Annotated in this window: 113 protein-coding genes, 1 tRNA gene and 11 pseudogenes; 55 read left to right on the forward strand and 70 right to left on the reverse strand. The window is 69.9% G+C overall.

The window, feature by feature from the left end; translation table 11 throughout:
• Nucleotides 1-205: pseudogene (locus ABZ396_RS31295) on the reverse strand (hypothetical protein); the annotation flags it as partial.
• Here ABZ396_RS31295 and ABZ396_RS31300 point away from each other — a divergent pair.
• A complete protein-coding gene (locus ABZ396_RS31300) occupies nucleotides 192-620 on the forward strand; it encodes a hypothetical protein (RefSeq protein ID WP_358918710.1) in 429 nt (142 codons plus the stop codon). The pseudogene ABZ396_RS31295 and the gene ABZ396_RS31300 sit on opposite strands and share 14 nt — an antisense overlap.
• A gap of 164 nt (nucleotides 621-784) precedes the next feature.
• Here the strand turns inward: ABZ396_RS31300 and ABZ396_RS31305 are convergent.
• The 3 genes and pseudogenes from ABZ396_RS31305 to ABZ396_RS31315 all read right to left on the reverse strand — a co-directional run.
• A pseudogene (locus tag ABZ396_RS31305) lies at nucleotides 785-1021 on the reverse strand (PQQ-binding-like beta-propeller repeat protein); the annotation flags it as partial.
• 1186 nt (nucleotides 1022-2207) lie between these two features.
• The gene (locus ABZ396_RS31310; RefSeq protein ID WP_358918708.1) at nucleotides 2208-2699 is read right to left on the reverse strand and encodes a hypothetical protein; all 492 of its coding nucleotides are present in this window, start codon (nucleotides 2697-2699) and stop codon (nucleotides 2208-2210) included.
• Nucleotide 2700: 1 nt separating this feature from the next.
• Nucleotides 2701-4740: a CHAT domain-containing protein gene (locus ABZ396_RS31315; protein WP_358918706.1), complete on the reverse strand. Its 2040-nt coding sequence runs from the start codon at nucleotides 4738-4740 to the stop codon at nucleotides 2701-2703.
• Nucleotides 4741-4925: 185 nt separating this feature from the next.
• Between ABZ396_RS31315 and ABZ396_RS31320 the strand changes: the two genes are divergently transcribed.
• Nucleotides 4926-5408, forward strand: a complete 483-nt coding sequence (locus ABZ396_RS31320) for a hypothetical protein (RefSeq protein ID WP_358918705.1) — start codon at nucleotides 4926-4928, stop codon at nucleotides 5406-5408.
• Between the two features lie 44 nt (nucleotides 5409-5452).
• Here the strand turns inward: ABZ396_RS31320 and ABZ396_RS31325 are convergent, their stop codons facing one another.
• Together ABZ396_RS31325 and ABZ396_RS31330 are read right to left on the reverse strand one after the other, a co-directional pair.
• On the reverse strand, nucleotides 5453-6202 hold the full coding sequence (locus ABZ396_RS31325; protein ID WP_358918703.1) for a DNA ligase: 750 nt from the start codon (nucleotides 6200-6202) through the stop codon (nucleotides 5453-5455).
• An 899-nt stretch (nucleotides 6203-7101) separates the two neighbouring features.
• Nucleotides 7102-7175 (reverse strand) — tRNA-Thr (locus tag ABZ396_RS31330).
• Between the two features lie 219 nt (nucleotides 7176-7394).
• Here ABZ396_RS31330 and ugpC point away from each other — a divergent pair.
• From ugpC to ABZ396_RS31345, 3 genes are all read left to right on the forward strand, one after another.
• Nucleotides 7395-8531 (forward strand): sn-glycerol-3-phosphate ABC transporter ATP-binding protein UgpC, encoded by a 1137-nt coding sequence (gene ugpC, locus ABZ396_RS31335; RefSeq protein WP_358918701.1) that lies wholly within the window; start codon nucleotides 7395-7397, stop codon nucleotides 8529-8531.
• A 224-nt stretch (nucleotides 8532-8755) separates the two neighbouring features.
• Nucleotides 8756-9217, forward strand: a complete 462-nt coding sequence (locus ABZ396_RS31340; RefSeq protein WP_358918699.1) for a hypothetical protein — start codon at nucleotides 8756-8758, stop codon at nucleotides 9215-9217.
• Between the two features lie 86 nt (nucleotides 9218-9303).
• Nucleotides 9304-10035, forward strand: coding sequence for a nucleotidyltransferase family protein (locus ABZ396_RS31345; RefSeq protein ID WP_358918697.1), 732 nt, complete (start codon nucleotides 9304-9306; stop codon nucleotides 10033-10035).
• A gap of 65 nt (nucleotides 10036-10100) precedes the next feature.
• Here ABZ396_RS31345 and ABZ396_RS31350 read toward each other — a convergent pair whose 3' ends face one another.
• The 6 genes from ABZ396_RS31350 to ABZ396_RS31375 form a co-directional block, all read right to left on the reverse strand.
• The gene (locus ABZ396_RS31350) at nucleotides 10101-11747 is read right to left on the reverse strand and encodes a DoxX family membrane protein (protein WP_358918696.1); all 1647 of its coding nucleotides are present in this window, start codon (nucleotides 11745-11747) and stop codon (nucleotides 10101-10103) included.
• A 150-nt stretch (nucleotides 11748-11897) separates the two neighbouring features.
• Nucleotides 11898-12839, reverse strand: a complete 942-nt coding sequence (gene rlmB, locus ABZ396_RS31355; protein WP_358918695.1) for a 23S rRNA (guanosine(2251)-2'-O)-methyltransferase RlmB — start codon at nucleotides 12837-12839, stop codon at nucleotides 11898-11900.
• 97 nt (nucleotides 12840-12936) lie between these two features.
• Entirely contained in the window at nucleotides 12937-14349 is a 1413-nt protein-coding gene (cysS, locus tag ABZ396_RS31360) for a cysteine--tRNA ligase (RefSeq protein WP_358918694.1), read from the reverse strand.
• 150 nt (nucleotides 14350-14499) lie between these two features.
• Nucleotides 14500-14991 carry a 2-C-methyl-D-erythritol 2,4-cyclodiphosphate synthase gene (ispF, locus tag ABZ396_RS31365; protein WP_358918693.1) on the reverse strand — a complete coding sequence of 164 codons (492 nt, stop codon included), beginning with the start codon at nucleotides 14989-14991 and terminating at the stop codon, nucleotides 14500-14502.
• Nucleotides 14981-15733, reverse strand: coding sequence for a 2-C-methyl-D-erythritol 4-phosphate cytidylyltransferase (gene ispD / locus ABZ396_RS31370; protein WP_358918692.1), 753 nt, complete (start codon nucleotides 15731-15733; stop codon nucleotides 14981-14983). Before ispD ends, ispF begins: the two co-directional genes overlap by 11 nt.
• Nucleotides 15734-15996: 263 nt before the next feature.
• Nucleotides 15997-16479, reverse strand: a complete 483-nt coding sequence (locus ABZ396_RS31375; RefSeq protein WP_003953493.1) for a CarD family transcriptional regulator — start codon at nucleotides 16477-16479, stop codon at nucleotides 15997-15999.
• A 613-nt stretch (nucleotides 16480-17092) separates the two neighbouring features.
• Here ABZ396_RS31375 and ABZ396_RS31380 point away from each other — a divergent pair.
• Nucleotides 17093-17785 (forward strand): DUF461 domain-containing protein, encoded by a 693-nt coding sequence (locus tag ABZ396_RS31380; protein ID WP_358918691.1) that lies wholly within the window; start codon nucleotides 17093-17095, stop codon nucleotides 17783-17785.
• Nucleotides 17786-17895: 110 nt separating this feature from the next.
• Here ABZ396_RS31380 and ABZ396_RS31385 read toward each other — a convergent pair whose 3' ends face one another.
• Nucleotides 17896-18576 carry a response regulator transcription factor gene (locus ABZ396_RS31385; RefSeq protein WP_010358452.1) on the reverse strand — a complete coding sequence of 227 codons (681 nt, stop codon included), beginning with the start codon at nucleotides 18574-18576 and terminating at the stop codon, nucleotides 17896-17898.
• Nucleotides 18573-19829, reverse strand: coding sequence for an ATP-binding protein (locus ABZ396_RS31390; RefSeq protein WP_358918690.1), 1257 nt, complete (start codon nucleotides 19827-19829; stop codon nucleotides 18573-18575). Before ABZ396_RS31390 ends, ABZ396_RS31385 begins: the two co-directional genes overlap by 4 nt.
• 221 nt (nucleotides 19830-20050) lie before the next feature.
• Here ABZ396_RS31390 and phoU point away from each other — a divergent pair, with 221 nt between their 5' ends.
• From phoU to ABZ396_RS31405, 3 genes are all read left to right on the forward strand, one after another.
• Nucleotides 20051-20740 (forward strand): phosphate signaling complex protein PhoU, encoded by a 690-nt coding sequence (gene phoU / locus ABZ396_RS31395; protein WP_358918688.1) that lies wholly within the window; start codon nucleotides 20051-20053, stop codon nucleotides 20738-20740.
• A 163-nt stretch (nucleotides 20741-20903) separates the two neighbouring features.
• Nucleotides 20904-21059 (forward strand): hypothetical protein, encoded by a 156-nt coding sequence (locus ABZ396_RS31400; protein ID WP_351746889.1) that lies wholly within the window; start codon nucleotides 20904-20906, stop codon nucleotides 21057-21059.
• 127 nt (nucleotides 21060-21186) lie between these two features.
• Entirely contained in the window at nucleotides 21187-21438 is a 252-nt protein-coding gene (locus tag ABZ396_RS31405; RefSeq protein ID WP_358918740.1) for an SCO4226 family nickel-binding protein, read from the forward strand.
• A gap of 234 nt (nucleotides 21439-21672) precedes the next feature.
• On the opposite strand, the gene ABZ396_RS31410 is transcribed toward ABZ396_RS31405, so the two are convergent.
• Nucleotides 21673-22659: an alpha/beta hydrolase gene (locus ABZ396_RS31410; protein WP_358918686.1), complete on the reverse strand. Its 987-nt coding sequence runs from the start codon at nucleotides 22657-22659 to the stop codon at nucleotides 21673-21675.
• Nucleotides 22660-23092: 433 nt separating this feature from the next.
• Here ABZ396_RS31410 and ABZ396_RS31415 point away from each other — a divergent pair, with 433 nt between their 5' ends.
• Together ABZ396_RS31415 and ABZ396_RS31420 are read left to right on the forward strand one after the other, a co-directional pair.
• Nucleotides 23093-24163, forward strand: coding sequence for a zinc-dependent alcohol dehydrogenase family protein (locus ABZ396_RS31415; protein WP_359186471.1), 1071 nt, complete (start codon nucleotides 23093-23095; stop codon nucleotides 24161-24163).
• A gap of 71 nt (nucleotides 24164-24234) precedes the next feature.
• A complete protein-coding gene (locus ABZ396_RS31420) occupies nucleotides 24235-24357 on the forward strand; it encodes a hypothetical protein (protein WP_358918682.1) in 123 nt (40 codons plus the stop codon).
• 153 nt (nucleotides 24358-24510) lie between these two features.
• Here ABZ396_RS31420 and ABZ396_RS31425 read toward each other — a convergent pair whose 3' ends face one another.
• The 5 genes from ABZ396_RS31425 to ABZ396_RS31445 form a co-directional block, all read right to left on the reverse strand.
• Nucleotides 24511-25074 (reverse strand): dihydrofolate reductase family protein, encoded by a 564-nt coding sequence (locus ABZ396_RS31425; RefSeq protein WP_358918680.1) that lies wholly within the window; start codon nucleotides 25072-25074, stop codon nucleotides 24511-24513.
• 315 nt (nucleotides 25075-25389) lie between these two features.
• On the reverse strand, nucleotides 25390-25614 hold the full coding sequence (locus ABZ396_RS31430) for a cold shock domain-containing protein (protein WP_358918678.1): 225 nt from the start codon (nucleotides 25612-25614) through the stop codon (nucleotides 25390-25392).
• Nucleotides 25615-25792: 178 nt separating this feature from the next.
• Nucleotides 25793-26080, reverse strand: a complete 288-nt coding sequence (locus tag ABZ396_RS31435) for a hypothetical protein (RefSeq protein WP_358918676.1) — start codon at nucleotides 26078-26080, stop codon at nucleotides 25793-25795.
• 465 nt (nucleotides 26081-26545) lie between these two features.
• Nucleotides 26546-27481 (reverse strand): transposase family protein, encoded by a 936-nt coding sequence (locus tag ABZ396_RS31440; RefSeq protein ID WP_358918674.1) that lies wholly within the window; start codon nucleotides 27479-27481, stop codon nucleotides 26546-26548.
• Nucleotides 27482-27530: 49 nt separating this feature from the next.
• Nucleotides 27531-28238: an alpha/beta hydrolase gene (locus tag ABZ396_RS31445; protein ID WP_359186474.1), complete on the reverse strand. Its 708-nt coding sequence runs from the start codon at nucleotides 28236-28238 to the stop codon at nucleotides 27531-27533.
• Between the two features lie 135 nt (nucleotides 28239-28373).
• Here ABZ396_RS31445 and ABZ396_RS31450 point away from each other — a divergent pair.
• A pseudogene (locus ABZ396_RS31450) lies at nucleotides 28374-28606 on the forward strand (IS256 family transposase); the annotation flags it as partial.
• A gap of 52 nt (nucleotides 28607-28658) precedes the next feature.
• On the opposite strand, the pseudogene ABZ396_RS31455 reads toward ABZ396_RS31450, so the two are convergent.
• Together ABZ396_RS31455 and ABZ396_RS31460 are read right to left on the reverse strand one after the other, a co-directional pair.
• A pseudogene (locus ABZ396_RS31455) lies at nucleotides 28659-29261 on the reverse strand (GNAT family N-acetyltransferase); the annotation flags it as partial.
• Between the two features lie 20 nt (nucleotides 29262-29281).
• Nucleotides 29282-30220, reverse strand: a complete 939-nt coding sequence (locus ABZ396_RS31460; protein ID WP_358918670.1) for a MerR family transcriptional regulator — start codon at nucleotides 30218-30220, stop codon at nucleotides 29282-29284.
• A 99-nt stretch (nucleotides 30221-30319) separates the two neighbouring features.
• Here ABZ396_RS31460 and ABZ396_RS31465 point away from each other — a divergent pair.
• A pseudogene (locus ABZ396_RS31465) lies at nucleotides 30320-30601 on the forward strand (IS481 family transposase); the annotation flags it as partial.
• Between the two features lie 8 nt (nucleotides 30602-30609).
• Here the strand turns inward: ABZ396_RS31465 and ABZ396_RS31470 are convergent.
• Nucleotides 30610-31023, reverse strand: coding sequence for a hypothetical protein (locus ABZ396_RS31470; RefSeq protein WP_358918669.1), 414 nt, complete (start codon nucleotides 31021-31023; stop codon nucleotides 30610-30612).
• A gap of 629 nt (nucleotides 31024-31652) precedes the next feature.
• Between ABZ396_RS31470 and ABZ396_RS31475 the strand changes: the two genes are divergently transcribed.
• The 3 genes from ABZ396_RS31475 (at nucleotide 31653) to ABZ396_RS31485 (ending at nucleotide 34106) form a co-directional block, all read left to right on the forward strand.
• On the forward strand, nucleotides 31653-31961 hold the full coding sequence (locus tag ABZ396_RS31475; protein ID WP_358918667.1) for a hypothetical protein: 309 nt from the start codon (nucleotides 31653-31655) through the stop codon (nucleotides 31959-31961).
• A gap of 145 nt (nucleotides 31962-32106) precedes the next feature.
• Entirely contained in the window at nucleotides 32107-32772 is a 666-nt protein-coding gene (locus ABZ396_RS31480) for a winged helix-turn-helix domain-containing protein (RefSeq protein WP_358918665.1), read from the forward strand.
• Nucleotides 32769-34106: an MFS transporter gene (locus ABZ396_RS31485; protein ID WP_358918663.1), complete on the forward strand. Its 1338-nt coding sequence runs from the start codon at nucleotides 32769-32771 to the stop codon at nucleotides 34104-34106. Before ABZ396_RS31480 ends, ABZ396_RS31485 begins: the two co-directional genes overlap by 4 nt.
• A gap of 540 nt (nucleotides 34107-34646) precedes the next feature.
• Here the strand turns inward: ABZ396_RS31485 and ABZ396_RS31490 are convergent.
• Nucleotides 34647-34860: pseudogene (locus ABZ396_RS31490) on the reverse strand (GNAT family N-acetyltransferase); the annotation flags it as partial.
• A 1-nt stretch (nucleotide 34861) separates the two neighbouring features.
• On the opposite strand from ABZ396_RS31490, the pseudogene ABZ396_RS31495 reads away from it, so the two are divergent.
• Nucleotides 34862-35236, forward strand: a pseudogene (locus tag ABZ396_RS31495) (ATP-binding protein); the annotation flags it as partial.
• A gap of 223 nt (nucleotides 35237-35459) precedes the next feature.
• A pseudogene (locus tag ABZ396_RS31500) lies at nucleotides 35460-35704 on the forward strand (helix-turn-helix domain-containing protein).
• A gap of 325 nt (nucleotides 35705-36029) precedes the next feature.
• Here the strand turns inward: ABZ396_RS31500 and ABZ396_RS31505 are convergent.
• Nucleotides 36030-36791, reverse strand: a complete 762-nt coding sequence (locus tag ABZ396_RS31505) for a phosphoglyceromutase (RefSeq protein ID WP_358918661.1) — start codon at nucleotides 36789-36791, stop codon at nucleotides 36030-36032.
• Between the two features lie 165 nt (nucleotides 36792-36956).
• Between ABZ396_RS31505 and ABZ396_RS31510 the strand changes: the two genes are divergently transcribed.
• Nucleotides 36957-38213 carry an MFS transporter gene (locus ABZ396_RS31510; RefSeq protein WP_358918659.1) on the forward strand — a complete coding sequence of 419 codons (1257 nt, stop codon included), beginning with the start codon at nucleotides 36957-36959 and terminating at the stop codon, nucleotides 38211-38213.
• Between the two features lie 254 nt (nucleotides 38214-38467).
• Here ABZ396_RS31510 and ABZ396_RS31515 read toward each other — a convergent pair whose 3' ends face one another.
• Nucleotides 38468-38962, reverse strand: coding sequence for a DUF2000 domain-containing protein (locus ABZ396_RS31515; RefSeq protein WP_358918658.1), 495 nt, complete (start codon nucleotides 38960-38962; stop codon nucleotides 38468-38470).
• Between ABZ396_RS31515 and ABZ396_RS31520 the strand changes: the two genes are divergently transcribed.
• Nucleotides 38961-39770 (forward strand): AraC family transcriptional regulator, encoded by an 810-nt coding sequence (locus tag ABZ396_RS31520; protein ID WP_358918656.1) that lies wholly within the window; start codon nucleotides 38961-38963, stop codon nucleotides 39768-39770. The genes ABZ396_RS31515 and ABZ396_RS31520 overlap by 2 nt on opposite strands.
• On the opposite strand, the gene ABZ396_RS31525 is transcribed toward ABZ396_RS31520, so the two are convergent.
• From ABZ396_RS31525 to mshA, 3 genes are all read right to left on the reverse strand, one after another.
• Nucleotides 39749-41401 (reverse strand): glycosyl hydrolase family 28-related protein, encoded by a 1653-nt coding sequence (locus tag ABZ396_RS31525; RefSeq protein ID WP_358918654.1) that lies wholly within the window; start codon nucleotides 41399-41401, stop codon nucleotides 39749-39751. The genes ABZ396_RS31520 and ABZ396_RS31525 overlap by 22 nt on opposite strands.
• Nucleotides 41402-41532: 131 nt before the next feature.
• Complete coding sequence (locus tag ABZ396_RS31530) at nucleotides 41533-42033, reverse strand: YbjN domain-containing protein (protein ID WP_358918652.1); 501 nt, start codon at nucleotides 42031-42033, stop codon at nucleotides 41533-41535.
• Entirely contained in the window at nucleotides 42026-43363 is a 1338-nt protein-coding gene (mshA, locus tag ABZ396_RS31535; protein ID WP_358918651.1) for a D-inositol-3-phosphate glycosyltransferase, read from the reverse strand. Before mshA ends, ABZ396_RS31530 begins: the two co-directional genes overlap by 8 nt.
• A gap of 280 nt (nucleotides 43364-43643) precedes the next feature.
• Here mshA and ABZ396_RS31540 point away from each other — a divergent pair, with 280 nt between their 5' ends.
• From ABZ396_RS31540 to ABZ396_RS31550, 3 genes are all read left to right on the forward strand, one after another.
• A complete protein-coding gene (locus ABZ396_RS31540; protein WP_358918649.1) occupies nucleotides 43644-44435 on the forward strand; it encodes a class I SAM-dependent methyltransferase in 792 nt (263 codons plus the stop codon).
• Nucleotides 44436-44622: 187 nt separating this feature from the next.
• On the forward strand, nucleotides 44623-45732 hold the full coding sequence (locus ABZ396_RS31545) for a C40 family peptidase (protein ID WP_358918647.1): 1110 nt from the start codon (nucleotides 44623-44625) through the stop codon (nucleotides 45730-45732).
• Between the two features lie 282 nt (nucleotides 45733-46014).
• The gene (locus ABZ396_RS31550) at nucleotides 46015-47328 is read left to right on the forward strand and encodes a SpoIIE family protein phosphatase (RefSeq protein WP_358918645.1); all 1314 of its coding nucleotides are present in this window, start codon (nucleotides 46015-46017) and stop codon (nucleotides 47326-47328) included.
• A 245-nt stretch (nucleotides 47329-47573) separates the two neighbouring features.
• On the opposite strand, the gene ABZ396_RS31555 is transcribed toward ABZ396_RS31550, so the two are convergent.
• The 3 genes from ABZ396_RS31555 to ABZ396_RS31565 form a co-directional block, all read right to left on the reverse strand.
• Nucleotides 47574-47915, reverse strand: a complete 342-nt coding sequence (locus ABZ396_RS31555) for a DUF2516 family protein (RefSeq protein ID WP_358918738.1) — start codon at nucleotides 47913-47915, stop codon at nucleotides 47574-47576.
• Between the two features lie 127 nt (nucleotides 47916-48042).
• Complete coding sequence (locus ABZ396_RS31560; RefSeq protein ID WP_358918643.1) at nucleotides 48043-48681, reverse strand: hypothetical protein; 639 nt, start codon at nucleotides 48679-48681, stop codon at nucleotides 48043-48045.
• A gap of 77 nt (nucleotides 48682-48758) precedes the next feature.
• Nucleotides 48759-49208, reverse strand: coding sequence for a helix-turn-helix transcriptional regulator (locus ABZ396_RS31565; RefSeq protein WP_358918641.1), 450 nt, complete (start codon nucleotides 49206-49208; stop codon nucleotides 48759-48761).
• A gap of 211 nt (nucleotides 49209-49419) precedes the next feature.
• Between ABZ396_RS31565 and ABZ396_RS31570 the strand changes: the two genes are divergently transcribed.
• A complete protein-coding gene (locus ABZ396_RS31570) occupies nucleotides 49420-49863 on the forward strand; it encodes a hypothetical protein (protein ID WP_358918639.1) in 444 nt (147 codons plus the stop codon).
• Between the two features lie 22 nt (nucleotides 49864-49885).
• Here the strand turns inward: ABZ396_RS31570 and ABZ396_RS31575 are convergent, their stop codons facing one another.
• The 6 genes from ABZ396_RS31575 to ABZ396_RS31600 all read right to left on the reverse strand — a co-directional run bounded on the left by ABZ396_RS31575 (nucleotide 49886) and on the right by ABZ396_RS31600 (nucleotide 54860).
• Entirely contained in the window at nucleotides 49886-50362 is a 477-nt protein-coding gene (locus tag ABZ396_RS31575; protein ID WP_358918637.1) for an HAD domain-containing protein, read from the reverse strand.
• Nucleotides 50363-50377: 15 nt separating this feature from the next.
• Nucleotides 50378-52381, reverse strand: a complete 2004-nt coding sequence (locus tag ABZ396_RS31580) for an AAA family ATPase (protein ID WP_358918635.1) — start codon at nucleotides 52379-52381, stop codon at nucleotides 50378-50380.
• A gap of 95 nt (nucleotides 52382-52476) precedes the next feature.
• Nucleotides 52477-53082: a TetR family transcriptional regulator gene (locus ABZ396_RS31585; RefSeq protein ID WP_358918633.1), complete on the reverse strand. Its 606-nt coding sequence runs from the start codon at nucleotides 53080-53082 to the stop codon at nucleotides 52477-52479.
• 24 nt (nucleotides 53083-53106) lie between these two features.
• Nucleotides 53107-53241 carry a hypothetical protein gene (locus ABZ396_RS31590; protein WP_358918632.1) on the reverse strand — a complete coding sequence of 45 codons (135 nt, stop codon included), beginning with the start codon at nucleotides 53239-53241 and terminating at the stop codon, nucleotides 53107-53109.
• Nucleotides 53238-53678, reverse strand: a complete 441-nt coding sequence (locus ABZ396_RS31595) for a hypothetical protein (RefSeq protein WP_358918630.1) — start codon at nucleotides 53676-53678, stop codon at nucleotides 53238-53240. Before ABZ396_RS31595 ends, ABZ396_RS31590 begins: the two co-directional genes overlap by 4 nt.
• A 78-nt stretch (nucleotides 53679-53756) precedes the next feature.
• On the reverse strand, nucleotides 53757-54860 hold the full coding sequence (locus ABZ396_RS31600) for an aminoglycoside phosphotransferase family protein (protein WP_358918628.1): 1104 nt from the start codon (nucleotides 54858-54860) through the stop codon (nucleotides 53757-53759).
• Nucleotides 54861-55098: 238 nt separating this feature from the next.
• On the opposite strand from ABZ396_RS31600, the gene ABZ396_RS31605 reads away from it, so the two are divergent.
• Together ABZ396_RS31605 and ABZ396_RS31610 are read left to right on the forward strand one after the other, a co-directional pair.
• Nucleotides 55099-55860: an HAD family phosphatase gene (locus ABZ396_RS31605; protein ID WP_358918627.1), complete on the forward strand. Its 762-nt coding sequence runs from the start codon at nucleotides 55099-55101 to the stop codon at nucleotides 55858-55860.
• Nucleotides 55861-56051: 191 nt separating this feature from the next.
• Entirely contained in the window at nucleotides 56052-56951 is a 900-nt protein-coding gene (locus ABZ396_RS31610; protein WP_358918625.1) for a hypothetical protein, read from the forward strand.
• Here the strand turns inward: ABZ396_RS31610 and ABZ396_RS31615 are convergent.
• The 3 genes from ABZ396_RS31615 to ABZ396_RS31625 all read right to left on the reverse strand — a co-directional run bounded on the left by ABZ396_RS31615 (nucleotide 56948) and on the right by ABZ396_RS31625 (nucleotide 59698).
• Nucleotides 56948-57817, reverse strand: coding sequence for a GntR family transcriptional regulator (locus tag ABZ396_RS31615; protein ID WP_358918623.1), 870 nt, complete (start codon nucleotides 57815-57817; stop codon nucleotides 56948-56950). The genes ABZ396_RS31610 and ABZ396_RS31615 overlap by 4 nt on opposite strands.
• A 262-nt stretch (nucleotides 57818-58079) precedes the next feature.
• Nucleotides 58080-58823 (reverse strand): HAD family hydrolase, encoded by a 744-nt coding sequence (locus tag ABZ396_RS31620; protein WP_358918621.1) that lies wholly within the window; start codon nucleotides 58821-58823, stop codon nucleotides 58080-58082.
• Nucleotides 58823-59698, reverse strand: a complete 876-nt coding sequence (locus ABZ396_RS31625) for a winged helix-turn-helix domain-containing protein (RefSeq protein WP_358918736.1) — start codon at nucleotides 59696-59698, stop codon at nucleotides 58823-58825. Before ABZ396_RS31625 ends, ABZ396_RS31620 begins: the two co-directional genes overlap by 1 nt.
• Nucleotides 59699-59840: 142 nt before the next feature.
• Here ABZ396_RS31625 and ABZ396_RS31630 point away from each other — a divergent pair, with 142 nt between their 5' ends.
• Nucleotides 59841-60032, forward strand: a complete 192-nt coding sequence (locus ABZ396_RS31630; RefSeq protein WP_358918619.1) for a hypothetical protein — start codon at nucleotides 59841-59843, stop codon at nucleotides 60030-60032.
• 3 nt (nucleotides 60033-60035) lie between these two features.
• Here ABZ396_RS31630 and ABZ396_RS31635 read toward each other — a convergent pair whose 3' ends face one another.
• From ABZ396_RS31635 to ABZ396_RS31645, 3 genes are all read right to left on the reverse strand, one after another.
• Nucleotides 60036-60950: a winged helix-turn-helix domain-containing protein gene (locus ABZ396_RS31635; protein ID WP_358918617.1), complete on the reverse strand. Its 915-nt coding sequence runs from the start codon at nucleotides 60948-60950 to the stop codon at nucleotides 60036-60038.
• Between the two features lie 336 nt (nucleotides 60951-61286).
• The gene (locus ABZ396_RS31640) at nucleotides 61287-62531 is read right to left on the reverse strand and encodes a GNAT family N-acetyltransferase (RefSeq protein WP_358918616.1); all 1245 of its coding nucleotides are present in this window, start codon (nucleotides 62529-62531) and stop codon (nucleotides 61287-61289) included.
• Nucleotides 62532-62699: 168 nt separating this feature from the next.
• Nucleotides 62700-63293 carry an aerial mycelium formation protein gene (locus ABZ396_RS31645; protein WP_358918615.1) on the reverse strand — a complete coding sequence of 198 codons (594 nt, stop codon included), beginning with the start codon at nucleotides 63291-63293 and terminating at the stop codon, nucleotides 62700-62702.
• Nucleotides 63294-63451: 158 nt separating this feature from the next.
• On the opposite strand from ABZ396_RS31645, the gene dtd reads away from it, so the two are divergent.
• Entirely contained in the window at nucleotides 63452-63877 is a 426-nt protein-coding gene (dtd, locus tag ABZ396_RS31650) for a D-aminoacyl-tRNA deacylase (RefSeq protein ID WP_358918613.1), read from the forward strand.
• A 230-nt stretch (nucleotides 63878-64107) separates the two neighbouring features.
• Here the strand turns inward: dtd and ABZ396_RS31655 are convergent, their stop codons facing one another.
• The 5 genes and pseudogenes from ABZ396_RS31655 to ABZ396_RS31675 all read right to left on the reverse strand — a co-directional run.
• Entirely contained in the window at nucleotides 64108-65073 is a 966-nt protein-coding gene (locus ABZ396_RS31655; RefSeq protein ID WP_358918611.1) for a folate-binding protein, read from the reverse strand.
• Nucleotides 65074-65083: 10 nt separating this feature from the next.
• Nucleotides 65084-65545, reverse strand: a complete 462-nt coding sequence (locus ABZ396_RS31660) for a Fur family transcriptional regulator (protein ID WP_358918609.1) — start codon at nucleotides 65543-65545, stop codon at nucleotides 65084-65086.
• Nucleotides 65546-65662: 117 nt separating this feature from the next.
• Nucleotides 65663-66238: an FABP family protein gene (locus ABZ396_RS31665; RefSeq protein ID WP_358918608.1), complete on the reverse strand. Its 576-nt coding sequence runs from the start codon at nucleotides 66236-66238 to the stop codon at nucleotides 65663-65665.
• Nucleotides 66239-66446: 208 nt separating this feature from the next.
• A complete protein-coding gene (locus ABZ396_RS31670) occupies nucleotides 66447-66617 on the reverse strand; it encodes a hypothetical protein (RefSeq protein WP_358918742.1) in 171 nt (56 codons plus the stop codon).
• A gap of 91 nt (nucleotides 66618-66708) precedes the next feature.
• A pseudogene (locus tag ABZ396_RS31675) lies at nucleotides 66709-66813 on the reverse strand (cupin domain-containing protein); the annotation flags it as partial.
• A 638-nt stretch (nucleotides 66814-67451) separates the two neighbouring features.
• Between ABZ396_RS31675 and ABZ396_RS31680 the strand changes: the two are divergent.
• Entirely contained in the window at nucleotides 67452-69479 is a 2028-nt protein-coding gene (locus tag ABZ396_RS31680; RefSeq protein ID WP_358918606.1) for an ATP-dependent DNA helicase, read from the forward strand.
• Nucleotides 69480-69586: 107 nt separating this feature from the next.
• On the opposite strand, the gene ABZ396_RS31685 is transcribed toward ABZ396_RS31680, so the two are convergent.
• Nucleotides 69587-69802 (reverse strand): Tn3 family transposase, encoded by a 216-nt coding sequence (locus ABZ396_RS31685; protein ID WP_358918735.1) that lies wholly within the window; start codon nucleotides 69800-69802, stop codon nucleotides 69587-69589.
• Between the two features lie 147 nt (nucleotides 69803-69949).
• Nucleotides 69950-70690, reverse strand: a complete 741-nt coding sequence (locus ABZ396_RS31690; RefSeq protein WP_358918604.1) for an SDR family oxidoreductase — start codon at nucleotides 70688-70690, stop codon at nucleotides 69950-69952.
• A 124-nt stretch (nucleotides 70691-70814) separates the two neighbouring features.
• On the opposite strand from ABZ396_RS31690, the gene ABZ396_RS31695 reads away from it, so the two are divergent.
• Nucleotides 70815-71366, forward strand: a complete 552-nt coding sequence (locus tag ABZ396_RS31695) for a helix-turn-helix domain-containing protein (protein ID WP_358918603.1) — start codon at nucleotides 70815-70817, stop codon at nucleotides 71364-71366.
• On the opposite strand, the gene ABZ396_RS31700 is transcribed toward ABZ396_RS31695, so the two are convergent.
• Both ABZ396_RS31700 and ABZ396_RS31705 read right to left on the reverse strand, forming a co-directional pair.
• Nucleotides 71353-71628, reverse strand: coding sequence for a DUF397 domain-containing protein (locus ABZ396_RS31700; RefSeq protein WP_358918601.1), 276 nt, complete (start codon nucleotides 71626-71628; stop codon nucleotides 71353-71355). The genes ABZ396_RS31695 and ABZ396_RS31700 overlap by 14 nt on opposite strands.
• Nucleotides 71610-72452: a helix-turn-helix transcriptional regulator gene (locus ABZ396_RS31705; protein WP_358918600.1), complete on the reverse strand. Its 843-nt coding sequence runs from the start codon at nucleotides 72450-72452 to the stop codon at nucleotides 71610-71612. The genes ABZ396_RS31700 and ABZ396_RS31705 overlap by 19 nt, the downstream gene beginning before the upstream one ends.
• A gap of 176 nt (nucleotides 72453-72628) precedes the next feature.
• Here ABZ396_RS31705 and ABZ396_RS31710 point away from each other — a divergent pair, with 176 nt between their 5' ends.
• Genes ABZ396_RS31710 through ABZ396_RS31720 form a run of 3 tightly spaced genes read left to right on the forward strand, consistent with a single transcriptional unit; the run spans nucleotide 72629 to nucleotide 73624 of the window.
• The gene (locus ABZ396_RS31710; RefSeq protein ID WP_358918598.1) at nucleotides 72629-73003 is read left to right on the forward strand and encodes a hypothetical protein; all 375 of its coding nucleotides are present in this window, start codon (nucleotides 72629-72631) and stop codon (nucleotides 73001-73003) included.
• On the forward strand, nucleotides 73000-73233 hold the full coding sequence (locus ABZ396_RS31715; protein ID WP_358918596.1) for a hypothetical protein: 234 nt from the start codon (nucleotides 73000-73002) through the stop codon (nucleotides 73231-73233). Before ABZ396_RS31710 ends, ABZ396_RS31715 begins: the two co-directional genes overlap by 4 nt.
• Before the next feature lie 28 nt (nucleotides 73234-73261).
• Nucleotides 73262-73624: a DsrE family protein gene (locus ABZ396_RS31720; RefSeq protein ID WP_351703417.1), complete on the forward strand. Its 363-nt coding sequence runs from the start codon at nucleotides 73262-73264 to the stop codon at nucleotides 73622-73624.
• 8 nt (nucleotides 73625-73632) lie between these two features.
• Here the strand turns inward: ABZ396_RS31720 and ABZ396_RS31725 are convergent, their stop codons facing one another.
• Nucleotides 73633-74034, reverse strand: a complete 402-nt coding sequence (locus tag ABZ396_RS31725; RefSeq protein WP_358918594.1) for a helix-turn-helix domain-containing protein — start codon at nucleotides 74032-74034, stop codon at nucleotides 73633-73635.
• A 105-nt stretch (nucleotides 74035-74139) separates the two neighbouring features.
• On the opposite strand from ABZ396_RS31725, the gene ABZ396_RS31730 reads away from it, so the two are divergent.
• Entirely contained in the window at nucleotides 74140-74985 is an 846-nt protein-coding gene (locus tag ABZ396_RS31730) for an NAD(P)H-binding protein (protein WP_358918592.1), read from the forward strand.
• 30 nt (nucleotides 74986-75015) lie between these two features.
• Here the strand turns inward: ABZ396_RS31730 and ABZ396_RS31735 are convergent, their stop codons facing one another.
• From ABZ396_RS31735 to ABZ396_RS31770, 8 genes are all read right to left on the reverse strand, one after another.
• Complete coding sequence (locus ABZ396_RS31735; RefSeq protein WP_351328377.1) at nucleotides 75016-75279, reverse strand: DUF3099 domain-containing protein; 264 nt, start codon at nucleotides 75277-75279, stop codon at nucleotides 75016-75018.
• An 89-nt stretch (nucleotides 75280-75368) separates the two neighbouring features.
• Nucleotides 75369-75656 carry a DUF1416 domain-containing protein gene (locus tag ABZ396_RS31740; protein ID WP_358918590.1) on the reverse strand — a complete coding sequence of 96 codons (288 nt, stop codon included), beginning with the start codon at nucleotides 75654-75656 and terminating at the stop codon, nucleotides 75369-75371.
• A 54-nt stretch (nucleotides 75657-75710) separates the two neighbouring features.
• Nucleotides 75711-76550, reverse strand: coding sequence for a sulfurtransferase (locus ABZ396_RS31745; RefSeq protein ID WP_358918589.1), 840 nt, complete (start codon nucleotides 76548-76550; stop codon nucleotides 75711-75713).
• Between the two features lie 118 nt (nucleotides 76551-76668).
• The gene (locus ABZ396_RS31750) at nucleotides 76669-76749 is read right to left on the reverse strand and encodes an Ms5788A family Cys-rich leader peptide (protein ID WP_350751515.1); all 81 of its coding nucleotides are present in this window, start codon (nucleotides 76747-76749) and stop codon (nucleotides 76669-76671) included.
• 204 nt (nucleotides 76750-76953) lie between these two features.
• Complete coding sequence (locus ABZ396_RS31755) at nucleotides 76954-77691, reverse strand: DUF2993 domain-containing protein (RefSeq protein ID WP_358918587.1); 738 nt, start codon at nucleotides 77689-77691, stop codon at nucleotides 76954-76956.
• A 138-nt stretch (nucleotides 77692-77829) separates the two neighbouring features.
• Entirely contained in the window at nucleotides 77830-78960 is a 1131-nt protein-coding gene (locus ABZ396_RS31760) for a hypothetical protein (protein ID WP_358918585.1), read from the reverse strand.
• 9 nt (nucleotides 78961-78969) lie between these two features.
• Complete coding sequence (locus tag ABZ396_RS31765) at nucleotides 78970-79224, reverse strand: MoaD/ThiS family protein (protein WP_358918583.1); 255 nt, start codon at nucleotides 79222-79224, stop codon at nucleotides 78970-78972.
• Between the two features lie 69 nt (nucleotides 79225-79293).
• The gene (locus tag ABZ396_RS31770) at nucleotides 79294-80130 is read right to left on the reverse strand and encodes an alpha/beta fold hydrolase (RefSeq protein WP_358918582.1); all 837 of its coding nucleotides are present in this window, start codon (nucleotides 80128-80130) and stop codon (nucleotides 79294-79296) included.
• Nucleotides 80131-80309: 179 nt separating this feature from the next.
• Between ABZ396_RS31770 and ABZ396_RS31775 the strand changes: the two genes are divergently transcribed.
• The 9 genes and pseudogenes from ABZ396_RS31775 (at nucleotide 80310) to ABZ396_RS31815 (ending at nucleotide 88405) form a co-directional block, all read left to right on the forward strand.
• Complete coding sequence (locus ABZ396_RS31775) at nucleotides 80310-81098, forward strand: response regulator transcription factor (RefSeq protein WP_358918580.1); 789 nt, start codon at nucleotides 80310-80312, stop codon at nucleotides 81096-81098.
• A 107-nt stretch (nucleotides 81099-81205) separates the two neighbouring features.
• The gene (locus ABZ396_RS31780) at nucleotides 81206-82228 is read left to right on the forward strand and encodes a LacI family DNA-binding transcriptional regulator (RefSeq protein ID WP_358918578.1); all 1023 of its coding nucleotides are present in this window, start codon (nucleotides 81206-81208) and stop codon (nucleotides 82226-82228) included.
• 235 nt (nucleotides 82229-82463) lie between these two features.
• Complete coding sequence (locus ABZ396_RS31785; protein WP_358918576.1) at nucleotides 82464-83615, forward strand: trypsin-like peptidase domain-containing protein; 1152 nt, start codon at nucleotides 82464-82466, stop codon at nucleotides 83613-83615.
• Nucleotides 83616-83646: 31 nt separating this feature from the next.
• Nucleotides 83647-83919 (forward strand): hypothetical protein, encoded by a 273-nt coding sequence (locus ABZ396_RS31790; RefSeq protein ID WP_358918574.1) that lies wholly within the window; start codon nucleotides 83647-83649, stop codon nucleotides 83917-83919.
• 103 nt (nucleotides 83920-84022) lie between these two features.
• The gene (locus ABZ396_RS31795; RefSeq protein ID WP_358918572.1) at nucleotides 84023-84757 is read left to right on the forward strand and encodes a response regulator transcription factor; all 735 of its coding nucleotides are present in this window, start codon (nucleotides 84023-84025) and stop codon (nucleotides 84755-84757) included.
• Nucleotides 84754-86214, forward strand: a complete 1461-nt coding sequence (locus ABZ396_RS31800) for a HAMP domain-containing sensor histidine kinase (protein WP_358918570.1) — start codon at nucleotides 84754-84756, stop codon at nucleotides 86212-86214. Before ABZ396_RS31795 ends, ABZ396_RS31800 begins: the two co-directional genes overlap by 4 nt.
• 246 nt (nucleotides 86215-86460) lie before the next feature.
• The gene (locus tag ABZ396_RS31805; protein ID WP_358918568.1) at nucleotides 86461-87183 is read left to right on the forward strand and encodes an alpha/beta hydrolase; all 723 of its coding nucleotides are present in this window, start codon (nucleotides 86461-86463) and stop codon (nucleotides 87181-87183) included.
• 292 nt (nucleotides 87184-87475) lie between these two features.
• A pseudogene (locus ABZ396_RS31810) lies at nucleotides 87476-87586 on the forward strand (pectin esterase); the annotation flags it as partial.
• 84 nt (nucleotides 87587-87670) lie between these two features.
• Nucleotides 87671-88405, forward strand: a complete 735-nt coding sequence (locus ABZ396_RS31815) for a PH domain-containing protein (RefSeq protein ID WP_358918566.1) — start codon at nucleotides 87671-87673, stop codon at nucleotides 88403-88405.
• 154 nt (nucleotides 88406-88559) lie between these two features.
• Here the strand turns inward: ABZ396_RS31815 and ABZ396_RS31820 are convergent, their stop codons facing one another.
• Nucleotides 88560-90347 carry an ABC transporter ATP-binding protein gene (locus ABZ396_RS31820; protein ID WP_358918564.1) on the reverse strand — a complete coding sequence of 596 codons (1788 nt, stop codon included), beginning with the start codon at nucleotides 90345-90347 and terminating at the stop codon, nucleotides 88560-88562.
• A gap of 723 nt (nucleotides 90348-91070) precedes the next feature.
• Nucleotides 91071-91917 (reverse strand): annotated as a pseudogene (locus ABZ396_RS31825) (bifunctional metallophosphatase/5'-nucleotidase).
• A 168-nt stretch (nucleotides 91918-92085) separates the two neighbouring features.
• Here ABZ396_RS31825 and mshD point away from each other — a divergent pair.
• On the forward strand, nucleotides 92086-93015 hold the full coding sequence (mshD, locus tag ABZ396_RS31830) for a mycothiol synthase (protein WP_358918562.1): 930 nt from the start codon (nucleotides 92086-92088) through the stop codon (nucleotides 93013-93015).
• Between the two features lie 40 nt (nucleotides 93016-93055).
• Here mshD and ABZ396_RS31835 read toward each other — a convergent pair whose 3' ends face one another.
• The 5 genes from ABZ396_RS31835 to ABZ396_RS31855 all read right to left on the reverse strand — a co-directional run bounded on the left by ABZ396_RS31835 (nucleotide 93056) and on the right by ABZ396_RS31855 (nucleotide 97190).
• Entirely contained in the window at nucleotides 93056-93322 is a 267-nt protein-coding gene (locus tag ABZ396_RS31835) for a hypothetical protein (protein ID WP_358918560.1), read from the reverse strand.
• A gap of 82 nt (nucleotides 93323-93404) precedes the next feature.
• Nucleotides 93405-94940 (reverse strand): ABC transporter permease, encoded by a 1536-nt coding sequence (locus tag ABZ396_RS31840; RefSeq protein ID WP_358918558.1) that lies wholly within the window; start codon nucleotides 94938-94940, stop codon nucleotides 93405-93407.
• Nucleotides 94937-95797, reverse strand: coding sequence for an ABC transporter ATP-binding protein (locus tag ABZ396_RS31845; protein WP_358918556.1), 861 nt, complete (start codon nucleotides 95795-95797; stop codon nucleotides 94937-94939). The genes ABZ396_RS31840 and ABZ396_RS31845 overlap by 4 nt, the downstream gene beginning before the upstream one ends.
• Nucleotides 95798-95817: 20 nt before the next feature.
• Nucleotides 95818-96651 (reverse strand): zf-HC2 domain-containing protein, encoded by an 834-nt coding sequence (locus tag ABZ396_RS31850; protein WP_358918554.1) that lies wholly within the window; start codon nucleotides 96649-96651, stop codon nucleotides 95818-95820.
• Nucleotides 96648-97190, reverse strand: a complete 543-nt coding sequence (locus ABZ396_RS31855) for an RNA polymerase sigma factor (RefSeq protein WP_358918552.1) — start codon at nucleotides 97188-97190, stop codon at nucleotides 96648-96650. The genes ABZ396_RS31850 and ABZ396_RS31855 overlap by 4 nt, the downstream gene beginning before the upstream one ends.
• 146 nt (nucleotides 97191-97336) lie before the next feature.
• Between ABZ396_RS31855 and ABZ396_RS31860 the strand changes: the two genes are divergently transcribed.
• From ABZ396_RS31860 to ABZ396_RS31900, 9 genes are all read left to right on the forward strand, one after another.
• On the forward strand, nucleotides 97337-97744 hold the full coding sequence (locus ABZ396_RS31860; protein ID WP_358918551.1) for a GntR family transcriptional regulator: 408 nt from the start codon (nucleotides 97337-97339) through the stop codon (nucleotides 97742-97744).
• Nucleotides 97741-98619, forward strand: coding sequence for an ABC transporter ATP-binding protein (locus tag ABZ396_RS31865; RefSeq protein WP_358918550.1), 879 nt, complete (start codon nucleotides 97741-97743; stop codon nucleotides 98617-98619). The genes ABZ396_RS31860 and ABZ396_RS31865 overlap by 4 nt, the downstream gene beginning before the upstream one ends.
• Nucleotides 98616-99515 (forward strand): ABC transporter permease, encoded by a 900-nt coding sequence (locus ABZ396_RS31870; protein ID WP_358918548.1) that lies wholly within the window; start codon nucleotides 98616-98618, stop codon nucleotides 99513-99515. Before ABZ396_RS31865 ends, ABZ396_RS31870 begins: the two co-directional genes overlap by 4 nt.
• Entirely contained in the window at nucleotides 99512-100285 is a 774-nt protein-coding gene (locus ABZ396_RS31875; protein ID WP_358918546.1) for a hypothetical protein, read from the forward strand. The genes ABZ396_RS31870 and ABZ396_RS31875 overlap by 4 nt, the downstream gene beginning before the upstream one ends.
• A gap of 197 nt (nucleotides 100286-100482) precedes the next feature.
• The gene (locus ABZ396_RS31880) at nucleotides 100483-102840 is read left to right on the forward strand and encodes an RNA degradosome polyphosphate kinase (RefSeq protein ID WP_358918544.1); all 2358 of its coding nucleotides are present in this window, start codon (nucleotides 100483-100485) and stop codon (nucleotides 102838-102840) included.
• Complete coding sequence (locus ABZ396_RS31885) at nucleotides 102821-103843, forward strand: CHAD domain-containing protein (RefSeq protein WP_358918542.1); 1023 nt, start codon at nucleotides 102821-102823, stop codon at nucleotides 103841-103843. Before ABZ396_RS31880 ends, ABZ396_RS31885 begins: the two co-directional genes overlap by 20 nt.
• A complete protein-coding gene (locus ABZ396_RS31890) occupies nucleotides 103840-104256 on the forward strand; it encodes an NUDIX hydrolase (protein WP_358918540.1) in 417 nt (138 codons plus the stop codon). The genes ABZ396_RS31885 and ABZ396_RS31890 overlap by 4 nt, the downstream gene beginning before the upstream one ends.
• A 312-nt stretch (nucleotides 104257-104568) precedes the next feature.
• Nucleotides 104569-105423, forward strand: a complete 855-nt coding sequence (locus ABZ396_RS31895; protein ID WP_358918539.1) for a hypothetical protein — start codon at nucleotides 104569-104571, stop codon at nucleotides 105421-105423.
• A 104-nt stretch (nucleotides 105424-105527) separates the two neighbouring features.
• Nucleotides 105528-105695: a hypothetical protein gene (locus ABZ396_RS31900; protein WP_358918538.1), complete on the forward strand. Its 168-nt coding sequence runs from the start codon at nucleotides 105528-105530 to the stop codon at nucleotides 105693-105695.
• Nucleotides 105696-105720: 25 nt separating this feature from the next.
• On the opposite strand, the gene ABZ396_RS31905 is transcribed toward ABZ396_RS31900, so the two are convergent.
• Complete coding sequence (locus tag ABZ396_RS31905; protein WP_358918536.1) at nucleotides 105721-106059, reverse strand: metal-sensitive transcriptional regulator; 339 nt, start codon at nucleotides 106057-106059, stop codon at nucleotides 105721-105723.
• A 197-nt stretch (nucleotides 106060-106256) separates the two neighbouring features.
• Between ABZ396_RS31905 and ABZ396_RS31910 the strand changes: the two genes are divergently transcribed.
• Nucleotides 106257-106877 (forward strand): DUF47 family protein, encoded by a 621-nt coding sequence (locus ABZ396_RS31910; RefSeq protein WP_358918534.1) that lies wholly within the window; start codon nucleotides 106257-106259, stop codon nucleotides 106875-106877.
• Between the two features lie 7 nt (nucleotides 106878-106884).
• Nucleotides 106885-107883 (forward strand): inorganic phosphate transporter, encoded by a 999-nt coding sequence (locus ABZ396_RS31915; RefSeq protein ID WP_358918532.1) that lies wholly within the window; start codon nucleotides 106885-106887, stop codon nucleotides 107881-107883.
• The last annotated feature ends 338 nt before the right edge of the window (nucleotides 107884-108221 follow it).

Here is a 108221-nt window from a genome sequence, read left to right on the forward strand (position 1 = left end):
CCGGTGCCACCCCGGGGTCGAACGCCGCCACGTCCGCGCCCGCCAGCTCCGGCTCCTCTTCCGGCTCCGGTGCCACCCCGGGGTCGAACGCCGCCACGTCCGCGCCCGCCGGCTCCGGCTCCTCTTCCGGCTCCGGTGCCACCCCGGGGTCGAACGCCGCCGCCACGTCCGCGCCCTCCAGTGGCCAAGGCGTGGACTCGAACATCCCCAAGGGCACTCCCAACAAGCCCAATATGCGGTGCACCAACCAGCTCAGCTACGCGAAGGACAGCAGGAGCAACGCTGAGATCAACTCCATCGGCTCGGTCACCGGCTACTGCCCGCCGGTCACGATGACCGGGACGCTGCTCTACAGCGGTGGCCAACTGCAGGTCGAGGCCCACTACGCCACACCCGAGTCCTTCGACGCCACCGACGAGACGCTCATCTACGGCGAGTCCCTCATCTGCTCCAACGACGGCGACGCCGGCATGCCCGACAAGGACGGCTACGCCACCTTCCCGTGCACCGAGAACCAGTTGGTGGCCGCCGCGAAGAAGGGCAACGTGCCGGTCCGCGTCATCCTGGACCCCGCCTCCTCCTCCACCGCCGTGCTGGTCCAGGAGAAGTTCCAGTCGTAGAAGGCCGCAGGGAAGCCGCAGGCACCCCGCCCGCGCACGCCGCGCACCCAGCAGCGCACCGCGAAGGGCCCCACCGATACGGTGGGGCCCTTCGCGGTGCCTGCCGAACGGGCTTGCCGAACAGGCGGGGTGGCCGCCGCGGGCCGCGGCGGTCACCCCGTCACTCACTGCCCGTACGCCACCAGCAGGTTGGTGGCCGGAACCACCACGAGCCCGCCGCCCGCGCCGAGTCCGGTCGGCAGCTGGGACGGGGTGTGCTCGTCGGGTCCGTTGATCGGCGTGCCGACATCGGTGGACCAGAGGGACTGACTGGTCGCGCCGTTGAGCGCCCACAGCTGACCGGTTCGGGAGCCGACGTAGACGTAGCCGTTGACGACGATCGGCGCCGTGCTGATCTGGCCGTCGCCGTCGAACTCTCAGCGAGTGGCGGTCGCCGGTCGGCTTCCCTCTGGGCCTCGGAGACGATGAACAGAGGAGCCGGAGAAAGCTCGAACTTGTAGCGCTGCAGTTGCCGGAGGGCGCGTTCGCGCTTCGGGTACGGGCGGTGAGCCATATTCCCAGCCTGGCAGAGGGCTAGTGCCAGAAAATGCCGTCTCTATCTGGCCGCGGCCCTCGCAAGGCCGGCCACCGCGCAACCGGGTTCCCAGCGACATTGACGGGTGGGGCGATTGCTGGGGTTGCTGTGCTTCGCTGCTGTACCGCAGCGTCCCTGAACGCCGCTGAGCGCCTCGGATGGTGATCAACCGAGAGTGGGCGCTAGCCTGGCGGGGCCTCATCTCTGAGAGGGGGGCGCCTCGTCCCGAACGGTGACGAGACGCAGCCCCAGAGATGAGGTGGAGTGATGGAAAAATCGAACCCTCCCCCGGCGGTCAAGGGGAAGATTCGAGAGGTTGCTGGTCGGCTCGTGGTCGCGTTGGGGGCTCGTGCTCTCTGGGCGTTGACCGAGAAGCTGTTCAGCCACCACTTCGAGGGGTGACGCTTGTCGTCCCCCGGACCACCGACGCTGGTGCATCCCCCCCGTCGCCTCAGCGTTGGCGCATCGAAGCCGTCACTCCTACTCGCTCGGGACAGTCCCCCTTTCTGCCCCAAGCGTCTTGCTGCCTGGAGTTCCTTTGATGGCGCTTCGCCAGCCCTTCTGGCTCCCCACCAACACGCTTTCCAACTGTGGTGGTGGGTGGTGGGCGTCGTGCGGGACCATTCACCTGCGTTCATGGACGGCTCACCACCAGCTAGGGAGCGGCTCCTGGTCCCGGTTGAACGTCAGTGAACCGGGCTGAATGAGACGGAAACTGAGACCGCCCACCCCCTTGGATGCTCACGACCGAACTACAGCAGGGACCGGGCCCAGATCGGTCGTCTGCTCCGCTGCCTCCGAAGCCCGGCGCAGCCGTGCCATTCCCGCGGCAAGCTGTCTCCTGCCGGCGCTGTCCGCGCTCGCCGTCGGCGTTACCGTCATTCGAGCGTGCGAAGATCTCGCGCCCGAAAGAAGCGACGCCCCGCCCGGAAGGTCAGGACGAGCGTCATGACGGCCAATACGAGGTTGAGAGTGTCCACGGTCATGACGACCGGGCCGGATCCAGGACGGAGCTATGAATCGCGTTGCAGGAGGCTGAGGACGGCGCGGGCCAGGGAAGCCAGCATGCCTTCGGAGATCGGCTTCTGACCGATGCGGAAGTCGACGGAGGAACGGCCGTTGGCGCGCTTGAAGCGGAAGTCGACGTGCAGCCGGAGGAAGGCGATGACGCCCGCGAGCACGACCATGTCGGTGGTCAGGTCATCGCCGCCCATCTGGTCGTCCCCGGGCGGGTCCGCCAGGACGTCGCCGACCAGTGTGGCGCTCGCTTCCTCCTGGGCCAACGCGGCCAGTACGCGCCGCGCGGCGGCGGTGTCCATGGCGACCGCCGTCGGCGGCGCCGCGTCCGCGGCCTCGAAGAGCGCGCTGATCACGGCCCGTGCCTCGGACGGGCGGGTGAGGCACGTGGGGTAGCGGCCGCTCAGGGTGTAGGCGATCTCCTCCAGGGCCAACAACGCTAGCCGGTCGGGGAGTTCGGCGAGCTGGTCGAGGTCGACGTCGGGCACTTCAACTCCAGTCTCCGAGCGGCACGAACGCTGCCCAGTGGTAGGGGTGGGCGAGGTACCTGCGGGTCTCGTCGGCCAGCATCCGACGCTGAGCGTTCCACAGAGCGCGCCAGACGGGCAGCCCGCGCATCACCCCGGCCGTGAACGAGTCGAGCAGCTCGGCCGAACTGTCCTGGTCGACCTGCCAGATCGGGGCGATGACCGTATGGGTGCCCTCGCGCAGGAAGGCTCGCGGCAGGCCGGTGAAGTCCTCACCCGGGTGCTCCGGCTCGTGCCATCCCGCCGAGCAGGCCCGCAGCACGACCCGGGCCGGCGTGATGCCGCCCTGCGGGAGATCGCGGGCACGCAGGAGCTTACGGAAGGCGTGCTGAGAGGATCCGTCGAGACTCAGGCTGGGGCGCTCCGCCCCGTCGGAGAGCAACAGCGCAGAGTTCTCCGGATCGTTGAGGTCTCGATACCCGTGGCAAGCGACGTAGGCGAGACCGATACGGCCGAGGCCGTCGAATACCCGTTGGGGCGTGGCCTGCGGTCCCGTCAACGATGTCACGGCCCATCCGGGGGCTTCGGGCAGCGCATGCCTTTCGAACTCGTCCCTGCCGTGCTGCAGATCCTCGGCGCTCGCGACGCGCACGCACAGCGCCGAGGTGGAGCCCACCAGCGCCGAGGCGGAGCCCGTCGGACCCGCGGCACGGAGGTATTCGAGGGCGGAGATGCTCGGGACGTAGACCACCGCGGCATGCTCCGCGCAGTACCGGCCGTCGCGCAGCCGCAGGGCGCCCAGCGGCAGCACGGACAGCGGACCGTGCGGAGCCACACAGAGCAACTGCCGCCCCTCCAGCAGCGCTTGGAAGGGCAGCAGCACATCGGCCAGGTCCTCCAGGGGGAGGGGGACCGGTCGGCGGGGCTTGATCGGGGGAACCGGAGGGAACGCAGACCTGTCCCCGTTGACAGCGCGGCGGATCCTCTCAGCCGCGGCGTGCAGTTCCGCCCGCCCCCACGGGATCCGGTACAGCTTCGGCTCACGGCTTCCGGAGGCCAGGGCGAAGCAGAAGGTCTGTGATTCGCCGACGAAGTAGGAGGCGAGCACCATGCCTTCCGCGGGGGCGGACTCCTTGATCAGCCGGAGCGCGTCGTGAAGCCGCGCGCCTTCGGCGCGGCGCAGCCGCACATAGCCGGGTGCCGCTCCTTCGAACCGGCTGTGCAATTCGTTCAGTTGCGCCGCGCACTCGCGCCAGCGCGCCGCCCGGTCGGAGCGGTCTCCCACAAAGAGGCGGCGTTGCTGGGTGAGCAGTATGCCCTCGGCGACATATTGGTCCAGAGGGACGCCGGAGGGCGGGCCCAGCGATCGTCGGGAGAAGTCTTCGACGATGCCTCGGGCCTTGGCCTCTTCGTGCAGGTCGAAGGCGAGTACGGTGGCGGGGCGGTCGTCGGGCAGGTGCAGGCTCGGACCGTGGAGGGTGAGGAGGGACAACAACTCCTCGTAGACTGGTTGGGCTTGTCCGGAGGCTTCGTCGGCGTCCTGATGGGCGGGACCCAGTGCCCGGTTGCGCAGCCGAAGTGCTCGGTGGTGCCACAGTACGTCGAACGCCCGCTGAGGTCCTCCGGTGAGCCCGGTCAGGAGCCGGGCGACAGCGACCGGCAGTTGCGGCTCGGCGAGACGGCTGTAGGTGTCGTGGTGGTCAAGGACCTTGGAGAGTAGCGCCACGGCGGCGGCCGGCCCCTGGGTTGTGTCGAGGATCTGAGCGACGGGAACACTGAGATCCCGCAGGGTGGTGGCCAGGTCCCGTTGAAGAGCCTGGTGTATGCCGCCCGCCAGCTCTTCGGCCAGCAGTCGGCGTTCGTCAAGGTCCGCGGTCACATGGAAGAGCCGTTCCCGGGCCATGACGCGCAGGTCCGGCAGGAGCGGGTCGGGTGACTGGGCATCGTCGAGTCTGGCACGCAGGCTGGCGATGAGTGGGGAGAGGACAGGGTCGGCCGGCCCCACCAGGGAGGCCAGCCGCGGCCCGCCCAGGATGCGCTCGGCTCGTTCGGGCAGCCGCACGGGTTGCGCCGGGTGACCAGGGCCCGGGGCCAGGTAGAGGGCATACCGGTAGCACTCCGACGCACCGGCGGCGTTCCCGTCACGCCGCTCGAGGTCGCCGAGGATGACGAAGACCTGGCCGAAGCCGGCCCATGTGCTCTTGGTGCCGTCGAAAAGGCAACTGGCCAGATGGTGGTCGACAGGCGTTGGACACCGCGGTCACCGCCCTCGGCCTCGACCTAACCGCGGTGTGGGCCAGCGCGCGCACCGACACGCGCCTGACGATCGCGCTCGCCGGCCGTGACCCCGACGGTCCCGAGGAAGCGAGCCGGACCGCACGCGCCGACTTCCTGCGGCTCCTGGCCCTTGGCGTCGCCCCCAGCCGGGCGGAGCTGATCCTCGGCGTCTCCAACACCAGCGGGTGGAGGAGCGACACGACGTTCGCGACGGCCTGCGACGCGGTCAGCTCCGCGGCAGCGCCCTACGGGTACACCCGGCAGATGGGCCTCACCCCCGAGCGGGTGGCGCGCTTCCTGAAGGCGCTCAGCACGCCCGGTACGACCGTCCTCGCGGCCGCGGCCGCCGTGGGTGTCACTGCCTCCGCCATCTACCAGCGGCGGCGCCGCGACAACGAGTTCGCCAAGGCCATGGACGAGGCCCGTGCCGGTAAGGCCAACCAGGAGCGGTGACCCGGACGCGCTCGGGCAGTCCCCGCCGGGGCACAGTGCTGTCGTCACCGGAGCCGGATAATAACGACGACAGCGTGGCGGGTGGTGCCCGCAAGCACTTCCACCAGGGCGCCGACCTCGACCGCGTTGTACGCGTCGCCGCCACTGGTTCGTGCCTGCCGGGCCGGGGCTGCCACGGCGAGGAGCTGCGACATTTGCGCGGCCAGGGGCGCCTTCAACGTCTGCGACAGGGCCGTGTGCCCATCGGGCAGACGTACGGCCAGGTGCCGGGGGCGCGCGGCCGGCCCTGTGTAGCCGACCGCCGTGGCGTCCACGGTCTCGGAGTGACGGACCTTCACCCACTGGCGGGAGCCGCCGCGGTATGCGGTCGCTCCGCCCTTCACCATCAGGCCCTCGATGCCCTGGACGCGTAGCGCCTCGTACCAGACCCGGGCCAGCTCAGGGTCGGTCGTCGTCGGCACGGCCTGGATCGGTGGGCCCATGCCGTACTCCTCCAGCAAATGCTCCAGCAGGGCCCTGCGGCGTACGTAAGACCACCCGCGGACGTCCCCGTGCGCCGGGTGCTGCAGGACGTCGAACACGGCGTAGGCCGCAGGTTGTCGTTCGGCGAGGAGCCGGACCCGCGCCGGCGTCGAGTACGCCCGGGACTGTGCCGCGCCGAAGTCCACATGCGCGTTGACGTACACGACGCCCTCCCCGTCGAGAATCACCCCGGCCGGAAGCTGCATGCCCGCGAGCGCGAGATCCATCCACTGAGGCGTGACATCCCGCCCGGACCGGGTCTGCAGGCGCACGGACTCCTCGGTGCGCCACATCACAAGCCGGTGACCATCGAACTTGGCTCGTAGTGCAGATCCTTGCCCACAGGCAGCGTCGGCACGGCCTGCGCGAGAGCGACGGAGACGGGCCAGTCCACAGAACGAGCGTGCGTCAGCTCTGCCCGCGGTGCTCGCTGAGATGTAAGCGGCCGCGCTCACCTACGGTGCGCGCGCCCACGACATACATCCCGCTCACCCGCTGCGCCGCGCGAACACCACCTTGTGCCTCCGGCCCCAGACTGCCGCAGCGATCAACGCCTCCGTCGTACTGAAGCGCTGCTCCGGTGACCGGCTCCAGGAATGGAAGATCGTCCCCGAACAGACCGATCTCAACCCCGCGGCAGGGCAGACTGGCTGGTGGAGCCTGCGGCCGGCAGGCAATCCCAAGCTCGCTGCCGCCTCACTGACGGTCGGCGGCACCTACAGCGCGATCAAGCTCTTTCGCGCCACCAACAGCTCTGACCGTCTCTGGCTACCACGAGTTGGCAGGGCGTAGCTGGTGACACCGTCGCGCGCTGCGTAGCGACGGACGCTGAGGGCCCGCTACCGGTGTCGGGCCCTCAGCGTCGAAAACGGAAGCACGTCCGTGAGGCCGTTTCCCCGCCGATGATGCCAGCGCGCGAGGAACGGCAGGCCCTCTGGATGACCATCCGGCGACCACAGGAAGTGGGCGTTCTCGATCCGCGTCCACTGCACGTCACACCCGGACCAACGACCGATTGATCCAAACGAATCGGCCTAGGGCCCGCGCGGGCCCCATCTTGGCCCCATCTGACCCTCATACACGTCCCAGAGGGCAGTGGGCTAGGCCACATGTCGATCAAGGAAATGAGAAAAGGCCAGGTCAGAAGTACTGACCGGACCCTTAGTCGTAGAGCCCCCTGTCGGATTCGAACCGACGACCTACGCATTACAAGTGCGTTGCTCTGGCCAGCTGAGCTAAGGAGGCCTGCACGTGGGCGTGCCGCTCACGTGCCAGTGCAGTGTACCCAGCCCCCAGGCGGTCCCCGTCGAAAATTTCCGCGAAGTTCACAGGCCCCCGGGTACTGACATACGGGGTGAACGCCAGGTACCGTCCAGAGCCAGTTCACCCTCGTGGACTACACCAACCACCTTCCTACAACGGATCGTCCGGCACGTTCCTGCCGGTAGAAGGGGGCCCATCACCATGGCCACTGTCACGTTCGACAAGGCGACCCGGATCTACCCGGGTTCCACCAAGCCCGCCGTCGACGGCCTCGACATCGAGATCGAGGACGGCGAGTTCCTCGTCCTGGTCGGCCCGTCGGGTTGCGGCAAGTCCACCTCGCTGCGGATGCTCGCGGGCCTGGAGGACGTCAACGCCGGCGCCATCCGCATCGGTGAGCGCGACGTCACGCACCTGCCGCCCAAGGACCGGGACATCGCCATGGTGTTCCAGAACTACGCCCTCTACCCGCACATGACCGTCGCCGACAACATGGGCTTCGCGCTCAAGATCGCCGGCGTCAACAAGGCGGAGATCCGGCAGAAGGTCGAGGAGGCCGCGAAGATCCTCGACCTCACCGAGTACCTGGACCGCAAGCCGAAGGCCCTCTCCGGTGGTCAGCGCCAGCGTGTCGCGATGGGCCGCGCCATCGTGCGTGAGCCGCAGGTCTTCCTCATGGACGAGCCGCTGTCCAACCTGGACGCCAAGCTCCGTGTCTCGACCCGTACGCAGATCGCCTCGCTCCAGCGCCGCCTGGGCATCACCACCGTCTACGTCACCCACGACCAGGTCGAGGCCATGACGATGGGCGACCGGGTGGCCGTCCTCAAGGACGGTCTGCTCCAGCAGGTCGACTCGCCGCGCAACATGTACGACCGCCCGGCCAACCTCTTCGTCGCCGGCTTCATCGGCTCCCCCGCCATGAACCTGGTCGAGGTCCCGATCACCGACGGCGGTGTGAAGTTCGGCAACAGCGTGGTCCCGGTGAACCGTGAGGCGCTCCAGGCCGCCTCCGACAAGGGCGACCGCACGGTGACCGTCGGCGTCCGTCCCGAGCACTTCGACATCGTCGAGCACAACGGCGCCGCCGCCGCCTCCCTGTCCAAGGACAGCGAGGACGCCCCGGCGGGTCTCGCGGTCTCCGTCAACGTCGTCGAGGAGCTCGGCGCCGACGGCTACGTCTACGGCAGCGCCAAGGTCGACGACGACCTCAAGGACCTGGTCGTCCGGGTCAGCGGCCGCGCCGTCCCGGAGAAGGGCGCCACGCTGCACGTCGTGCCGCGGGCGGGCGAGACCCACGTGTTCTCGACCTCCACGGGTGAGCGTCTCTCCGACTGACCGATCAAACAGAGAAACCTCTGACCAGGGTGAACTTGCCCAGGTTGACGATGAGGGCCCCGCAGCCTGCTGCGGGGCCCTTTCGGTTGCCCCGATTTACCCTGGCAGACGGGTGATTTTCGAGCAGCGTGCGTCAACCTCGTACCCGGAACAGGGCGCTTCTCCATCCCCCGAACAGGTGACTAAATGTCGCCAAATCATTACCGCACGCTACCCTCACACGCGTGAAGCACTCCACCACCCCTCAGACGCGACGCGGCCACCGGGGCGGCCCTGCCCGCCGGATCGGCCGCACTCTCGCCCTCGTCCTGCCCGTCGTCCTGGTGCTCTCCGGGACCCTCGCCGTCACCCGCGTCAACTGGACGGGAAGCCCACGGAACTCGGTGCTCACCGCGACCGAGGTCACCGACGCCGACGTCTCCGCCAAGGCCGTTTCCCGGGCCCCCCAGGACGTGCTGCGCGACCAGCTGATGACCGAGCTCCAGGACAAGAACCCGGGCCAGGTCCTCACCCACCTCCAGCAGGCGGTCAACGGCCACCCGTCGCTGGCCCGGCACTGCTCGTCCATCGCCCGCGCGCTGGGCCGGGCCGCGGTGCGTATCTACGGCGCCTCGCGCGCCCAGTCGTACGCCCGACCGGTCTGCGACACGTCCTTCGCGTCCGGCGTGCTGGCCGCGCACAGCTGAGCGCCGGTTGGGAAGCAGGTAACGGCTCCTTAAGGGCCCCTCTTACGGCGGGATGCCGACCCCGGGGCGCGTCGTAGAGTTCGGGCATGACCCATCCGAACGCCGCGTTGCGCCCCACTCAAGCCGTGGTCCTGGCCGGTGGCCAGGGCTCACGGCTTCGTCCGTACACCGACGACCGGCCCAAGCCGATGGTCGAGATCCCCGGTACGGGCACGCCGATCATCGGCCACCAGCTGACCTGGCTCGCCGAGGAGGGCGTCACGGACGTGGTGGTCTCCTGCGGCCACCTCGCCGAGGTCCTGCAGAAGTGGCTCGACTCGGCCGACCTGCCGGTCTCCGTCACGACGGTCGTCGAGAGCGAGCCGCTGGGCCGGGGCGGCGGCCTCAAGTACGCGGCCGGGCATCTGCCCCACCCCGACCGGCCCTGGTACGCCACGAACGGCGACATCTGGACGCGGTTCTCGCTGCGTGACATGGCCGACTTCCACACGGAGCGGGACGCGGTGGCCACGCTCGCCCTCGCCCGGCCGCGGATCCCCTGGGGCGCGGTGAAGACGGACGGCTTCGGGCACATCACGGACTTCATCGAGGCGCCGCCTTCGACGTTCGAGATCAACGCGGGTGTTTACGTCTTCGCGCCCGAGTTCGCCGAGATGCTTCCCGAGCGGGGAGACCATGAGCGGACGACGTTCCCGCACCTTGCCCGGAGCCGGCGGCTGGCCGGGTTCACGATTCCGCAGGGGGCGTACTGGCGGGCGATCGACACGGCGAAGGACCTGACGGAGGCGGCGAAAGAGCTGGCGGCGCAGGGTCGCTGAGCTGGACTGGCCGTGGCCCCGCACCTGCAAGGTGCGGGGCCTCGACCGTCTGCGTGGCCGTACAACTAGCCCAGCAAGCCGCCCACCAGGCCCGGCTGGCCCGAGGACGTCGAGCCGTCGCCGGTGCCTCCGGTGCCGGTGCCCGTACCGCCCGACGGTGACGAGCCGCCGGTGGTGGTGCCGCCGGAGGTGGGGCCCGCTGTCGTCGGCGCGGGAGCGGTGCGCTTCGGCGGGGCCTGGCCCGTGGTGCCCTGGGTCTCGCTGGGGGTCGTGGTGGTGGCGCCGCTCGTCGTGCGGCTGGCCCCCGGGGTCGTCGCCGCCCCGGAGGGGCTCGCGCCGGCCGTGGCGCCCCCGGACGGGGACGCGGGAGCCGACGGGGTCTTCGTATGGCTCTTGGCCGGCCGCTCGCCCGGCAGCGGGGAGCCGGGGAGGTTGTTGCGGGGGGCCTCGCCGGGGCCGGGGACGACCACACGGCTGGAGTCGCGGACCGCGCCGCCCAGGAGGGAGCCGACGAGGAGGGTGAGGCCGATGGTGACCGCCGTGATCAGGGCGCCGCGACGCAGTACGTAGCTGCGCAGCTCCCAGATGTCGGAGTGCGGGCCGAGGCGTCGCCAGGCGCTGCCCGCGAGGCGGCCGTCGACGGAGTAGACGGGGGCGCCGGCGATGATCAGCGGGGACCAGGCGGCGAGGTAGATGATGTCGGGGGCGTCGTACGCGGGGACGGTCTTCCAGCTGACGGTGACGATCAGCGCGGCGGAGAGCAGGGCGCCGACGACCGCGGCCACCCGCTGCCAGCAGCCGAGGGCGGTCAGGACGCCGACGATCACCTGGAAGAAGGCGATGACCAGGCCGGAGCCGACCGGGTGCTGGAGGGCGAACTGGCGCAGCGGCTCGGCGACGTCCCAGGGGTGCAGCGTGTTGAGCCAGGTGACCATGGAGCCGCGCTTGCCGCCGTCGAAGTAGACGGGGTCGCACAGCTTGCCCATGCCGGCGTAGATGGAGATGAAGCCGAGGAAGATCCGCAGCGGAAGCAGGACCACGCCCAGGTTCAGCCGGCGGCCGGGGTAGTAGGCGTGCCGGGCCGGGTCCTCGCCGTGCCGCCTGGCCGACGGCGGCTCCTCGAAGTCCTCGAACTCGTCGTCGGCGTAGGCCGGTTCGTCGTAGGCGCTGCCCGCCGTCCGCATGGGCGGCAGCAGCCGGGTCTCGCCCGAGGCCGGGGAGCGCGGATGGCCGACCGTCGGGGTCTGCACCGTCTGTTCGAAGTCGCCGTAGCCGTCGTCGACGCGCGGGATGACCTGGGTGGTGCCGGCCGGTTCCACGGGTTCCTCGGCGTACCGGACGCTGCCGCCCCGGACGGCCTGGAGCAGCCGGTGGGCTCCGGTGTCGTCGGGCGCGGACTTGCCGCTCCAGACGACCGGGCGGCGACGGCCGGTGGCCGCCCCCGCTCTGCCCGCCGTGCCGAGGACCGGGATGCGCGCGGTGTCCTCGGCGGCGCTGAAGTGCCCTGCGGCCCGGGGGGATTGGGTACGCCGTGTCGATACGCCCAGCTGCACGCGGAAACTCGCGTGGTTGACGATGACCTGCGCCGGATCGCTCGGCACCTTCACCATGCTCAGCGCGGGAGCGTCGTCGGGCCCGGAAGTGAATCCGGAGCGGAATCCCGGCGAGCGGTCCCCCGTAGGTGTGCGGGGTGTTCTGGTGTCCACACTCATCTAACCGAGTGACGTGGAGATAGGACACTGCTTTGACCGCCCGGAAGTGTCCGGACCCCGTCAAGGATGTCCAGGACACCGGAATTACGCCGCACGGGTGAGGTCGCGGACGTCTGTTCAGCCCCTGCGGCGCGCCGCCTCGTACCGCCGTCAGCCCCGCTGCCGGGCCGCCTCGTAGAGCACGATCCCGGCGGCCACACCGGCGTTGAGCGACTCGGCGCCACCCGGCATCGGAATACGCACCCGGAAGTCGCAGGTCTCGCCGACCAGCCGGGACAGGCCCTTGCCCTCGCTGCCCACGACGATGACGACGGGGCCGGAGAGCGCCTCCAGGTCGCCGATCTCGTGCTCGCCGTCGGCGGCCAGGCCGACGACCACGATGCCCGCCTTCCTGTACGACTCCAGGGCCCGGGTGAGGTTGGTGGCGCGAGCCACCGGCGTGCGGGCCGCCGCACCGGCCGACGTCTTCCAGGCGCCCGCCGTCATACCGGCCGCGCGCCGCTCGGGTACGACCACGCCATGACCGCCGAAGGCGGAGACGGAGCGGACGACCGCGCCGAGGTTGCGCGGGTCGGTGACCCCGTCAAGGGCGACGATCAGCGGGTCCTCGCCCTCGTCGTAGGCGGCCTCCGCCAGGTCCTCGGGGTGCGCGTACTCGTACGGCGGGACCTGGAGGACCAGGCCCTGGTGGTTGAGGCCGTTCGTCATACGGTCCAGCTCGGGGCGCGGCGCTTCCATGAGGTTGATGCCACCGCGCTCGGCGGCGAGCTGGAGGGCCTCGCGGACGCGCTCGTCGTTGTCGATGAACTGCTGGACGTAGAGAGTGGACGCCGGAACGCCCTCGCGCAGCGCCTCGACGACCGAGTTACGGCCCACGACCATCTCGGAGGTGCCCTTGCCGCCCCGGCCGCGCGGCGCGGGACGGCGCACCGTCTGCTTCGCCTTGACGTTGGCGATGCGGTTCTTCTTGTGTCCCTTGCGCATCTCGGCGGGCGGGGTCGGCCCCTTGCCCTCCAGGCCCCGGCGCCGCTGGCCGCCACTGCCGATCTGCGCGCCCTTCTTGCCGGACATGCGGCGGTTGTTGGCTGCCATGGGTTACTCGTCTCCGTCAGCTTCGTTTCGTACGTACGTCTTATGCAGTGTGCCGCCCGGGGGGCGGGCGGCACACTCGGTCTTCGATGACCGGTGGTCAGGACTTGAGCGTCCAGCGCGGGCCCTGCGGGCTGTCCTCGATGGCCAGGCCGGACTGGTTCAGCTGGTCACGGATGGCGTCGGCGGTGGCCCAGTCCTTGCGGGCACGGGCCGACTCACGCTGGTCGAGGACGATCCGTACGAGACCGTCGACGACGCCGTGCACGTTTTTGCTGAGCACAGTCTCGCCCTTCTCGGTCCCGCCGGCCCATTGTGGGTCGAGCGGGTCCAGGCCCAGGACGCCGAGCATGGCGCGGACCTCGGCGAGGCGGGCCACCGCGGCTTCCTTGTCGTCGGCGGCCAGCGCGCTGTTGCCCTGCCGGACGGTGGTGTGCACGACGGCCAGCGCTTGTGGGACGCCCAGGTCGTCGTCCATCGCTTCGGCGAAGGCCAGGGGGACCTCGGGCGAGGGTTCCACGGCTCCCCCGGCCAGCTCCACCACGCGTTGCACGAACCCCTCGATCCGCGCGAACGCCGCCTCGGCCTCGCGCAGCGACTCCTCGCTGTACTCGATCATCGAGCGGTAGTGCGGGGTACCGAGGTAGTAGCGCAGCACGATCGGGCGCCACGCCTTGACCATCTCGGAGACGAGGACCGAGTTCCCGAGGGACTTCGACATCTTCTCGCCGCTCATGGTGACCCACGCGTTGTGCACCCAGTACTGGGCGAAGTCGTCGCCGTAGGCCTTGGCCTGGGCGATCTCGTTCTCGTGGTGCGGGAAGATCAGGTCGAGACCGCCGCCGTGGATGTCGAAGGCCTCGCCGAGGTACTTGTGGGCCATCGCCGAGCACTCCAGGTGCCAGCCGGGCCGGCCGCGGCCCCACGGCGTCTCCCAGTTCGGCTCGCCCGGCTTCGCGGACTTCCACAGCGCGAAGTCCCGCTGGTCCCGCTTGCCGGTCTCGCCCTCGCCCTCGGGCTGACGGAGGTTGTCCAGCTCCTGGTTGGAGAGCTGGAGGTAGTCCGGGTAGGAGCGCACGTCGAAGTAGACGTTGCCGTCGGCCTCGTACGCGTGCCCGCGCTCGATCAGCCCGCGCATCATCTCGATCATCTCCGGTACGTGCCCGGTCGCGCGGGGCTCGTACGTCGGCGGGAGGCAGCCGAGCGCGGTGTAGCCGTCGTCGAACGCGCGCTCGTTCTCGTAGCCGATCGCCCACCAGGGGCGGCCCTGGGCGGCGGACTTGGTGATGATCTTGTCGTCGATATCCGTGACGTTCCGGATGAACGTCACGGAGTAGCCGCGGTATTCGAACCAGCGGCGCATGATGTCGAAGTTGAGGCCGGAGCGGATATGGCCGATGTGCGGTGCCGCCTGCACGGTGGCACCACAGAGGTAGATCGAGACACAGCCCGGGGCGAGCGGGGCGAAGTCACGGATCTGCCGGGCGTTGGTGTCGTACAGGCGAATAGTCACGAGACCTAGGGTAGTGGGCCGACGGTAGTGGGTGGCACCGGTTGTGGAGCGCCGTTGCCGGGTGCTGGTATGCGGCGGCTTGTCCCGCCCACGCGGCGGTGGCCGCACATCCGAGAACAGCCCCGCGGCCCGCCCAACAGGCCGGTCAGATCACGTTTCCTTGACGACCAACGCCGTCGCCACCGCCATCAGCCCCTCTCCCCTGCCCGGGAAGCCCAGCCCGTCCGTCGTGGCCCCCGACACCGAAACCGGTGCCCCCGCCGCCTCCGACAGGAGCTTCTCCGCCTCGTCCCGCCGCTTGCCGATCTTCGGGCGCGGGCCTACGACCTGTACGGCGATGTTCCCGATCACGAATCCGGCGTCGCGGACGATCCGGGCCGCCTCCGTCAGCAGGGTCACGCCCGACGCGCCGGACCATTCCGGGCGCCCCGTGCCGAAGTGCTGCCCGAGGTCCCCCAGCCCGGCCGCCGAGAACAGCGCGTTGCACGCCGCGTGCGCGACGACGTCCGCGTCCGAGTGACCGGCCAGTCCCGGGCCCTCGCCCTCCCACTTCAGGCCGGCGCACCACAGTTCGCGGCCCTCCTCGAAGGCGTGGATGTCGGTGCCGATGCCCACGCGCGGGAGGATCACCTCAGAAGCCATCGTTGAGCCTCCTGCGGGCCAGGACCGCCTCCGCGAGGACCAGGTCGAGAGGGCGGGTGACCTTGAAGGCCTCCTCGTGGCCGGGGACGACCACGACCCGTTCGCCGAGCTGTTCGACCATGCTGGCGTCGTCGGTGACGTTGTCGGTGACCGTCTCGTGGGCGCGGACCAGCGTCGTACGGTCGAAACCCTGGGGTGTCTGGACCGCGCGCAGGCGGGCGCGCCGCGGGGTGGCGACGACCGTCTCGGGTTCGCCCTGGACCGTCGCCGGCTCGACCTCCTTGACCGTGTCCGCGAGAGGGAGGGCGGGGACGACCGCGGGGGCGCCGTCGCGGACCGCCTCGATCACGGCGTCGACCGTGTCCACGGGGACCAGGGGACGGGCCGCGTCGTGGACGAGGACGATGTCGTAGTCGGGGGGCAGCGCGTCCAGGCCGAGCTTGACCGACTCCTGGCGGGACTCGCCACCGGGGACGACGAGGAAGTCGGTGCGCTCGGGCAGCGCGTGCGCGTCGAGCAGGGACTTGACCTCGGGCGCGCCGTCGGGCGGGGCCACGACGACGACCAGGGAGACCGCGCGGGAGGCGGCCAGCGCACGCACGGCGTGAATCAGCATGGGCGTGCCGTTCAGCGCGCGAAGTGCCTTCGGGGCGCCCGGACCGAGCCGTACGCCCCGGCCGGCGGCGGGAATCACGGCGGCGGTACGCAGTTCCGTACGCGAAGGACGCGAATCGTCAGACATCGGTTCCTGTCAGGTTTGTGTGCGGGCCTGGCGTGGGTATGGCCTGGGAAGTGCCGGGCGCGACGCCTTGACCGGACCCTTCCGTGACACTGGTCGAGCCAGCAGCCCGGGCCCGGCACGCCTAGTATCGGGGGTTTCCGCAGGGCGGGTTCCGAGTACGCGAATTCCGGGTACGGACATGCCGCAGCGCCCGGCGACAGGTGTGTCATCGGGCACCGCGGCATTTCAGTGTGCGGAGTTTCAGCGTGCCGAGCTGGACCGCGTCAGGACGCGAGGACCTCGTCGAGCAGGGCCTCGGCCTTGTCCTCGTTTGTGTTCTCCGCGAGGGCGAGTTCGCTCACCAGGATCTGGCGGGCCTTGGCGAGCATGCGCTTCTCACCGGCGGAGAGTCCGCGCTCGCGCTCACGACGCCACAGGTCACGCACGACTTCCGCGACCTTGATGACATCGCCGGAGGCGAGCTTTTCCAGGTTTGCCTTGTAACGACGGGACCAGTTCGTGGGCTCCTCGGCGTACGGCGCGCGCAGCACCTCGAAGACCCGGTCCAGCCCGTCCTGACCGACCACATCACGCACGCCGACGAACTCCGCATTGTCCGCTGGCACACGTACCGTCAGGTCACCCTGGGCGACCTTCAGCACCAAGTAGGTCTTGTCCACGCCTTTGATCTGGCGAGTTTCGATAGCCTCGATCAGCGCGGCCCCGTGATGGGGATAGACCACGGTGTCGCCAACCTTGAACGTCATGTGACAGGTACCCCTTCCGTGGCTATCCAGGGTAACACGGAAACCGGCGGTTCTGAATGGCGTTTTCGCAGGTCAGGGCATATCTCGGGGCTTGACAACAGCAACAGGAACGTGCTTCGCAGGCCGTCCGGAAGCAGGTATTCGCAGGTCGGAGCGGCTCTTCCCGCAAGGTGAAACGCGCACGTTACGCACCTTCGGACACCCGCCCAAGTGGCCGAACGTCCCGATTTGTCCGCTTCCAAGCGTACGACTTCCGCTACTCCGTTCGGCTGCCGGAGCCGGATCGGAGACGTTTCCGGAATTGATCACAGGCGTCCGACCGAACGGTACGTGATCCATTTCCCCGGCGGTCGCGCATTCCTTCACGGAAATTTTGCGCGCGGTGTTGCGGGCCACTTATGTGAATGCCTGACGAGCGCCCCGCAATGTGACCGCAGAGTCACTTGTGGAGCCATGGGGGGGCCTGGGGGTACCGCCTACTTGAAGGAAGCCAGGGGCTTGGGGAGGGTCGGGTGCGGTCACGCGGGAACGGCTCGGTAACCTAAGCCCGCTGACAGACACTTAGGGCGGCTTTACAGGGGGCCGCCCGTGCGTTCAAGGAGTTGCCGCCGCCGTGAGCAGCAGCCTTCGACGCGGCGCCCTCGCCGCCTCCGCCATCGCCTTCTCCGTCGCCTCGCTCGCCGCGTGCGGTGCCGGCAACAACTCCCAGACGCTGGAGGTCAGGCCGGACAACGCTGGGATGCGTGTTGGTGACATCAAGATCCAGAACGCGGTCGTGATCACCCAGCCCGACCCCACGTCGACCGGCCCGGCCGTGATCTCCGCGACCATCTTCAACACCGGCACCCAGCCGGAGACGCTCCAGTCGATCGTCGTCGCCGGCACCAACAAGTCCGCCGAGCTGCACCCCACCAAGTCCGAGCCGCTGACCATCCCGGGCGGCGGCCGGCTGATCCTCGGCGGCAAGGGCAACGCCTCCGCCGTGCTGCCCAACAGCCGTGAGGCGATCATGGACGGCAACGCGCAGAAGATCACGTTCACCTTCAGCAGGACGGGTGATGTGAGCCTGCGCGCGTTCGTCGTCCCCGCCGAGGGCTACTTCACGGGCTGGGGCCCGAGTTCGGTGCCGTCTGCTTCGGCCTCGGCGTCGACCTCGGCGTCCGCCTCCTCGTCCACGTCCGCCTCCGGCTCCCCGGCCGCGGGCTCCACGGCGAGCGGCAGCGCCAAGCCGGGCAAGGGCAAGTCGTCCGGGAGCGCTTCGCCGACCCCGAGCGACTCGGCGTCGGCGTCGGCGAACGCGGGCTGAGCGGTCGTACGAGAACGCCTGAAGGGCGGTACCCCTGCTGGGGGTGCCGCCCTTCGCCGTACGGCCGTGACCGCGGCTCAGCCGTACGGTCGTAAGACCAGGTCAGCGGTTTACGGCTCGAACTTGTAGCCGAGGCCGCGGACCGTCACCAGGTAGCGCGGGGCACCCGGGTCCGGCTCGATCTTGGCGCGCAGGCGCTTGACGTGGACGTCGAGGGTCTTGGTGTCACCGACGTAGTCGGCGCCCCAGACCCGGTCGATGAGCTGCATACGGGTGAGGACGCGGCCCGCGTTGCGCAGGAGCATCTCCAGGAGGTCGAACTCCTTGAGGGGGAGGTCGACCTTGGAGCCGGAGACCGTCACCACGTGGCGGTCGACGTCCATGCGGACCGGGCCGGCCTCGAGGGCGGCCGGGGTGACCTCCTCCGGCTCGCCGCGACGGCGCAGGACGGCCCGGATACGGGCGACCAGCTCGCGGGAGGAGAAGGGCTTGGTTACGTAGTCGTCGGCTCCTATTTCGAGCCCGACAACCTTGTCGATCTCGCTGTCCTTGGCCGTCACCATGATGACGGGGACATTGGACCGGCCGCGCAGCTGGCGGCAGACCTCGGTGCCCGGCAGGCCGGGCAGCATCAGGTCGAGGAGGACGAGGTCGGCGCCGTTGCGCTCGAACTCGTCGAGTCCGTCGGGGCCCGTGGCCGCCACGGCGACCTCGAAGCCCTCCTTGCGGAGCATGTACGACAGGGCGTCGGAGAAGGACTCCTCGTCCTCGACGACGAGCACTCGGGTCACGGAAGGACCTCCGGGGCGGGAAGCGGTTCGTACGGGGATGACTCGGTGGTGCCGGCCTCGTCTTCGAGGTCGGGGTCGGGGTGCTGCGAGGCGCGGTCGCGAGCCGCGCCCGCCTCCGGCAACCTGAGGGTGAACGTGGAGCCCTGACCTTCGGCGCTCCACACCGTGACCTCCCCGCCGTGCGAGGCGACCACGTGTTTGACGATGGCGAGACCGAGACCGGTACCGCCGGTGGCCCGCGAGCGGGCCGGGTCGACGCGGTAGAAGCGCTCGAAGATGCGCTCCTTGTCCTTGTCGGTGATGCCGATGCCCTGGTCGGTCACGGCAAGTTCGATCATGTCGCCGCCCGGCGCACCGATCCGGCGGGCGGCTATCCCGACCCGGGTGCGGGCGGGTGAGTAGTTCACGGCGTTCTCGACGAGGTTGCCGAGGGCGGCGGCCAGCTGGCCGCGGTTGCCCCAGACGTGCAGGTCGGCGGTGCCACCCGCGGCCATGGTGATCTGCTTGGTGCCGGCCTGGTGGCGGCACCGGTCGATCGCCTCGGCGACGAGCTCGTCCACGCGGACGGGCTCGGCGTCCTCCAGCGGATCGTCGTTCTGCACTCTCGACAGATCGATGAGCTCCTGGACCAGGTTGGTCAGGCGCGTGGCCTCGATCTGCATACGACCGGCGAAGCGCTCCACTGCCTCCGGATCCTCCGAGGCGTCCATGACGGCCTCGGAAAGGAGGGAGAGTGCGCCGACCGGGGTCTTGAGCTCGTGGCTGACATTCGCCACGAAGTCGCGTCGTACCGCCTCGATTCTACGTGCCTCGGTGAGGTCCTCGACGAGGAGCAGTACGAGCCGGGAGCCGAGGGGCGCCACCCGGGCGGAGACGGCGAGCGCCTCTCCGCGTCCGGTGCCGCGCCGGGGCAGGTCCAGCTCGACCTGGCGTATCTCGCCGTCGCGCCGGGTGTCCCGGGCCATCTGGAGCATCGGTTCCACGGCGAGTTTTCCACCGCGCACCAGCCCGAGGGCGTACGCCGCCGAGCTCGCCTTGACGACGATGTCGCCCTCGTCGAGGACCACCGCGGAGGAGCGCAGCACGCTCAGCACGGTGTCCACGCCCGGGGGCAGCATGGGGTCGGTGTGCAGGGAAGTCCTGGTCGGTCGCTTCTGGTCGCGTTCGCTCCAGCGGAACGCCAGCATGGCGATGACACCGGTAAGCACCCCGGCGATCGCTGCCGCTGCGGCGACCGCCGCGTTCACGTCCATGCAAACAGGTTAAGCAGGGGGTACGACATCCCCACAGTCCGCGAGGTGTCAGCTCGAACACTCGTCGCCCAGAGTTCACCTTGGAGCCAGTGTTGGTTCATTTGTGGTGGCAGAAACGGACGCGGGGGAACCGGAACATGGGAGCGTGGGGTTCGCAGCTGGTTTCGGCCACGGCCCCCGGCCCCCGGAACCCTGGAACACACGTACGAGAGGGAACCCTGATGCGGGACGCGTACCACGAGGAACTCGACTCGATCGGCGACAGCCTGGTCGACATGGCCAGGCTGGTCGGATCGGCGATCGGGCGCGCCACGACGGCGATCCTCGACGGCGACCTGAAACTGGCCGAAAGCGTCATCGAGTCCGACCAGAAGGTGGACGAGCTCCACCACGACCTGGAGGCCCGGGCGATAGCCCTGCTGGCCCGCCAGCAGCCGGTGGCGACCGATCTGCGGATCGTCGTCACCTCGCTGCGGATGTCCGCCGACCTGGAGCGCGCCGGCGACCTGGCCCAGCACGTCGCCAAGCTGGCCCGGCTGCGCTACCCGGACCGGGCGGTCCCCTACGACCTGCACGCGACCATCCTGGAGATGGGCCAGCTCGCGCAGCGCCTGATGGCCAAGGCCGCCGAGGTGATCATCACCAAGGACGTCGACCTGGCGATGCAGCTGGAGCAGGACGACGACGAGATGGACCTGCTGCACCGCACCCTCTTCCAGCACCTGCTGGACGACAAGTGGCAGCACGGCATCGAGACCGCGGTCGACGTGACGCTGCTCGGCCGCTACTACGAGCGGTACGCCGACCACGCGGTCGCCGTCGCCAAGCGCGTCGTCTTCCTGGTCACGGGCGAGCACGCGGACGAACTGCAGCCTGACATCCAGCCGGTGACGGGCGCCGAGGGGGCGTAACCCCCGGACGGCTCCGCCGGTGGTTCCGCTGGTTGGTCGGGGGCTCGCGAAGTGCGGAGTGGGCGCGTGGGCGCCACTGTGCGCCGTTGATGCGCCCAGTGAAGCGGGCATGAAATGGGCAGGGCTACCACGCCCTACCTCTAGGAACCCCTGGGAGGGATCCATGGCCGAATCCCCCAGCACCACGCCCGACCCCACACAGCAGCGCGAGACCGAGCAGCCCGTCGAGATCAAGAACCTTCTGGTCATCGGCGCGTGCGGGTGCGGCTCGGGCTGCGGCTGCGGCTGCCAGTCGGGCAGCCCCTGCCAGTGCGGCTGAGCGCACACCCGACGTACCCGTAAGGGCCCTCGACTCCGGTCGGGGGCCCTTCGTACTGGCCGAGGCAGCGCGCGAGGCGGCACGGGCGGGCGCAGCATGGAGGGGAGGGAGACAGGAGGTGGCAGCCATGCCCCAGTTCATGGACGTTCACCACGGGATGAAGGGTCTCAGCGCCGAGCAGCTCAAGGAGGCCCACGAGGCCGACCTCGCCATCGAGAAGGACGAGGGTGTGCACTTCGAGCGAGCCTGGGCCGACCCCGTCTCCGGCGAGGTCTACTGCCTCTCCGAGGCGCCCTCGGCCGAGGCGGTCAAGCGCGTCCACGAAAACGCGGGCCACCCGGCGGACGAGATCCATCCGGTACCGCTGTCGGTCTGGTGACGCCGCGTCGTCGGCCTCCGACCGCGATCACGGCGGGGAGGCCGGCACACCTGCGTACCTGCCGTTCGCATGACGTCGGCGGTTCGCCGCCTCCGCATCGGTCGGGCCCCGGTCCTGCCTCGGTCTGAGGCGGGCCGACGGAGTCTCGAACGGAGACGGGGACGGGGACGCCGACCTGACGATGGGGAAGCCGCGGTTCGGGAGCGTGCTGACGGGCTGACGGCGCGCGTTCCGTCAGCGGGTGGGCAGGCCGGCGAGCCAGTCGACGAGCAGTCGGTTGATCTCGTCCGGCCGTTCCTGCTGGATCCAGTGCCCACAGCCGTCCAGGAGATGCGAGGAGACCAGGCCGGGGAGGGTGACCGGGTACGCCTCGATGGCGTCGGCCAGCCAGGTCGTGGAGGCGTCGAGGCTGCCGCCGGCGAACAGGGACGGCTGGGTGATCGGGGCACCGTCGTAGGCGGCGAGGTCCTCCCAGTCGCGGTCCATGTTCCGGTACCGGTTGAGCGCACCGGTGAGTCCGGTGCGCTCGAACTCCCCGGCGTAGACGTCGAGATCCTGCTCACCGAGCCACGCGGGCAGCCGGCCGGCGGGGAACCGGTCCCTCAGGGCGCCCCCTTCAGTGACGAAGTGGGGGTCAGGAGCGCCGGGCCCGGGCATGGTGTCGCCGGAGAAGGCGGCGTAGAAACCCGCGAGCCACCCCCGTACATCGGGCTCGGTCTCGGCCTCGGCCCGCCCTGGCTCCTGGAAGTAGGAGACGTAGAACTCCTCGTCCCCACCGCCCATATGCGCGAAGACGTCACTGGGCCGCGGCCCGCCACGCGGGGCGTACGGCACACTCAGCAACCCCACGGCCCGGAACACCTCTGGCCTGAGCAGCGCGGAGTTCGCGGCGATGGCCGCGCCCCAGTCATGACCGACGACTACCGCCGACTCCTCGCCGAGCGCCCGCACCACGGCGACGTTGTCCTCGACGAGCTCGCCCATCCGATAGGCGTCCGTCGCGGTCGGCTTGCCGGAACGCCCGTACCCCCGCACATCGATGGCGACCGCGCGATACCCCGCCGCAGCGAGCGCCGGCAACTGGCGCCGCCAGGAGTACCAGCCCTCGGGAAACCCGTGCACGAGCAGCACGAGCGGCCCGGCGCCCTGCTCGACAAGATGCACTCTCCGTGCGCCCTCGGAAACAACCCGATGCGTACCCTCCAAGCCATGCATCGCCATGCGCCCTCCTAGGTCTCGGCCTCGTCGCCTCACCACGGATCATGCAAGCTCCGACACCGAGAACACGACCGCATTTGCCGATTCGGCAACCTCGGCCGTGCACCCGACCCAGCAGACCTCGCTGCCGACGACGTACCGATCGGCTTCGATCACCACCATGACGGACGGCGTCGCAGCACGCGGCGTTGCGCCAGGTACGCGGTACTGACGGAGGAGCGCCCGGCCGAGTCGCACAGCTCCTCCGCTTTGTGACGTCGTTACGACGTGACAGCGCTCGCGCAGGAGCGCAGGCTGGGAGGAGTGCGGGATGACACCTGGCAATCGTCAGGCGAGGCGAGCTTTACATATGGCGTCGAGGCCCGCCGGAGGCTGTGTCGTTTCTGACCCGAACGTCCGCTGAGTTCGTCGGGTGCTGAGAGACGAAAGGTCACTCATGCCGCAATCCATGCGTGCGCTCGTTGCCGGAGAGGTCGGCGAGCCGAACGATGTCCTGCGGCTGGAATCCCGGCCTGTTCCCACGGCAGAAGCCGGCCAGGCATTGATCCGTGTGAAGGCGACTCCGATTCACGCCAGCGATCTGCACGTGTTGCGTGGTCGCTACGGTTTCTCCCCCGAGTTTCCCACTGTCGGCGGGCACATGGAGTGCGTGGGCCGTATTGAGGCCCTGGGCCCGGACACCGAGGGACTGAGAATTGGCGAGCGTGTGGTGGCCGTTGCTGTCCCGGCCGTACCCGGGCCGCGTGTGGCCGGCACCTGGCAGGAATACCTTGTTGCTGAGACACACAGACTTCTGCCGGTCCCCGACAGTCTGAGCAACTCCAGCGCCTGTCAACTCGCTGTCAACCCGTTGACCGCGCTGCTCCTGGTGACCCGCGAACTCGACGTACAGCCGGGGGAATGGTTGTTGCAGACGGCGGCCGGCTCCACCGTCGGCCGGCTCGTCATTCAGCTGGCCAGGCATCTGGGTATGCGCACGATCAATGTGGTGCGGCGGCGCGATGCCGTTGAGGAGATGAAGGCGCTTGGTGGCGATGAGGTCATTTGCACCGAGGACGAGGACCTGGTGCGGCGCGTGGCTGAGATTGCAGGACCGGATGGCGTGCGCAAGGCCATGGACTGTGTCGCGGGCCCCGTAGGTGCCCAGGTGTCCCAGGCATTGGATCCGGGAGGAGAGGTCGTGGTCTACGGCGCGCTCTCCACCCATCGGCAGACTGACCCGGCAGCGCTGACGATCCCGCTGCAGGCACGCTCGGTCATCTACGAGACCAAAGTGGTCCGCGGCTTCTGGCTGAACCGCTGGTTCGGCACCGCTGCACCTGCGGATGTGCTGCGCGCGCTGTCCGAGGTGCGCAGCCTCGTCGCCGATGAAGTGCTGAGCATCCCCCATGGCCGGCCGTTCCCACTCGAACGCTTCACCGAAGCCATCTCCTTCGCCGAAACACCCGCTCATGGCGCCAAACCGCTCTTCGTCTTCGACGACGGCCCGGGCAAAGACGACGAGTAGGGCGTGCTACGTGAGGAGCATCCGACGGTAGACCTCCACACGCCGCCACGCTCTACGGCACTGTCTGGCAGATGGAGGCCGACCGCGTCCAGGTGCGCGGCACCGGCGGTAACTGGCTGCTGCGGGTCGACCGGGTGCGCAAGGTCTGGGCCCAGTTCCACGAAAAGCCCCACCCGCGGCAGAACAGCAGGTAGGGGCGGGCTGGTCAGCGGGGTGCTCACCTCAACTGACCTGCGGTTGGGTGGTCGTTGTCTGTCGTTGCTTGTTGACCTCGGAGGTTCCAGACAGGTCCCGGCTCCGGGTCCCCAAGACCTTCCGTGATCAAGCCCTTCGCGGGAGAATCGCGCTCAGCGCCTCGTTACGTACCTGTTCAGGACCACCCCGCCGGGAAACGTCCGCGTCTCCACCAGGCTCAGGTTCACCCAGCTGTCCAGAGCGGTGAAGAACGGTGTGCCGCCACCCACCAGGACCGGATGGGTGACGATCGCGTACTCGTCGATCAGCCCGGCCCGCATGGCCGCCCCGGCGAGCGTCGCGCCACCGACCCTCATCGGCCCACCGTCCTCGACCTTAAGTCGGGTGATCTCCGCGACCGCGTCGCCGGCGATCAGGCGAGTGTTCCAGTCGACCTTGTCGATCGTCGACGAGAACACCACCTTCGGCGTGTCCCGCCAGTTCCGCGCGAACTCGATCTGCGCCGGGGTGGCGCCCGGCTGCTGGTCGCCGGTCGGCCAGTAGGAACTCATGGTCTCCCACAGCTTGCGCCCGTACATCAACAGCCCGATCGCCCGCTCCTGGTCGAGCCACCACTGGAACAGCTCGTCGCTCGGCCCGCTCCAGCCGAGGTCGTCGCCGGGCGCGGCGATGTAGCCGTCCAGGGTCAGGTTCATGCCGTAGAGCAGTTTCCGCATGACCCCATGCCTTCCGTCAGTCGGTCTCCAGCGTAAAGACCGGCGCGGCGCGGGAAACTCATCGCGTCCGGGCTGACCCACGGGCCTGGTCCGCTTGTCGCTTGTCGGCTCGCAGGTCAATGAACCGTTCCGGGTTTGATCGAGACTCTGGTTCGGGTGACATGTACGGTCACGCGGCTTGTAGGGCCGGTGTGGCCATGACGGTTACGAACTCGATGGGGGCCAGTCGGCCGAGCGAGGCCTGTCTCCGGGCGGTGCCGTAGCGGACCGCTGCGGACCGTGGGCGTGCGCCGTCGTTGATGCCAGCTGTGGATGTCAGGCAGACCGAGGCACGATGTTCACCGCGCGGTAGTCGTACCCGTCCTGCTTGAAGCCAGGGGCTTCCCACGTGAGGTCGACCTGCTGTCCGGGTGACAGCGTACGGAAGCCGGTTGCCTGGATGTCGGAGTAGTGGCCGAAGCAGCCGCCGGGGGTATCGAGGGAGTCGAGAACGCCCCACCCTTCCTCGTCGTTCCACTCGCGGACAGTCGCAGTCACCATGGACGGAACCCTACGGCTTTCTCTGCGCCGACGCGCCTGGCACCTCAGCTTGGGAAGCTGCGATCATTTGAGGCCTGCCCATGCGCTGACGCGGGCGAACGGCCTGGTCTCTGCCCTTTCGGCCTCGGCGGCTTTCCCCGTGGTCCCCCGCTCGATCTGGTGCGCTTGTGGCCACTGGTCAACCGATGAAGATGCTGTGCGTTCCTGGCACCTGCACTGCCAGCCCAGGAGGGATGACCTGGACGAACCCGCTTGCGCAGCCCGGAACGTTGTGGACCAGGGCGGGCGTGTCCGTGAAGTTGAGGACGGTCGACAGTTGAGCTATCTCGAAGCAGCCTCTCGGGTCATTGTGACGGACTCCGTCGATCGCGAGGAACCCGTTGGCGGCGAAGGCCGAGCCCGGAACGGCAAGCGCGAGCACTCCTGCGGCGGCGAGTGTGGCGAGTGTCGAGCCGATGCGACGCATGACGAACCTCCCGACTTGGCAGGCCAGGCACATCCCGGCCCTGCAACCGACCGTACGGACGCGTGCACGCATCGCATCCGGACATCCCCCAAGTGGGCGACTGCGGTGATCGGCGCAGCCGGCTGACAGCAGTCGGGGCAGGTTGGGGCTTCGTCGCTCATGTGACGCTCCCTGACGGAGCCCCCACTTCGTCCCGAAGCAACTTGGGTGAGGGCGGTGCCTTGGGTCGGTGTGCCCTTCACCTGCTCTGATGGTCCGCAGACGTCCGTGGTTGCCCGCCGCTGTTCGTCGGCGTTGTCACGCAGTTAGACACTCAACTGGTGCCGTGCTCGTGCGGAGGAACGACCGGTGAGGGGCTCCTGAGCGCTGTCCTGCGAGCGCTCCGCCCGCGTTGTCCGGCCCGGCGAGTGCCGTAGGGCCCAGAACCGGGTCATCGGGCTGACGGGCACGAGTTCGGTGCTCGGTTTACCGGCGCGTGGGCTGCTGGGCGGCTCGGTCTGAGACCAAGCCGGCGATGGCCCGGTGCGTGGCCGGGTAGGGCTCGCGGCGGCTGAGGAAGCGCTGCAGCGGGCGCCACTGCTTGTGTTCCGCGACGGCGTCTTCGACGCAGATCCGTGCCGAGGACTGGCGGCGCCGTTGCTCACGCCAGCCGTACTGGTCACCGAGCGGGGCGTCTTCCTTCGGTTTCTTCGGCGGCGCACTGACCTGTTCGGGGAACTCGTTCGCCAACCCCCGATAACCCTCGTCCACCTCGGCTCTCACGTTCGGGTGGAGACGGAATTGCTCGGCGATGCCTTCGGTGCGTATCGCCGTCTGATCGTGCATTCTTCCGGGCCGTTCGGCCCCGGACCACAGAGTGCGGCCCTGAGCATCGCTGATCGTGGTGGTCTTCATGGTGTTCTGCTTCTTCTTGCCGGAGACGAACGCGCAGCGGCCCGACCGGTGGGGCTTCGGGCGGCGGACCTGGGTTTCGGTCCCGTCGATCCGCAAGGTCACACCCTCCGCATCGGCGTAGGCGAACACGTCGGCCAACGTTCGCAGGCGCAGTCCAGACTGGCCGGGGACGGCGAAGCCGCGGTCGCCGAGCAGCGGGCGGATCTCACCGATGGCCTCGGTGACGGTGGAGCGGCCGACCCCGTACAACTCGGCGAGCGCGGCGTGCGGGAGCTGAGTGCGCAGGTGGACCAGCGCGACCAGCACGCGGTCGCTGAACACCAGTTCGTGCTTGCGGCCGGCCCCAACGGCACGGCGCCGCTTCCCTCCCCGCCGCTGATGTAATACCGATTCCCGCCGGGCCTGCCACGGCCCGGCCAACTCCTCGATCGAACCGCCGAGATGTGCACGCGAGACGCCGGTGAAGGCAGGATGGGACAAAGCCGCACGGGCCCACTTCTTGCTCACACTCGAAGAACCTGTGCGGCCATCCCCACGTCATGGCCTGCGACCGCGCTCATGCTTGGCGGGCAGGACGGAAGCTTTCCTCCAGGAACGCCGAAACCGCCTCGGTGAACGCCTCCGGCGCTGCGTGGTGAATCAAGTGACCAACCGGGATGGTGACCACTCGCCCACAAGGGATGCGGCGGGCGAGCTCGGCGACACCGTCCTGGGGAACATGACTGTGTGGGCCGCCGGCGAGCACGAGGGTCTCGGCGGTGATCCGGTCGAGTCGCTCCAGCCACCTGGGATCGGGCTGGTCGATCTGCCGCCTGACGGCCAGCACCATCTCCCAGTCGAACGTCAGAACACCGTCCGGCCTGGCAGGAGTGCTCGGCTCCCGGGGACGGGGGACCGACACATCCTCCAGGACGAGCCGACGCACCCGCTGCGGATGATCCTCCGCGAGCAGGTAGGCCACGATCCCGCCCATGGAGTGCCCGATCAAATCCACCGGTCCAAGTCCCAGCGCGTCCAGGAACCGGAGCACATCGACCTGCATGCGTTCGAGTGAGTAGTCCCCCGGCCAGTCGCTTCGGCCGTGACCGCGAAGGTCGAGGGCATACACCCTTCGACTCTGGGCGAGGACGGGCACAACCGCCTCCCAGTCGGTGGCATTCTCGCCCAACGCGTGCAACAGGACGAGAGACGAAGCATCCGGAGGACCCGACACCTGATAAGCCAGCCGGACCTCACCAACGTCGACCGAGCGTTGATCAACCATGTCCGGAGGATAGGCGGACGAGCCCTGCCGGAGAATGGCGTTCACCAGCAGCCGAACCACTACCCCCGGTCAGCAACTCAGGTTCTCAGCCGCACACGGTTCTGGCCCCGATCTTCAATAGCCGACAACGCCGTTACTTCGCCGCTGCACAGCACCCGTCGACCTTCGCCACCGTGCGGCTGCGGACCAAGGTGACCAAGGGTGCCGGCAGCCGGGCCGCCGGGCTGGCCATGGTCTTCAAGCTGGTCGAGTCCGCCCAGGCCCGCTGGCGGGCCGTGAACGCTCCCCACCTCGTGGCTCTGGTCCGTGCCGGGGCCCGCTTCGAACGCGGCCACCTCGTCGAACGCCCCGAGACCCTCGCGGCGTGAGCAGCCTCAGCCGATCCGCAGAAGCCGGGAGGATCTCAGGCACTCGTGCGCCTATGTGCAGGTGGCCATCGCGGGGGAAGGAAGGCGGCGCCGCGGGCAGGACGCTGTCAAAGTCGTACCGGCTCTTCTGCGCAACCCGGCACGATGCCAGGTTGTCCACCTGGTGCAGGAGTTCGAGACGCTCCAGCCCGTCGGCTTCGAAGGTGTCGAAGGCCCAGCTTGTGAGTGCCTCCAGAGCGCGGGGGGCCACTCCCAGTCCGCGAGCGTGCGCCGCGGTCCAGTAGCCCACCTCGGCCGTCGGTTTGCCGGAGGCGACTTCCTTGAGGACCACGTCGCCCACCAACTGTTCGCGAACTGAACCAGGTTGTGCCTCAAGGACGGCGAAGCCGAACCGGTCCCCCGCTGCCCAGCCCCGCTGCTGGGCCTGCACCCACCGTGCCCCGTCAGCATCGTTGTCCACGGCAGAGCTCGCCCACTGGCGCAATTCGGGATCCCGGCTCGCCTCGACCAATGCGGCAACGTCCTCCAGGCGCCAGGGGCGAAGAACGAGAGCGGGAGAGGCCGGCGTCGCGGCCACCTGAAGTATGACGGGGGCATTCGTAAACCCATCATGTGCGGCGGGGTTTTCACCCGACGCCAGCCGCGTCCGGCCCATGCCGCCTTGCGACCGCACCGTCATTGCTGTGTCCGGACGCGCAGAGCCTGGACGGACCAGTCGAACACTGGAGCCAGACTCTCCGGGGCCGGCCAGCCGTTGACCACTGCGAGCAGCTGGAGGTATCGCTCCCTGCGGGGGTCGTTCACGCTCTCCAGCCGAGTCGCCAGCCGGCGGCGAAGCTCGACGTCGTCGGGGCGGCCGAGGAGGTGCGCGTAGTGCGCCGTGAACGCCGCGACGATCGGATCGGCCTGGGGTGAGGCCGGGTCAATGCCGGCGGTCAGGGCCGGGCCGGCCTGGTCACGGACGGCTGCGGCAATGTCGCGGCGCGGGCCCATCGTGTCGCTTCGTATCTGCTGGGCTGCCTGGTCCTCGGCCATCCGCCGCACGACGGCGCGGAAATCCGGGTCCAGGGACATTTCAGCCAACTCCACCCACGCCTGGACCTGCTCCGCCTCCGGGTTGTCGGGCAGCTCGGGGGTCATCGAGCGCATGACCCCCGCGAGTGCGGGGGCGGCGTCAAGACCGCCGAAGACGGCGTCGAGGAAATCGCCGATCAGACGTCGGCGTTCGTCCTCGGAGAGCTGGGCCAGCCGGTGCATGAGTTCCGTCTCCTCAGGTGTGGACCCGCGCTCGGCCACCGCCGTCAGCACCGCGCGCCGCAGGCGCAGGACGCGGATCTGCACTGCCAGTGCTTCGGCGTGCGCCGCGGCGACCTCGGGAAGCGAGAGCTCGCGGTCCACGACCTTGCGGATCGTGGGAAGGTCCAGTCCCAGATCGCGCAGGGTCCGCACGAGGTCCAGGCGTGCGACGGCGTCGATGTTGTAGAGGCGGTAGCCGGCCGGGCTGCGGTCCGTCGGCGCCACGATTCCGCGATCGGAGTAGAACCGAATGGTCTTGACCGTGAGACCGGTTCGCCGAGCGAGCTCGCCGATCGAGTAGAGCATGTCGCCGTCCATGCCCCCACCTTTGTGTCTCCCCCTACTGGAGACTCAAGCCCCTTCGCCTGCCAGCAGCCAACCACTCCTCATCCACAAGTCTTGACAATTCCTCGCAGCCGTCTGCAGGGCGGCCGTCCAGCCGGACCGCCGCCGCAACTTCCTCCGCCCGCCGAGCAGATCGCCGAGCGGACCGTCAGCACTACCGGCGGCTTCGTGGTCGCCGGACAGCGTATCCAGCTCGGCCGCGGTCATGCCCGCCAGGTCGTCACCGCCCACCTGAGCGAAGACGCCATCCGCATCTTCCAGGGCACTGAGTTGATCACCACCGTCCCGCGTGTCACCAGGAAGGAGGTAGTGGTGCGCACGTCCGGCGAACACCACCGCCGGAAGATCGTGTGATCGCCGCGTCAGGAAGGCTCGGGCGACTGCACGGACGGCCAGTTGGCCAGTCGGGCGCGTGCTTCCTGCGCGATGACCGGCCACGGGTCATCGACCAAACGGGCCACTGCCGACCGCGGCGAGTGAGGATGGCCTGCGACGATCCTCCGCACGGCGTCATGCGGATCGTCGGCCAGTCGTTCCAACAGCTGGGGCGGGCACTGGTGATTACTGGCCATCCGGTCTCGGACCCGCCAGTCCGGATCCTTGATCAGCTCGGCGAGGATCTCCGACGGCACCGTCCTGTTATGCGCGGCCCAGAAACGCATGCCGGGATGGTTGCGCACCAGGTCCCACCAGACGGGCAGCGGCATGGTTGCCCACGCCGAGCGGTTGTACTCCGCCGGGTCCTCACTCTCCCGCAACCGGATGAACTCCTCCACGGAGGTGATCTCAGGAATTCGGTCCGCCATGGCAGCCAGTAAGCCACGATGTCTAGGTCAGACGTCAAGCATCACCTGATACCGAACCGTCAAGCATCATCCGAGACTCGACAATGCCCGTACAGGGCTTGGTGCTGGTCACGCCAGTTGGGTCGGCGTGGCGAAACCCGCTCAACAGGCCTCAGGCGCAGCAGCCGCAAGGGTTATCGCCCCACCCGTCCGGAAGGGTGTTGGATGATGCGCCTGCCTAAGCAGGGGTCAGCTGTGCCACAGCGGCTTTCAAGACCGAATCAGTCCCAAGCGGCGAACGTCTGTTGACCTGCACTAATACACCTACTGCACAGTCAATCACCGCCGCGCTGGCCACAGGTTGGCCAACGAGGAGTCGCGAGACCTCTTCCCGCCGCAGCTCGGCGGCCTCCCTGGTGATCCTCCTGATGCCCGCCCACCAGCACCTCTGTCCGCGTCACCTGCGCTGGACCCGCTCCACACAAGACATCCCGCTTACGAACCTGCCGGAAGTCATCCAAGCCCAACGCTGACTCAATCAACTCGCGCGAAACCATCGACAACTCGGACAAGCCCTCACGCTTGCACGGAAGGTCGTCGAAGAGTGGGCCTCCTCCGGGATGCCGATCGACCTCGGAAACGAGTGGACCCACCGCCTCGACCACATCGAGGCGCTTCCCGGCAGCAAGAAAACCTCCGCCGAGGACCGCCATCACCTCGCGGCCTTCCCCAAGATCGTGGTGCTGACGAACCTGAACCCCAACCCGCCGACGAACACCATCGACCCCAAAGAGCTCTACCTCGCGACAACAGCGGAGCCGAGCCGACGATTCGCCCGGATCCATACCACCCTCGGAACCCAGGACCCTCTCTACCGGCGTCTCTGTCTCTACCGCGAACGAGGCTTCCCCGACGGCCAGGTGGTTTGAGAACACTGGCCACCAGCGTTCTCAAACCACTGGTACCTCGCCGGTCAGCGAGCCGCCATCTGCCAGATGCACTTCGGCAAAACCGCAAAGGGTTCTTCGCGAAGAACCCTTTGCGAAGAACCCTTTGCGGTTTAGGGTGCACGGTATGACTGACTCAAGTGAGAAGCCGGATGGCTCCAACACCGAAGCGGACGCGGTTGTTCTGGATGCCAAGGGGCTGCGCGCCCTGGCGCACCCGGTGCGCGTGCAGTTGGTCGGGTTGCTGCGGAAGTACGGCCCGTCGACCGCTACCCGCCTCGCGGAGCGGCTCGGCGTGAACTCCGGCACGGCCAGCTACCACCTGCGCCAGCTAGGCGCGGCCGGTTTCGTCGAGGAGGACACAGAACGCGGCAACGCGCGAGAGCGCTGGTGGCGTTCCCTGCACCAGATGACGGAGCTCAACGACCCGGAGCTGGCCGAGCGAGAGCCCGAGGCCGCACTGGCCTACCTGCAGTCCGTCGCCGCCACCTACACCCTTCGCACGCAGCGGGCAGTCAACGAGCTTCAGACGATGCCCCGTGCGTGGCGGGACACCTTCGACATGAGCGACTGGGCCTTGCGGCTCACGCAGGAGGAAACCGTCGCCCTGCGCCAGGAGTTGCGGGCAGTCGTCGCCCGCTACCGGAGAGATACTCCGGAGGCGGCGGCGAAAGCCCCGGAGGGAGCCGAGCGAGTCGCCGTCATCACGCACCTCCTGCCAGAGCTGGATACGCCCGCCGCGCCAGCGGCCCCGTCCGGTCCTGAGAATGCGACAGGAACGGAGACGTCATGACGGAAGACGTCTCGGGCGGTGACGGCATACCCAGCAAGCGGTCCTTACGACCGTTGGGCGGGGTCCTGGCGGCCATGGCCGTGTCGCTGACCGGTACCCGGGTCTCTGCCGTCGCGCTGCCCTGGTTCGTGCTCGTCACGACCGGCAGCGCCACCCAGACCGGACTGGTCGCCTTCTGCGAGATGACTCCCTACGTGGCGGTCAAAGCGTTCACCGGGCCGCTGGTAGACCGGATCGGCCCGCGGGGCGTTTCCTGGACCACTGATCTGGCCAGCGCAACCGCCGCCGCTGCGGTTCCCCTGTTCCACGCCCTGGACCTACTATCCTTTCCGCTCCTGCTGGCCCTGGTCGCGCTGATCGGCGCGGTCCGCGGCCCCGGCGATCTGGCCAAGGAGGTCATGGTCCCGGAGGCGGCCGAGCGCGGCCGAGTGCCGCTAGAGCGGGCCGTCGGTCTGTCCGGCGTGACCGAGCGGCTCGCGTCCACCGTCGGCCCGGCGGCCGGCGGCTCCCTTGTGGCGCTGCTCGGCCCCCTGACGGGACTTGTCGTCAACGCGGGCTGCTTTGCTTTCGGATCAGTGATCATCGGACTGGCGTTGCCTCGCGGGATGGGGCATGCAGTTGCGGAAGCCCCCTCGCAGGCCGGGGAGACGGGACCGGGTTACTGGCGACGCTTCGGCGAGGGCTTCACCTTCCTGCGTGGCGAGCTGTTGCTGCTGACGGTCATCGTCATGGTCGGGATCACCAACCTGCTGGATGCGGGGTTCACCACGGTACTCATGCCCGTCTGGGCCAAAGAATCCGGCAACGGGCCCGCTGCGATCGGCCTGATGGGCAGCGTGTTGGGAGCCGCGGCGGTCGCTGGGAGTCTGATTGCTGCGATGGCCGCGAACCGGCTGCGGCGCCGGGTGGTGTTCTTCACCGGGTTTCTGTTGGCCGGGGCGCCGAGATTCCTGGTTCTCGCCTTCGATGCGCCGATGGGGGTGGTTCTTGCCGTGTTCGCCGTCAGTGGATTCGGGTCGGGCTTCCTGAACCCGGTCCTGGGCGCCGTCCTCTTCGAGCGGGTGCCGCGCCGGATGCTGGGCCGGGTGAACGCGCTCGGTGACTCGCTGGCCTGGGCCGGTGTCCCTCTCGGTGGACTGATCGCTGGGGCAGTGGTGGCCTCCGTCGGTCTTGCGCCGGTGCTGCTCGCTGGCGGGGCTGCGTACTTCCTCACCACGAACCTGACTGGACTGCGGCCGGAATGGCGCGAGATGGACCGCGGGCGTGGGCGAGGCACCCGGCAGCAGCAACCCGAGGAAGACGCTCAGTCAACCAGTGCGAGTCTCACGACATAACTGTCCAGTCAAGGTGGCTTCTGCCTCTACCGCGAACGCGACTTCCGCGAAGCCCAGGTGATTTGAGAACCGCCACCAGCGTTCTCAAACCACCTGGCACCTCCGCAGGTCAGCGAGCCGCTATCTGCCAGATGCACTTCGACGGGACAGGCGAGTATCTGAGCGGGGAGCGCGCGGAGAGCACTCAGTTCCGGACGGGGCGGGAGATACCCCCATGGCTGGCGACTCCTACGGCTCAATGGCGGTGTGCCCACGCTTCCGGGCGCCCGCAGGGCGGGATGTACCGATGCAGACACGCGACACGAGGTGCTCGGTTCCGCGGGTGTGACGTGAACACGCTAGGGGCTTGAGGATTCCACATAGCCCGGCTGGCCATCTATCACTGCCCCTCCTGGCCAACTGCAATTGAACACACATCGGTGACCTGCGCTGCCGTCATCGAGCCGGGCCACCTATCGCTGTCGGTCACAGCGGGTCAGCCCGTAAGTTGCTCCCCCTGTTGCTAGAGGTCGGCCAACAGGGGTGCCATACCGGCGCAACTCAGGCAGCGAACCGGAGCCGTTCGGGAGCCGGCGTGCGATCAGTGAACCCATGATCCGCCGGCCGCGCCGCGCGCTGAGCAAGCCATCCGGAGACCCTCGGTCCGCCGTTCACCGCGACACCCTCTCGGACGGTACGGATGTGTCTGAACCCTTGCCTGAGGTTAGTACCGCTGGAGATCCTCGTTCGTCGTCCAAGCGTCCAGCCGGACCCAGGGCCGCACCGACGGACAGTCCGTCCGCATCCACCCCACCGGCTGGGACATTGCTGTCCCCGACCCGCAGGAGGTGTGCTGGAGGCGCACCCAGCTCACCGGCGAACTCCCGCTGCCGGTCAAGAACACGGACGGCAAGGGCATCGATCTGCTGCTGAGGCTGTGCAACTTCGCCATCGCCGAGACCGAGTGCCTGGCCATCGCGTGACTGGTCGGCTGCCTCGGTCCGTCCGTGCCGGTCCCCGCGCCGTTCCTCACCGGCCCGCAGAGCGCGGGTAAATCCACCAGCGGCCGGATGCTCGTACAGATCATCGAGGGCATGACCGGTGACCTGCGACGTGCCCCGAAGGACGAAGAGAACCTGCTCGCGGCCGTCACTGCGTCACGGGGCGCCCGAAAACGGCAGATGACCTGCGCATACAGCCGTGACGGACAGCCTGCGTCACCGGTGACGCACGCCCACGCTCTGCGTCACCCAAAACCCGCAGGTCAGAAGCCTGAATGACGCAGGTGACGCGGTGACGCAGAAATCCACACCTCGGACACACGCGGAGTCCGAGAAACCCCGAAGCCAACGCGACTCAACCTCTGAGGACCCCATGAGCCGAACGCGTTCCGCTCAACCCGACCCCCGCGCCACCCTCCGCAGCGGTCTCCCCGACCGGTACCTCACTCCCGACGACACGCCGAGATCTTCGGCGTCCCCCTCGAAACCGTCTACCAGTGGCGCAGGAAGCGCACCGGTCCTCCCGGCTTCCGCCTCGGTAAGCACGTTCGCTACGACCCCGCCGAAGTGGGGGCCTACGTCACCCAGCTCAAGAACGTTGACCGCGTCGCGGCCTGACGCAGCCTCACACACCGTCAGGGGTGGCCGTTGAACGGCCGCCCCTGCTCCATGCTGGGAAAGGACTCCGCCTCTTATGGCTGGCAGCATCCAAGACCGTTGGTATAGGACCGAGACCAACGGCGACGGCAAAACCGTCGACCCGGGGCTGACGCTGAAGGTGTACGCGCACCTCATGCCCAGTAGCCGGGACCGCGCCCGGAGCGCCATCGGTCGCGCGCTCCGGCCTCGGGATCCGGGGTGCTGAGGGCCCACAGTGGGCCCAGGCCGTGAAAACGCCCCCGACTCGCGCCGTATGCGCAGGTCGGGGGCATGATCGCAAAGGCTACTTCTTCTTGCCCTGGTTCTTGACCGCCTCGATTGCTGCCGCCGCTGCCTGCGGGTCGAGGTAGCGGCCGCCCGGGGTCACCGGCTTGAAGTCGGCGTCGAGTTCGTAGTAGAGGGGGATGCCCGTCGGGATGTTCAGGCCCGCGATGTCGGCGTCCGAGATGCCGTCGAGGTGCTTGACCAGCGCGCGCAGGCTGTTGCCGTGGGCGGCGACCAGGACCGTGCGGCCGGTGAGGAGGTCGGGGACGATGCCGTCGTACCAGTACGGGAGCATGCGGATGACGACGTCCTTGAGGCACTCCGTGCGGGGACGCAGCTCCGGGGGGATCGTCGCGTAGCGGGGGTCGTTCGCCTGGGAGTACTCGGAGTCGTCCGGCAGCGGGGGCGGCGGGGTGTCGTACGAGCGGCGCCAGAGCATGAACTGCTCCTCGCCGAACTCGGCCAGCGTCGCCGCCTTGTCCTTGCCCTGGAGCGCGCCGTAGTGGCGCTCGTTCAGGCGCCAGCTGCGGTGGACCGGGATCCAGTGGCGGTCGGCCGCTTCGAGGGCGAGCTGTGCGGTGCGGATCGCCCGCTTCTGGAGCGAGGTGTGGACAACGTCCGGGAGCAGGTCGGCGTCCTTCAGGAGTTCACCGCCGCGGACTGCCTCCTTCTCGCCCTTCTCGTTGAGGTTGACGTCCACCCAGCCGGTGAACAGGTTCTTCGCGTTCCACTCGCTCTCGCCGTGGCGGAGGAGGATCAGCTTGTACGGTGCGTCGGCCATGGGTCAGAGCGTAATCCACGTGTTCGGGGCAGGGTGCCGGCGCCCGGAGGGCGTCCCAGACGTCGGACAGTTGACTGCTTTTGTTAATTGAGTGGCTCAGGTGAGCGAGGCGAAAGTAAGGTCCACTCATTCGTTGCGTCGCTTACGCCTTGCTCTGGGGGAGCCATGCCGTCCGTCGTCCTGCGGCGCGCCGTCCGGGAGACCGTCTCCGGTCTGCCCCGTGAGTTCTGGTGGCTGTGGACCAGCACCCTCGTCAACCGGCTGGGCGCCTTCGTCGCCACGTTCATGGCCCTGTATCTGACGCTGGACCGGGGGTACAGCGCGTCGTACGCCGGGCTTGTCGCCTCCCTGCACGGGTTGGGCGGGGTGGTCTCCGCCCTGGGCGGCGGGGTGATGGCCGACCGGCTCGGGCGGCGGCCGACCCTGCTTCTCGCCCAGGGCTCCACCGCGGGGGCCGTCGCGCTGCTCGGCTTCGTGCACGATCCCGTCGCCATCGCCGCCGTCGCCTTCCTCGTCGGCATGGCCTCCAACGCCTCCCGGCCGGCCGTGCAGGCGATGATGGCCGACATCGTGCGGCCCGAGGACCGGGTGCGGGCGTTCTCGCTGAACTACTGGGCCATCAATCTCGGCTTCGCCGTGTCGTCCATGGCGGCCGGGTTCATCGCCGAGGTCAGCTATCGCGCCGGATTTCTGATCGAGGCCGGGATGACCGCCGTCTGTGCCGTCCTGGTCTTCGTCAAGCTGCCCGAGTCACGGCCGGAGCGCGGCGCCCAGGAGGTCGCCAAGGACGGCGAGGTCAGCCTGGGCAGCGTGGTGCGTGACGGGCGGTACATGGCCGTCGTCGGGCTGTCCTTCCTCGTCGCCCTGATCTTCCAGCAGGGGTCCGTCGGGCTGCCGGTGGCTATGGGGGAGGCCGGGTTCTCGCCTGCCGACTACGGCATGGCGATCGCCGTCAACGGGGTGCTGATCGTCGTGCTTCAGATCCCGGTCACCCGGGTCATCGAGCACCGTGACCCGCGGTCCCTGCTCGTCGTGTCGTCCCTCCTCGCGGGGTACGGGTTTGGGCTCACCGCTTTCGCCGGGTCCGTCGGCGTCTTCGCGCTCACCGTGTGCGTGTGGACCCTCGCAGAGATCGTCAACGCGCCGACCCAGACGGGGCTGGTGGTGCGGCTCTCGCCGGTGCACGGTCGGGGGCGCTATCAGGGGATGTACACGCTGTCCTGGTCCGCCGCCGCGCTCATCGCGCCGCTGATGTCCGGTGTCGTCATCGACCGGTTCGGGGCGCGGTGGCTGTGGGGGGTGTGCGCGGTCGTGGGGACGGCGGCGGCTTTCGGGTACGGCGTTCTCATGCGGCGACTGCCGGGTGAGACCGCCCCGGTGACGAAGGCGACGGGTGCGGCCGAGGCAGGGGTGCGGGCCTGACGCCCGAAGCGGCCGAGCCCCTGCCCTGGGAGGGGCAGGGGCTTGCCAGGCAACAAGCAACAAGCAACAAGCAACAAGTGTCAGCCCGCGCCTGACGACCGCCGCCGCTACCGCTGCCACGCTGCTGAATCTGATGAGTCACATGGCAGTCAGATGCGTCATTCGCCAGGAAAGGGGGCGGGTGTGATGATCGGACCACCCGGTCACGCCGTGCGATTCCTTCGGTCGGCCGAGCCGAACGCACACCCGGCACCTCAGGGGTGCATCCGCGCCCCCTTCAGCACCTTGTCCACCCCGTTGCGCGGCCCGTACACCGCGAGCCCCACCAGATCCAGCTCCACCGTGGGGACGGCACGCACCGCCGCGCGGTTGTCGCGGTCGTTGCCGGTCGCGAACAGGTCCGCGGTGAAGACCGCGCGGGGCAGGGCCCGGCTCAGCGCCCGCTCGTGCGCGGCCTTCAGCGTCTCCTTCGTCCCCTCGAAGACCAGCACCGGCTGCCGGAACATCGGCAGGTACGCCACCCCGTCAGCGTCCTGGTACGGCTCCCCGACCACCTCGGGAACCGTCGGGCCCAGGCCGCTGACCAGGAACGCGGTGACGTTCAGCCGCTGCCACGGCTCCAGGTCCGTGCGCAGCAGCACGGCGATCTTCGTGTCGAAACGGACGGGGTCGGCATTCAAGGGTGTCGCGGTAACCATGGACTGAGACTGCCGATCGTCGTACGGCTTCGTCTTGTACGTTCTTTGCATGGCCGCCCGGCAGCATGTCACGGAGGAAGTCACCGCCTGGCGCCCGCGTGTCCCGGGCGTCACCGAGGTCTTCCACGCGCACTTCACCGAGTACGCCTATCCGATGCACGTCCATGACGCCTGGACGCTGCTCATCGTGGACGACGGCGCCGTACGGTACGACCTCGAACGGCATGAGCACGGCACCCCGGACGACACGGTCTCGCTGCTCCCTCCGCATGTGCCGCACAACGGCTCCCCCGCCACCGCGGACGGCTTCCGCAAGCGCGTGGTGTACCTGGACGGCACCCTCCTCGGGGACGAGCTCATCGGCGCGGCCGTCGACGGTCCCGACCTGCGCGACCCGCTGCTGCGGCGGCGCGTCGGCCAGCTGCACGCCTCCCTGGGCCGCCCCGGCGACGAGCTGGAGGCCGAGAGCCGGCTCACCCTCATCGGCGAGCGGCTGCGCGGCCTGCTCCGCCCCCGGCGGACGGCATCGCCAAGGCCTGCTGATCCGGCCCTCGCCGGCGCCCTCCGCGAACTCCTCGACGAGCGCGTCGCCGACGGGCTCGCCCTGGAGGAGGCCGCGCGGCTGCTGCACGCCCATCCCGCCCACCTCGTACGGGCGTTCAGCGGCGCGTACGGCATCGCCCCGCACCAGTACCTGATGTCCCGCCGGGTCGGCCGCGCCCGCCGGCTGCTGCTCGACGGCGTCCCACCCGGCGAGACGGCCGCCGCGACCGGCTTCTTCGACCAGGCCCATCTCAACCGGCACTTCAGGAAGCTGGTGGGGGTGACCCCGGGGCGCTACCGGGGCAGCGCCCGCTGAGCCTCGTACAGGTTGCGTGGCCGTACCGCGTCCCATGTGCCGTACAGCTCCAGGCGGGAATGCAGGTCGCCGGTGAAGTCCGGTACGTCGATCTGGTCGAACTCCGTCACCTCGTTCAGGCCGACCGTGGCGGAGTACGGGGCGAGGCCGTCGAGCTTCATCAGGCCCGCACGGCCGTTGGTCACGCGGACGTTCCAGTGCGTGAACCGGGCTCCGAACAGCGGTCCCGCGTTGGCGTCGCCGCCGTGGCGGCCGTTGTTGTTCACCGTGATGTCGGTGCGGACGTCGGCGAAGGGCAGGCCGCGGTGGGAGTCGAAGGTGCCCATCCGCATATCGCCGCGCGACCACACGTTGTACGACGACAGACCCTCGACGTTGATGCCGTGGAGCTGGGTGTCGGAGGGGGCCGGGACCGTGCGCTGTTCGATCGTGAAGTCCTCGATCAGGTTGTCGTGGGAGCCCTCGCGGCAGAAGTAGGGGTGGTGTTCGCCCCGGCCGCCGACCCGGGTGCGGCGCAGGGTGCAGGCGGAGGCGGCGACCAGGCCGAAGCCGTTGTCGACGTTGCGGACCGTGACGTCGTCCACCCAGCAGTCGTAGGCGCATTGCAGGACGACCCCGTTGTAGCCCTTGTCGAGGAGGTGCGGGGACTGCGGGGTCTCGACCACGTCCAGGGTCAGGCCCTCGACTCCGGCTCCGGTCAATTCCCTTACGTGACTGGTGAACTGGGGGTTCCATTCGGGGCGCAGGTCCACTGGAAGCGGGCGCTCCAGTGTCACCCTGTTGCCCCGCACGGCCGTGATGCGGACGGGCCATTCGTAGGGGAGGTACGACAACAGCTTTGTCTTGTCCTCCCAGTAGTACGCGGCCGGGCCCGGGGCGCCGCCCGACATGTGCTGGAGGAGGGTGTGGGCGGTGTCGTCGGCGACGCGGAGGAGGACCAGGCGGCCGGGGTGCAGCCGGGAGGGGTCGGTGACGGTGACCGTCCCGTCGCCCTGGCGGGCGGGGGCGACCGGGGTCAACTGCTCCCACTCGTCCCGCTTGTTGCCGGTCCAGCCCTCGAACGGCCAGGCCCGCGCCGTGATGGCGGCGGTCAATGAGTCCCAACGGGCCTTGGGGGCAAGCCAGATCAGGCCGCCCGCCCAGGACCACGCCGACTTCGTACCGCCGTAACGGGAGCCGTACGGCCCGATCAGCTCGGTGAGGTTCTTCGTCGCGTACAGCGTCGTACGGCCGCTGCCGGCGCCGCGCAGCACCACGTTGTCGTAGGCGAGGTGGATCAGGCCGTCGATGCGGAAGGTGCCGGGCGGGATGGTGACCGTGCCACCGCCGGCCCTGGCGGCAGCGGCGATGGCACGGTTGATAGCGGGGGCGCAGTCGGTGACGCCGTCGGACACGGCGCCGTACCCGCGGACGTCGGCCACCACCGGAAGGCGGCGGATCCGTGCCGCCCCGGCGCGGCCGACGTACGGGATCTGCGGGTGGGTGAAGGGGGTGCGGGTGAACTCCCGCCAGAGGGACGGGACTTCGTCGCCCGATGCCTCGGCCGTGCCGCCCGCGACGGCGGTCGCGGCGACCGCCGTGGCGCCGGCGAGGAGGCTCCGTCTCGTCATGCCGTGGTGCGCGGTGCTCATTCCGTACGTCCTTCCCATGCGGCTTTTCATGGTTGTGAACGACGTTCATAGTTGCGTTGGGCGCGAGCATGCCACCAGCCCCCGTCGCCTCGAAAGAGTCGTGCAGGGGTCAATCAGGTACGGACCTGAAGTCAGTCAGCGGGGCGTTCGATCAGGTGCGTGAACGCGTCCAGATTGCGGGTCGACTCGCCCCGGGACACCCGCCACTCGTACTCCTTGCGGATCGCGGAGGCGAAGCCCAGCTCCAGCAGCGTGTTGAAGGCGCCGTCCGCGGCCTCCAGGACCTGGCCGAGGAGGCGGTCGATCTCGTCGGGAGTCACGGAGGCGAGCGGGAGCCGGGCGGTGACGTAGATGTCACCGAGGCGGTCGACGGCGTAACCGACGCCGTACAGCCTGAGGTTGCGCTCCAGGAGCCAGCGGTGGACGGCCGGTTCGTTCTCGTCGGGGTGCCGGATCACGAAGGCGTTCAGCGAGAGGGAGTGGCGGCCGGCCAGGAGGGAGACGGTCGTCTTCAGCTTGCGGGTGCCGGGGAGCTGTACGACGTAGTTGCCGGGTCCGGGGCTCTCCCACTCCAGTTCGGCGTCCTTCAGGACACCCTCGATGACCTGTGCGGCCTTGTCCACATCACCCATGGAGCGAGCGTACGTGACGGCGGTGGGACTGGGTGGCGGCCATGTAGACGTCGGCGGTTGCGGCGGCCGCGGTGTCCCAGCCGAAGGACTGGGCGTGCCGGGCGGCCGCGTTGCCGAACCGGTCCGCGAGGGACGGGTCGTCGGCGAAACGGCACAGCACGCGCGCGTAGTCGGCGGGATCGTGGCCGCGCACCAGGAAGCCGGTCTCGCCGTCCCGTACGGCCACGGGCAGACCGCCGACCGAGGCGGCGAGCACGGGGGTGCCGGCCGCCTGCGCCTCTATCGCCACCAGGCCGAAGGACTCGCTGTAGGACGGCATGACCAGCACGGAGGCCGCCCGGAACCAGTCCGCCAGCTGGTCCTGGCCGACCGGCGGGCGGAACCGGACGACATCGGCGACACCCAGCCGCGCGGCCAGCTTCTGCAGGCCCTCCGGCTTGGCGAGACCGCTGCCGCTGGGGCCGCCGACGACCGGTACGACGATCCGGGAGCGGAGTTCGGGCCGCTCGTCGAGGAGGACGGCCACGGCCCGGAGCAGTACGTCGGGGGCCTTGAGCGGCTGGATGCGGCCCGCGAAGAGCGGGATCAGCGCGTCCTGCGGGAGGTCCAGGCGGGCGCGGGCGGCCGCGCGGCCGTCGGCGGGACGGAAGCGTTCCAGGTTCACGCCGGGATGGACGACGGCGACCTTGGCGGGGTCGGCGCTGTAGTGGCGTGCGAGGTCGTCGGCCTCTTCGGAGGTGTTCGCGATGAGGCGGTCGGCCGCGGCCACGATCTGGGTCTCGCCGATCACGCGGGCGGCGGGCTCCGGAGTGTCGCCGTCGGCCAGGCTGGCGTTCTTGACCTTGGCCATGGTGTGCATGGCGTGCACGAGGGGGACGCCCCAACGCTGGGCGGCGAGCCAGCCGACGTGGCCGGAGAGCCAGTAGTGCGAGTGGACGAGGTCGTAGTAGCCGGGGCGGTGACCGGCCCAGGCCTGCATCACGCCGTGCGTGAAGGCGCACAACTGGGCCGGCAGGTCCTCCTTGGCGAGGCCCTCGTAGGGGCCGGCGTCGACGTGCCGGACGAGGACGCCGGGGGCCAGTTCGACGGTCGGCGGGAGGCCGCCGGAGGTGGCCCGGGTGAAGATCTCGACGTCGATGTTGATCGCGGCGAGGCGCTGCGCGAGCTCGACGATGTAGACGTTCATGCCGCCGGCGTCGCCGGTGCCTGGCTGGTGGAGCGGTGAGGTGTGCACGGAGAGCATGGCGACGCGGCGGGGCCGGCGGCTCCGGAGAAGCCGAGCAGCAGACGACGGGGAGCGGCGCCCGAGCCTGCTGACGTACTGGCTCACGTGGCGGTCCTCCTTGTTGCGGGCATGCCGGTGGGAGGGTGTGCGGTTCCCTCTGGGAGTGCAACGCGGAGGGGTGGATTCCCATTCCGGGGGCTGGGGTTTTTACCGTGGCATTACCTATGGTCGCTCAACCGTTCGAGGGCGGGATGCGTAGGGGTGGTTCCGTGGCGGACGCGGCGCGGGCGGGTGGGGACTGGTGGCGGCTGGTCCCGCACGCGCGGCGGCAGCCACAGCGGGACACGGTCCCGCGCCCCTTACGGGGCGCTTTACTCTCGTAGGCATGAATGCCCGCGCCGCCCGCCCCGTGGGAACGGTGACGCGCGGGACCACGAACCCCAACCGGCTGCGCCGCATGGACCGGTGGATCGCCGCCACGCACGGCGCCGCGCTGCGTGGTGCCGTCGACCCCGTGACCGTCGACCTCGGGTACGGCGCCGCCCCCTGGACCGCCGTCGAACTGCTCGGCCGGCTGCGTACCGTCGCGCCACGCGTGCGTGTCGTCGGTGTCGAGATCGAGCCCGACCGGGTCGCCGCCGCGAAGCCGTACGAGCGCGAAGGGCTCGTCTTCCGGCACGGCGGGTTCGAGATCCCCGTCCCCGTGCGGCCGTTGCTCATCCGCGCGGCCAATGTGCTGCGGCAGTACGACGAGAGTGAGGTCGCCCCCGTCTGGGCGCGGCTGTGTGCGCGGCTGGCGCCGGGTGGGCTGCTGGTCGAGGGGACCTGCGACGAGATCGGGCGGCGGCATGCGTGGGTCGCGCTCGGGCCCGAGGGGCCCCGGACGGTGACCTTCGCGACCCGGCTCGGCTCCCTGGAACGGCCGTCCGACCTCGCCGAGCGGCTGCCGAAGGCGCTGATCCACCGCAATGTGCCGGGGGAGCCGGTGCACGCGTTCCTGCGGGACTTCGACCGCGCCTGGGCGGCCGCCGCTCCCTACGCGTCGTACGGCTCCCGGCAGCGGTGGATCCGGGCGGTGCGGGATGTCACGGGCGACTGGCCGGTGACGGACTCGGTGGTGCGCTGGCGGCAGGGGGAAGTGACGGTGGCCTGGGGGGCGTTGGCGCCATCGGCCTGATGGTGGCGGACCGGGAACGATCTCGGTGAGTCCTTCGTCACAAAGGCGGGGAGATCGTCATGCTCGAGGGGAAACCGGGGAGGAACCCACCCGCCGTTACCTCTGTCGCTTTGCGGCACGACATGGCACGATCCTGCACGTGTCGTAAGTTACTCACGGTTAATCAGTATTTCTGGGGGGTCGGGTCATGGGACCGGACAAGTACGCGGTCCGGCCGGGTGGGCGCCGCGGGATCCTGGCCGCGGCCGTCACCGTGGTCTGCGCGGTGACCGTACTGGCCGCACCGGGCACGGCGTTCGCGGCACCGAGCCCCACGCCCTCCCCGAGCGCGTCCCCCAGTGTCTCCGTGACTCTCCCGCCCGACAAGGACCTTGAGACCGTACGGAAGAAACTGGACGATCTCTACCATGACGCGGCCGTCGCCACCGACGCGTACAACGCCGCCGAGGAGGCCTCCGCGAAGCAGTCCGCCGAGATCGTCGGGCTGGCCAAGAAGATCGTCAAGGGGCAGCAGAAGCTCGAAGGGCTGAAAGCGCGGGCGGGCCGGGCGGCGGCCGCCCAGTACCGCACCGGCGGGCTGCCGGACAGCGCGAAGCTGCTGCTGAGCGACAACCCCTCGCAGTTCCTTGACGGGGCCGGGCGGGTGCTCCAGGGCGAGCGGGCCACCAAGGGCCTGATCAGAGAACTGGCCCAGACCCAGCAGGATTTGAAGCAGTACGCGGCAGACGCGGCCGCCCAGTGGAACGAGCTGGAGGCCGGCCGCAAGGCGAAGGCCGCCGCCAAGAAGAAGATCACGGAGCGGATCGCCGCCGCCGAGAAGCTCCAGTCGAACCTGGAGAGGAAGCAGAAGCAGCGGCTCGCCGAGCTGGAGCGGGAGGCCGCCTACAAGGCGCAGACCGCCTGGCTGCACACCGGGATACTCGGCGCGACCCACGGCAAGGCGACCGCGGCGGGCGAGAAGGCGGTCGCGTTCGCCACCGCCCAGATCGGCAAGCCGTATGTGTGGGGCGCGGAGGGCCCGGACTCGTACGACTGCTCCGGACTGACCTCCCAGGCCTGGGCGAGCGCCGGCAAGCCGATCCCGCGCACCTCGCAGGAGCAGTGGAAACAGCTCAAGCACATCGACGTCAAGGACATGCGCCCCGGCGACCTGATCATCTACTTCGACGACGCCAGCCATGTCGCCCTGTACATCGGTGACGGCGCGATCATCCAAGCCCCGCGCCCGGGGCGGACGGTGTCGATCGGCGGCGCCGGGACGATGCCGGTCCTCGGAGTGGTGCGGCCGGACGCCTGAGCACCCCCTTTGGGTGTGATGTACCTTTCGTGAGCTGCCTCATGTGACCCAGTGCACGTCAACAGCCGTTGAAACCCCGGCACCACGTGACCTTCGTCATCCCCGCCGGGCGGCCTTCTTGTCCAACTGCGTTACGTCGCACGGCATATGCCAACGGCTTGCCACAGAGCGACGCGGCTCACACCATTCCGTTGCGGCGGCCACTACCGCTATGGTCCCCGTCGGGTGGGTCGAGGTCCCTCGCCCCGCCATGCCCTCGGGGGGAGGGAAGGACCCAACACGATGCCCGTACCCGTACCGCGGCAGAGAGCGATCCCGGCCGTGGAGAGTGGTCAGGCGCCGGCCGCCATGCCCGCACAGGGCAGCGGCCCCCTCAAGGAAGAGGCCAACCGCACGGAAGCCGTCGCCCCCAACAGCGGCGGCACCACTCTCACCATGCTGCTGATCGAGGACGATCCGGCCGGTTCGCCGATCCTGCCCGAGTTGCGGGACGCGTCCGGCAACTCGATCCGCGTCCGCACCGCCCGCAACCTCACCGAGGCCGAGCGGCTGCTGACCGACGACGTCCACTGCATCCTGCTGGACCTGGCGCTGCCGGCGCCCGGCCGCGCCGACGACGACGCCGACGAGCTCGCCGTGCTCAAGCACGTGCTCAAGCTCGCGCCCCGGCACGCCGTGCTCGCGCTCACCGCCTCCGGTGACGCCGAGCGCGGCGCCGAGGCCGTGCGCGTCGGCGCGCAGGACTACCTCTTCCGGGACGAGCTGGACGGCCGGCTGCTGAGCCGCGCCATCCGGTACGCCGTCGAGCGCAAACGCTCCCTCGCGGTCGAGCGCAAGCTCGCCGAGGGACACATGCGTGCGCAGGAGAACCGCCGCCTTGAGCGGGGCCTGCTGCCCACGCCACTCCTGGACGGCTCCTCGCTGCGCTTCGCCGCCCGCTACCGCCCCGGCCGCTCCCGCGCGCTGCTCGGCGGTGACTTCTACGACACCGTGCGCACGCCCGACGGGACGGTGCACGCGATGATCGGTGACGTCTGCGGGCACGGCCCCGACGAGGCCGCGCTCGGCGTGGAGCTGCGGATCGCCTGGCGTGCGCTTACCCTGGCGGGGCTGTGCGGCGACGAGCTGCTGGGCACGCTCCAGGAGGTGCTGGAGCACGAGCGCTCCGACGAGGAGATCTTCGCGACGCTCTGCACGGTCGACATAGCGCCGGACGGGCGCCGGGCCGGGCTGTGCCTGGCCGGGCATCCGGCACCGCTGATCGCCCGGCCCGGGCGGCCGGCGGAACTGCTGCCGTACGACAACAACGGGCCGGCGCTGGGGCTGCTGCGGGGGGCTCGCTGGCCCCGGATGCAGGTGGAGCTGGGCGCCGAGTGGAGCCTGATGCTCTACACCGACGGCCTGATCGAGGGGCGGGTGGGCTCGGGTGGGGAGCGGCTCGGTCAGGAAGGGATGGTCGAGATGGTGCGCCGACAGCTGGCCGAGGGGCTGAGCGGGGAGGCGTTGCTGCGGGCGGCGATGAACGAGGTGCGGGAGATGAACGGGGGCGAGCTGACGGACGACGTCGCCCTGGTGCTCTTGGACCGGCGGGCTTGACCGGCTTGACCGGCTGCTCGCCGTAGGGGCGCGGGCGCTGTCGTAGGCGGCCGGGCGGGCCGATGCGGATGGCCGGTGCGGCTGGCGGCGTCAGGCGGCGGAGCCGCATCTCGATTCAGCCACGCGCCTTTCGGGTGGCGCGTGTCAGCGGGCGCGGCCAGCGGATGGCGCGCGTCAGCGGGAGCGCTGCGCTCAGTGGGCGCTTCTCACCAGGCGCGCCTCAGCAGGCACGCCCTCGCGATGAATCACCGTCCGCCGTTGTACGGGCCGTACGGACCGTCGCTGCTGCTGCCGCGGCCACGGCGGCCGAAGCCGCCTCCCGAGACCTGCCTGAGGGCCGGGCGGACGTCGACGAAGAAGACGATCGTGGCGACCAGGCCCGCCAGCTGGAGGAAGAGCATGGGCACCAGGAGGTTCACCGCGACCGTGATACCGAGGATGATCAGCCAGAAGCCCTTGTTCTTCTTGTTCGCGGCCCGGTACGCGTCGTCCCGGAAGAGCGTGGCCATGACGAGCGCCACCACCGCGAGAACCAACATGGCGAGGTAGAGCAGCCCCAGGAAACTTGAGAAGCCCTGCATCAGCACAACGTCCACCACCCGTTTCGGCTTGTTCTTACGCGGTCACCGTACCCGCTGGGGCGTTCCCCGCTACACCGACAACGGGCCGGACACCCGAGGAGTGCCCGGCCCGTGCGTTCCGTCGCCCTGCCGGTTACTTGGCCGGCGGGGTGGTCTTCTTGATCGGGGTGGCCTTGCGGGGCGCCGGGGCCTTCTTGGCGGCCGGGGCCGCCTTCTTCACCATCGCGGTCGGCTTGGCCTCGGCGGCCTTCGGCTCCTCCGCCTTCTGCTCGCCGCTCTTGACCTCGACCGGCTCGGGCTTGCCCTCGACGACGATGGCCAGGTCCTCGATCTCTTCGGCGGCATCGCCGCGCCAGGTCTTCACGGCCTGCTCGCCGTGCTCGGCGACCTTCTCGTACGTCTCGCGGGCCTTGACGGCGTACTCGGCGGCCACGCCGACCTGGCGCAGGGCGAAGTCCTGGGCGGACTCGCCGAGCTTCTTGAGGTCGCCGTCGAGGGAGACGATGAAGCCGTTGACCTTGGCCTGGAGGCTGGCCTGTGCCTCCTTGGCCTTGGCACCGGCCTCCTTGGCGCGGCCGGCGGCCTTCTCCTGCACGGCCTTCGGGTCGGCCTTGCGGACGGCCTCGATACGGGCCGGGGCCTCGGCACGCAGCTGCTCGACCAGGCTGGGGACCTTCTTGGCCTGCTGGAAGGCGAGGTCGGCGGTACCGGCGGCGAAGTAGAGCGGGGTCGGGTCGCTGAGGGTCTTGCGCAGGTCGTCGCTGATGGCCATGGTGATGGTCCTCCCGGATTCACGTTCGGCTGAGGGTTTTGTGGTCCGCGGCGAGGCGGTCGGCGTGCTTGGCCGGCTCATCCGGCCGTCCGTCGCGGATCGGTCTCGTTGTCGGCGTCACTTTCGGTGTCGCTGCCGGCCTCGCTGCCGGCGGCACCCGCGTTCTCCTCGCCCGATCCGAAGCCGTTCTCTTTCCGGAACGACTCGTAGATCTGAAGCAGCACCTGCTTCTGCCGCTCGTCGAGGGAGGGGTCTGCGAGGATGACCGCGCGGGTCTCGACCTCGTTCAGATCCCGCTCGGCGTCGAGGATGCCGGCACGGACGTACAGGGTCTCGGCGGAGATCCGCAGGGCCTTGGCGACCTGCTGGAGCACCTCCGCGCTCGGCTTGCGCAGCCCGCGCTCGATCTGGCTCAGGTACGGATTGGACACCCCGGCGGCATCGGCGAGCTGCCTGAGCGACAGTTGCGCGTTGCGCCGCTGTTCGCGCAGATACTCACCGAGATTGCCGACGTTGAGCGATGCCATACCTCCACCCTGCCCCACCCTCGCTAACAATTGCAAGCACTCGCTTGCAAAAGTGTGCCGCACCATACCCGGACGGCCGAGCCCGAGCACGATCGGTGTCGTATGCACGCGATCGCCTACGGCGCGGTAGCCCCACCACCCTCTCCCCACTCCCGGCGGCGCTGTCCGCGCCGGTGCACCAGGGCCTGCTCGGCGTCTACGTCCCGAGCGCGTGCGCGGGCTGCTGGTGTGCGGCTCGACCGCACGCCCGCGCGGCTGGAAGGGGCTCGGCTACACCGCTGCCGCGCGCATCGACGAGCGCCGGAGCGAGGAGCGCAGCGCCGAGGTGGACGCCCGCCTCTTCCGCTGCCAGGCCACCCCCGAGTGCGCCGAGGCCGTCATCGCCGGCGGCTTCGCCCGGCATGCCTTCGGCGAGGCCGTCCGGGAGCTGCGCCGCGTGGACGTCCTCGACCCGGCCGCCCGCCTGCGGGTCCCGACCCGGTTCGTCAACGGACGCCGTGACGTCCTCTTCCGCCTGGCGGAACAGGCCGTGCGCGGCGGCGGCACACCCGCCCACCTCGCGCACGCCACAGGCGACCGCCTCTTCCCCCTGCAGGACCCGGACGCCTTCGCCGACCTGGTCCGCAACGCCCATGTGCGGCAGCTCGCCAACTGACACCCAGCCACGCCCCGGCCTGTCAGCCATGAGCCGTCAGCCAAGCCCGCAGCGCCCCGAAGTCCGCGTCCGTCAAACCGAACTCGTGGTCGACCCGGTGCAGCAGGGCCGGCCTGTGATGGTGGGTGGCGACCCAGGCGCGGTCGGCCTCGGTGATCTCGTCGTCGATCCACATGAACGGCCGCTCCCCCGCCCACGCCACCAGCGGCCGGGTCTTCCAGTGCAGCAGGGCGGGCGGCTCGTCCTCGTCCGGCCATTCCACGACGGGCAACGGGGGCAGGCCCAGCCAGCGGGCGACGCAGGTGTTGGCGTCGTCCATCCAGGTGGTGGCCCAGACGAGCTGACAGCCGAGTGCGGCGAGGCGCGGGCCCAGCGCCGGGTCGATGCGGTTGAGCAGCGGGTTCGACGGGGCGTAGGCGGTCTCGTAGAGCGGGTACGGGCGGCTCGCCGGGGCGCCGAAGGGGATGAGGGGGCCGTCTATGTCGAGGAAGAGGAGCATCGGGGACAGGATCCCTCAGAACGGCAGCGGCCTCGCGTGGATCACGTCCAGCCGCGACACCGCCCGGGTCAGCACCACGTACAGCCTGTGCAGCCCGCGTTCCTCCGCCTCCGCCACCGCCGCCGGTTCCACCGCCACCACATGGTCGTACTCCAGGCCCTTGACCATGCTCGCCGGGACCACGGCCACCCTGGCGCCGAGCTGGTCGGCCTCGGCCGGGTCGATGCCCGCGGCGGTGAGAGCGGCGCGCACCTCGGCCACCTGCGCGTCCGCCGCCACGACCCCCACCGATCCCTCGTGCGCCAGGGCCTCCCGTACCGCGGTGACGGTGGTGGCAGGAACGTCCCGCGTCGGCCGGACGGTGAGCTCTCCGTCCGCGCGGTGGGACCTGGCCGGGGGCACGTCCGTGCCCAGGCGCTCGAGCAGCCGGTTCGTCAGGTCCACGACCGCCGCCGGGACGCGGAACCCCGTGGTGAGCGGGACGACGGTCGCGTCCGGTTTGCCCAGGTGGCGCAGTACGGTGTCCCAGCTCCGCGCCGACCAGGGCGTGGTGGCCTGCGCCAGGTCACCGAGGACGGTGAGGGAGCCGAAGACGGCCCGCCGGGCGATCGCCCGGCACTCCATGGGAGACAGGTCCTGGGCCTCGTCGACGACGACATGGCCGTAGCCCTCGGGGTGTTCGACGAGTCCCGCGACCTCGTCGAGGAGGACCAGGTCGGCGGGTGACCAGCGGGCGGACTTGTAGGAGCGCGGCGGCCGGAGCCGGCGCAGGGCCTGTTGTTCGCAGGGGTCGAGGAGCCCCTCGGCGGCCCGCGCCAGCGCCTCGCCGTCCGTGAGGAGTTCGGCCAGCACCTCCTCGGGGCGCACCTTCGGCCAGAGGATGTCGAGGCAGGCGCTCATCGCGCGCGACCGTTCGAGACGGCGGGTCCAGGCGGCCGGCTGAGGCCCGGCCCGCCGTTCGGCCTGGAGCTGTACGGCCCGCATCGCCCGCCCCCGCACCCGCTCGCGCCCGACGGCGTACGGCGGTTCCTCGCGCCGTACCGCCGCGACGATCTCCGTCAGCGCGCCGGCGGACAGCCGCCAGGTGTAGGTGCCGTCGGAGAGGGACAGGGGGTGGACGGCCTCCGTGGGCACCCGGGCGTACAGGGCGCGGCGCAGGACCTCGGCCATCCGGGGGTCGTGCTTGAGCGCGGCGGCCCGGGCGGAGTCGGTGCCGGTGGCCGGGTGGCGGGCGATCTCGTCGTGGAGGGTGGTCTGGCGTACGCCGGTCTCGCCCAGGGCCGGCAGGACCTCCGAGATGTAGGAGAGGAAGGTGCGGTTGGGGCCGAGGATCAGCAGGCCCGAGCGGCGGATGCGCTGGGGGTGGGTGTAGAGGAGGTAGGCGGCGCGGTGCAGGCCGACGGCGGTCTTGCCGGTGCCCGGGGCGCCCTGGATGCAGACGGAGGCGGTGAAGCCGGCGCGCACCAGGTCGTCCTGGTCGGGCTGGATGGTGGCGGCGATGTCCCGCATGGGGCCGACGCGGGGCCGTTCGATCTCCCGGGCGAGGAGGGTGCCGGGGCCGGACTCGCCCTCGGTCAGCCGTTCGTCCTCCCAGCCGGTGAGGTCGGCGGAGTCGCCGCGGCTGCCTGGGGCCCAGCCGAACCGTCGCCGTACCGCGACGCCCTGCGGATCGTCGGGGCCGGCCTGGTAGAAGGCGCGGGAGACGGGGGCCCGCCAGTCGACGACCAGGGGCGGGGCGGTCGGCTCGGCGCTGATCCGCAGCCGGCCGATGCGGTAGCTCTGCCCGGCGTGCTCGCCGGAGTCGAAGTCCAGCTTGCCGAAGAACAGCGGGCCCTGCGGCAGCTCGCGCATCTCCTTGGCCCGGCTGCGCAGCCGGTAGCCGAGGACTTCGGCGTCGGCACCGGAGGCGGAGACGTCCTCGCCGGTGACGACGTGCTCGGCGGCGCCTTCGACCATGCGGGCGAGGGCGGCTCTGCAGGTGTCGTGGTAGGCGCGTTCGCGGTCGAGTTCCTGCTGCATGGGAACAGGGTAAACGAGAAAACGCAACCGAGTTAACTTTTTTCCTCGGCCTCAATCGAGACTCCGTCAGGGCTCGCTCCGTTTTCGCCCGGGCCTCAATCGAGATCCGTCAGGGTCCGCTCCAGCCGGTCGAAGGCCCGCTCCGCCGCCCGCACCGCGTCCGCCCGCACCTCGTCGACCCGCTCCCCCGCCACGATCCGCCGCCAGTTGTCCTGCGCGAGGATCCGCTGTACGGCGATGATCTGGCCGGCGGCGAGCCGGGCGTCCAGGGTGCCGCCGAGGGCCTCGGCGAGCGCGGCCTCGGACCGCTCCAGGTAGGTGTGCTGGCGGGCGACGAGGGTGGTGGTGCTGTTGAGGAGGGTGTGGAAGGCGAGGACCTGGGGGTGGTCGTTGAGGCCGGTGATCGGGTCGTTGCGCCGCAGGCCGTCGAGGAAGTGCCGCCGCAGTACGGCGACGGGTGAGTCCGCCCCGGCGACCAGCCGCGCGGCCTCCGTCTCGTGGTCGGCGATCCGGTGCAGGACAAGGTCCTCCTTGACCGGGAAGTACCGGAACAGCGTCGGCTTGGAGATACCGGCCGCGGCCGCCACCTCGGCGACCGACACCGCGTCGAACCCCTTCGCCAGGAACAGCCGTACGGCGATGTCCGACACGTCCTCGTACATCCGCCGCTTCTTGCGCTCGCGCAGGCCCATCTCACCCATGGGGCCGAGCCTACGCAGCGGGCGTCAGGAGAGGGCGCGGGCGAGGTCCTCCAGGCGCCGGCCCGGCAGGCCCAGGGAACCGGTCGCGGCCACCAGGGTCATGGCGTACGAGTCCACCGCGCGCCGTACGTTCGGCGCGTCCAGGCTCGCCCCGGTCACCAGGCGGTCCAGGTCCACATAGGCCGAGCGGCACCGCGCACCTGGGTCATCTCGGCCATCCGCCGGGCCAGGGCCTTCAGCCGCAGGGTGTCGACCGGCTTGCCGTTGACGCAGACGCTGGAGAGCGGAGCTCCTTCCACATGGCTGTGGATGGTGAAGCGATTCCCGTCGAACAGGCACTCGGGGACGTTGGGCAGCACACCCTGGACCGCGCGCAGGATCCGTGCCTCGTTCGACCGCGTCCGGATCACCACGGACAGGGCGTCGGGCCTGCGGACCCGGACGATGACCGCGGTCCCGGGCGCACGGCCCAGCAGCCGGGCCACCGGCTCGTTCAGCGGAAGGACGTAGTTCTGGTTGTGGAAGCCGCTGCTCGCCAGACCCTGTTCCGCCGCCTGGTTGCGGAACGCTTCGTACTCGCCCGGCAGTAGGCCCACAGGCCGCTCCTCATGCTCAGGCGGAGAACGGACCAAGCACCAACACCATACGGCCGGGGCCCCACGGTTCGTCCGGAATCACGGCGAAGCTTCGCCGCGCGCGTTCCCGTGTTCGCGGCACCAACGCACAAGTGCCGTCACGATCCTGCGGGTTCCCGGAACCTGGTCAAGCCCCAGTGGCAGCGCGGCGTCGGCCAGGACCCGGCGCAGCTTGAACGCGGCGGGCGCGATCTGCCGCCAGCCCGCCTCGGGGTCGGCGTCCAGTTCCAGGGCGGTGCGGATCACGTCGGTGAAGACGGACTGGGCCTTCTTGTAGTCGAGCAGGCGCCCAAGGTCCTCCTCCCAGCCTTTCGCGCTGCCGGTATGGACCCCGTCTACGGTTTCGCACCAGCGCTGGGCGATGGCACGCACATGCCGTGTCGGGTAGCGCATCAGATGGAGATGGGTTGCCAGGTCGTACAGCGGATCCCCGACCATCGCGAGTTCCCAGTCGATCGTCCACAGGCGCTGTTCAGCGTCGACGATGAAGTTCTCGCGGTGCAGATCGGCGTGCAGCAGGCAGAAGGGGCGTTCCTTGAGGCCAGAGACGTTTTTCCGGAGGTGTCCGAACGACTCTTCGCCCAGCCAGAGGTCATCGAAAAGCCCTGCGAACCTTTCCTTGTTCGCCAGATATACGCGTTGCTCGGTGAACAGGACGAGACGCTCCAGAAAGCCGTCCGTGTCACCGTCCTCGGGACGGTCCTCGGCCTCGCAGCGCCGTTCGACGGAGAGATCTTCGGGCTGCACCGCGACCATCTGCTTGAACAGGCCCATGATCTGGCTGACAAAGACATCGGGAACGGCGGTTCCCGATCTATGAAAACACGCGAGCGTATCCCCCTCGATAAAACTCTGCAGCCCGATACCGCCCACCTCGATGATGTGCGGGATTCCCTCGATCCGGCCGCTGAGAGATCGCAGCAGCTGCTCCTCGGAATCAAAGCACCGGCGGTCGAACCACAGCAGGTCGGCCCGTGGCTCCCGGCACTTCCATCGCCCCGACCGCTCACCCTCCATCTCCCCGGACAGCGGAAACACATAGGTCTCATGGTGGTATCCCTGGAGCGGGCCTTCGACGACACTCTCGTCACCGCTCGCGCCGACCGCGTGCAGCCGAGCGAGGGAAGCTGGTTCGGGTGACATTGCCCGTTTCTTTCGCCGTGACCCTTCCGAGGGGTGCAGAAGTGGGAGCACGGTACTCCTGTGCTGGCGTGCATCGTGCCAGACGTCCACGACTCGCCGAACTCGGTCCCGCCGGAAGACGGAACGCACACGTGTCCAACGACGTATCCGACCGTGTCCGCAGTTCGCCCCATGAGCTGCGGTGCTGGCCGCCGCGCCCGGCGTGGTCCACACTGACCGAGGCGACAGGAGGAGGCCCATGGGCAGCGCAGTCCACCAACGTGCGGCTCTGCAGCAGTTGCTGAGCCACCCGGACGAGGACAAACGCGTGGGCGCCGTGCTACTCGACTTCGACGGGCCGGTCACCGACCTGTTCCGCGACGAGTCGACGGCTCCTGTGGCACGCAGGATCAAGGAGACCGTGCGGAAGTTCTGGGGACAGCTCGATCGTGATGTCGAGACGTGCGACGACTCCCATGGCATTCTGCGCTGCCTGAGGGACATGTACGACCGGCCGGCCCCGCAGCGACTCGATCCGCAGGCGCTCATGGCGGCTGAGAAAATCGTCACCGATTACGAGTACGAGGTCGTCGAGTCCGCCGTTCCCGCACCCCATGTGCTCCGCCTCATCGACGTACTCTCCGAACGCAAGCTGCCGCTGGTGATCGTCAGCAACAACGCCGACGGCCCCATCTGGGAGTTCTTCAAGCGCGAGAAGGTCCAACGGCAGGAGAAGGTCGCCGCCGTAGTGGGACGCGACCCGCTCCTGCGGAGCATGAAACCCGCCCCGGACTCCGTGCGCTATGCCGTGGATCTCCTGGGGACTCGGCCCGAATGCTGCCTTCTCGTCGGCGATCAGGTCACGGATCTCCAGGCCGCCCAGCGAGCCGGCACCCCCTTCCTCGGATACACGCAGTCACCCGAACGTGAGGAGCGGATGCTGGGCCTCGGCGCCTACTCCGTCGTCTCCTCGCACGACCCGCTCATCAAGGCTGTGGAGAGCTTGTCGAGCACCAACTGACCTTCTGGTACTGCCGAGTTGTCCCGGGCATGATGGTTGCCAGGTGACTACGGCGACTCGCCGCCAGATCGCATCAGCGGCGCGCACAGGGGGTACGGGTGTCTTCTCGCAGTCCGGCCGGCAACGGCCTCAGCAGGCTCGATCGAATCCGGCACACGCTGAGCGACTGGAAGCCTCGCCTGGTCAAGTCGGTGCTCGCGCTGATCGCCGTCCTCGGAGTCGCGGCCGAACTCATCGAGCCTCTCGGCAACGCCCTCAAGGGCCAGCAACTGCTGGGCGGCTCCTTCGCTGCGCTGGTCGCCTTCATCCTCTTCGACGCCATCAGCGAGTCGGAGTCGGAGCCGAAGGAGATCCCGGGCGTCTATGTGTTCGCCGGCCGGGACCAATTGCATGACGAGTTCAGGGAGGCGTTCGAAGCCCGCCGTGTACGGGTCGACTTCTCAGGTTTCACCATGGAGACCCTGCTTGAGGCGCTCGCCGTGCCACTGGGGAGAATGGCCGACCGAGAAGTACATACGCTAGAGCTGAAACTGTGCCTCATCATCGCCCACCTGAACCTTCCGATGGGGCTTCCGGGCGGCCTCATACCCGCCCCGCGGAACGGCCACTCCGATACCACGAGATACTACTTCCAGGACTCTCCGGAAAACCGCGAACGCATGCGGGAGGAGTTCACCAGGCGGAATTGGTCAAAGCTCAAGGAAATGCTCAACGACGTCCAGCGGAAAAATCCGCACCTGACCATATCCTGCGAGATCCGGGAGTCGCCGCAGACACCCGGTTGGAAGCTGTACGTCCTGAACCAGGAGAAGGTCTTCACCACTCCCTACGGGATCGAGCGGGACAGGATCGAGTGGCAGGGCGACCACTACGACATCCTCGACACAAAGGGCTTCGCACAGCTCTACGGCAGGGCTCGCTACATCGGTTGGGATCTACGCTCGAAGTCCCGCCACACCAAACAGATCGCGGAGTTGCACATGGAGTGCCATCGGAACCTGTGGATGAAGCTCGCCGAGAACAAACCCGAGCGCCCCGTGATCAGCGACCCTCAGTGGACACGCCCGACAGGCCAGAACGCGCCCTCTTAGGACGCGAGCAGGGTCCAGACCGCCTCGAACCACCTGGTGGTGTTGGCGACGAAGCTCGAACCGGGTGAGGTCGGGTTCGCGTCGCGGACGTGGTGGGTGAGGGAGGCGCCGAAGCCCAGGACGTCCACGGACTCGACCTCCGTCCCGTCCTCCAGGATCACCGTACGCAGGATGGGTTCGTAGAAGCCGTGCAGGACCTCGTCGTGGTTGATGACGTAGAGCTTGAACGCCGGGGTCAGTTCGGTGCGGCGGACCTCCAGCACGACCTCCGGCACCAGCTTCTCCGCGTGGAGCTGATCGAGGACCGTGCGCAGGGAACCGGAGTGGGCCTCGGTGATGGCGTGCAGCCGCTTGGGCAGCCGCGGATCGGCCTTGTTGTCCCTGGCCCGGGGGTACGGCATGGGGTGCTGCGGGGCCGGCAGGATCATCCGCAGGGCGATCCGCCGGGGCGAGATGTCGCCGGCCCGGATCCGCTCCGCCTGGATGCGGATGTGGGCGTCCAGGCTCTCCGAGGTCAGCGTGTAGATGTCCAGCGTGACCTCGTCCTGCTCGAAGGCCTCGCCGATGAGCGGGCCAAGGGTCACGGGGTGGTGCCGGGAGCGGCTGGCCCGGGGTGCGGAGGACTGTATGTGCTGGCGCATCACGACCCGTGAGCGCTTGCCCCGGCCGGACTCGATCCACCCTTCGCTGCTCAGTTCGCGCAGCGCCCGTTGCACGGTGTCGCGGGCAACCCCGAACTCCTGGGCGAGCGATTCCTGCGACGGCAGGAAGGAGTCCAGCGGGTAGCCGCCGTCCGAGAGCCGGACCCGGAGCTCCTCCGAGACCCGCTGAAAGGCGCCGGTGCCACCTGCCGTCCGCTTGGTCACAAGCCGTACGTACCGCACCCCGGGCCCCCGGCAAACAACTTTCAGTCGGCACTCGTCAGTCAACTTCTCAGTCAACTGGTCAACTTGAGAGGTTGACCGAAGGCCGTGAGGCGAGGGGGGTGGAAAGCCATGACGGTTCAGGTGCTCGGGATCGACCTGCAAGTCGACGACCTCAGTCAACTGGCCTTCTGGGCCACAGGTTTACTGGTGTCCCTGACGGCATGGTTGCGCGGGCGCCGCCGACGGATGCGCGGGCTGACCGCTAGTCCCGCAGCAACTTCAGCAACGGCTCCAGCGAGCCGACGACACAGTCCGCGCCGGCCTCGCTCAAAAGCTTGGCTTTCCGTCCGTTACGCGCGTAGCCCAGGAACAGCACCCCGGCCCTCCGGGCCGCCTCCAGGTCGGTGGGGGAGTCGCCGATCATCAGGGCCGCGTCGGGGGCGGCGCCCATCGCGCTGAGTGCGCGGTTGAGGCAGTGCGGGTCGGGCTTGAGGCGCTGGAGGTCCTGGGTGCGGCCGTAGATGTGAGGGTGGAAGCAGGGCGTGAGGTCGCGGTCGTCCAGGTAGGCGCGGACCACCCGTGGGGAGTTGTTGCTGGTGATCGCCATACGGGCGCCGCGCGCCCGCCAGGTCTGTATGAGGATGTCCGCGTACGCCGTGGGCATCGCGGTCGACGTGGCCCGCAGTTCCTCCTCGGTGAGACGTTTCTCCAACTCGGCGACCAGGTCGCTGCCCCGATGCCGGCTGTCCACGGCGCGCAGCACGAGGTGCGGATCGAGGGATTTGCGCTCGGTGTCGGTGACCAGGCCCCGCAGGCCGCGGCCCTCCAGCCAGTCCACCAGGTCCTCGGCCACCCGGGCCGCCGAGTGGCCGGCGAACAGACGGCAGATCGGCCCGTCGAAGTCCCACAGGACCACTCGGGCAGGGGTGATCAGCTCCCGTAGCCGCTCGACCTCCTGCGCCGTCTCTTCCGCCACCGGTTCCGTCTGCGTCGTATCAGAAGTCACTAGGAGAGTGTCAGGTCCGAGGTGATGGTTTCCCAGAGGGCGTCGAACCACATCTGCGATTGCTCCACGAACGCGGCGTCCCGGTGTCCGGCGCGCTTCTCGAAGGAGAAGAGGAGGGACTCGGAGCCGACGGCGTCGTACATGTCGAGCATGCCGGACTCGGTCTCCTCCTCCCGGCGCATGACCATGTAGTACGCGAACAGCGCCTCCGCCCCGTTGAGCAGGTACAGCTTGACGGGCGGGGTGAACGGAAGGGCGCGGAAAGTGACGTTCACGTCGATGCCGTGGGTGGAGCGCAGGCCCTGGAGGTTGTACTGGAGGACCTGGCCCTGGGCGTTGCGCATACCGAGCCACCGGTTGTGGACGGTGTCGTCGTCGCCCTCGACCGCCGTCGGGAAGGCTAGGGGGATGTCCCGGCTGGGGAGCAGGACGCGGACGTCGATGCGCTCGGGGTGGATCCGGCCCTCGTGGATCAGGCGCAGGGGCTCGGCGAGCGCCGGGAGCAGGCTCTGGGCGGTGAGGCAGGCGGCGTCGATGCGGACGTGCGGGGCGGAGAACGCCTCCGTCATCCGGGGGCCGAGGCCGACCATCGTCGGCTGGGGCTCGTCATGGGGCCGTGGGGCCGGTTCGGCGACACGCGGTGGGCTGCCCTTGCTGACGTTGCTGAGGAGACCGGCGTCCTGCAGTGCCCTGAGGGCCTGGCGTACGGTACCCCGCTCCACGCCGAACTCCTCGGCCAACTCCGCCTGCGTGGGCAGCCGATCGCCCACCTTGAGGTCGCCCCTGTGGATGCGTTCCCGCAGGGTGTCGGCGATCTCCTGGGGCGTGAGCCTGCTTGCGCCGTTCACTGCCACGTTCTCCTGAGTCACGACCAGACGCTACAACTCTGATTTATTTGGCGGGAGTTGTTTGAAAGTTGTTTATAAGTCCCCGCCAACTGGGGACAACTTAAGCATAGTTGGTTACCAACTTGGTCGAGTTGGTGGAAGCTTTGCTTCCCGACGATGGGGGAACACCATGCCCGCCACGTTCGCACTCATCTCCGCCGTCTTCGTCGTCGGCTTCGAACAGATCATCCAGTCGAAGTACGGTGCCACTGGCATTATCGGTCTGCTGCTCCTCACCGTGGGGATCAAGGCCAAGAGCCCGGCGGTCAGCTCCGTCGGCGCGGTCCTGCTCGCCCTGCTGCTCACCGGTCCCGCACTGTGAGGGCTAGGACATCAGCTGCAACTCCGAACTGATCGTCTCCCAAAGGGCGTTGAACCACAGCGTGGCCTGTTCCACGAACGTGGTGTCCCGCAGCCCAGCGCCCTGCTCGAAGGCGAAGAGCATCGACCGCGTGCCCTCGGCGTCGTACGTCTGCAGGTGCTCGTGGCCGATCTCTCGCTCGTGGCGCCCCAGCGTGTAGTACGCGAACAGCGCCTCCACCCCGTTGAGCAGGTACAGCTTGACCGGCGGGGTGAACGGCAGGGCCCGGAAAGTGACGTTCACGTCGATGCCGTGCGTGGCGCGCAGCGCCAGCAGGTTGTGGCGGAGCACCTGGCCCTGCGCGTTGCGCTGGGCCAGCCAGCGGTTGTGCACCGCGTCCTCGCCCGAGGCGTCCAGCGCCGTCGGGAACGCGAGGTCGATGTTCCGGCTCGGCAGCAGCACCCGGACATCGATCTTGGCCGGTTCCAGGCGCCCCGCGTGGATGAGCCGCAGCGGTTCGCCAAGTGCGAGGTTGAGGGAGACCGAGGTCAGACAGAGCGCGTCGATCTCCACCTGCCGAGCCGCGAAGGCCGCCTCTATCCGGGAGGCGAGGGCCACCATGGTCGGCTGCGGCGGCGCCTCCGGGCCCACGGCGAGCCGTATCGGGCGCGGATCCGGGGCGACCGTCGCCGGGCTGCCCTTCGATACGTTGGTGAGCAGGTGCTCCGACTGCAGGATGCGCAGCGCCTGCCGTACCGCCCCCCGCTCGACACCGAACTCGTCGGCCAGCTTGGCCTGTGTGGGCATGCGCTGCCCCGGCCGCAGCACCCCGGACCTGATCCGGGCGCGCAGCTCGTCGGCCACCAGGTGGTGTGAAGCCTGTGGCCGCTGTGACCTGTCCCGCCCAGTGGCGGAGGCGTGTTCCGGGTCCACGGACAAACAGTACAACTTCCCGCCATCTTTCGGCAGTTCACGGGAAGGTGGTTATGAGTCGCTTCCAAGCGGAGATAAGTACAGTGGAGTTGGCCACCAACTTCTGCAACATGGCCAAGCTTCCTCGGCGGTGGCCTACAGGGTTCCCTTCCGGAGGGGAGCCGGGAGCCCGGTCAACCAGGGCGACCGCCGAGACACACGACCAGCGCACAGCACCTGAGCACAGTCACAACTGAACACCGACAACTGAACACAGGCAGATCCGCACAGCCACAACTTCACAGCTCGCTACGGATGAGCACATCTGCACGATCCGAAGAATCCGGGAGGAAGGAGGCCGTCTCAGAAGATGTCCGGGCACCAAGGACGCCCGGACGTACGCAGCAGGGCGTCGGCCTTCCGGGCGGCGCCCACTCGCGCTTCCTGGACCCGTCCGAGGGCGTGCAGCCGTGCCACGGACTGGTCACCGAGCCAGACCATCGCCAACTCGGCGATGTCGAGCGTGAGTTCGGGGGCGTCGGTGGTCGGGATGCAGGACGCCTTCGCGGGGGAGGTGTCCAGCCGGAACCGGCCGCCGGCCAGCCCCTGCCGGTCCACCACCTCCAGCACCAGCGACCCCGCCGAGTCGTACGTCCGCGCCTCCAGGGCCCGTACGACGTCCAGGATCCGCACCCACAGCCAGTCCGCCTGCGAGGTGATCCGCGCGGCGCGCGGGTCGGGGAGGTAGTACGGCAGCAGGTCGTCCGGCGACCGCCAGCCGCTCTTCACCTTGGTGATCCAGTCGATCGAGCACAGGTAGTGCCACAGGGCGCGCTCGGCCGCGGGCGTGGTGCCGAGCAGCCAGTTCACGGTGGCGGTGTCGTCCGGCTGGTTGCCGTGCCAGGTGTCGTCCACCTCGTACGACACCAGCCCCTCGACCTCGCCGTCCGCCGACCGGTACACCGCGTGGAACGGCTCCTTCCAGTCGGTTTCGAAGCGGACCGCGCCGGTGGCCAGCTGCCACCACAGCTCGCTGCGGCTGACGGCGCCGGGCGTGCCGCGGCGGACGCGCTCGTGCAGCTCGGGGCCGAGCTTGCGGACGTCGTCGGCGTCGACGAGGTCGATCCGGCCGCCGTCGTCGGGGCCCGACCAGCGGGGATCCAGGCCGCTGCGTGCGACCTCGACCGTCCACTCGGTCAGCGTGGTCGCCGGGCCGAAGCCGTAGCGGCCGTAGATCGGGTACTCGGCGGCGATCAGGGTCGCGACCACGTCCCCGCGCTCCTTCGCCGCGGCGAGGTCCTGGCTCATCATGCGGGTGAGCAGGCCGCGGCGGCGGTGGGTGGCGCTGACGGTGACGTTGGAGATGGCGTCGGCCGGGACGGACGCCCCGCCGACGGTGGTCAGCTCCTGGGCGAAGGAACGGAACGTTGCCACGCAGCGGGGGCCGTCGAAGGCGCCGAGGAGTCTGCCCGGCACGAACTGCCGTCGGCGGGCTTCCAGTTGGTCTGCCGTGAGGGTGGGCGGACGCAGGAAGCCGGTGCGCAGGGCCCGGTGCCAGTCGGCCAGCTCGGATTCGGTTACGGGGCGGACTTCGACGGCGTCGGTCATGACAGCACGGTATGGGTTTGATCGGGGTGCTGCAGACCTATTTTCGGGTGCGGCCGGGTGGGGGCTGGTCGCGCTCACGCGACGGCAGCCGCAAGGGGCCGGCGGGGCCGGCCAGAGGTGCACCGGCAGCAATCGATACAGCCCCGCGCCCCGAAGGGGCGCTCAGCCTTACGTCAGCAGATCGTCCACCTGTGCTTCGCCCTCCCGGTAGCGCCTGGCGATCTCCCCGCTCGAATCGTCGGCCGTCCGCTGGAGGCGCTGCCTCCGTCGCGACACCTCCTGCTCGTACCGCACCAGCCTCCCCATCGCCGCCGTCAGTTCCGCGTCCGTGCGGGCCTGGAGGTCGGACAGCTCCACCTCTGCCAGCATGTCGGCTGCCAGGCGGCCGTACTCCTCGTTGTGCGGGGTGCCCAGGGTGACATGGCGGGCCGAGGAGCGGTGGCGGGCCGGGGCGTCGGTCAGGATCTCCGGGAGGCGGTCCACGACGGCCGCCGCCCCTGCCGGGGAGCGGCGGGCCAGTTCCGCTCGCAGGATGTCGATACGGCCCTGGAGCAGCCGTCGTACATAGCTGAGGTCGGCCTCGTCGCGCTGCGCGTCCCGGCGCAGGACGCGCAGTTCGGGCAGGTTCAGGCGGGTCAGGTCGTGCTCCGGCGGTTCCGCGGGCAGCGGGATGCCCTCGCCGCGTTGTGCGGGCGGCCGGGGCAGGCTCTGCGCGCTCTGCGTGCCCTGCATCTTCAGCCGCCCGGTGCTCGGTGTGCTCATACGCCTCTACCGTCCCCTCGACCGGCGTGTGCAAGCATGGTGCCACCCCAACTGGCCGCAATGTGACCGAGTGCCCCCGAACGGCCCTAGATATGGGCTTAAGGATCAATAATGGACCCCCTGTGGCGGCCCCCGGGGCACCGGGCATGATGGTCCGCATGCGAGCGGTGGTTCAGCGGGTGGACGGCGCCAGTGTCGTCGTGGACGGCGAGACGGTCGGCGCGATCGAGGGCGAGGGGCTGTGTGTGCTCGTGGGCGTGACCCACGACGACACGAAGGAGAAGGCGGCCCAACTCGCCCGGAAGCTGTGGTCGATTCGGATGCTGGCCGAGGAGAGGTCGTGCAGTGACATCGATGCGCCGTTGCTGGTGATCAGCCAGTTCACGCTGTACGGCGACGCGCGCAAGGGGCGGCGGCCGACGTGGAACGCGGCCGCGCCGGGCGATGTGGCCGAGCCGCTCGTGGACGAGGTCGTGGCGCAGTTGCGGGCCCTCGGTGCGACCGTGGCGACGGGGCGGTTCGGGGCACAGATGCGGGTCTCGCTGACCAACGACGGGCCGTTCACCGTTCTGCTGGAGATGTGAGCAGCTCCCGTGGAGATGTGAGCAGCTCCCGGCAGTGAGCCGGGCCATCAGTGCCGGATAGCGCTGCGCGAGGCGGACGGCCCGGGCTATGTGCCCAAGGGCCGTCTCCGGTTCGCCCGCGACCAGCGCGAGGAGCGCGCCGAAGCGGGCGGCCGGGCCCAGCAGCCCGGTGGGCCGGCCGGTCAGGACCGGCCTGTCCTACAGGGGCTGCCGGGATCCGATCCCGGCTTCTACGGTTCGACGATCACTTCCTGTGCCGCCGCCGTGTCCCCCGCGACCAGCCGGGCGTCCAGCGGGACGTTGCGCTTGACCAGCGCCAGGGCCACCGGCCCCAGTTCGTGGTGGCGTGCCGACGTCGTCACGAAGCCGACCCTACGGCCGTCCTCGCCGTCGTCCGCCAGCCGGATCTCCGTGCCGTGCGGCGGCAGGTGCACCTCGCTGCCGTCCAGGTGGAGGAAGACGAGGCGGCGGGGCGGCTTGCCGAGGTTCTGCACCCGGGCCACGGTCTCCTGGCCCCGGTAGCAGCCCTTCTGCAGATGCACCGCCGTACCGATCCAGCCCAGCTCGTGCGGGATGGTGCGGTGGTCGGTCTCGAAGCCGAGACGGGGGCGGTGGTGTTCCACCCGGAGGGCCTCGTACGCCAGGAGTCCGGCCGCCGGGCCCGCCTTCTCCGCGTACGACTCCAGGTCCGCGCGGGGCAGGAAGAGATCACGGCCGTACGCCGTCTCGCGTACGGCGGCACCCTCCGGGGCCTCGGCGATCGAGCCGGCCGGCAGGTGCACGACCGCGAACTCGCCGGTCCGGTCGGCGACTTCCACGCGGTAGAAGAACTTCATCGACTCCAGGTAGGCGATCAGCGCCTGCGAGGTCCCGGGCTCCACATGGGCCCAGACCGTCGTACCGTCGTCGACCAGGTACAGCGCGTGTTCGATGTGGCCGTGCGCGGAGAGGACCAGCGCCTCGGTGGCCTCGCCGACGGGCAGCTCGCTGACGTGCTGGGTGAGCAGGAGGTGCAGCCAGCTCAGACGGTCCTCGCCGGTGACGGTGATGACGCCACGGTGCGAGAGGTCCACGAAACCGGCGCCGTCGGCGAGGGCGCGCTGCTCGCGGAACAGCTCGCCGTAGTGGGCGGCGACGCCTTCGTCCACGCCCTCGGCGGGCACGGCGCCGGGCAGGGTCAGCAGGGGGCTCTTCATATACGTAAGCCTACGACTCGGTAATTGAAGTCTGCATGGCTGCGGCCTTGGCTCTCTTGCGCACGCAGTCCTCGCAGCGGCCGAAGATCGCGAAGTGCTTCATGTCGGTCTCGAAGCCGAACTCCCGCCGCAGCTTGGCGGTGAACTCCGCGGCCACCGTCACATCCGCCTCGATCACGTTCTCGCAGTCGCGGCAGACCAGGTGGATGTGGTGGTGGCGGTCGGCGAGGTGGTACGTCGGCGCCCCGTGCCCCAGGTGGGCGTGGCTGACGAGTCCCAGCTCCTCCAGGAGCTCCAGCGTCCGGTAGACCGTCGAGATATTGACCCCCGACGCGGTCTTCCTCACTTCACCGAGGATGTCGTCAGGGGTCGCGTGCTCAAGGGTGTCCACGGCTTCGAGCACGAGTTGCCGCTGCGGCGTCAGCCGGTAGCCGCGCTGCCTTAGGTCGCTCTTCCAGTCGGTGCTCACCACACGCCCAGTCTAGGGCGGCGCGCGCCGGGTCACTGCTCGGCCGACAGGACGCCGTTCATCGTCCCCCGAGCCACTGCGGCACGGGGGACATGAAGAAGCCCGCGAAGACTCGAGCCGCTACTTGAAGAAGGCGATGCCGTCGTCCGGCATGTCGTCGGGGAGGGCCTTGGCCCAGCGTTCGACGTCCTCCGGGGTGACGACCTTCTTCAGGTGCGCGGACATGTACGGGCGCAGTTCGACCTCGGGGGTCTGCTTCTCCCCCACCCACATCAGGTCGCTCTTGACGTAGCCGTACAGGCGCTTGCCACCGCTGTACGGGGCGGAGCCGGCGATGCGGGCCACGGTGTCCGTGACCAGGTCGATCTGCGGCTTCTTGTCGGCCATCTCGCCGTACCAGATCTCGACCACACCGTCGTCGCGGGTCATCGTGACCTCGACCCTGCGGTTCGCGTCGATGCGCCAGAAGCCGTGCTCCGTCTCCAGCGGGCGCACCTTGTTCCCGTCGTTGTCCAGCACCCAGGTCTGGGAGTGGTACTCCAGGAAGTCACGTCCGTCGTGGCTGAAGGTGACCTCCTGGCCGAAGTTGCACTTCTCCGAGCCCGGGAAGTCGTGGACGCCCGCGCCGGCCCAGTTGCCGAGCAGGAAGGCGAGCGGGACCAAGTCCTTGTGCAGGTCGGACGGAATCTCGATCATGGCGGCGGTTCCTAGGAGGGTGTGGATCAGCGCTGGCCCTGGTACAGCTTCTTCACGGTCAGCCAGGCGAAGGCGATGACGCCGACGCAGACCAGGACCAGCAGGGTTTCGAAGAAGGTCTCCACGGGTGCTCCTTGAGCGGGGGTGGGCGTACGTACAAGAGCCGGGCCCCAGCTTACGCGGCTGGGTCCCGGGGCTCTTGGCGAGGTCAGTCGAGCAGTTCGCCCTGCAGGGTCACCGTCTGCTGGAAGGGGACGGCGAGCGCCCGGCCCTTCCTCGACTGCACGATCAGGGCGAGGGTGTCGCCGGCGGAGAGGTAGGCCTCCCGGACCTGCTCGGCGCCGTACGGCTTGACCTCGCGGATCCCGGCCGTGTGCACCCTCCTTGAGACGGGCGGCCACCGGGAAGTCCAGGTCCTGCTCGTACACGTCCGCCCCGCACCCGGTACAACGGCGCCTCGTACGACGTGGCGGGGTGCCGGGCGGCACCATCACGAGGGTGCCCGCGGTGGCGTCGTAGTCGTCCTCCCCGACCGTGAACCGGACGGATCCGGAGATGAAGTAGAAGCCCGGGTTCATTGGACGCCCGCCGCGCCTGTCGTCATTCGTTCCTTTGACGACATCAAAGACGCGGAGGCCGAAGATCGGCGGATCCAGGTTGGGCGGGGCCGGGTCGGATGGTCCGGGCACGGACGGGCCTGCCGCCGGGCGTCGCGGCGGCGAACGGGGTGAGAGTTCACCGATCCGTTCTCTGGGTCGGCCGCGACCGACGGCGGCGTGGTGCTGCGGTCCTGAGATGGGGCCGTCGGCACGGGTCGGGCAGTGGTGGACCGGTCGAGGGCTTAACCCGTTCTGTGCTCGTCTCCTCGGTCGGGTCGCCAGACGAAGCGACCAGATACCCCCTGGCAGTGAGCTCGACGGCGCCGGACGCCTCCCGGATCCTCCCCCTTTTCCCGAGCGCGGCAAAACATCGCCGGCATCCAAGGCAGGCGGGCATCGGGAACGCAATTAGCGATATACAGGACGGCGGAATGCCTGATACACCATACGGTCAGCCGTCATGGAATCAGTCGTGGGGACATAGCTTCACCAAGTAAGTCAAGACTTACCTTTAGGAAACTTTGACCGTATGGTGTGGCTCGAATCGAAGGAGCCCCCCGTTGTCGAAAATGAATGATCCCGCTGCGCCTGCGGTTGAATCGGAGCAGGATTATGTGTCCTCCTTGTATGAGTTGCTCACCGAGCGGCTTTCCGAGGCGCGATTACACCGAGCGAGTGTGCTGAAGGCCCCGGCGGACAGCACCGGCGAGGCATACGAGAGAGAAATCGCCGCCGAGCGTCTGGCCAAGGAAATCGGCCGGCTGGAGGGGGCCGAAAAGGGGCTGGTCTTCGGGCGCATCGACTGGACGGATGGCACGGCCCTGCGCATCGGGCGGATCGGACTGCATACGGAGGAGGATGACCTGCCTCTGCTCGTCGACTGGCGCGCGAACGCGGCGCGGCCCTTCTACGAGGCGACACCGGTCCACCCGATGGACTTGCGACGGCGCCGGCACCTGCGCCTCGAGGAGCGCACGGTCATCTCGGTGAGCGACGAACTGCTCGACGGGACCGCCCCGACCGACGAGGACGTCGTGGGGGACGGCCCGTTGACCGAGGCTCTGTCGGCACGGCGTACGGGCAGGATGCACGCGGCCGTCGCGACGCTGCAGGCCGAGCAGGACGAGATCGTCCGCTCCGCCCACCGCGGGGTGACCGTGGTGCAGGGCGGGCCCGGCACCGGCAAGACGGTGGTCGCCCTGCACCGGGCGGCCTATGTCCTGTACGCGTTCCCGCGCGCCGCGGAGGAGGGTGTCCTGGTGGTGGGCCCGAACGCCCGGTTCCTGGACTACATCTCCCAGGTCCTTCCCTCGCTCGGAGAGAACGACGTAGTTCTGGCGACCTGCCGGGAACTGGCCGGAGTGTCCACGGACACGGTGGACCCGTTCGATACGGCGCGTCTCAAGGGCAGCTCCGACCTCGCCGACGCCTTGGCCGGCCTGCTGCGCGTCCACCAAGCCCCCGCCGGTGACTTCACCGTGCGGGTCGGGCACGAACTGGTTCACCTCTCCGGCGAGGAAGTCGCCGCGGCACGCGACGCCGCCGTGGCAGCCGTACAGGGGCACAACCCCGCGCGCCAGGTGTTCAAAGAGCTCTTGGTCGACGCGGTCACCGACGCGATGCAACGAGACATGGGCGACCTCCTGGAGCAGATCGACGCCGATGCCGAAAGGATGACGGGCATCAACCTCGACCGGTTCACGGGAGCCGCCCAGCGCCGTGTCGAAGGTGCGGCTGACTCAGGTCCGGTCCACGAGCTGGACCTGGACGCCATCCGAGCCGATCTCCTCGATGACGCCGGCGTCGACCGAGCGGTCGAGGTGTTGTGGCCGCGGCTGGTACCCGGTGACCTCGTGAAGGCGCTCCTGACGAACGCCGACGCTCTCGCCGAGCGCCTGCCCCGCCTGACTGCGCAGGAGCGGTCCCTTCTGCTGCGCGGTCCGGACGACCCGTGGACCGATGCCGATGTGCCGTTGCTGGACGAGGCGGCGAGCCTGGTCGACGGCCCCCCCGAGCGGACGTACGGGCACGTCGTCGTCGACGAGGCGCAGGAACTGACTGCCATGCAGTGGAGGATGATCGTCCGCCGCTGCCCGGCAAAGGCGATGACGCTGGTGGGTGACTTCGCCCAGGCAGGCCCGGTCGCGACAGCACGCGACTGGAAGGGAGCACTGAGCCCCCACGTCGGACCGCGGTTCAAACTGCACAACCTGACCGTCAGCTACCGCACAACGCAGGAGATTCTGGAGAACGTCCGGGACCTGCTCACGCGGATCGCTCCGGACCAGAAGCCCACACGATCACTGCGAAGCGGTGAAAGCCCTCGCTCCGTGACCACACCTCCGGACGGGTTGGTCACCGCCGTCGTTCAGGAACTCCGCGCCCAGAGCACCGCGCACCCGGGCGAGCTTCTGGGAGTGATCTGCGCGGACACCAGGGTGAGCGAGCTGACGGCCCAGGGCATCGCTCACCACGCACGCATCGTGCCGGCGTCCGAAGCACGCGGCCTGGAATTCGACGGGGTCGTCGTCATGAACCCCGAGGAAATCATCACGGCTCGCCCCGGTGGGGAAAGGGACTTGTACGTAGCCCTGACCCGGGCCACCAAGCGCCTCTGCACAATCACCGTCCCGCCCGCCTGACGATTCGGCGCCCGCGTCGTCGCCGCGGGCGCACCCGGCGCGGTACGGACACCGGCCCGCGCGCACGGGGCTGCTCGCCGCCTCACCGCTCGTGGCCACCCCCGGCATCACGCGGCCTGGTCCGAGCCGACGACGTTCAGATCCCCTTCGCGCAGCAAGGTGAAGTCGACGTCGAGCTTCGGGGTCGACGCCTCGGGTTCGATGCCGAGTTCGTGCGTGCTGTACTCGCCGAACCGCTTGATGTGCTCGGTCAGGTACGGCGAGATGTGGGCCAGGTTCTCTGGATCGATCTCCCATCCCTCTTCCAGAAACTGGCGGACGATCTCCCAGCGAACCGCGCCCTGCGGCTTGACTCGTACGGCATCGCCGAGCGGCTCCGATCCTGGCGAGCGACCTGATCGGCCGACGGCACGCCCTGATCGGCCACGCGCCGGGGTCCCGGCAGCCCGTGAGCCGAGGGACGTAGGGCGTCAGGCCTGCACGGTGGGCCGGACGACGATCTCGCCGATGTCGATGCCGGCGGGCTGCTCGATGGCGTAACCGATCGCGGACGCGACGGCGGAGGGCGGCATGGCGATCTCGTCGCGCTGCCGGGCCAGCGCGGCCGCCGTCTCGGGGCTTCCGCCCTTGCCCACTCCCTCGGTGTCGGTGAACCCGGGCGAGACCAGGGTGACACGCAGGTCGGGCCCCGACTCCTGCCGCAGCCCCTCCGTCAGCACCTTCACCGCCGTCTTGGTGGCCGCGTAGACGCCCTGCGGGGACTTCACGACGTAGGCCGCGGTGGAGGCGACGTTGACGAACTGGCCGGAACGCTGCCGCCGGAAGACGGGAAGTGCCGCTCCGATACCGTTCAGCAGGCCGGTGATGTGCGTCGCGACCATCGCGTCCCAGTCGTCCTGGCGCAGTTCGTCGAACGGTGACACCGCCATGGTCCCGGCGTTGGAGACCAGGACATCGAGCCGGCCGAACCGGTCGACCGCCGTGTCCGTCAGGCGCCCCAGGTCCTCGCGGCGCGTCACGTCGACGACGACCCCGACGGCCGAGCCTCCCTTCGCCGTGATCTCCTCCACCACCGCGTTCAGCCGGTCCTCCCGTCGGGCCCCGAGGAAGAGCCGTGCCCCCTTCTCGGCGAGGTAGGCCGCCGTCGCGGCGCCGATGCCGCTGCTGGCACCGGTGATCGCTACGACCTTGCCCTCGATCCCTGATGACATGATCAACGCCCTTTCAAGGGGGATGTGCGCAGGTCAGACTCTGGCCTACGATGAAAGTGGAGGCGCCACCACTTACCCCAGACTAAGTGGGCACACCCCCACTTAGCAAGCGAAGGAGACCCCGGTGCGAGCCGACGCACAGCGCAACAGAGACAAGATCCTCGCGGCCGCGGTGCGCATGTTCGCCGAGGAGGGGCTGGACGTGCACCTGGAGCGCATCGCCAAGGAGGCGGGCGTGGGCAGCGCGACCCTGTACCGCAACTTCGCCACCCGGGAGGCCCTGATCGAGGCGGCCTACCGCAACGAGGTGGCCCAGCTCTGCGACGCCGTCCCCGGCCTCCTCGCGGCGAGGCCGCCCTATGAGGCCCTGCACGCCTGGACCCGCCTCTTCCTGGACTACGTCACCACGAAATACGGCATGGCCGACGCCCTGCGTGCCATCGCCGCGACGGGAAACAACCCCTACGGCCAGAGCCGGGAGATGGTCCTGGCCGCCATCACCGCGCTGATGGAACCGTGTGTGGCCGACGGGACGATCCGCACGGACATCAGCCCCGCCGACGTGTTCACCGCCCTCGAAGGCATCGCCCTCACCTCGGCGAGGCCCGAACAACGGGAAAGGGCCGAGCGCCTGCTCGACCTCACGCTGGACGGACTGAAGGTCAGCCCCGCTTGACTCCGTCTACGAAGGCCGCCCAGGCGGAGGCCTCGAAGAGGAGGGCTCCGCGGTCTTGGGCCTTGCTGTCACGTACGGGGACGAGGGAGGGGAGGCCGGGGGCGACTTCGAGGCAGTTGCCGCCAGCTGTGTTGCTGTAGCTGCTCTTGCGCCAGGTGACGGTACGGAGGAGGTCGTCGGAGACTTCGATGCACTGGCCGCCGTCGGAGTTGCTGTAGCTGCTCTTGCGCCACATGAGATTGCTCAAGTCGATGGCTCGCACGGAACTTCCTCCAACATACGCAAGATGAACGTCTGCGACTCGGCTGGGCTCAGCGCCAGGTCACGTACTGCATCATAAGTGCGGTGGAGGTGCTCAACCCTGCTTGTTTCCTCGACCAGTTCGCCCCGTACGTCGTTTTCGGCATAAGCAACCGCACGGCCGTCGAGCAGCCGCAGGAACATCACATCGGTGCTTGCAAGGCCGTGCAGACCAGTCCCGAACGGCAGCACGTGCAGCGTGATGTGCGGGCGGTCTGCCGCTGCCACCAGGTACTCCAGTTGCTCGCGCCACTCCCCCTGGTCGCGTAGCGAGTTACGCAGCACCGCCTCCGAGAGGATGACGCGAAACGGCGGGGCGTCGTCGCCTTCAAGCACCGCCTGTCGTCCGATGCGGGCAACGACCTGCTGCTCCAGTTCCTCGTCCTTCAGGCCGCCCGCTGCGAGCGCCTCACGCACATACGCCGGGGTCTGAAGCATTCCTGGTGGACGGCTCACCGCGTAGTGCCACAGGCTGGCCGCCTCCGCCTCCAGCACCATGTACCGCCGATACTGCTCCTTGAACTGCGACGGATCCCCAACCGCCAGTTCCCACAAAGCCAGCAACAACCCCGGCGTCCCGTAGTACTGATCCAACGCCTCGACGATCTCCGGGCTCCCCAAACTGCGCCCGCTCTCCATCTTGCCGAAATTGGAGGCGTCCCAGCCCAGTTCCTCGGCCAGCTCCCTCAAGCTCACCCCCTTCTCCGCCCTCAGATGCCGCAACTCCTCCGCGAACCGTTGCCTGGGCTCCTGACTACGCCCCGTCACCACCCGCCTCTGCGGCACCGCACCCCTCCCTGGTACGCCATGGAATTTGTGGAATTAGCGCCGCCAGACGGGGAAGAACCGCTCGCCACCGGCGTGCCGACCCCACCTCCGGGCCATCCTCGTAGCAGCCTCGATACCCAGAGTAGTCCAACTCACGCATTTCGTATAGATGTTGGACGAAAGGAGCGAATGCCATGGAGCCCGGAACCCTGCTGTACGACACCGCCACCGACCAGGTCGGCGAGTACCGGGACCAGTCGGGGCCGTACGCGATGCTGCGTCCCGTCGGCGGCGGCAGAGAGTGGCAGGCCGATCCGGCGGCGCTACGGCCCGCTACGGACAGAGAGCGGATCAGTGCCGGCGTACGCGCGGCGAACGACCGCAGTACATGGGCCGTACCGCCGTCCCCCGACGATCTGAGCCGCCCGCCCCGGCCCGTCCCCGGCTGCGCCGAGTGCGCGGATCTCGGCGCGCGCCGGGAGACCGCCCTGGCCACCCATGACCACAGCGCGGCCACCGACGCGAACGTGCTGCTGCGTCTCCACCAGCGCGCGGAGCACCAGCCATGACCCGCCGTGTCCTCCGGTACGTGCCGTACGTGATCGTGCAGGACGCGAGCGCCGCGCCGGAGTACGCGGCGCGGTGTGTGTCGGGGGACGACGAGGACTGCGGGGCCGAGTCGGGGGTGCGCGGACACCCGGCGGAGGTGGAGGAGTGGCAGCGCAGGCACACCCAGGAGACCCGGCACACGCGGTATCGCCGGATCTTCGCGGACTACGCGGTGCTGACCCCGGCATAGCCGGCGCCGGCCGGATTACGCTGCACGCATGGCGAAGAAGCTCGTGATCAAGGTGACGGCGGGGGCGGACGCCCCGGAGCGGTGCTCGCAGGCGTTCACGGTGGCGGCGGTGGCCGTGGCCAGTGGCGTCGAGGTGTCGATGTGGCTGACCGGTGAGTCCGCGTGGTTCGCGTTGCCGGGGAGGGCCGCCGAGTTCGAGTTGCCGCATGCCGCTCCGCTGCCGGACCTGGTCGACTCGATCCTGGCGGGCGGCACGCTCACGCTCTGTACGCAGTGCGCGGCCCGCCGGGACATCACGGAGAAGGACGTCATCGAGGGCGTACGGATCGCGGGGGCGCAGGTCTTCGTGCAGGAGGCGATGGCGGACGGGACGCAGGCGCTCGTCTACTAGGGCGTGTCCTAGCCGCGCGGGGATCCCGCGTCGTCGTAGTGCTGCCGTGCCGCCTCGACGTGGTCGAGGTTGGCGGTGGCCCACTCGGCGAGGTGGGCGAAGAGCGGGGCCAGGGTGCCGCCGAGGTCGCTGATCTCGTACTCGACGCGCGGCGGCACCTCGGGGTGGTAGGTGCGCACGACCAGGCCGTCGCGCTCCAACTGGCGCAGCCGCTGGGTGAGCACCTTCGGCGTGATGCCCTTGATGCGGCGCTCCAGCTGGACGAACCGCTGGCGGCCGAAGGTGTGCAGCGACCAGAGGATCGGTGTGGTCCACCGGCTGAACACGATGTCCACGACCGGGGAGACCGGGCAGGCCAGCTCGGGGTCGGACAGGGCGTCGGGCCCCGGCCGTCGCGTCTCGGTCGTCATGAGCCACACCCCTCTGAGATAGTCACTTTCCTCTAGGTACCTACTATACCGACGCTGTTAGCGTCGCTGTCATCGCGAAAAACCACCGGAAATACGGGAGTTGGCATGATCGTGGTGACGGGTGCGACCGGGAACGTGGGTCGGTCGCTGGTGGCGGCCCTGGCGGAGGCCGGGGAACGGGTGGCGGCGGTGTCGCGGGGGATCGCCCCCGTGGACCTGCCGAGCGGGGGCGTACATGTGCGGGCCGACCTGGCCGAGCCGGAGAGTCTGCGGCCCGCGCTCGACGGTGCCGAGGCGCTGTTCCTGCACGACGGCGGCACGGGCGGACACGGGCTCGACGCGGGGGCCGTGCTGGCGGCGGCCAGGGATGCGGGGGTGGGTCGGGTGGTGCTGCTCTCCTCGCAGGGCGTGGTGACCAGGCCGGAGTCGCCCTCGCACGGCGGGGCGATGCGGGCGATCGAGGACGCCGTGCGCGGGTCGGGCCTGGCCTGGACGATCCTCAGGTCCGGCGGCTTCGCGTCCAACGCCTACGCCTGGGCGGAGTCGGTGCGCGCCGAGCGGACCGTCGCCGCGCCGTTCGGTGACGTCGGGATGCCGGTGATCGATCCTGCGGACCTCGCGGAGGTCGCCGCCGTGGCCCTGCGCAAGGACGAACACAGGGGCCGGATCTACGAGTTGAACGGGCCGGCGGCCGTCACGCCCCGGCAGCAGGCGGAGGCCATCGGTGCGGCCCTCGGTGAGCCGGTGCGGTTCGTGGAGCTGACCCGAGCCGAGGCGTACGCCCGGATGACCGCGTTCATGCCGGAGCCGGTGGTGGAGACGACGCTGGCCGTCCTCGGCGAGCCCAACGCCGGCGAGCTGCGGCTCAGCCCGGACGTCGAGGCGGTCCTCGGGCGTCCGCCCCGGACCTTCGCGGAGTGGGCCCGGCGCAACGTCGAAGCGTTCCGGTAGGAGCCGGGAAGGTCACGGGCACGTCAGGGGTCAGGACCGGGGGCGCTTCTTCCCGTCCAGTTCGTCCCACCACTCGTCGGACTTGGGGTCGCCGGAGGGGTCGTCCCACCAGCGGTCGTCGGGGCCCCGGCGGTTGGCGACCATCGCGGCGACGGGTGGGATGACCATGGCCACCACGCACATCCCCACGGCGGCGGGGACGGACCAGATGCGCACGACTCCCCAGGCCAGGACGAAGAGACCGATGCAGATCCCCATCATGACGAAGTACACGCGACGGCGCCGTGCCAGCATGACTCCAGGGTAGGTCCGGTGTCCGGACACGGCGAAGGGCCGCACCTCAGGTCTTCGACCCGGGAGGTGCGGCCCTCGCGTCCAGCTGGTCAGACCGCGATCGCGACCTCGGCCAGGCCGCCCTGCTGGGCGACGACCGTGCGGTCGGCGGTGGCGCCGGGGACGAGGGCGCGGACGGTCCAGGTGCCCTCCGCCGCGTAGAAGCGGAACTGTCCGGTGGCGGAGGTGGGGACCTCCGCGGTGAACTCGCCGGTCGAGTCCAGGAGGCGGACGTAGCCCGTCACCGGCTCGCCGTCGCGGGTCAGATGACCCTGGATCGTGGTCTCACCGGGCTTGATCGTCGAGGGGTCCGGGCCGCCGGCCTTCGCTCCACACATGTCGTACTCCTGTTGAGGTCTTGAAAGGTCGGTCTGGGGGCCTTGCCGGGGGTTCTACTTGGCGGCGCCGAGCTCGATCGGGACGCCGACGAGGCTGCCGTACTCGGTCCACGAGCCGTCGTAGTTCTTGACGTTCTCGACACCGAGCAGCTCGTGCAGGACGAACCAGGTCAGCGCCGAGCGCTCGCCGATACGGCAGTAGGCGATGGTGTCCTTGGCGAGGTCCACCTGCTCGTCGGTGTAGAGCTCCTTGAGCTCGTCGTCCGACTTGAAGGTGCCGTCGTCGTTGGCGTTCTTCGACCACGGGATGTTGCGGGCGGTCGGGATGTGGCCCGGGCGCTGCGACTGCTCCTGCGGCAGGTGGGCCGGGGCGAGCAGCTTGCCGGAGAACTCGTCGGGCGAACGCACGTCGACCAGGTTCTGCGCGCCGATCGCGGCGACGGCGTCGTCACGGAAGGCACGGATGGCGGTGTTCTGCGGCTTGGCCGTGTAGGTGGTCTCGGGGCGCTCCGGGACCTCCTCGACCAGCTCGCGGGCGTCCAGCTCCCACTTCTTGCGGCCGCCGTCGAGAAGCTTGACGTTCTCGTGGCCGTACAGCTTGAAGTACCAGTAGGCGTAGGACGCGAACCAGTTGTTGTTGCCGCCGTACAGGATCACCAGCGTGTCGTTGGCGATGCCCTTCGCCGACAGGAGCTTCTCGAAGCCCTCCTGGTCGATGAAGTCGCGGCGGACCGGGTCCTGCAGGTCCTTGGTCCAGTCGATGCGGATCGCGTTCCTGATGTGGTTCTTCTCGTAGGCGGACGTGTCCTCGTCCACCTCCACGATCGCGATGTTCGGGTTGTCCAGGTTGTCCTGGACCCAGTCGGCGTCGACCAGGACGTCGCTGCGGCTCATGCTCTTTCTCCTCCGGGCAGGTGCGGCGGGGCGTGCGAGTGCGGGTGGTGCGCTAAGGCGCGCACGGAAGCCCTCGGCGTGGGAGGGCGGGGGATGCGGAGGCAAGGGGCCTCCACCGTCAGAAGGGGCGACAGAGCATGGCGGCGACGCGGCACAGGTCGACTGCCCGCCGCTTCGTGAGATCCGCCTGACGCTTCATGGGCTCGATCGTAGGGACGGATAACCGGGCATGTCACCGGCATGTCGCATGGTGAGACGCCAGCGTCCGAATGTTGGGACGGGGTGGGGGTCCGGGGCATGTTCAGGCCGCGGACGCCCCTCCGTATCCGTTGTCACATCTACGGTACGGACGCCGCCGTCTCGACTGATGGACCGGGCCCGTCGGCCACCGCCGTGGCGCCTTCTACCCGGCCAGCCTGACGTTCGAACCCTTCACCCCGATCTCCACACCGTCCTGCACAGCCTGCACCTTGTCCAGCCGGACACCGCCGGGAAGCTGGTTGATCGCCTGCCGGAAGTCGGAGGCCTCGCGGAAGCGGCCCTCGAGGACGCTGGCCCCGGCGAGCTTGGGGAGGTTGTCGGCGTGCACCTGCACGGCGTTGTCCTTGACGGCGACCGTGCTGAGGACGGTGACCTTCTGGTGGGTGTTCACTCCAGGGACGGTGACGTCGAGGCTGACCTTGATCTTGCCGTTGCCGCCGTCACCGAGACCGACGACCCGGCCGGTGAAGCCGAGGCCGAGGTCGGCCGGCTGCGTGTTCACGTTCTTCAGCAGCTCGCTGTAGGAGATGAGCGCGGTGCCGGTGGCGGTCTGCGCGGTGGCGGAGCTGTAGTCGCCGTTGAAGTTGACGCCCTTCATGTCGGCGTGCAGGTTCTCGATACGGATCGTCTTGCCGGCCGTTCCGGTGGTGGCGTCGTAGTCCTTGATGCCGACCGCCACGTCGTCCAGCGTGCCGCCGGCGACCTGGGTGAGGAACGGAAAGCCCTTGATGGAGACGTCGGGGGTGCTCGCGAGGCCCTCGGTCGTCTTCAGCCTGCCGGCGGCCTGGCCCTCGGCGAAGTGCACGGCGACGCGGTCGACGACCACGAAGAGCACACCGAGGATGACGACGACGATCAGGAATATTCGCAGGGCGCGCATGTGATGGGTTCCCCCGGGTCGCGAGTCGGCTGTGCACGTCGGTGATCTCACGCTAGCCCCGCGGGAGCGGACCCACCGGAGATTGTCGAGCACCTGTGACAGTGGAGGCGGCCTCGCGCCCTTGACGGGGTGCCGAGATCAACGCCCCAGGATCCACACCGCCGGTGCCGCCGCGGCCAGTGGCAACGCCACGCCCGCCGTGAAGTGGACGAACTTCGACGGGTAGTCATAGCTCGCCACCCGGTGACCGACCAGCGCGCACACCGCGGCCGCCGCTCCGATCAGCGCGCCCCTCGTGCCCACCCCGGTCATGCCGCCCACCGCGATGCCCGCCCCGGCCGCGGCCAGCACCGACACGATCACCGACGCCGCCGTCGGCAGCGGCAGCGCCCTCGCCACCACGGCCACCGCGACCGCCGCCGCGCCCACCGACACCGCGTCCGGGGCCGCGCCCAGGTAGCCGGTCGCGATGATCGCCAGTGCGGAGGAGGCGACCGTGGCCATCAGGCCGTACATGCGGGTGTCGGGGTCCGCGTGCGAGCGGAGCTGGAGGACCAGGGACAGCAGCACCCACACACCCAGCGGGCCGAGGATCGCCGCCGGGGCCTGGTCACGGCCCGCCACCAGTACCGCGACGTCCGCCGACAGCCCGCCCAGAAAGGCGAGAGCGATGCCCTGACGGGCCGGCCACATGCCGTTCAGACGGAACCAGCCCGCCGCCGTCACCGCCTGGACGACAACCAGGGGGACCACCAGGGCGTACGGGGAGACCGGGGCCGTCGCCGCCAGCAGCACGCCCAGCAGACCCGTGAGCAGCGCGGGCTGCATCCCCGGTTCGATGACCGGCGAGCGGCCCTCCAGGCGGGCCCGCTGCGCGTCCGTGATGCGCGCGTTGCCGGCGAGGGTCGCGGGACCGTAGCCGGAACCGGGACCAGCGGGCGTGGGCGCCCGGGGCGGTGTGTGCGACCGGGGCGCGTGCGTCGCCTGCTGTGCCTGCCGCGGCTGCTGCCTGTACGTCGGCTGCTGTCCCTGCGGCTGCTGTCCCTGCGGCTGCTGCGGGTAAGTCGGCTGCTGCGCGTACGTCTGCTGGGGCATGTACGCCGTCTCCGCCGCCGACGTCTGCGGCTGCGCCGCCTGCACCGGCGCGTGCGTCTGCGTCTCCCACGTCTGCCCCTGCCACTGCTGCGTGGCGTGCTGCTGCTCGTCGTACCCCCATTGCTGGGGTTGCTGCTGGTACGGGTCGTAGCCCTCGTACGGCTGGTTGGTCATCGGTCTCGCTCACCCTCCTGCGAACGGCGGGAGCACCTCGACCGTGCCGCCCTCGGCCAGCCGTACCGTCTCATGCTCGCGCGTCCCCACGGGGTCACCGTCGACGAGGAAGGAGCATCGCCGCAGGACGCGCGCGAGTTCCCCGGGGTGTCGCGTGCGTACCGCGTCCAGCGCCTGGGCGAGGGTGTCCGCGTCGTACGGCTCCTCGGCGATCCCGGCCGCGGCCTTCGCGGCGGCCCAGTAGCGCAGCGTGACCTTGGGCATCAGGTTCCTCAAGAGACTCGGTCAGTCGGCTGTGTAACTGTGTGGCTTGTAGCTGTGTACAGGGTCAGGCTAGCCCGCCCGGGAGGCCGCCCAGTCGCCGATCCTGGCCAGCAGCCGGTCGTCGGCGGCGTGTTCGGCGTGGCCCATGCCGGGCTCCAGCCAGAGCTCGGCGGCGCCACCGGCGGCGGCCGCCAGCATCCGGGGGTGGTCGACCGGGAAGTAGCCGTCGCTTTCGCCGTGCACGATCAGCAGCGGGGTGGGGGCGATCTTGGGCACCGCCTCCACCGGGGACAGCGGCACCGGGTCCCAGTCGCGGTAGTGGATACGGGTGCGGAGGCCGTAGCGGCTGACCAGGCGGCCCTCGGGTCTGGTGACCAGCCAGTGCACGCGGCGCATGGGGGCGGTGCCTCGGTAGTACCAGCGGGCGGGGGACGACACGGAGACCACGGCGTCCACTCCCGGGTTCAGCGCCGCGTGCCGCAGCACCACCGAGCCGCCCATGGAGAAGCCGACGGTCACCACGCGCGTGTGCCCGAAGCGGCGCGCCCACCGCACCGCCGCCACCAGGTCGAGGACCTCGCGGTCGCCGACCGTGGTGCGGCCGCCGGAGCGGCCGTGGCCCCGGAAGGAGAAGCTGACCACCGGGGCGTAGTGCCGCAGGGCGGTCACCACCCGCCGTACGTGTGGCCGGTCCACGTCGCCCGTGAAACCGTGGGCCATGACGAACACCAGATCACGGGAAGGTGGCCGGGAGCCGTCGTATACAACGGAGGCGGGATCGTATACGGAATCGATGGAAACCCCGTCGTCCGTGCACAGAAACGTCCGCATAGAGGCGTTTCTGGTCGTCTCATATGTCGGACGAACGGCGGAACGTGCCACATGACCTGCCGGACCGATGCTCATGTCGGCTATTCTGCTGGGCAGAGGACTCGGGCAGCGCCGCCACCGGGTCCTTTTGTGCTTTCGGAAGCGTTGTATACGAAGCGGGAAACTCCAGGTGACCGCGGGTGTATGGAGCGTCGGGAGCGCAGCGCAGTGTCATTGCACACAGTCCTCGCAGGGACCGAGGAGGAACCAGACGTATGAGTTCTCTGCTGCTCCTGACCAACGCCCTCCAGCCGTCGACGGAGGTGTTGCCGGCCCTCGGCCTGCTCCTGCACAACGTGCGGGTCGCCCCGGCCGAGGGCCCCGCCCTCGTCGACACCCCGGGCGCCGACGTCATCCTGATCGACGGCCGCCGCGACCTCCCGCAGGTGCGCAGCCTCTGCCAGCTGCTGCGGTCGACCGGCCCCGGCTGTCCACTGATCCTGGTCGTCACCGAGGGCGGGCTCGCCGCCGTCACCGCCGACTGGGGCATCGACGACGTACTCCTCGACACCGCCGGCCCGGCCGAGGTCGAGGCACGACTGCGCCTCGCCATGGGGCGCCAGCAGATCGTCAACGACGACTCCCCCATGGAGATCCGCAACGGCGACCTGTCGGTCGACGAGGCGACGTACAGCGCGAAGCTCAAGGGACGGGTCCTCGACCTCACCTTCAAGGAGTTCGAGCTCCTGAAATACCTGGCCCAGCACCCCGGCCGGGTGTTCACACGCGCACAGCTGCTCCAGGAGGTCTGGGGGTACGACTACTTCGGCGGCACCCGGACCGTCGATGTGCACGTACGGCGGCTGCGCGCCAAGCTCGGCGTGGAGCACGAGTCCTTGATCGGAACCGTCCGGAACGTCGGTTATCGATTCGTTACCCCGGAGAAGGGCGAGCGGGGCGAGCGGATCAGCGACGAGGCCAGGGCGCGGGCGGAGGGGCCAAAGCCGGAGGATGCGGACGCTTCAGCGGCCCCGGGCGCGGTCGAGGTGACGACGGAGGCGTAGTGGTCGTCCGGGCGAGGCATGGCCGCCGCCCGGACGGGGCATTGCTTCCGCAAGCGAAGCTTCGATATGCCCTGCCCAGCGCGGGTCCATCCGCGTAGACTCCGCGCGTGGCCAAGGTGACTCGGGATGATGTGGCGCGGCTGGCGGGGACTTCGACCGCCGTGGTCAGCTATGTCATCAACAACGGACCCCGGCCGGTCGCACCGGCCACGCGCGAGCGTGTCCTCGCCGCGATCAAGGAACTGGGGTACCGGCCCGACCGGGTGGCCCAGGCCATGGCGTCCCGGCGCACGGACCTCCTGGGCCTGATCATCCCGGACGCCCGTCAGCCCTTCTTCGGCGAGATGGCGCACGCGGTGGAGCAGGCCGCGTCCGAGCGCGGAAAAATGGTGCTGGTCGGCAACACCGACTACGTCAGCGAGCGCGAGGTCCACTATCTGCGCGCGTTCCTCGGGATGCGGGTCTCGGGCCTCATCCTCGTCTCACACGCTCTGAACGATCTGGCCGCCGCCGAGATCGACGCCTGGGACGCCCGGGTGGTGCTGCTGCACGAGCGGCCGGAGGCGATCGACGACGTGGCGGTGGTGACGGACGACCTGGGCGGCGCCCAGCTCGCCGTCCGGCATCTGCTGGAGCACGGCTACGAGTACGTGGCCTGTATGGGCGGTACGGCGGACACCCCGGCCGTCGGCGACCCGGTCTCCGACCACGTCGAGGGCTGGAAGCGGGCCATGGCCGAGGCGGGCCTGACCACGGAGGGCCGGCTGTTCGAGGCGCCGTACAACCGGTACGACGCGTACCGGGTGGCCCTGGAGGTGCTCGCCCGCCCCGACCGGCCGCCGGCGGTCTTCTGCTCCACCGACGACCAGGCGATCGGCCTGCTGCGGGCGGCCCGTGAGCTGCGCATCGACGTGCCCGGGGAGCTGGCGGTGGCCGGCTTCGACGACATCAAGGAGGCGGCGCTGGCGGACCCGCCGCTGACGACGATCGCCTCGGACCGGCCGGCGATGGCGCGGGCGGCGGTGGACCTGGTGCTGGACGACGGGCTGCGGGTGGCCGGTTCGCGGAGGGAGCGTCTGAAGACGTTTCCATCCCGGCTGGTGGTGCGGGGTTCCTGCGGGTGCGGCTGATTTCTTCGCCCGCGGGTTCGTAGTGGTTGCTCGCCCCCCTTCAGGGGGGCGGGGAACTGTGCGAACGGCCCCCCGGGCCGCACCCACAGGAGAGCGTTGGCCAGCCTTTATGAACCCTTTCTGAGAACCCCGCACGACCAGCGAGAACCGTCCTTATATCGGGCAAACGAGCTTCTCGCGCCGTTCTCAGCTGACCCTCAGGAAGCTCTCATGGTCACGGGACAAGCTATGTGTCATGACCGAGAGCCTCCGCAGCAGCGGCGAGCACGAGAACCCCCAGGGTCCCCACGGTGACGCCTACCAGGGCGCGTACCCCCAGCAGCAGCACGCCTCCACCCCCGTGAACCCGGAGTGGCCGCCCCCGCCGGCCCACCAGCCGACGCAGCAGGCCGCCCAGCCGGTCACCGTGGAGCCGGAAACCGCGCAGCTCCCGGAGTACACGGCGGGGCCGCCGCAGCACCCGGCGGAGCACCCGGGGCACGCGGAGCACTCGGCCCACGCCAAGCAGAAGCGCACCCGGGGCCCGATAGTCCTTCTCGCCGCGGTCGCGATCGTCGCGGCCGCCGTCGGCGGCGGCACGGCATACGCCTTCCAGGAACTGACCGGCAAGGACACCACGGTCTCCAGCAGCACGACCACCAATGTGGTGCCCTCCAGCAAGAAGGGCAACGTCGCCGCGATCGCCGCGGCCGTCAGCCCCAGCGTCGTGGAGGTCAACGCGACCCTCGCCAACGGCACGTCCACCGGCTCTGGTGTGGTCATCACCGGCGACGGCGAGATCGTCACCAACAACCACGTGGTCTCCGGCGCCCAGTCGATCAAGGTCAGGACCAGCAACGGCAAGTCGTACACCGCGAAGGTCGTCGGCACCGACAGCTCCAAGGACCTCGCCCTCCTCAAGCTCCAGAACGCCTCCGGCCTCAGGCCCGCGACCCTCGGCAACTCCGCCGGCGTCCAGGTCGGTGACACGGTTGTGGCGATCGGCTCCCCCGAGGGCCTGACCGGCACCGTCACCAGCGGCATCATCTCCGCGCTGAGCCGGGACGTGACCGTCTCCACCGACGAGAGCCAGGGGCAGGGCCAGGGCGGCGGTAGCGGGCAGTGGCCGTTCCAGTTCGGCGGCCGGCAGTTCAACGGCGACACCGGCTCGTCCACCACGACCTACAAGGCGCTCCAGACCGACGCCTCGCTGAACCCCGGCAACTCCGGCGGCGCGCTGATCGACGCCGGCGGCAATGTCATCGGCATCAACTCGGCGATGTACTCGGCCAGTTCGGGCTCCTCCTCGTCCTCCGCGGACGCGGGCAGCGTCGGCCTCGGCTTCGCCATCCCCATCAACACCGTCAAGTCCGACCTGGCCAAGCTGCGGGCGGGCTCCACCAGCTGAACCACCTGGCACCAGAGTTAGGGAGTACGTCATGAACAAGCAGATCTCGCAGGTCTCGCAGGTCTCGCAGGTCTCGAAGGTCTCGAAGGTTTCGCACCCGACGGCCGCCGACGGTCCGGCCGGTATCAGCCTGGCCCTCGCCGTGGCGTACGAACTGCACGCACCGACCGCTGCGCCGGTGGCCCCGGCCCAGCGCGCCCCGGAGGTAGCGCCGGCCCCGCAGCTGATGGGCCTGCGCACCTCCGCGGCCCGCACGCACCAGCGCAAGGTGCCGCTGAGCCGTATGACGCTGGTACGCGGCTGATCCGCCGCCCGGCCCACCAGCGTGCTCACCCGACAGCCCCGAAACATGCGAGGCTGAGAAGCGACCCCGACCACGACCACCGCAACCCGAGGAACCGCGAGCGATGAGCCCCGCCGAAGGCGACCGTGACCCCCAGCGCATCCTGATCGTCGACGACGAACCGGCCGTACGCGAAGCCCTCCAGCGCAGCCTCGCCTTCGACGGGTACGAGACCGAGGTCGCGGTCGACGGGGCGGACGCGCTGGAGAAGGCCACGGCCTACAAGCCGGACCTGATCGTCCTCGACATCCAGATGCCCCGGATGGACGGCATGACCGCGGCCCGCCGCATCCGCGGGGCCGGCGACACGACCCCGATCCTCATGCTGACGGCCCGCGACACGGTCGGTGACCGGGTCACGGGACTGGACGCGGGGGCCGACGACTACCTGGTCAAGCCGTTCGAACTCGACGAACTCTTCGCCCGCATCCGCGCGCTGCTGCGCCGCAGCTCCTACGCGGGCACGGTGGGCGACGGGGGCCAGGAGGACGAGGCACTGACCTTCGCCGACCTGCGCATGGACCTGGCGACACGCGAGGTCACGCGGGCCGGCCGCCAGGTGGAGCTGACCCGCACCGAGTTCACGCTCCTGGAGATGTTCATGGCCCACCCGCGCCAGGTCCTCACCCGCGAGCAGATCCTCAAGGCCGTCTGGGGCTTCGACTTCGAGCCCTCCTCGAACTCCCTCGACGTGTACGTCATGTACCTCCGCCGCAAGACCGAGGCCGGCGGCGAACCGCGCCTCGTCCACACCGTGCGCGGGGTCGGGTACGTCATGCGCCAGGGCGGCGCCGAGTGAACAAGCTCGCCCGCCGCTTCCGCACCCTCCCGATCCGCGCCCGCCTGTCGATACTGGTCGCGGCCGCGGTGGCGTTCGCGGTGGCGGCGGTGTCGGTGACTTGCTGGTTCATTGTGCAGGGGAAGCTGTACGGCGAGATCAACAACGACCTGACGACGAGCTCCCCCCGGCAGATGCCGTACTCGCAGGTGCAGTCGACGCTGGAGACCTGTCCCCAGACGCCGACGACGGGCTACGGCTTCGGCCCGCGTTTCAAGGGCTACGCCCAGCTGGTCAAGTCCGACGGGACGGCCTGTCTCATGAACAATTCCGCAGCCCTGGTGAAGGTCGGCGCAAGCGACAAGTCGTATGCGTCGAACCCGGACCCCAGCAAAGGGATTCTGCGCAACGGCACCGACCAGGACGGCAACCCGGTACGCATCCTCACCACTGCCGCCATCGTCAACACCGGTGACTTCGCCAGCAAGGCGATGGTCAAGAACACCGCTCTGATGGTCGCTGTCCCCCTCAACGGCACCCAGTCGACCCTCAATGAACTGGCCCTGCTGCTCCTCCTCGTCTCCGGCGTAGGAGTCATCGGCGCCGGAGCCGCCGGGCTCGCGGTCGCCCGCGCCGGTCTTCGCCCTGTCGACAAACTCACCGAAGCCGTGGAACACGTCGCCCGCACCGAAGACCTGACCATCCGGATCCCGGTGGAGAACGAGGCGGACGACGAGATTGCCCGTCTCTCCCGCTCCTTCAACAGCATGACCACGTCCCTCGCCAGCTCCCGCGAGCTGCAACAGCAACTCATCGCGGACGCGGGTCATGAACTCCGTACGCCGTTGACCTCCTTGCGGACGAACATCGAACTCCTCACCCGAAGCGAGGAGACGGGCCGCCCCATCCCCCCGGCCGACCGCAAGGCGCTGCTCGACTCCGTGAAGGCGCAGATGACGGAGCTGGCGTCGCTGATCGGCGATCTCCAGGAGCTGTCCCGCTCGGAGGGCCAGCGCGGCGAACGCGTGCAGGTGGTCGCCCTCCAGGACACGGTCGAGGCGGCCCTGCGCCGGGCCCGTCTGCGCGGCCCGGAGCTGACCATCAACGCGGATGTCCAGCCGTGGTTCGTGCGCGCGGAGCCCTCCGCCCTGGAGCGGGCGATCGTCAACGTCCTGGACAACGCGGTGAAGTTCAGCCCGGAGGGCGGCACGATCGAGGTCGCCCTGGACGAAGGCGTCCTCACGGTCCGCGACCATGGTCCCGGCATCCCGGAGGAGGAACTCCCGCACGTCTTCGACCGCTTCTGGCGCTCCCCGAGCGCGAGGGCCCTGCCGGGCTCAGGCCTGGGCCTGTCCATCGTGGCCCGCACGGTGCAGGAAGTCGGCGGCGAGGTGACTCTGGCCCGCGCGAACGGCGGCGGCACGGTGGCGACGGTACGGCTGCCGGGCGCGCCCGTTGCTCCTCCAGAGGCACCGTAGGCGGCTCGAATCCAAGCTTCGGGCGGCCTTTGGGCGAGTGGCTCCGTGGCATCCGGCCACGGGGCCTCCGCGAAAATCCGTTGGCGGACGACGGCGACCACTGCTACTTTTCCGGAGGCCGTGCGAGAGAACGAGGAGGTGGTACCTGTGAACGCAGTATCGACATGGGTGCTCCCCTCCGGGGTCACGGTCGGGCGCTAGGTCGTCCGGGAGCGCCGTTCAAGCGCACTCCCGAAAGGCACGACCATGCAATTCACTTCCGAACAGCGCCTCGACGACGGCGTCCTCGAGCGCGAATTCACCCTCGGCGAGATCCCCGGCACCCTGTGGACGCCTGAATCCGCCACACCGGCCCCGCTGATCCTGATGGCCCACAACAACGGCCTGCCCAAGACGGAACCCCGGCTGGTGGCCCGGGCCCGGTACACCGCGGCGCGCGGCTACGCGGTGGCCACCATCGACGCCGCCGGGTGCGGTGACCGGCCCCGTTCCGCCGCCGACGAGCAGGCCCGCGCCGACATCCGCCGGGCGATGCAGGCCGGCGAGCCGGTCGACGAGATCTTCGAGTCCTTCATCGGCCCGCTGGTCGAAAACGCGGTCCCGGAGTGGCGGACCACCCTGGACGCCCTCCTTGAGTTGCCCGAAATCGGCGACCGGGTCGGGTACTCCGGGTGGATGGCCCTCGGCATTGGGCTGGCGGCGGTCGACCCGCGCATCGCCGCCGCCGGCTTCTTCGCCGGGGGTTACGTGCCCCTCGCCCAGCGCGAGGAGGCCCGGCAGGTCACCGTTCCGCTGCTGCTCCTGCTGCAGTGGGACGACGAAGGGAACCCCCGGCAGCGGGCCCTGGACCTGTTCGACGCATTCGGCAGCAAGGAGAAGACGCTGCACGCCAATCCGGGCGGGCACACCGGCACCCCGTGGTTCGAGGTGGAGGACGGGGGCCGGTTCTTCGGCCGGCACCTGAAGTGAGGCCGGACCGTCAGGCCGGCAGCAGACGGTAGGCGCTGCCGGCCAGGCCGCCGCTCATCGAGGACAGGCCCGGCCCACCTCGATGACGGCGGCCGGCGGATACACAACCGCCGATCGCGGCGGCACCGCCCATCGGCGGTACCGGCCGGTCGGGGCGGCGCGTCTCCGGATTGACGTAACCGGATGGCCGTCCCCGCGGACCGGAATCCGTCGACTTCAACCCTTAGCGGCAACCCTCCCCGCTCCCACGGCAACTCCAAGGTGCCACCTTCGAAGAAACGCAGTAGAACACGGGGCGGGTTCCGGTTCCGCGAGTTCCGACCGACCGCACCTCACCGACGCCCAGGCGGCCCAGCAGGAGGTCGTCGACTGGCTCGGGGACTGGACGCCGTCCGCCTCCTGACCTGCCGTCGAGGACCACAGCGAGGCGGCTTACGCTCTCCCCAGTCGCGCACCCGTTCGGTGCGTTTGGGGAGGGGTCCGGGACATGGACGAGGGTGGACTCGACCGGGAGTACCGGAAGCGGCGGAGGCTGCCCGCGGCGGAGGTGCTCTTCCTGGGGGCGATACTGGCAAACGCCCTCTTCCGAACCGTCCTCGACGGTCGGGACGGCGGCAGGGACTGGTGGTGGTCGGTCGTCCTCTCGCTGCTGATCGTCGTGGGACTGGGGCGGACCCTGCTGGCGCAGTACCGGGCCTACACCAGGGTCACGGCGGCCGGGATCACCGCGCGGGGACCGGTACGGACCCGCACCTGGGCCTGGTCCGAGTTGTACGACATCCGGGTCGAGCAGGGTCCGCGCGGGTCCAGGCCGGGCGACCCCCAGTGGCTCAGCTACCTGTACGACTTCAACGGCCGCCGCTTCCTGCTTCCGCACCTGGACGACCGGCAGTTGGCCGACCCCTACGCCGAGGTCTCGGAGCTGTGCCTCGCCGCCGCCCCGCAGCGCAGCCTCGACTGGGAGCGGCGCCCGGACGTCGAGGAGCGGATCCTGCGGGGGGCCGTGCGGCGCAAGGCGTGGGCATGGGGGGTGCTCGGGGCCATGGCGATGATGGTGTTGATGATCGTGGGGCCCCTGACGCTGCTGACCGTAGGGTGGGCGGCCGATCCCCTCCTGCTGATCGTCTCCGTGCCGCTGGCCTCGGGCGTCGTCCTCAGCCTCCTACTCCAGTGGTACTGGAGCGCCCGGCCGCCACGCTCCCTGACCCGGCAGCCCCACTGACGTCACAGCAACCGGACCGCGGGCCCGGAGCGTGCACCGCGGGGGCCGGGCCCTGGATCTGACCATGCTGGACAGCTGGACATCATGTACGTGCGGCGGAAACTGGAGAGCCGCGGCGAACCGCGGCTGACGGGATACGCGCTCAGGAGCGCCGCTACCACCTGAGGATCATCGTCTCGTCCGGCACCGGCGCCGGTTCCGCCGCGATCGCCTCCGGGAGGGGGTGGGCCAGGCCGGCGTACGCGCCGTTGCGGGCGAGCAGTTCGGGATGTGTGCCGGACTCGACCAGGCGGCCGCGGTCGACGACCAGGATGCGGTCGGCGTCGGGGGCGAGGGTGAGGTCGTGCGTGATCATGACGGTCGTACGGCCCGCCATGAGCTTGCGCAGTGGGGCCACCACCTGGCGGGCGGCGATCGCGTCGAGGCCCGCCGTCGGCTCGTCGAGGACGAGGACCGGGGCGGCGCGCAGCATCGCGCGGGCGATGGCGATCCGTTGCAGCTGACCGCCGGAGAGGGCGGCCGTGCCGGGGGCGATGTGGGTGTCGTAGCCCTCGGGGAGCGTGGTGATGAAGGCGTGGGCGGCGGCGTCCCGGGCCGCCTGCTCGATCTCGCCGTCCGTGGCGCCCGGCCTGCCGCACTCGATGTTGTCGCGGACCGTGCCGTTGAGGATCAGCGTCTGCTGCGGGAGCAGGGCCACGTTCTCGCGGAGGAACTCCAGGGGTACGTCGGTGAGCGGGACGCCGTCCAGGCAGATCACGCCGGCCGAGGGGTCGTAGAAGCGGGTGAGGAGCTTGGAGAGGGTGGATTTGCCGGCGCCGCTCGCGCCGGTGATGAGGACCAGTTCGCCGGGGGCAGCCGTGAGGCAGACGTCGCGGAGAGAGGCGCGGCGCGATTCGGGGTAGCGGAAGGAGACGTTGTGGAAGCTGACCCAGCCGCGCACCGGCCAGGGGCCGACCGGTTGGGCGGCGTCGGTGACGGCGGGTTCGGCGTCCAGGATCTCGCCGATGCGCTCCGCGCCGGCGGTCGCGGCGGTGAGGGTGAGGCCGAGCTGGCCGAGGTTGCGGATCGGCGGGTAGAGGTAGCCGAGGAAGGCGGCGAAGGCGAGCAGCTGGCCGAGGGTCATCCGGCCGGCGGAGATCTCCCAGACGCCCAGGCCGATCACTGAGAGGACGCAGAGCGTCTCGACGACCTCGACGAACTGCGCGTACATCTCGCTGAGCCGCGCGCCGCGCACGCTCGCCCGCATCCAGGCGCGGGCCTCGACGTCGAGGCGCTTCTCCTCGTCCCGGCGGCGGTTGTAGGCCTGGGTGAGGACGACGTTCCGGAGGGCCTCCTCCACCACGGAGGTGATCGCGCCGTCGGCGACCCGTTCGTCCTGGGAGGCCGTCTTGATACGGCCGGAGAAGCGTCGGGCGGCGAACAGGAACAGGGGCGCGAGGACGAAGGTGGCCAGGGCCAGGTCCCAGCGCAGCCAGCAGGCGGCGGCCGCGTAGAAGACGGCGGAGAAGGCGGCGGCGACGGTGCCGACGACGCCTGACACGACCATCTGCTCGATGGCCTCGACGTCACCGGTGAGGCGTTCCACCAGGTCGCCCTGGCGGTGCCGCTGGAAGAAGTGCGGGGGCAGGTCCTGGATGTGCCGGAAGACCTTGGCGCGCAGCCGCAGGACGAATCTCTCGGCGGTCCAGGTGGCCAGTGAGTTCCCGAAGTAGCCGACGAGCGCGCCGAGTGCGGCGACGCCCAGCCAGGCGCCGGCCGGGCCCCAGAAGGCGGACAGCGAACCGGCCTTGAGGGCGTTGTCGGTGAGGTCGGCGAAGAGCAGGATGGCGGCGGTCTCGGCGAGCGCGGACACCACCACGCAGGCGATGATCGCGCCGAGCCACTTGCGGTCGCCGCGGGTCAGCGGCCAGAAGCGGCGGAAGGCCACACGGGCTTCTCTCATGGTCGACAACTCCCTTCAGAGGTATCGGGTGGGGTGCGGGCATGGCGGAGGCGGGGCCACCGGTGCGATCACGCTCAACCGGTGACCCCGCCTCGCCAGGGGGGCCGTCTGGATCAGGCCGGCAGTGAGGAACAGTTCCTCTTGAAATTACCTGTGAATTGATTTGAATTACTTCTGTGAATTCCCTGTCAGCGCTGGTCGCCGACCGGGCGACGCCTCGACGCCGGCTTCTTCGGCGCGGGCTTCTTCGGGGCCGGAGCGGGCTTGTGGGCCTTCTTGACGGGGGCGACCTTACGGAAGCTCATGGTGGTTTCCTCTCTGATTCTCAAACTGGACTCAGCCTGTGTTTACGTGCGGCTTACCGGTGTTTACCGGTGACCCACAGGGCGCTTGGGCTGGGAGTTCTTCGGAGCCTTCTTCTTCGGCGCCGGCTTCGGAGCGGGCTTGTCGGCCTTCTTCACCGGGACGATCTTGTGGAAGCTCATGACCTTCTCCTTCGATCCATTTCGTTCTGCCGTCCGCGCCGTTCGCTTTCGACATGGAAAACATTACGTGACCCGCGAGCCGAAGAAAGCCATTTTCAGTAAGACCTCGATGAATTGCTGCTGAGGATAATTTTCACGAGAAACGCGGAACCAAACACCTCTCACACAGGTTTTATAAAACAGAACGGGCCCGGTGCGCGCGGATGCGCACACCGGCCCGAGGGCTGCTCTGGGGTGACTACTGCACGATCGTGATCCGGTCCGCGGCCGGAGGCGCGATCGGGCCGGTGGCCGAGGAGTTGGCCGTCAGGTACTCCGCCAGGGCCGACAGGTCGTCGGTGCCGACGACATCGCCGGTGCCCTGGCCCAGCGTGCTGAAGCCGTCGCCGCCGCCCGCGAGGAAGGAGTTGGTGGCGACGCGGTAGGTGGCGGCCGGGTCGATGGCGGTGCCGTTCAGCTTGACGGAGTCGGTGACGACACGGTCCGCGCCCGCCTTCGTCAGGTCCAGGGTGTAGGTGAGCCCCCTTCGACGGCTGGAGGATCTTCGGGGCGGCCGCGTTGCCGCCGCTCACCTGCTCCTTGAGCACCTGGATGACCTGCTGCAGGCGGGCGAGTTCCCTGGCGCCCTCGTCGAACTCGTGGTTGCCGACCGTCGTCACGTCCATGTCGAGCTTGTTGAGCGCCTCGATGGTGGGCTCGTCGTGGAAGAGCCCGGAGGTCAGCGGGGAGGCGCCGACCATGTCGCCGCCGGCGGCGGTGACGGAGTACGGGTGCCCCTCGCGGGCCTGCCGCAGATGCGTGGCGAGGTACTCCACCCCGCCGGCGTCGATGGTCCTGGTCGTCCCGTCGGCCTCCAGTTCGGTCACCCAGCCCGACGATCCGGACGGCGGTTCGAGGTTGCCGTGCAGGTCGTTGAAGGAGAGGAGCTGGACGTCCTGGTTGCGGCCGGGGTGGTGCCCGTGCCCCCGGTCGGAGTGCGCGTCGGCGGGCAGCGCGGCGGCCAGAGCGGCGGCGGTGGCGAGCCCGGCGGCGGCCGCGAGCAGCGCGTACGTACGGCGTCCGGTCGGTCTGGACTTCGCTGCCATGGAACCCCCCTGTGGGTCTGCTGAGAAGTGGCCCGGTCCGGCGCAGGCTAGGGTCAACGCGCGTAGCACAACAGGGGGTTCATGGTTAAATCCGGGTTCCCGTTTGACCTTTCCTTTACCTTCGCCCCTGCCCCCACTTTGTCCGCCCGGACCCGTACCCTCGTACGCATGACCAGCGACGACACCGCACGGCCGCCCATGTACTCCCGCTCCATCGACACCTACTCCGCGCTCACCCCGGATCAGGCCGAGGCTGTGCTGGGACTGCTGGCGGAGGCGGTCCGGGCCGACGGCCGGCAGCCGGTGTCCGAGCAGGGCCGTATCCAGATCCGTGGCGGCCCCCGCGACGGCGTCTCCCATCTGCTCCTCAGCGTCGGCGACGAACTCGTGGGCTACGCCCAACTGGAGGACACCGACCCGGTGGAGGCGCCCGCCGCCGAACTCGTCGTCCACCCCGCCCACCGGGGCCACGGCCACGGCCGCGCCCTCGGCTCCGCCCTCCTCGCGGCCTCCGGCAAGCGGCTGCGCGTCTGGGCCCACGGCGGTCACTCGGCGGCCCGCCACCTCGCCCAGGTCCTGGGCCTCACCCTGTTCCGCGAACTGCGCCAGATGCGCCGCACGTTGACGGACCTGGACCTGCCGGACCCGAGGCTGCCCGAGGGCGTCACGGTCCGCGCCTTCGTCCCCGGCAAGGACGACACGGGCTGGCTCGCCCTGAATGCGGCCGCCTTCGCCCACCACCCCGAACAGGGCTCCCTCACCCAGCGCGACCTGGACGACCGCAAGTCGCAGCCCTGGTTCGACCCGGCCGGCTTCTTCCTCGCCGAACGCGCGGGCGAACTCATCGGCTTCCACTGGACCAAGGTCCACGAACAGGAGCGCCTGGGCGAGGTCTACGTCCTCGGCGTCTCCCCGGCCGCCCAGGGCGGCGGCCTCGGCAAGTCCCTCACCACCATCGGCCTGCGCCACCTGGCCGGCCTGGGCCTGCCGACGGCGATGCTCTACGTCGACGCCGACAACACGGCGGCGGTGGCGGTGTACGAACGCCTGGGCTTCGTGACCCACGAGACGGACCTGATGTACCGGACGGAGACGTGAGGGGCCGGACAGGACGAGAGTGGTCCGGTAGTCCGGCGATCTAACGACGGTCGGGGGCCGGCACGGTGCCTTCCGCGCCGTTGCCCGCTCCGTCGCCGGCCCGGGTGCGGCGGGACGTAGACCTCCTGCGGATGATCAGACGGGCCGACCCGCCGACGATGGCGGCGGCGGTGACCAGGGCGAGCACCTTGACGAGGGGTGCGGCACCGCCGGCGACCGTGGCTGCGGCGAGGAGCAGGACCACGGCGGCCGAGAGCCAGGGAGCGGCGCGTTCGAGCGGGCCGCCGTCGCGGAAGGGGTTGTCCATGCGCAGCTCCTCGGGCTACCGGCGGCGAGGCTCAGCCCCCATCATGACGCGGTCGGCCCGGAACCGGCGGTCTCCGTCCCCGTCACCCCGTCCCGCAGTCGTCCGCTCCCTTCGGCGCCGTCACGCCCAGCAGCCGGGCCGCCTCCGCCGTTGTCGTCCGCGCCGAGGTCAGTTCTGCCCAGTGGGCCTTCACCCGGGCCGTGACGGTGTCGTGCGGTTCCCGGAGCAGCTCTCGTACGACCTGGGTCTGGTGGGCCGAGACCCCCATGCTGCCGCCCTCCGGGGTGAGGACCTGGCCCGAGCCGGCGAGGGTGTCGTCGATGCGGAGGTGGCGGAAGGTGGACTCCGGGGTGGGGTCCGTGGCGAGGGCCAGCCACATCGTCGTGACCACGCGGGCGTCGCACATCTCCGTCGAGGACTGCTCGCTGCCCGCCACCAGGACCCTGGCGACCCCGACCGCGAACTCGGGGACCCGGTTGCCGCCCCACTGGGTGCCGACCGTCACCGTGCCCCGGCTCGAACTGGTGGGCAGGGTGGCGTCCGTCGTCAGGTCGGTGATCTGCTCGATGCGCTGGCGGATCGTGAGGCGGGTCGTGGCCGCCTCGCCGCCCGCCTCGGACCGCACCCGGTGGACCACTCCCGCCCAGTCGGCGGTCCAGCCCTTCCAGTCGGGGTACGCGCAGTAGCGGGAGCCGTCGCGCTCGACGCACACCTGGAACTTCTGCGGGCTGTCCGCCTCGGCCTTGCGCGCGGCCCGCAACGCTGCGGACTCGCCCGGGGTCTGGCCGGCCGCACCGGCGACCGTCGCGGCCAGGGCGAGGGCCGTCACCGCCTTCAGCGTGCGCGTCCGCCCGCCCGCCACCAGCACCGCGATGCCCGCCACCAGCACCGTCAGCCCCGCGAGGTACAGCGCGTGCCAGCCGGCCGGGCGGCCCAGCAACTCGCCCGGGACCGGCGTGCCGCCGTTCTCCAGCACCGTCGGCCAGAGCCACTGGACGCCGTGCGCGCCGCCCGTGACACCGCCGACGAGGCTGAAGACGACCACGAGGGCGACCACGAACAGCAGCGGGGCCGCCGGATTCGGCAGGGCGCGGGCCAGCAGGACGCCGACCACCCCGGAGAGCAGCACCGTCAGCGGGGCGACGGCCAGTTCGGCGAGCGAGCCGTGGCCCACCGCGCCCGGCCGCAGCGCCGCCCAGGTGAACTGGACGCCCACCACCAGGGCCACCCCGGCGGCGAACGGCACCACCGACAGGGCATGTGCCAGCGTGCGGCGCGGCGCGGTCATGACCAGCACCGAGAACTGCTCCTCCAGTCCGCGCCGCCGGTTCAGCAGGGCGGCCCGGTTGACGCACACCAGCAGGGCGATGCAGAGCAGCACGGGGCCGCCCTGGGTGGCCCGGTCCGTGTCGTGGAGGACCGGGTAGGCGTCCATGCCCTCGTTCCGGCCGAACAACTCGTAGCCGGCGTAGGCGAGATAGAGGAGGCCGAAGAACACTGTCGGGATCTGGAGGGCCAGTTGGCGGGCCTCGAAGGCCGCCAGGGCCAGGACGGATGCGGTACGGCGGTCACGACCGCGCTCCACAGGCGCCTCCGGTCTCACAGGCGTCGTCGTCATGCCGCCATCTCCGTGGTCTCCTCGTCGAGGACCAGCAGGTAGCCGTCCTCCAGGGTCGGTTCGAGCAGGTCGGCGCCGGCCGGCGGGTCGCCCACGTTGCGGTAGGTGCCGGTGCCGGTGCGCCAGGCCGCCCGGGCGCCCGGGGTGCGTTCCGTACTGCTCCACACCCGGCCCTCCGCCCGCGCCGTCAGCTCGGCGGGCGTGCCGTCGAAGCGGACGCGGCCGCCCGCCAGGACGATCACGTGATGGCAGAGCATCGCCACGTCCTCGGTCTGGTGGGTGGAGAGCAGCACAGTGCGGCCCTCCCCCGCCTCCGCGACCAACTCCCGGAACCGCATGCGCTGTTCGGGGTCCAGATGCACGGTCGGTTCGTCCAGGACCAGGAAGCCGGGGTCGCCGACGAGGGCCGCGGCCAGGGCGACCCGCTGGCGCATGCCGCCGGACAGCCGCTTGATGCGCTTGCCGCGTACGTCCGCGAGCCCGACCTGGTCCAGGACGCGCCGTACCTCGCGGTGGCGTTCGGTGCGGCCGGTCAGTTCCTTGAGGACGGCCACGTATTCGACGAACTCGAAGGCCGTGAAGTCCGGGTGGAATCCGGGGGTCTGGGGGAGGTAGCCGAGCGTGCGGCGGACGGCCAGGCGGCCCGCCGGGGTCGACGGGTCCTCGCCACGGACCGTGAAGCTGCCGGTGTCAGGCGGTACGGCCGTGGCCAGGACCTTCAGCAGGGTCGTCTTTCCGGCGCCGTTCGGGCCCAGCAGGCCCGTCACGCCGTCCCTCAGACGCAGGGAGACGCCGTCCAGGGCCTGGGTTCCGCCGTAGCGCACGGTGAGGCCTGCGGCGGAGACAGTGGTGGTCAACTCGATCTCCAGGTAAGGGTTCAGTAGGGCTTGGCGTCGAAGCGGTCCCGCGCCTGGTGCAGCAGGAAGGTCGCCAGCGCGGCCAGCGCCGCGGCCACCGACTGTCCCGCCGCTGTGAAGGCGACCGGCGTGTCGGCGGGGTGCATGGCGGCCACCAGCATCAGGAGCGTCCAGGCGCCGCCGACCAGGCCGGGGCCGAGCAGCGGGCCCAGCCGGGCGGAGAGCGCCAGTCCGGCCGCGGTGAGCGCGAGGGCGGGCAGCAGCCAACCGAAGGCGAGCAGGCCGTAGCCCGGAAGGGCCAGCGCGGCTAGGCAGTTGAGGCCGAGGGAGGCGGTCAGCGCGGCCACCGTGCGGATCATCAGCAGGCGGAAGCCGTGCGTCGGGGCGACCGCGGCGATCTCGTAGGTGGGGTCGAGGACCGGCCCGTACGACAGCGCCACCGCGGCGAGCGGGAGCAGCGGGGCCAGGGCCAGGAACAGGGCCGGGGCGTCCACCGCGTGCACCACGACCACCGTCGCCGCCAGCACGAACGCCACCGACGCCAGCCAGGAGCGGCGCAGCACCGGGGTCGCGGTGAGCAGGCGTGCGGTGTGCTCGGCGACGCCCATCCGTGTCAGAAGCCGTTCGCCCCACCCGGGCCGTGGCGCGTCCAGTTCGGCGTCCAGGCGCTGCCAGCCGGTCTCCAGCGCGACCGGGTCGGACATCGCCGCGAGCACCGAACGGCACTCGGCGCAGGAGCCGACGTGGGTGTCGGCCGACCACAGCAGCGGCGGCGCCAATTCGCCGCGCGTGTAAGCCCGTAGATCCTCTTCGGCGACATGCCAGCCGCTCCTGGGAGTTCCGGTGTCCGTCATGCCAACTCCTCCCGCAACTGCTTGCGCGCCCGCATCGCCCGTGTCTTGACCGTCCCCGGCGGGATGCCGAGCAGGACCGCCGCCTCCCGGGTGGTCAGCCCGTCGATCACCGTCGCCTGGAGGACCGCCCGCAGCTCCGGCGAGAGCCGGACCAGGGCCCCGGCGAGGTCCCCGTGCTCCACCCCCGCGAGCACGCGTTCCTCCGCCGAGTCCTCGTCCCGGTGCCGCAGCCGCGCCAGTGCCTGCCGCAGCCGGCCCCGGGCCCCGTCGCCGCGCAGCGCGTCGACCAGCCGCCGCGACCCGATCCGCCAGAGCCACCCGGCGGCGTCACCCTCCTCGTGGTAGCGGGCGCTGCCCCGCCACACCGCGAGGAACGTCTCCTGTACGACGTCGTCGACGACCGCCGGGTCGGCGCACCGGCCGCGCAGCCGCGCGGTCAGCCACGGCGCGTACCGCCGGTACAGCTCCTCGAAGGCGCGCCGGTCCGAGTCCGCCGCGACCGCCCGCAGCAGCTCCCCGTCGCTTCTCGTTCCGCTCACGTCTCCTCATCGCACGAGCCCGGCCGATCGGTTCACGGGTTCCGGGGGCCGGCCCGAAAATCTCCCGGAAATCTTGCGGCCTTGACTTTCGGAACAATCTTGCACCACCCTTTCACTACTCAATTAGTGAAAGGGTGGTTGTACGAGTGGTCGAGTACCGCATCGACCGGCGCTCCGGCGTCGCCACCTACGTGCAGATCGTCCAGCAGACCAAGCAGGCGCTCCGGCTTGGCCACATACAGCCGGGAGACAAGCTGCCCACCGCACGTGAGGTGGTCGAGGCCACCGCGATCAACCCCAACACCGTGCTCAAGGCCTACCGGGAGCTGGAGCGGGAGGGCCTGGTCGAGGCCCGGCGCGGCCTCGGCACGTTCGTGAAACGCGCCCTGAGCACCGCCCCGGCCGAGTCTCCCCTGCACGGGGAGCTGGACGACTGGGCGGTCCGGGCCCGTGAGTCCGGCCTGGACCGGGACGACGTGGCCGCACTGTTCACCGCCGTACTCGAACAGCACTTCGCCGTGCACGAGAAGCACTTCCAAGGAGAGAGTTCATGACCGACACCGCGATAGCGGCCTCGGGGCTGGGCAAGCGCTTCGGCCGGCGTGGGGGCTGGGCCCTGCGCGACTGCGCCTTCCGGCTCCCCGCGGGGCGAGTGTGCGCCGTCGTAGGCCCCAACGGGGCGGGCAAGTCCACGCTCCTCGCCCTCGCCTCCGGTCTGCTGGGCCCGACCGAGGGCGAGCTGACCGTCCTCGGCGCCACCCCGGCCGAGGCGCGCGGCCGGGTCGGTTACGTCGCCCAGGACAAGCCGCTGTATCCGCAGCTCACGGTCGCCGAGACGCTCCGGATGGGCGCCGACCTCAACCCGGAGCGCTGGGACGCGGCCGCCGCCGAGCACGTGGTGGCCGGCGGCGACCTGGACCCGAAGTCCCGTGTCCGCGCCCTCTCCGGCGGCCAGCGCACCCGTGTCGCGCTCGCCCTGGCACTCGGCAAGCGGCCCCAACTGCTGCTCCTGGACGAACCGCTGGCCGACCTCGACCCACTGGCCCGGCACGAGCTGATGGGCCTGCTGATGGTGCAGGCCGCCCAGCACGGCACCACCATCGCGATGTCCTCGCACGTGGTCGCCGAACTGGAGGACTCCTGCGACCATCTGCTGCTGATCGGCGGCGGACGGGTCCGGCTGGCCGGCGAGATCGACGACCTGCTGGCCGCCCACACCCGGGTCGGCGCCGACGCCGACGCCGACCTCGGCCCGCACACCGTCGTGGAGTCCCGGACCACCGGCCGGCGGCTCAGCGCCCTGGTCCGCCCGGCGGGCCCGCTGCCCGCCGACTGGCGCACCGGCGCCCCCTCCCTGGAGGAACTGGTCCTCGCCCATCTCCGCAACCCCGAGGCTCCGGCCCTGACGGCAGTGGAGGCCGCCGTATGACCACCATGACCATCACCGCGGGAAGCCCGCGTCTGACCCGCTGGCTGCTGCGGCTGCACCGCCCCGCGCTGTACGTCTGGGCGGGCCTGGTCCTCACCGGCACCGCCCTGCTCCTCCTCCTGCACGGCCCGCTGGCCGACGCGGCGGCCGACGGCTGGCGCCAGTACAACGCCTGCACGGACTGGCGGAGGTGTTCGTACGACCAGAGCGCGATCCTGCGCTACAAGGACTGGTACGACTACGCCACCCTGGCCATGGCCGCGGTGCCCTTCCTGGCGGCCGCCTGGGCCGGCGGCGCGTTCGGCAAGGAGCTGGAGTCCGGCACCGCCCGGCTGGCCTGGACCCAGTCCAGCACCCCCGTGCGCTGGCTGGCCGTCCGCCTCGCGGTACCGGCCGCCGCCGTCACCGCCGGGACCGCACTGCTGGTCTGGCTGCACCATCTGGCCTGGGCCGCGGGCATCGGCCGTATCCACAGCGCCAAGCAGTGGTACGACATCTGGACCTTTCACACCAACGGCCCCACCCTCGTCGCCCTGGCCCTGTGCGGTCTTGCGGCGGGCGCGCTGGCGGGCCTGCTGTCCCGCCGCACCCTGTCCGCCCTGGGCCTCGGCCTGCTGCTCACCGGCGCGATCTGGACCGCAGCCCAGCTGCTCATGCCCCGCCTGTGGCCGACGAGGACCAGCACCGGCGAGGCCTACTTCGCCCTCCCCAACAGCTCCTGGACGGTGCGGGAGGGCAAGAACGCCGACGGCCCCTACGGCAGCTACCACCCTGCCTCGCACTACTGGCCCCTCCAGCTGACCACCACGGCCCTGCTCCTCGCCGTGGCGGCCCTGCTGGCCCTGGGCTGCTTCCTGGCGCTGCGCCGCCTCACCGGAAAGACGGCCGCCCGATGACCGCCCTGTCCGCCGCCCCCGCGGCCGCCCACCGCTCCCTGCTCCGGCTGCACCGCCCCGCGCTGCTCGTCTGGACCGCGTTCGCGCTGTCGGCGCTGGGCGGGCTGCTCTGGCTGCACCTCTCCAGGGTGCCCACCGAGCGGTCCTGCCTCGGCTTCCACTTCTCCACCCGGGGCGACCTCCCTGTCTGCGACTACTCCGCGTTCACGGACGCCAACAACGTCTTCAACTTCCTCGGCGAGGCCCTCAGCTACTCCGGTGTCGCCGTCGCCGCCTGGGCGGCCGCCGCGCTGATCGGCCGCGAGCTGGAGTCCGGCACCGCCAAGCTGGCCTGGACCCAGTCGGTCTCCCCGGCCCGCTGGCTGGCCCGCAAGCTGACCACGGCCGCGGTCCCGCTGCTCGCCGGAGGCGGGCTGCTGGCGCTGGTCTTCGTCTGGGCGTGGACCGCGGACAAGGACGCCCTGGTCACCGACTGGACCTGGGACCGCGTCTTCATCCCGCGCGGCCCGCTGCTGCCGGCCCTGCTGCTGCTAGGCCTCGCCGTCGGCGCGCTCGCCGGGATCGCCCTGCGCCGCACCCTGCCGGCACTGGCCGTGGCCACCGCCGCCACCCTGGTGACCAGGCTGTATCTGCGCGCTGCGTGGAAGCCGCTGCACGGCCCCCTGCGCGGCTTCTGGGCCGTCCACCTCACGGCCACCGCCATGGTGCTCGCCATTACCGCGGCGGCCACCGCTGGCGCGTTCTCCCTCTTGCGCCACCGGACCCGCTGAGGGACCGTCACAACCCGTGCGTCCCCCCGTCGGCGGAAGGGCGCACGGGATCCGTGGGAAGGTCGTACAGGAACGTCGCTTTCGTGATCCCGAAGGGCTGCGCGCCCTGATCACCGACGTCCGCGAGCCTCCCGCCGCTATCCCATACGCCATGTCTTCGTAACCATTGGTTCAGGCTGGCTTGCGACGCTCAGCCAATGAAGCCCGCCGTGCCAGAGCCTTCGCCGCCCCCGCAGGGGTTCGCGGGAAACGGGGTCGTTCAGCTCCCACCCGCACGTTCCGACGCGCCTGTCACGCCCCGGGCGCGGAACAATGGGGTCATGAGCCAGCAGAACGCCCGGGCACAGGTCCAGCACGCACAGCCCTCCGTGGGCTCCATAGCCGCGCACCGCCCGCACACCGTGGCCGACGCGGTCTCCGACCTGGAACCCGACATCGATGCCGCCCTCGACACCCCGTACGAGGAGTCACCGTACGACGGGCCCCAGCTGCCCCAGGGGCGCTTCCTTGACCGGGAGCGCAGCTGGCTCGCGTTCAACGAGCGGGTGCTGGAGCTCGCCGAGGACCCGAACACGCCCCTGCTGGAGCGGGCGAACTTCCTGGCGATCTTCGCGAGCAACCTGGACGAGTACTTCATGGTCCGGGTGGCCGGCCTGAAGCGCCGTATCGCCACCGGTGTGGCCACGCGGTCCGCCTCCGGGCTGCAGCCCCGCGAGGTGCTGGAGATGATCTGGGCCCGCTCCCGTGAGCTCATGGCCCGGCACGCCGCCTGCTACCACGAGGACGTCGCCCCCGCGCTCGCGGAGGAGGGCATCCACCTGATCCGCTGGGCCGAGCTGACCGAGAAGGAGCAGGCGCGGCTCTTCACGCTCTTCCGGCACCAGATCTTCCCGGTCCTGACCCCGCTGGCGGTCGACCCGGCGCACCCCTTCCCCTACATCTCCGGCCTCTCCCTGAACCTGGCCGTCGTCGTACGCAACCCGGTGAGCGGCCACAAGCACTTCGCCCGGGTGAAGGTGCCGCCGTCGCTGTCCCGCTTCCTGGAGGCCTCCGCGGGCCGGTACGTCCCGATCGAGGACGTCATCGGCGCCCACCTGGAGGAACTGTTCCCGGGCATGGAGGTCGTGGAGCACCACGCCTTCCGCCTCACCCGGAACGAGGACCTGGAGGTCGAGGAGGACGACGCCGAGAACCTTCTCCAGGCCCTGGAGAAGGAGCTCATGCGGCGCCGCTTCGGGCCGCCGGTGCGCCTGGAGGTCGAGGAGTCCATCGACCGCGAGGTCCTCGACCTGCTGGTCCGCGAGCTGAAGATCAGCGAGGCCGAGGTCTACCCGCTGCCCGGCCCGCTCGACCTGACCGGCCTGTTCCGCATCCACAGCCTGGACCGGCCGGAGCTGAAGTACCCCAAGTTCATCGCGGGCACCCACCGCGACCTGGCCGAGGTCGAGTCGGCGTCAGCGCCCGACATCTTCGCGGCCCTGCGCGAACGTGACGTGCTGCTGCACCACCCGTACGACAGCTTCTCGACCTCCGTGCAGGCCTTCATCGAGCAGGCGGCCGAGGACCCGGACGTCCTCGCGATCAAGCAGACCCTGTACCGGACCTCCGGCGACTCCCCGATCGTCAACGCGCTCATCGACGCCGCCGAGGCCGGCAAGCAGGTCCTCGTCCTGGTCGAGATCAAGGCCCGCTTCGACGAGCACGCCAACATCAAGTGGGCGCGCAAGCTGGAGGAGGCCGGCTGCCATGTCGTCTACGGCCTGGTCGGCCTGAAGACCCACTGCAAGGCGTCCCTGGTGGTCCGCCAGGAGGGCGATACGCTACGGCGCTACAGCCACGTCGGCACCGGCAACTACCATCCGAAGACCGCGCGCCTGTACGAGGACCTCGGCCTGCTCACCGCCGACCCGCAGGTGGGCGCCGACCTGTCCGACCTGTTCAACCGCCTCTCCGGCTACTCCCGCCGGGAGACGTACCGCCGCCTGCTGGTGGCCCCCAAGTCGCTGCGTGACGGACTGATCGCACGCATCAACAAGGAAGTACAGCACCACCGGGCCGGCCGGCCCGCGTTCATCCGTATCAAGGTCAACTCGATCGTCGACGAGGCGATCATCGACTCCCTGTACCGCGCGTCCATGGCGGGCGTACCGGTCGACATATGGGTCCGCGGCATCTGCGCGATCCGCCCCGGCGTCCCCGGCCTGTCGGAGAACGTCCGGGTCCGCTCCATCCTCGGCCGCTTCCTGGAACACTCCCGGGTCTTCGCCTTCGGCAACGGCGGCGAGCCCGAGGTGTGGATAGGCAGCGCCGACCTGATGCACCGCAACCTCGACCGTCGGATAGAGGCCTTGGTCCGGGTCACCGACCCGGCTCATCGAGCAGCGCTCAACCGGCTCCTCGAAATCGGCATGTCCGACTCCACCTCCTCCTGGCATCTGGGGCCGGACGGCGAATGGACCCGGCACGCGACCGACGCGGACGGAAAGCCCCTGCGCAACATCCAGGAGATGCTCATAGACGCCCGGAGGCGCCGGCGTGGCACAGCAACACCTTGAACCGACGGACCCCACGGCCCGGGTCGTGGCCGGGGACGCCCTCGCGGGCTACCTGCGCACCCAGGCCACGGAGTTCCTCCGCGCGCTGCGGCTGCACCGGGAGACCGGGACGACCAGCGTGACGGACGAGTCCGTCGACGCGGCCCGCGCGCTGCGTCGCTCGGCCCGGCGCATCAGCGGCAGCCTGCACACCTTCCGCCCCCTGCTGGAGGCCGACTGGTCGGAGGAGATCCGCCCCGAACTGGCATGGCTGTCAGGCACATTGGGGCTTGAGCACGCCTACGAGGCCAGACTGGAGCGCCTGCTGCTGGCACTTCACCGCCTCTCCGGCTCAACGACCCTGCCGGCCCAGGCCACTTCGGAGGCCGTGGCCGAGCGCGGCAACCTCACCGTCGGCGCGGCCAAGGCGGGCGCCCTACTGGACCGCCAGCTCACCCTCGCCCGCACCAGGGCCCACTCCACGGCCCTGCAGGCACTCGGCTCCTCCCGCTTCCACGCGGTCGCCGACAAGGTCGCGGTGCTGGCCAGCGAGGTCCCGCTCACGACGGCGGCCCCCACGACCGACCTGTGCCCCCTCGCCGCGGCGGCCGAGGAGCGCCTCACCGACGCCATCGCGGCCCTCCCCCTGGTCACCGCAGGCCACCCCTACAACGCGGAGGCCCTGGTCCACGGCCTGTCCCCGGACCCGGCCCCGCATCCACAGGACGGCCCCTGGCACCAGGTCCGCCTGCTGCTGCGCCTGCACCGCTACGCCCGCGAGGTGCTGTGCGGCGAGGGCGCGCCGGTGGACGTACGGCTGCTCTCGGCGGGGCAGGCCCTGAACCGGCACCGCGACGCCTCGGAAGCGGCGGCGGCCGCCGCGGCGGCGGCCCGCACCCCGCGCATCGCCCCGGCGACGGCCTACGCCCTCGGTGTCCTCCACGCCGACCAGCGGCACGAGGTGGAGGCGGCCCGGTTCGCGTTCCAGCAGGCGTGGCAGAAGCAGCGGCTGGAGTCGTTGTGACCGGCACCCCGGTGCTGGCGGCCGGCTGCGTCCTGTGGCGCCGCTCCCCGGTGGACGGGGGTCTGGAGATCTGCCTCGTCCACCGCCCCAAGTACGACGACTGGTCCCACCCCAAGGGCAAGCTCAAGCGCGGCGAGGACGCGGCGGCGGCCGCACTGCGCGAGGTCGAGGAGGAGACCGGCTACACAGCCCGCCTCGGCAACGAACTCTCCACGGTCCGCTACTACGCCAACGGCCGCCCCAAGGAGGTCCGTTACTGGGCGGCGGAGGCAGGAGAGGGCCACTTCACCCCGAACCAGGAGGTGGACAGGATCCTGTGGCTGCGCCCGGCCGAGGCACGGCAGCGCCTGACACAGCCGAGGGACGCCGACCTGGTGGACGAGCTGCTGGCCTCACTGCACAACACCCGGTGAAAGAGGGCGGGACCGCAGCTCACCCCGCGGCTCTGTGCCCCTTCCCGTCGGTCCGCGCAAGGCTTCTCGCCCTGCGCGCCGGCCCCCGCCACCCACATGTGCACCGCGCGTAACAGAACGGCCCGTGTTCGACCGCACTCGTGTGGTGTTCCTGCCCCTGCAAGGGCCGCCCGGAACCGTCCTTCTGCGCCACTCTGACAACAATACCCACGCCCGGTAAAGAGCCGGTATGCGTGACGGCCCCTCCCACCCCTCGTTAAGCGGAACGACAGGAGGCCCGTGACGGACGTACCGGCTGGGGGTAGGCAGGCGATGGATCGGCGGCAGCACAGGCGCGCTGGAAAGACGGCCGTCACCGTAGGGCTCATGGTCGGCCTCGGCGCGTGCGCCACCGGCTGCGGGGGCGCCGCGGCCGAAGGCGCCGGCGGCGACCCCGGCGACAACGCGGTCACCGTTCTGCAGCACGCGGCGGACACCCTGCGCGACGCCGCCACCTCCAGGGCGACGACGTCGATAGAGATGGCGACCGGCGGCACCCGGGTCACCATCCGCGGCAAGGGCGTCTACGACTACCGCAACCAGCTCGGCGAACTCACGGTCGTGCTCCCGCAGGACCCCGCCGGCACCCCCGAGCACCGCCCGATCACCGAACTCCTCGCCCCGGGCGCGCTGTTCATGAAGAACAGGGGCGCCGGGGTGCCCGCCGACAAGTGGGTCCGGGTGGAGACCGCGAGCCTCTCCGACGGCAACCTGGTCACCGGCGGCGCGACCGACCCGTTCGCGGCGGCCGAGTTGCTGCGCGGCACCCGCACGGCGACGTACGTGGGAAAGACCGAGGTCGCCGGGGCCGAGGTCCGGCACTACCGGGGCACCGCCGACCTCACGGCCGCCGCCCGCGCGGCCTCCGCCGGCAACCGGCCGGCCCTGGCCGCCGCGGCGAAAGGGTTCGCCACGGCCGAGGTTCCGTTCGACGCGTACCTCGACGACCAGGGCCGTGTCCGGAAACTGCGGCAGCGGTTCAGCTTCGTCAACGACAGCCAGAAGGGCACGGTCGCGGTCGCCTCGACGACCCTGCTGTACGACTTCGGCACACCCGTGGACGTGAAGCTGCCGCGTTCCCAGGACATCTACGCGGGCAGGATCGCCGAAAACCAGCCAACGCACTAGTCCGGGATCGGCTCTGTACAGCCTGTGAACTAGCCCGTCCGTGCCATGCGCGTTGTGTAGGCCGCTCCCTACTCTAGGAAGTCGGTGACGGCAGAGAAGAGGTGATGCACGTGGCTCCGGTCGGCGGTACGGCAGTTCAGGACCACGTGGCCCTCGCCGAGATCGAACTGTGCGGAGAGCTGATCATCGCGGCGTCCGCCGCCGAGGAGCGGCTCAGCCTGGAGAGCATCGACGAGGTGCTGAGAGTGGCCGAGGAGCGCGAGGACCGCTGACCCGGTCGGGGTCAGGTGACTCCGGTCAGGTCCGCAGCAGACGGGCGATGGCCTGGGTGGCCTCTTCCACCTTCGCGTCGATCTCCGTCCCGCCCTTGACGGCAGCGTCGGCGACGCAGTGCCGCAGGTGTTCCTCCAGGAGTCGCAGGGCGAAGGACTGCAGGGCCTTGGTGGAGGCGGAGACCTGGGTGAGTATGTCGATGCAGTAGGTGTCCTCGTCGACCATGCGCTGCAGCCCGCGGACCTGGCCCTCGATCCTGCGCAGCCGTTTGAGGTGTTCGTCCTTCTGCTTGTGGTAGCCGTGCGTGGTCGCCGGCGCCTCGTTCCCGGAGGGCTTCGTGGCGTCGGCCTCGGTGGTCGTCATCGCGTCCTCCGCGTCGTCGAGACGTATACCCCTAGCGGGTATATGGTAACGAACTTTGCTGGGTATAGGGCCCTCGGGACGCCCCCGTGCTGATCACTGTCGCCGATGGGCGACACTGGAGGACGGCCCATTAGCCGTGGCCGGATGATGCGCCTAGCATCAGCCTGACCGAAACCCATGCATACCGAGGACCCCAAGTGCGCTTTCGTCTGACCCCCAGGGAGACGAGCTTCTACGACATGTTCGCCGCGTCCGCGGACAACATCGTCACGGGCTCGAAACTCCTGATGGAACTGCTCGGGGCGGACGCGTCTGCCCGGGCCGAGATCGCAGAGCGTATGCGGGCAGCGGAACACGCGGGTGACGACGCCACGCACGCGATCTTCCACCAGCTGAACTCCTCGTTCATCACGCCCTTCGACCGCGAGGACATCTACTCCCTCGCGTCCTCCCTCGACGACATCATGGACTTCATGGAGGAGGCCGTCGACCTGGTCGTCCTCTACAACATCGAGGAGCTGCCCAAGGGCGTCGAGCAGCAGATCGAGGTGCTGGCGCGGGCCGCCGACCTGACGGCCGAGGCGATGCCCAACCTGCGCACGATGGAAAACCTCACCGAGTACTGGATCGAGGTCAACCGTCTGGAGAACCAGGCCGACCAGATCCACCGCAAGCTTCTCGCCCATCTCTTCAACGGCAAGTACGACGCGATCGAGGTGCTGAAGCTCAAGCAGATCGTGGACGTACTGGAAGAGGCGGCGGACGCGTTCGAGCACGTGGCGAACACGGTGGAGACCATCGCCGTCAAGGAGTCCTGAGGCGTCGATGGACACCTTCGCGCTCATCGCGACCATCCTGGTCGCGCTCTTCTTCACGTACACGAACGGCTTCCACGACTCGGCGAACGCGATCGCGACGTCGGTGTCGACGCGGGCGCTCACCCCCCGGGCGGCGCTCGCCATGGCCGCGGTGATGAACCTGGCCGGCGCGTTCCTCGGCAACCAGGTCGCCCAGACGGTCAGCGAGGGCCTGATCCGGACACCCCAGGGCTCGACGGGGATGGGCATCCTCTTCGCGGCGCTCGTCGGCGCGATCGTCTGGAACCTCGTCACCTGGTACTTCGGCCTGCCCTCCTCGTCCTCCCACGCCCTGTTCGGCGGCCTGGTTGGCGCGGCCCTGGCCGGCGGCACACAGGTCCTCTGGAACGGCGTCCTCGACAAGATCGTCATCCCGATGTTCCTGTCGCCGGTGGTCGGCCTGGTCCTCGGCTACCTGGTCATGACGGCCATCATGTGGCTCTTCCGCCGGTCCAACCCGCACAAGGCGAAGCAGGGCTTCCGTATCGCCCAGACGGTCTCGGCGGCGGCCATGGCCCTCGGTCACGGCCTCCAGGACGCACAGAAGACGATGGGCGTCGTCTTCATGGCACTGGTGATTTCCGGCCATGCGTCGTACGGCGACTCGATCCCGGTCTGGGTCAAGATCATCTGTGCTGTGATGCTCTCCCTCGGCACCTACGCGGGCGGCTGGCGCATCATGCGCACCCTCGGCCGCAAGATCATCGAGCTGGACCCCCCGCAGGGCTTCGCGGCCGAGGCGACGGGGGCCTCGATCATGTTCACCACGGCGTTCCTCTTCAAGGCGCCGATCTCCACGACCCACGTCATCACCTCGGCCATCATGGGCGTCGGCGCGACGAAGCGCGTGAACGCGGTCCGCTGGGGCGTGGCCAAGAACATCGTCCTGGGCTGGTTCATCACGATGCCGGCGGCGGCGCTGGTGGCGGCGGCGGCATTCGGCCTCGTGGACCTCGCCTTCCTGTAGCCGCTCTCGGCCGCCCGCGGACGAGCCGTCGGACTCCTCACCGCCCCCGTCCCGGTGGCCTGGACCGCGGACCCCTCGCCCACGCCCCCCGCGGAGATCACACCGACGGGGAGGCCGTACGTCCTGTACGGCTGTGGAGCGTGGGACTGGCGAGGCTCGGCGACTCCGAGGGCAGGAACGACCCACGTCGTGGCCGGCAACGGCCTCGGGGACTTCGTGACCGCGGCGACACGGCCGCCGGGCACGGCGGAGCCGGCGTCGGCCGTCGTGCTCGTCGTGCTTGTCGTGCCCGAGCCGTCCGGGCGCGGTGACCTGGCGGCGGCCACAGACCATGGGGC

It is taken from the genome of Streptomyces sp. NPDC005866 (assembly GCF_040629895.1).
Lineage (GTDB): Bacteria > Actinomycetota > Actinomycetes > Streptomycetales > Streptomycetaceae > Streptomyces.

What these genes read in the sequence shown, in the direction of transcription:
- ABZ396_RS31630 (WP_358918619.1), top strand. Translation starts at nt 59,841, where the DNA reads ATGCCCGCCACGTTCGCACTCATCTCCGCCGTCTTCGTCGTCGGCTTC.
- ABZ396_RS31430 (WP_358918678.1), bottom strand. Translation starts at nt 25,614, where the DNA reads ATGGTGACTGCGACTGTCCGCGAGTGGAACGACGAGGAAGGGTGGGGC.
- ABZ396_RS31805 (WP_358918568.1), top strand. Translation starts at nt 86,461, where the DNA reads ATGCAATTCACTTCCGAACAGCGCCTCGACGACGGCGTCCTCGAGCGC.
- ABZ396_RS31690 (WP_358918604.1), bottom strand. Translation starts at nt 70,690, where the DNA reads ATGTCATCAGGGATCGAGGGCAAGGTCGTAGCGATCACCGGTGCCAGC.
- ABZ396_RS31445 (WP_359186474.1), bottom strand. Translation starts at nt 28,238, where the DNA reads ATGGTTGATCAACGCTCGGTCGACGTTGGTGAGGTCCGGCTGGCTTAT.
- ABZ396_RS31375 (WP_003953493.1), bottom strand. Translation starts at nt 16,479, where the DNA reads ATGACGTTCAAGGTTGGCGACACCGTGGTCTATCCCCATCACGGGGCC.
- ugpC (WP_358918701.1), top strand. Translation starts at nt 7,395, where the DNA reads ATGGCCACTGTCACGTTCGACAAGGCGACCCGGATCTACCCGGGTTCC.
- ABZ396_RS31530 (WP_358918652.1), bottom strand. Translation starts at nt 42,033, where the DNA reads ATGGGTGATGTGGACAAGGCCGCACAGGTCATCGAGGGTGTCCTGAAG.
- ABZ396_RS31770 (WP_358918582.1), bottom strand. Translation starts at nt 80,130, where the DNA reads ATGAGCATCGGTCCGGCAGGTCATGTGGCACGTTCCGCCGTTCGTCCG.
- ABZ396_RS31415 (WP_359186471.1), top strand. Translation starts at nt 23,093, where the DNA reads ATGCCGCAATCCATGCGTGCGCTCGTTGCCGGAGAGGTCGGCGAGCCG.
- ABZ396_RS31345 (WP_358918697.1), top strand. Translation starts at nt 9,304, where the DNA reads ATGACCCATCCGAACGCCGCGTTGCGCCCCACTCAAGCCGTGGTCCTG.
- ABZ396_RS31820 (WP_358918564.1), bottom strand. Translation starts at nt 90,347, where the DNA reads ATGAGAGAAGCCCGTGTGGCCTTCCGCCGCTTCTGGCCGCTGACCCGC.
- ispD (WP_358918692.1), bottom strand. Translation starts at nt 15,733, where the DNA reads ATGTCTGACGATTCGCGTCCTTCGCGTACGGAACTGCGTACCGCCGCC.
- ABZ396_RS31400 (WP_351746889.1), top strand. Translation starts at nt 20,904, where the DNA reads ATGGCCGAATCCCCCAGCACCACGCCCGACCCCACACAGCAGCGCGAG.
- ABZ396_RS31515 (WP_358918658.1), bottom strand. Translation starts at nt 38,962, where the DNA reads ATGCAAAGAACGTACAAGACGAAGCCGTACGACGATCGGCAGTCTCAG.
- ABZ396_RS31755 (WP_358918587.1), bottom strand. Translation starts at nt 77,691, where the DNA reads ATGCGCGCCCTGCGAATATTCCTGATCGTCGTCGTCATCCTCGGTGTG.
- ABZ396_RS31655 (WP_358918611.1), bottom strand. Translation starts at nt 65,073, where the DNA reads ATGAAGAGCCCCCTGCTGACCCTGCCCGGCGCCGTGCCCGCCGAGGGC.
- ABZ396_RS31425 (WP_358918680.1), bottom strand. Translation starts at nt 25,074, where the DNA reads ATGCGGAAACTGCTCTACGGCATGAACCTGACCCTGGACGGCTACATC.
- ABZ396_RS31550 (WP_358918645.1), top strand. Translation starts at nt 46,015, where the DNA reads ATGCCCGTACCCGTACCGCGGCAGAGAGCGATCCCGGCCGTGGAGAGT.
- ABZ396_RS31410 (WP_358918686.1), bottom strand. Translation starts at nt 22,659, where the DNA reads ATGGCGATGCATGGCTTGGAGGGTACGCATCGGGTTGTTTCCGAGGGC.
- ABZ396_RS31520 (WP_358918656.1), top strand. Translation starts at nt 38,961, where the DNA reads ATGGCCGCCCGGCAGCATGTCACGGAGGAAGTCACCGCCTGGCGCCCG.
- ABZ396_RS31510 (WP_358918659.1), top strand. Translation starts at nt 36,957, where the DNA reads ATGCCGTCCGTCGTCCTGCGGCGCGCCGTCCGGGAGACCGTCTCCGGT.
- ABZ396_RS31900 (WP_358918538.1), top strand. Translation starts at nt 105,528, where the DNA reads ATGCACGTGGCTCCGGTCGGCGGTACGGCAGTTCAGGACCACGTGGCC.
- ABZ396_RS31480 (WP_358918665.1), top strand. Translation starts at nt 32,107, where the DNA reads ATGACTGACTCAAGTGAGAAGCCGGATGGCTCCAACACCGAAGCGGAC.
- ABZ396_RS31475 (WP_358918667.1), top strand. Translation starts at nt 31,653, where the DNA reads ATGCCGATCGACCTCGGAAACGAGTGGACCCACCGCCTCGACCACATC.
- ABZ396_RS31600 (WP_358918628.1), bottom strand. Translation starts at nt 54,860, where the DNA reads ATGTCACCCGAACCAGCTTCCCTCGCTCGGCTGCACGCGGTCGGCGCG.
- ABZ396_RS31540 (WP_358918649.1), top strand. Translation starts at nt 43,644, where the DNA reads ATGAATGCCCGCGCCGCCCGCCCCGTGGGAACGGTGACGCGCGGGACC.
- ABZ396_RS31525 (WP_358918654.1), bottom strand. Translation starts at nt 41,401, where the DNA reads ATGAGCACCGCGCACCACGGCATGACGAGACGGAGCCTCCTCGCCGGC.
- rlmB (WP_358918695.1), bottom strand. Translation starts at nt 12,839, where the DNA reads ATGGCAGCCAACAACCGCCGCATGTCCGGCAAGAAGGGCGCGCAGATC.
- ABZ396_RS31870 (WP_358918548.1), top strand. Translation starts at nt 98,616, where the DNA reads ATGACCACCATGACCATCACCGCGGGAAGCCCGCGTCTGACCCGCTGG.
- ABZ396_RS31745 (WP_358918589.1), bottom strand. Translation starts at nt 76,550, where the DNA reads ATGAGCCGCAGCGACGTCCTGGTCGACGCCGACTGGGTCCAGGACAAC.
- ABZ396_RS31865 (WP_358918550.1), top strand. Translation starts at nt 97,741, where the DNA reads ATGACCGACACCGCGATAGCGGCCTCGGGGCTGGGCAAGCGCTTCGGC.
- ABZ396_RS31815 (WP_358918566.1), top strand. Translation starts at nt 87,671, where the DNA reads ATGGACGAGGGTGGACTCGACCGGGAGTACCGGAAGCGGCGGAGGCTG.
- ABZ396_RS31875 (WP_358918546.1), top strand. Translation starts at nt 99,512, where the DNA reads ATGACCGCCCTGTCCGCCGCCCCCGCGGCCGCCCACCGCTCCCTGCTC.
- ABZ396_RS31775 (WP_358918580.1), top strand. Translation starts at nt 80,310, where the DNA reads ATGAGTTCTCTGCTGCTCCTGACCAACGCCCTCCAGCCGTCGACGGAG.
- ABZ396_RS31545 (WP_358918647.1), top strand. Translation starts at nt 44,623, where the DNA reads ATGGGACCGGACAAGTACGCGGTCCGGCCGGGTGGGCGCCGCGGGATC.
- ABZ396_RS31905 (WP_358918536.1), bottom strand. Translation starts at nt 106,059, where the DNA reads ATGACGACCACCGAGGCCGACGCCACGAAGCCCTCCGGGAACGAGGCG.
- ABZ396_RS31790 (WP_358918574.1), top strand. Translation starts at nt 83,647, where the DNA reads ATGAACAAGCAGATCTCGCAGGTCTCGCAGGTCTCGCAGGTCTCGAAG.
- ABZ396_RS31605 (WP_358918627.1), top strand. Translation starts at nt 55,099, where the DNA reads ATGGGCAGCGCAGTCCACCAACGTGCGGCTCTGCAGCAGTTGCTGAGC.
- ABZ396_RS31720 (WP_351703417.1), top strand. Translation starts at nt 73,262, where the DNA reads ATGGCGAAGAAGCTCGTGATCAAGGTGACGGCGGGGGCGGACGCCCCG.
- ABZ396_RS31715 (WP_358918596.1), top strand. Translation starts at nt 73,000, where the DNA reads ATGACCCGCCGTGTCCTCCGGTACGTGCCGTACGTGATCGTGCAGGAC.
- ABZ396_RS31795 (WP_358918572.1), top strand. Translation starts at nt 84,023, where the DNA reads ATGAGCCCCGCCGAAGGCGACCGTGACCCCCAGCGCATCCTGATCGTC.
- ABZ396_RS31665 (WP_358918608.1), bottom strand. Translation starts at nt 66,238, where the DNA reads ATGATCGAGATTCCGTCCGACCTGCACAAGGACTTGGTCCCGCTCGCC.
- ABZ396_RS31645 (WP_358918615.1), bottom strand. Translation starts at nt 63,293, where the DNA reads ATGAGCACACCGAGCACCGGGCGGCTGAAGATGCAGGGCACGCAGAGC.
- ABZ396_RS31895 (WP_358918539.1), top strand. Translation starts at nt 104,569, where the DNA reads ATGGATCGGCGGCAGCACAGGCGCGCTGGAAAGACGGCCGTCACCGTA.
- ABZ396_RS31710 (WP_358918598.1), top strand. Translation starts at nt 72,629, where the DNA reads ATGGAGCCCGGAACCCTGCTGTACGACACCGCCACCGACCAGGTCGGC.
- ABZ396_RS31750 (WP_350751515.1), bottom strand. Translation starts at nt 76,749, where the DNA reads ATGAAGCGTCAGGCGGATCTCACGAAGCGGCGGGCAGTCGACCTGTGC.
- ABZ396_RS31725 (WP_358918594.1), bottom strand. Translation starts at nt 74,034, where the DNA reads ATGACGACCGAGACGCGACGGCCGGGGCCCGACGCCCTGTCCGACCCC.
- ABZ396_RS31350 (WP_358918696.1), bottom strand. Translation starts at nt 11,747, where the DNA reads ATGAGTGTGGACACCAGAACACCCCGCACACCTACGGGGGACCGCTCG.
- ABZ396_RS31585 (WP_358918633.1), bottom strand. Translation starts at nt 53,082, where the DNA reads ATGGGTGAGATGGGCCTGCGCGAGCGCAAGAAGCGGCGGATGTACGAG.
- ABZ396_RS31735 (WP_351328377.1), bottom strand. Translation starts at nt 75,279, where the DNA reads ATGCTGGCACGGCGCCGTCGCGTGTACTTCGTCATGATGGGGATCTGC.
- ABZ396_RS31915 (WP_358918532.1), top strand. Translation starts at nt 106,885, where the DNA reads ATGGACACCTTCGCGCTCATCGCGACCATCCTGGTCGCGCTCTTCTTC.
- ABZ396_RS31485 (WP_358918663.1), top strand. Translation starts at nt 32,769, where the DNA reads ATGACGGAAGACGTCTCGGGCGGTGACGGCATACCCAGCAAGCGGTCC.
- ABZ396_RS31740 (WP_358918590.1), bottom strand. Translation starts at nt 75,656, where the DNA reads ATGTGTGGAGCGAAGGCCGGCGGCCCGGACCCCTCGACGATCAAGCCC.
- mshD (WP_358918562.1), top strand. Translation starts at nt 92,086, where the DNA reads ATGACCAGCGACGACACCGCACGGCCGCCCATGTACTCCCGCTCCATC.
- ABZ396_RS31760 (WP_358918585.1), bottom strand. Translation starts at nt 78,960, where the DNA reads ATGACCAACCAGCCGTACGAGGGCTACGACCCGTACCAGCAGCAACCC.
- ABZ396_RS31560 (WP_358918643.1), bottom strand. Translation starts at nt 48,681, where the DNA reads ATGGCCATCAGCGACGACCTGCGCAAGACCCTCAGCGACCCGACCCCG.
- ABZ396_RS31850 (WP_358918554.1), bottom strand. Translation starts at nt 96,651, where the DNA reads ATGACGGACACCGGAACTCCCAGGAGCGGCTGGCATGTCGCCGAAGAG.
- dtd (WP_358918613.1), top strand. Translation starts at nt 63,452, where the DNA reads ATGCGAGCGGTGGTTCAGCGGGTGGACGGCGCCAGTGTCGTCGTGGAC.
- ABZ396_RS31785 (WP_358918576.1), top strand. Translation starts at nt 82,464, where the DNA reads ATGACCGAGAGCCTCCGCAGCAGCGGCGAGCACGAGAACCCCCAGGGT.
- ABZ396_RS31435 (WP_358918676.1), bottom strand. Translation starts at nt 26,080, where the DNA reads ATGCGTCGCATCGGCTCGACACTCGCCACACTCGCCGCCGCAGGAGTG.
- ABZ396_RS31765 (WP_358918583.1), bottom strand. Translation starts at nt 79,224, where the DNA reads ATGCCCAAGGTCACGCTGCGCTACTGGGCCGCCGCGAAGGCCGCGGCC.
- ABZ396_RS31880 (WP_358918544.1), top strand. Translation starts at nt 100,483, where the DNA reads ATGAAGCCCGCCGTGCCAGAGCCTTCGCCGCCCCCGCAGGGGTTCGCG.
- ispF (WP_358918693.1), bottom strand. Translation starts at nt 14,991, where the DNA reads ATGGCTTCTGAGGTGATCCTCCCGCGCGTGGGCATCGGCACCGACATC.
- ABZ396_RS31420 (WP_358918682.1), top strand. Translation starts at nt 24,235, where the DNA reads ATGGAGGCCGACCGCGTCCAGGTGCGCGGCACCGGCGGTAACTGGCTG.
- ABZ396_RS31390 (WP_358918690.1), bottom strand. Translation starts at nt 19,829, where the DNA reads ATGGACGTGAACGCGGCGGTCGCCGCAGCGGCAGCGATCGCCGGGGTG.
- ABZ396_RS31405 (WP_358918740.1), top strand. Translation starts at nt 21,187, where the DNA reads ATGCCCCAGTTCATGGACGTTCACCACGGGATGAAGGGTCTCAGCGCC.
- phoU (WP_358918688.1), top strand. Translation starts at nt 20,051, where the DNA reads ATGCGGGACGCGTACCACGAGGAACTCGACTCGATCGGCGACAGCCTG.
- ABZ396_RS31565 (WP_358918641.1), bottom strand. Translation starts at nt 49,208, where the DNA reads ATGGCATCGCTCAACGTCGGCAATCTCGGTGAGTATCTGCGCGAACAG.
- ABZ396_RS31580 (WP_358918635.1), bottom strand. Translation starts at nt 52,381, where the DNA reads ATGCAGCAGGAACTCGACCGCGAACGCGCCTACCACGACACCTGCAGA.
- ABZ396_RS31575 (WP_358918637.1), bottom strand. Translation starts at nt 50,362, where the DNA reads ATGCTCCTCTTCCTCGACATAGACGGCCCCCTCATCCCCTTCGGCGCC.
- ABZ396_RS31505 (WP_358918661.1), bottom strand. Translation starts at nt 36,791, where the DNA reads ATGGCCGACGCACCGTACAAGCTGATCCTCCTCCGCCACGGCGAGAGC.
- ABZ396_RS31730 (WP_358918592.1), top strand. Translation starts at nt 74,140, where the DNA reads ATGATCGTGGTGACGGGTGCGACCGGGAACGTGGGTCGGTCGCTGGTG.
- ABZ396_RS31840 (WP_358918558.1), bottom strand. Translation starts at nt 94,940, where the DNA reads ATGACGACGACGCCTGTGAGACCGGAGGCGCCTGTGGAGCGCGGTCGT.
- ABZ396_RS31460 (WP_358918670.1), bottom strand. Translation starts at nt 30,220, where the DNA reads ATGGACGGCGACATGCTCTACTCGATCGGCGAGCTCGCTCGGCGAACC.
- ABZ396_RS31835 (WP_358918560.1), bottom strand. Translation starts at nt 93,322, where the DNA reads ATGGACAACCCCTTCCGCGACGGCGGCCCGCTCGAACGCGCCGCTCCC.
- ABZ396_RS31640 (WP_358918616.1), bottom strand. Translation starts at nt 62,531, where the DNA reads ATGACCGACGCCGTCGAAGTCCGCCCCGTAACCGAATCCGAGCTGGCC.